Source organism: Pseudomonas sp. 15A4 (assembly GCF_016925575.1).
Classification (GTDB): domain Bacteria; phylum Pseudomonadota; class Gammaproteobacteria; order Pseudomonadales; family Pseudomonadaceae; genus Aquipseudomonas.
Map to the genome: position 1 here is coordinate 2,607,889 of NZ_CP068986.1, position 115,343 is coordinate 2,723,231.

Below are 115,343 nucleotides of genomic sequence, written 5' to 3' on the forward strand. Positions count from 1 at the left end.
TCGGAAAGAAATACATGTCGGAGAAGCAGGTGATGCCGCCTTTCAACTGCTCGGCGATGGCCAGATCGGTGCCGTCGCGAACGAAATCCTCATCAACCCATTTCGCCTCGGCTGGCCAGATATGATCCTGCAGCCAGGTCATCAACGGCAGATCGTCCGCCAGGCCGCGGAACAGCGTCATGGCCGCATGGCCGTGAGCGTTGATCAGCCCGGGACTGAGCAGCATGCCCGGCAGCTCGCGCACTTCGATGGCCGGCTGGCGCAGGGCTTCGGCGCGGGGGCCGATGTAAACGATCAGGCCATCGCGAATGCCGATCCCGTGCTGCTTCAACACAACGCCGGCGGGTTCGACCGGTACCAGCCAGTCCGGCAGCAACAACAGGTCGAGCGGGGCAGCGGAATGGGGCATGGGGCGGGCATCCAATGGCTTATTACGGGGACGGCGAAGTATACCCGAGCGTCTTCGCAGGCGGCTCGCTATAATCGGCGGCTTTTTAAGGTGCTGGCGATTTGCTTCTTTGCACCGTCGCTGTGGCGGCAGGCTTTTCAAACATTCATCAAGTGGGGTGTGCAATGCGCGATCGATTACTGGCTGCTGAAAAGGTAAAGGCCATCGATTGGCGGGACGGCACGTTGCATCTGCTGGATCAGCGGGTCTTGCCCTTCGAAGAAACCTGGCATCCCTACACCAGTGCCGAAGGCGTGGCCGAAGCCATTCGCACGATGGTGGTGCGCGGCGCGCCGGCTATCGGCATCAGTGCGGCCTACGGCATCGTATTGGCGGTTATTGATCGTCTGGCCGAAGGCGGCGACTGGCAGATGGCCCTGGAAGAAGACTTCGACCTGCTGGCTAATTCCCGGCCCACGGCGGTCAACCTGTTCTGGGCGCTGAACCGCATGCGCGAGCGCCTGTATCGCCTGAAGGATCACGAAGATCCGCTGAAGGTCATGGAAGCCGAAGCCGTGGCTATTCATTTGAGCGACCGCGAAGCGAACCTGACCATGGCGCAACTGGGTGCCGAGCTGATCCGCAAGCATCAGGGCAACCTGCAGACCGTGCTGACCCACTGCAACACCGGCGCACTGGCCACCGGCGGCTTTGGTACCGCACTCGGCGTCATTCGCGCAGCACATCTTGAAGGCATGATCGAGCGCGTGTACGCCGATGAAACCCGGCCCTGGCTGCAGGGCTCCCGTCTCACGGCGTGGGAGCTGGTCAACGAAGGCATTCCGGTCACCCTCAACGCCGACTCCGCGGCCGCGCACCTGATGAAAACCAAGGGCATCACCTGGGTCATCGTGGGTGCCGACCGCATTACCGCCAACGGCGACGTCGCCAACAAGATCGGCACTTACCAGTTGGCAGTCGCGGCAATGCACCACGGCGTGCGCTTCATGGTGGTAGCGCCGAGCTCGACCATCGACATGAACCTGGCCAGCGGCGAGGACATTCCCATCGAAGAGCGCGACGGCCGCGAATTGCTGGAAGTCGGCGGCAAGCGTGTGGGCGCCGACGTCGACGCCTTCAACCCCGTCTTCGACGTGACGCCCGCTGATCTCATCGACGCCATCGTCACCGAGAAGGGCATCGTCGAGCGCCCCGACACGGCAAAAATGGCCCTGTTGATGTGCCGCAAACGCCTGCATTAATCACGCCGTGGCCGGTAATACCGTTCGTCCCCAAACGCCCTATCGCGCTCTGTGAGCGCGTCTCAGGCGTCTGTTGGCGAAATGGCTTGTTCGCGGCACCTGCAAACACTTCGTGCCTGACGGCGATTGTGGTACCATCCGGCGCTTTCCAAAGGGCCGCATGGCGACCCTGATAACTGCGCCTATTCATGGCATAACTCGCTGATTTGTCGTAAGTCGTTGCCTGACAATCGTCGGCAGCGGCAAGCCTTGTTCATCCCGTACGGCTGAGCGAGGTTTCACCAGAAAAAGGAATCAGGCTTCTCATGGGCGAACTGGCCAAAGAAATCCTCCCGGTCAATATCGAAGACGAGCTGAAGCAGTCCTACCTCGACTACGCGATGAGCGTCATCGTCGGACGAGCTCTGCCCGATGCGCGCGACGGCTTGAAGCCCGTGCACCGGCGGGTACTGTTCGCGATGAGCGAACTGGGTAACGACTGGAACAAGCCGTACAAGAAATCCGCCCGTGTGGTCGGTGACGTTATCGGTAAGTACCACCCGCATGGCGACACCGCGGTCTACGACACCATCGTTCGTATGGCCCAACCCTTTTCCCTGCGCTACCTGCTGGTAGACGGCCAGGGCAACTTCGGTTCCGTGGACGGCGACAACGCCGCCGCCATGCGATACACCGAAGTTCGCATGACCAAGCTGGCCCACGAGCTGCTGGCCGACCTGCACAAGGAAACCGTGGACTGGGTGCCGAACTACGACGGCACCGAACAGATCCCTGCGGTCATGCCGACCCGTATTCCCAACCTGCTGGTCAACGGCTCAAGCGGCATCGCCGTGGGCATGGCGACCAACATTCCGCCGCACAACCTCGGTGAAGTCATCGACGGCTGTCTGGCGCTCATCGACAACGGCGACCTCACCGTCGACGAGTTGATGCAGTACATCCCCGGCCCCGACTTCCCGACCGCCGCGATCATCAACGGTCGTGCCGGCATCGTCGAAGCCTACAAAACCGGCCGTGGCCGCATATACATGCGCGCCCGCTCCATTGTCGAAGACATCGACAAGGTCGGTGGTCGCCAGCAGATCGTCATCACCGAACTGCCGTACCAGCTGAACAAGGCGCGTCTGATCGAGAAGATCGCCGAGCTGGTCAAAGAGAAGAAGCTTGAAGGCATCACCGAACTGCGCGACGAGTCCGACAAGGACGGCATGCGCGTGGTCATCGAGCTGCGTCGCGGCGAAGTGCCTGAGGTCATCCTCAACAATCTTTACGCCCAGACCCAGCTGCAAAGCGTCTTCGGTATCAACATTGTTGCGCTGATCGACGGCCGCCCACGCATCCTGAACCTCAAGGACCTGCTGGAAGCCTTTATCCGTCACCGTCGCGAAGTGGTTACCCGCCGCACCGTGTTCGAACTGCGCAAGGCCCGCGAGCGGGGTCACATCCTCGAAGGTCAGGCCGTTGCCCTGTCGAACATCGACCCGGTCATCGCCCTCATCAAAGCCTCGCCGACACCGGCCGAAGCGAAAGAAGGCCTGATCAGCACACCTTGGGAATCCAGCGCCGTGGTCGAGATGGTCGAGCGCGCAGGCGCTGAATCCTCCCGCCCGGAAAACCTCGACCCTCAGTACGGCATGCGTGACGGCAAGTATTTCCTGTCGCCGGAACAGGCTCAGGCCATCCTCGAACTGCGTCTGCACCGCCTGACCGGTCTGGAACACGAGAAGCTGCTGACCGAGTACCAGGAAATCCTGACTCAGATCGGCGAGCTGCTGCGCATCCTCAACAGCGCCACGCGCCTGATGGAAGTCATTCGGGAAGAGCTGGAGCTGATCCGCGCCGAATACGGCGATGTGCGTCGCACCGAAATCCTCGATGCGCGCCTGGACCTGACCCTCGGCGACATGATCCCCGAAGAAGAACGCGTCGTGACCATCTCCCACGGTGGCTACGCCAAGACTCAACCGCTGGCCGTCTACCAGGCCCAGCGTCGCGGCGGCAAAGGCAAGTCGGCTACCGGCGTCAAGGATGAGGACTACATCGCTCACCTGCTGGTCGCCAACAGCCACACCACGCTGCTGATGTTCTCCAGCAAAGGCAAGGTGTACTGGCTCAAGACCTACGAGATTCCGGAAGCGTCCCGCGCTGCACGTGGTCGTCCGCTGGTCAACCTGTTGCCGCTGAGCGAAGGCGAATACATCACCACCATGCTGCCGGTCGACCTCGAAGCCATGCGAAAGCGCGCTGACGAAGAAGAAGCCGAAGGCGTGGACACCGACGCCGAAGACCTCGAAAACAGCAACGAGACCGAAGAAGAGCGCAAGGCGCGCATCAAGGCCGCCGACAAGAAGAAGGCCCCGTTCATCTTCATGTCGACCGCCAACGGTACCGTCAAGAAGACCCCGCTGGTGGCGTTCAGTCGTCAACGCAGCGTTGGCCTGATTGCGCTGGAGCTGGACGAAGGCGACATCCTGATTTCCGCGGCCGTCACCGATGGCGAGCAGGAAATCATGCTGTTCTCCGACGGCGGCAAGGTCACCCGCTTCAAGGAATCCGAAGTGCGCGCCATGGGCCGTACCGCTCGCGGTGTGCGCGGCATGCGTCTGCCTGAAGGGCAGAAGCTGATTTCCATGCTGATTCCGGAACAGGGCAGCCAGATCCTCACCGCTTCCGAGCGTGGTTACGGCAAGCGCACTGCGATCACTGAGTTCCCTGAGTACAAGCGTGGCGGTCAGGGCGTCATCGCCATGGTCAGCAACGAGCGTAACGGCCGTCTGGTCGGCGCGGTTCAGGTGCAGGACGGCGAGGAAATCATGCTGATTTCCGACCAGGGCACGCTGGTGCGTACCCGCGTTGGCGAAGTATCGAGTCTGGGCCGTAACACTCAGGGCGTGACCCTGATCAAACTGGCCAAGGACGAGAAACTGGTCGGTCTGGAGCGCGTGCAGGAGCCATCGGAAGTCGAGGGCGAAGAGCTGGAAGGCGAAGCGTTCGAGGGCGAAGAGGTTGATGGCGACGTGATTGGCGCCGTCGACACCGACGAGTCCGCTGACGATGTGCAGGCGGATCCCGCAGCTGACGAAGACGAGCCGCAGGAGTAACGCTGAGAGGGGGCTGGCGATCCGGCCCCTCCTTAGAATCATGGGGCGCACGCTGTCAGGCAGACCGCTTTCGCGACCGTCGCAAACTCCGACTGCTCCTACAGTCGATCTCAGCGCCCGACCAGAGAACGTCTGTAGGAGCAACCGGAGGTACCGACGGTCGCGATGCGTATCTTCTGACACAATGCAGTCCCTGTCCTGCACTTCCCCGCACTTCACCCGTTCCAAATTAATTCAGTGACACGACGAGAGTGGATATGAGCAAGCGAGCCTTTAACTTCTGCGCAGGTCCTGCCGCGCTCCCTGAAGCTGTTCTGCTGCGCGCCCAGGCCGAACTCCTGGACTGGCATGGCAAAGGCCTGTCCGTCATGGAAATGAGCCATCGCAGCGACGAGTTCGTCTCCATCGCCACCAAGGCGGAGCAGGATTTTCGCGACCTGCTGTCCATCCCCTCGAACTACAAAGTGCTGTTTCTTCAAGGCGGCGGCAGTCAGCAATTCGCTCAGGTTCCGTTAAACCTGCTGCCGGAAAACGGCACGGCCGACTACATCGACACCGGCATCTGGTCGCAGAAAGCCATTGAAGAAGCATCGCGCTACGGCAATATCAATGTGGCCGCCAGCGCCAAACCCGCCGATTACTTCGCTATCCCCGGTCAGAGCGAGTGGAAGCTGTCGAAAGACGCCGCCTACGTTCACTACGTGCCCAACGAGACCATTGGCGGTCTGCAATTCAACTGGATTCCGGAAACCGGTGACGTGCCGCTGGTTGCTGACATGTCTTCAGATATTCTCTCGCGCCGTCTCGACGTATCGCGTTTCGGCATGATCTTCGCTGGCGCCCAGAAGAACATCGGCCCGAGCGGCATTGTCGTGGCGATCATCCGCGAGGACCTGCTGGGTCGCGCGCGCTCGCTGTGTCCAACGATGCTCAACTACAAAGTCGCCGCCGACAACGGATCCATGTACAACACGCCGCCAACACTGGCGTGGTATCTGTCCGGTCTGGTCTTCGAATGGCTGAAAGAGCAGGGCGGGGTCGAAGCCATGGCCGTGCGCAATGAGCTCAAGCAGCGCACGCTGTACGACTTCATCGACGCCAGCGGCTTGTACAGCAACCCGATCAACCCCTCCGATCGCTCGTGGATGAACGTGCCGTTCCGTCTGGCCGATGATCGCCTGGACAAGCCGTTCCTCGCGGGTGCCGAAGCGCGCAATCTGCTGAACCTCAAGGGCCACCGTTCGGTGGGCGGCATGCGCGCCTCCATCTACAACGCCATCGACATCAATGCGGTCAATGCCCTGACCGCCTACATGGCAGAGTTCGAGAAGGAACACGGCTAATGTCTGAACAAGAGCTCAAGGCACTGCGGGTCCGCATCGACAGCCTGGACGAAAAGGTTCTGGAGCTGATCAGCGAGCGCGCCCGCTGTGCCCAGGAAGTCGCGCGCGTCAAGATGGCCGGTCTCCCGGCTGGCGAAGTACCGGTGTTTTATCGCCCTGAACGTGAAGCAGCGGTGCTCAAGCGCGTCATGGAGCGTAATCGTGGCCCGTTGAGCAACGAAGAGATGGCGCGGCTGTTCCGCGAAATCATGTCTTCGTGTCTTGCGCTTGAGCAGCCGCTCAAGGTCGCGTATCTCGGCCCGGAAGGCACTTTTACCCAGGCGGCGGCGCTGAAGCATTTTGGCCACGCCGTGATCAGCAAGCCGATGGCTGCGATCGACGAAGTGTTCCGCGAAGTCGTCGCCGGTGCGGTGAACTTCGGTGTCGTCCCGGTGGAGAACTCCACCGAGGGTGCGGTCAACCACACCCTGGACAGCTTCCTTGAGCACGACATGGTCATCTGTGGCGAAGTCGAGCTGCGTATTCACCATCATCTGCTGGTGGGCGAGAGCACCAAGACCGACAGCATCAGCCGCATCTATTCCCACGCGCAGTCCCTGGCGCAATGCCGCAAATGGCTGGACGCGCACTACCCGAACGTCGAGCGCGTCGCTGTCGCCAGCAATGCCGAGGCGGCCAAGCGGGTCAAGGGTGAGTGGAACTCGGCGGCGATCGCCGGTGATATGGCGGCGGGCCTCTACGGCCTGACGCGAATCGCCGAGAAGATCGAAGACCGTCCGGACAACTCCACGCGTTTCCTCATGATCGGCAATCAGGAAGTGCCGCCGACTGGCGACGACAAGACGTCGATCATTGTGTCGATGAGCAACAAGCCCGGTGCGCTGCATGAACTGTTGGTGCCTTTCCACGAAAACGGCATCGACCTGACGCGGATCGAGACGCGGCCCTCGCGAAGCGGTAAGTGGACCTACGTGTTTTTCATCGATTTCGTCGGCCACTACCGCGACCCGCTGATCAAGGCCGTTCTTGAGCAAATCAGCCAGGAAGCCGTGGCGCTCAAGGTGTTGGGTTCCTATCCGAAGGCAGTACTTTGATCCTGCGTCCGGACTTGTAGCCCACAGGTTTCACTGAAAAGGTAATGCGATACATGAGCGGCGACTTCCTCGCGCTGGCACAGCCCGGCGTGCAAAAACTATCGCCTTACGTTCCCGGCAAACCGGTGGACGAACTGGCCCGTGAACTGGGTATCGATCCGGCGCGCATCATCAAGCTGGCGAGCAACGAAAACCCGATGGGCGCCAGCCCCAGGGCGTTGCAGGCGATCAAAGACGCACTGGCGGAGTTGACCCGTTACCCCGATGGCAACGGTTTCGAGCTCAAGCAGCGCTTGTCGCAGGCCTGTGGCGTGCAGCCTCAGCAAGTGACGCTCGGCAACGGCTCCAATGACATTCTGGAAATCGTCGCCCGTGCCTATCTGGCGCCGGGGCTCAATGCGGTGTTCAGCGAACACGCGTTCGCGATCTATCCAATCGTCACCCAGGCCGTGGGCGCAACCGCTCACATCGCCAGGGCAAAGAATTGGGGACACGACCTGCCGGCCATGCTCGCCGCCATCGACAGCAACACCCGGGTGGTCTTCATCGCCAACCCGAACAACCCCACCGGGACCTGGTTTGGGCCAAGCGCATTGGCGGACTTCCTCGCTCAGGTGCCCAGGGACGTGCTGGTTGTGCTGGACGAGGCTTACATTGAATACGCCGAAGGTGCGGAACTGCCTGACGGGCTCCACTTCCTGAGTGCCTATCCGAACCTGCTGGTCTCGCGGACGTTCTCCAAGGCCTATGGCCTGGCGTCGTTGCGCGTCGGTTATGCGTTGTCCTCGCCGGTCGTGGCCGACGTATTGAACCGCGTGCGTCAGCCATTCAACGTCAACAGCCTTGCACTGGCAGCTGCCTGCGCTGCGCTGGACGATGTTGACTATGTTGCGCAAAGCCGTCAGCTGAATGAAGCCGGCATGCAGCAGCTGGAAGAAGGGCTGGGGCGGATGGGCCTGGGCTGGATTCCCTCAAAGGCCAACTTCATCGCCGTGGACTTGGGCCGCGAAGCCGCTTCGGTTTATGAAGGATTGCTGCGCGAAGGCGTCATCGTTCGTCCGATCGGCGGTTACGGCATGCCCGATCATTTGCGGGTGAGCATTGGTCTGCCAGCAGAAAACAGCCGCTTTCTCGAGGCGTTGAGCAAGGTTTTGGCGCGTGGGTGATGTCATTTCGCTGCAACCCGCTGAGCCTGTGATCGGCCGCCTGGTGGTGGTCGGCCTCGGCTTGATCGGAGGGTCATTCGCCAAAGGCTTGAAGGAGAGTGGCTTGTGTCGCGAAGTGGTGGGCGTCGATCTCGATCCGCAATCGCGCACACTGGCCGTCGAACTGGGCGTGGTTGATCGCTGTGAAGACAGTCTCGCTGCCGCTTGCACAGGGGCGGACGTCATTCAGTTGGCCGTGCCGATTTTGGCCATGGAAAAGCTCCTCGGGATACTGGCAGGCCTGGACCTGGGCAATGCCGTGCTGACCGATGTCGGCAGCGCCAAAGGCAATGTGGTCCGCGCTGCCCGCGAAGCGTTTGGTGTGATGCCGGCGCGCTTTGTGCCGGGTCACCCGATTGCCGGCTCCGAGCAGAGCGGGGTGGAAGCCTCCAACGCTGAGCTGTTCAAACGGCACAAAGTCATTCTCACCCCTCTGGCGGAAACCGATCCGTCGGCGCTGGCGCTGGTCGATCGTCTCTGGTCGGCTCTGGGCGCTGACGTCGAGCACATGCAGGTCGAGCGTCACGATGAAGTGCTGGCGGCGACCAGTCATTTGCCTCACCTCCTGGCCTTCGGTCTGGTGGATTCCCTGGCCAAGCGCAACGAAAACCTCGATATCTTCCGTTATGCCGCGGGCGGCTTCCGCGACTTTACGCGCATCGCCGGCAGCGATCCGGTGATGTGGCATGACATCTTCCTGGCAAATCGCGAGGCGGTGCTGCGCACCCTCGACACCTTCCGCAGCGACCTGGATGCGTTGCGCGACGCGGTCGATGCAGGCGACGGACATCAGTTGCTCGGCGTGTTCACCCGGGCTCGCGTCGCCCGGGAGCATTTCGGCAAGATCCTCGCCCGCCGTGCCTACGTCGAAAAAACCTCAGACGCCTACCTCAGCTTTATTGCCCAGCCGGGCGGCGTGGTCAGGGGGCGGGTTCGCGTGCCGGGGGACAAGTCGATTTCCCACCGGGCGATCATGCTCGGGTCACTGGCCCAAGGCACTAGCGTCGTCGAAGGCTTTCTTGAGAGCGAAGACGCGCTGGCGACCTTGCAGGCCTTCCGCGACATGGGCGTGGTCATCGAAGGGCCGCACCACGGTCGCCTGACCATTCATGGCGTTGGGCTTGACGGGCTTCAACCTGCGCCGGGGCCGCTTTACCTCGGTAACTCGGGCACGTCGATGCGCCTGCTCTGTGGCCTGTTGGCCGCGCAGCGATTCGACAGCGTGCTGACCGGCGATGCGTCGCTGTCCAGGCGCTCGATGACCAGTGTCGTCGAGCCATTGCGCCAGATGGGCGCGGTGATCGAAACCGCAGAGGACGGCCGACCGCCGCTGACCGTTCGCGGCGGGCAGGGGCTTCAGGCCGTCCGCTACGACATGCCGTTGCCCGGCGCTCAGGTAAAATCCGCGCTGTTGCTCGCCGGTCTTTACGCAAATGGCACAACGATGGTGCATGAGTCGGCGCCGACCCGGGACCATACCGAGCGTATGCTGCAAGGGTTCGGCCATTCGGTTGCTGTCCATGACGGGACTGCGGCGCTGCAGTCAGGGGTAGAGCTCAAGGCCGGACGCATCGAAGTGCCCGCTGATATTTCTTCGGCGGCGTTTTTCCTGGTGGCAGCCTCCATCGCCGAAGGCTCCGACCTGATTCTGGAAGGCGTGGGCGTCAACCCGACGCGCTCGGGCGTTATCGATATCCTGCGCCTGATGGGTGCGGACATCACGCTGCTTAACCCGCGCGACGCCGGCGGTGAGCCGGCGGCGGATCTGCGCGTGCGCCATGCCCGCCTCAAAGGGATCGATATACCCCGGGCACTGGTGCTCCTGGCTACCGACGAGCTTCCGGCACTTCTCACTGCCGCCGCGTGCGCCGAAGGGCGAACCGTGTTTAACGGCGCCCAGGCCCTGCGTGTCAGGGAATCCTGCCGCCTTCAAGCCATGGCCGACGGTCTGGCGACGCTCGGTATAACCGTTGAATCGACTGCAGATGGCATCATTATTGATGGTGGAACCGTCGGCGGTGGTGAAATCATTGCGCAAGGTGATCACCGCATCGCCATGGCATTCAGTATCGCGTCGCTGCGCGCGGCCAGCCCGATCCACATCCGGGACTGCGCCAATGTGGCGACTTCATTTCCCAGTTTCCTGACGCTGTGTGCTCAGGTGGGTATTCGTGTAACGCAAGAGGGGCAATCGTGAAAGTTCAAGCTCCGGTCATTACGATCGACGGACCCAGCGGTTCCGGGAAGGGCACAGTGGCGGGCAAGCTGGCCAAACGTCTGGGCTGGTCCCTGCTGGATTCCGGCGCGCTGTATCGGCTGCTGGCCTTCGCCGCGGTCAACCATGGCGTCGACCTGACCAATGAAGAAGCATTGAAGCTGCTGGCTGCGCATCTGGATGTGCAGTTCATGGCAGCGACCGACGACCACGGTCAGCGCATTATCCTGGAAGGGGAGGACGTCACGTCAGCCATCCGCAATGAGCACGTGGGCAGTGGCGCGTCGCAGGTGGCCTCGTTGCCGGCGGTTCGCGAAGCACTGCTGCAGCGCCAGCGGGCGTTTCAGGAGTTTCCGGGCCTGATTGCCGACGGCCGCGACATGGGCACGGTGGTATTTCCCGGCGCGCCATTGAAGATTTTTCTGACGGCCAGCGTCGACGAGCGTGCCCGCCGACGATATTTGCAGTTGAAGGCCAAGGGTGACGATGTTAGTCTGCCGAGTCTGCTAGATGAGATCCGTGTCCGCGACGAGCGCGACACCCAGCGAGTGGTAGCCCCGCTCAAGCCGGCGCATGACGCCATTCAGCTGGATTCCACCGAATTGTCCATCGAGCAGGTGCTTGAACGCATCCTGAGTGAAGTCGCACTCCGCGATCTCGCCGGATGACCAGAAAGCCATGTGGGAGACCAGTCATAGTCCCACAGGCTTTCTTTCATATGAACGAAACCCACGTTGTCTGGAGCGTGGCAGATGGGCGTATTCTTCGCCCTTATCAACAGGAATTAAAATGAGCGAAAGCTTTGCTGAACTTTTCGAAGAAAGCCTAAAGACTCTTAACCTTCAGGCCGGTTCGATCATCACCGCGATCATCGTCGATATCGATTACCAGGCTGGTTGGGTCACCGTTCACGCTGGTCTGAAGTCTGAAGGCCTCATCCCGCTGGAGCAGTTCCACAACGACGCTGGCGAGCTGACCATCAAGATTGGCGATGAAGTGCACGTTGCGCTGGACGCGGTCGAAGACGGCTTTGGCGAAACCAAGCTGTCCCGCGAAAAAGCCAAGCGTGCCGAGTGCTGGATCGTTCTGGAAGCGGCTTTCGCAGCTGAGGAAGTGGTCAAGGGCGTTATCAACGGTAAGGTTAAAGGCGGCTTCACAGTCGACGTTAACGGCATCCGTGCGTTCCTGCCAGGTTCTCTGGTTGACGTCCGTCCAGTGCGCGACACTACGCACCTGGAAGGCAAAGAGCTGGAATTCAAGGTCATCAAGCTGGACCAGAAGCGCAACAACGTTGTCGTTTCCCGTCGCAGTGTCCTGGAAGCCGAAAACAGCGCCGAGCGCGAAGCTCTGCTGGAATCGCTGCAGGAAGGCCAACAGGTCAAGGGTATCGTCAAGAACCTCACCGATTACGGCGCATTCGTCGATCTGGGTGGCGTCGATGGCCTGCTGCACATCACCGACATGGCCTGGAAGCGTATCAAGCATCCATCGGAAATCGTCAACGTTGGCGATGAGATCGATGTAAAGGTCCTGAAGTACGATCGCGAGCGCAATCGTGTTTCCCTGGGTCTGAAGCAACTGGGTGAAGATCCATGGGTTGCTATCAAGGCTCGTTACCCGGAAGGCACTCGCGTCACCGCGCGTGTTACCAACCTGACCGACTACGGCTGCTTCGCAGAGCTGGAAGAAGGCGTGGAAGGCCTGGTACACGTTTCCGAAATGGACTGGACCAACAAGAACATCCACCCGTCTAAAGTCGTTCAGGTTGGCGACGAAGTGGAAGTCATGGTTCTGGACATCGACGAAGAGCGTCGTCGTATCTCCCTCGGCATCAAGCAGTGCAAATCTAACCCGTGGGAAGATTTCTCTGGCCAGTTCAACAAGGGCGACAAGATCTCCGGCACCATCAAGTCGATCACCGATTTCGGTATCTTCATTGGTCTGGACGGCGGCATCGACGGTCTGGTTCACCTGTCCGACATCTCCTGGAACGAAGTGGGCGAAGAAGCCGTACGTCGTTTCAAGAAGGGCGACGAGCTTGACACCGTGATCCTGTCGGTTGATCCAGAGCGTGAGCGCATCTCGCTGGGCATCAAGCAGCTGGAAAGCGATCCGTTCTCCGAGTACGTCACTGTCAATGACAAAGGCGCTATCGTTCGCGGTATCGTTAAAGAAGTTGACGCCAAAGGCGCCATCATCACTCTGGCCGACGACATCGAAGCGACCCTCAAAGCCTCCGAAATCAGCCGTGACCGCGTTGAAGACGCGCGTAACGTTCTGAAAGAAGGCGAAGAGATCGAAGCCAAGATCATCAGCGTTGACCGCAAGAGCCGCGTGATCAGCTTGTCCATCAAGTCGAAAGACGTTGAAGACGAGAAAGAGGCGATTCAGAGCCTGCGTAGCAAGCCTGAAACCGCTGAAAGCACTGGTCCTACCACTCTGGGTGACCTGCTGCGTGCTCAAATGGAAAAACAGAACTGAGTTCTGTCTGACCATTGAAAAAGGGCGACTTCGGTCGCCCTTTTTTGTGGGCGGGTGTTTTACGGCAGATTCGGCCATTGGCCGGTTGACGATCTGGAAGCTCGTCTCATTTAAGTCCGGACACACTCTGTTCAAATCCTTCAGGTCATGCTAAAACCTTCAAAGCGCTTTACCTAGCTGCTTGAAAAAGAAGGGAAAAATATGACGAAGTCGGAGTTGATCGAACGAATTGTCACCCATCAAGGACTGCTCTCATCCAAAGATGTGGAGTTGGCCATCAAGACCATGCTTGAGCAGATGTCGCAGTGCCTTGCGACGGGCGACCGTATTGAAATACGCGGCTTCGGCAGCTTCTCGCTGCATTACCGCGCGCCCCGCGTAGGCCGTAATCCAAAGACAGGTCAGTCTGTCAGCCTCGACGGCAAGTTTGTCCCTCACTTCAAGCCAGGCAAAGAGCTCCGCGACCGGGTGAACGAAGAAGAGGAGCATGAGCTCCAATAGCTCTTTGAGGGGTTCTCATGCGAAATGTAAAGCGTCTGATCTTTTTAGTTATCGCCCTGTTGATCGCAGCGGCGATTGTTGTATTTGTGCTGGAAAACCAGCAAGCCGTTGCATTGGTGTTCTTTGGCTGGAATGCGCCCGAGCTGCCTGTCGCCGTGCCGGTGATCTTTGCACTGCTGGTGGGCATGCTGATTGGCCCCTTGTTGGTCTCAATCGCGCGTCTGCGCAGGAAGCCCAAAGCGTCACGTCTGCCCTGATAGAATCCCGCGCGCCAGACACCTCAGCGCTTGCGCTGAAGATAATTACAAGCGCACTTATAACTAATCTCCTTTTTTAATGCCTAACCCACGCCTCAAGCTTTCAGGCGCGAGGGTTGCGTGCAGTTCGTTATTCGAGCTGCTTCTACTGAACAGAGGAACCTTCGGGTTTTTTCGTCGCATAGGTTTTTACACATGAGTTCCGACTATCCCGCTCTGCAGACTCGCTGCTTCAAGGCCTACGACATCCGTGGCCAAGTGCCCAATGACCTCGATGATGACATCGCGTACCGCATCGGGCGGTCCATGGTTGTTGAACTGGGTGCCAAAAATATCGTTGTAGGCCGAGACATGCGTCTTGAAAGCCCGGCTCTCGCTCAGGCATTGATCAAAGGCATTCAGGAAGCCGGCGCCGATGTCATCGACATCGGCCTGTGCGGTACCGAAGAAGTCTACTTCGCCACCAGCCACTACGATGCAGACGGCGGCGTGATGGTCACAGCCAGTCATAACCCGAAGGGTTATAACGGCATGAAGCTGGTCCAGAAATCGTCCCGTCCCATCAGCGGCGACACCGGGCTCGATGCCATTCGCCAGCGCGTGGATGCGGGAGACTTCGGTCAGGTCGCCGCTCAGCACGGCAGCGTCCAGTCCAAGCCGGACAAAACCGCCTACATCGAACACCTGCTGACCTACGTCAAAGGTGCCGACCTGCGTCCATTGAAGATCCTGGCCGACCCGGGCAATGGCGCTGTGGGTCCTGCACTGGACGCGATCCGCTCCCAGCTGCCGTTCGAGTGGGTGATCATCAACGCTGAACCGGATGGCAACTTCCCCAACGGCGTGCCGAACCCGCTGCTCCCGGAAAACCGCAGCATCACCCGCGACGCGCTGCTCAAGCACGGTTGCGACCTGGGCCTGGCCTGGGACGGCGATTTCGACCGCTGCTTCTTCTTTGACGAGCAGGGCCGTTTCGTCGAGGGCTACTACCTCGTTGGCCTGCTGGCCGAGATGCTGCTCAAGCAACACCCGGGTTCGAAAATCATTCACGACCCGCGCTTGACCTGGAACACCATCGATCAGGTCAAGCAGGCGGGCGGTACGCCGGTGCTGTGCAAAACCGGCCACGCGTTCATCAAGGAGCGCATGCGGCTGGAAGATGCCGTGTATGGCGGCGAGATGAGTGCTCACCACTACTTCCGCGATTTCGCCTACTGCGACAGCGGCATGATCCCGTGGCTGCTGGTCGCCGCGCTGATGTCCGTGTCCGGCAAGAAGTTCTCGCAACTGGTTGATGAGCGCATGGCGGCCTACCCGTGCAGCGGCGAAATCAACTACAAGGTTGAAGACGTCAAATCCATCATCGCCAAGATCCTGGAACACTACACGCCGTCTTGCTCGAACATCGACCGAACCGACGGCATTAGCCTCGAGTTCGCCGAATGGCGCTTTAACCTGCGCGGCTCGAACACCGAGCCCTTGCTGCGTCTAAACGTGGAAAGCCGCCGTGATCCAGCCCTGGTAGAAGCCAAGGTCAAAGAGATCGAAGCGCTGATCAACGGCAAGTGATGCACCTGGCGCACGGCCCTGCTGACTGAATGGCGGGGCCGCGAGTCAATCGTCTACAATGGCGCCGCTGCCACGCAGCGGCCGTCATGATGGACGGCGAATCTTTATGTGCATGGATCGGATATGACCAGAAAAATCCTGGTAACAGGGAGTTCGGGATTTTTAGGAACAGCGCTGGTTGACCACCTTGCACACCTGCCTGACGCGCATATCGTCGCGGTCAGCAGACGGGCGACGCCCCATTTTTCCCCAAACGTGACGACGGCCACTGTTGCCGGGCTGAACGCCGACACCTCATGGCAGACAGTCCTGCACGACGTCGATACGGTCGTTCATGCGGCAGCGCGTGTGCATGTCATGCGCGACACGGCCGCTGACCCGCTTTCGCTGTACCGGGAGGTCAACACCCTCGGCACGCTGCATCTGGCGAAGCAGGCCGCTGCAGCCGGTGTCCGGCGCTTCATCTTCATCAGTACGATCAAGGTCAACGGCGAATCAACGGCACGGGGCGAATGCTTTCGTGCGGACGACGCTCCCAATCCGAGCGATCCCTACGCCATTTCCAAGCACGAAGCGGAACAGGGCCTTCTGACCCTCGCAAAGACCTCTAAGATGGAAGTGGTGATCATCCGTCCGGTCCTGGTGTACGGGCCCGGGGTCAAAGCCAATTTCCTGCAACTGATGCGCACGTTGCGCAGAGGTGTGCCGTTACCCCTCGGTTCAGTGAACAACGCACGCAGTCTGGTTTCGCTGGATAACCTGATCGACCTTATCCAGGTTTGCATCGATCATCCTGCTGCCGCGAATCAGGTTTTTCTGGTCAGTGATGGCCGGGACCTGTCGACCACTGAGCTGGCCAGCCGCCTCAGCGCGCACCTGCCTGCATCCGGTTGGCTCATTCCGGTCCCCGAATCCCTTATCATGCTCGGCGCCACCCTGTTGGGTCGCAAATCCGCGGCCGAGCGGGTGCTGGGATCGCTGCGGGTGGACATCAGCAAAAACCGCCAGCGGTTGCAGTGGCAGCCCCCGGTATCGGTAGAGGACGGCTTGAAGAAGACCGTCGAGCATTTTCTGGTTACGGATCGAGCATGAACTATTGGTGGGTCGCGGTTGCTGTTGTGGGCTTTTCGTTTGCGCTGACGCATGTATTGCGACGGTATGCGCTGCACAAGAGCCTGATTGATATTCCCAACGGCAGAAGCTCCCATACGATTCCGACGCCCCGCGGCGGCGGTGTGGCGATTGTCATCAGTTACCTGGTTGTGCTGGTCTGGATGGTCTCTACAGGACTGTTGGGGCGCGACCTGTTTCTGGCCATGTTTGGCGCTGGCGCATTGATCGCCGCACTGGGGTTTCTCGACGATCATGGTCATATCGCAGCGCGATGGCGTCTGCTGGGGCATTTTTTGCTGCGGCGTGGGCGTTGTTCTGGCTGGGTGGTCTTCCTGCGATCAGCGTGTTCGGCATGACGCTGGCGCCGGGCTTGATTGTTAACGTGCTGGCGGCGTTCTATCTGGTGTGGCTGCTCAATCTGTATAACTTCATGGACGGCATCGATGGCATTGCCAGCGTTGAGGCGATCTGTGTCTGCGTGGGCGCGGCGATCATCTACGCGCTGAGCGGTTTCGCCTCGCTGATGTGGCTGCCGGTCCTGCTGGCGTGCGCAGTGACGGGCTTTCTGTTCTGGAATTTTCCCCGGCAAAGATCTTCATGGGCGACGCCGGCAGCGGATTCCTCGGCATCATGCTGGGATGTCTATCACTGGAGGGCACGTGGATTTCCTCGCAGTTCTTGTGGGTATGGCTTATTCTCCTCGGGGTTTTCATCGTAGACGCTACAGTAACCCTCATCCGTCGGCTCGTTCGGGGCGACAAGGTCTATGAGGCTCACAGAAGTCACGCTTATCAATTCGCCTCGCGACGTTTTGGCAAGCACCTTCCGGTGACGTCCGCAGTCGGTGTAATCAATCTGTGCTGGCTGTTGCCGGTCGCTGTGTGTGTCACCCGTTTCAATCTGGACGGCGCACTCGGCGTGATCATTGCTTACGCTCCACTGCTCGCTCTGGCAGTCCTGTTCAAAGCAGGGGCGCTTGAAAAGAGCTGAGTGTGGACATTGGCGCTGAAGCTGTTGATCCGAATCCCCGGCGGGACAGGAATCAATGGTCAGCGCAGGGGTCGACTGGAAGGAGTTTGAACGCGTGCTTGAGGGGAAAATGGAGAAAATTCGTACTTCGCTGCTGGCGTTGCCTCGCCGGCACAAGCGGATCATGCAGGTCGCCGCAGACGTCTGTCTGATCTGGTTTGCCTTGTGGATGGCGTTTGTCGTCCGCCTGGGCATCGACGAACTCATCAACCCCCTGGAAATCCACACCTGGCTGTTCGCCTGTGCGCCCGTTGTTGCTATCCCGCTGTTCATTCGTTTCGGCATGTACCGCGCAGTCATGCGCTATTTCGGCAACGACGCGCTGATCGCGATCATCAAGGCAGTCAGCCTGTCGGCGCTGATTCTCGGGTTTATCGTCTACCTCTACAGCAACCACCAGCATGTGGTGCCGCGATCGGTGATGTTCAATTACTGGTGGTTGAGCATGGTCATGATTGGCGGCCTGCGCCTGGCCATGCGTCAGTATTTCCTGGGGGACTGGTTCTCCGCCGTACGCCATGTTCCGTTTGCGACCCGGGACGATGGGCTGCCCAAAGTGGCCGTTTATGGTGCCGGTGCTGCGGGTAACCAGTTGGTTGCCGCGTTGCGCATGGGCCGCTCAATGCGTCCGGTGGCATTCATCGATGACGATGATTCGATCTCCAATAGGGTCATTTCCGGGTTGCAGGTTTACAAGCCCAAGCACATCCAGCAGATGATCAACGTCACTGGGGCGCAGGAGATCCTGCTGGCTGTCCCGTCCTCAGCCCGGGCGCGCAGACGGGAAATTCTGGGCTTTCTCGAGGGCTTCCCGCTGCACGTGCGCAGCGTGCCGAATTTCTCTGATCTGGCCGCGGGACGGGTGAAGGTCGACGATCTTCAGGAAGTCGACATCGCCGACCTGCTCGGCCGCGACGCAGTGCCTGCCCAGGAAGAATTGCTCGAACACTGCATCAAGAATCAGTGCGTGCTGGTGACCGGGGCGGGGGCTCGATCGGTTCGGAGCTGTGCCGGCAAATCCTGCTCCTGAAGCCGACTACGCTGTTGCTGCTCGATCACAGCGAATTCAACCTGTACACGATCCTCACCGAGCTGGAGCGACGCGTCGCTCGCGAGTCGCTCAAGGTCAAAGTGCTGCCCATTCTGGGTTCGATTCGCAATCACGCCAAACTGCTGGACGTGATGAAAACCTGGCAGGTGAATACCGTCTACCACGCGGCGGCTTACAAGCATGTGCCGATGGTCGAGCACAACATTGCCGAGGGCGTGCTCAACAATGTGGTCGGTACGCTGAATGCTGCCCAGGCGGCGCTGCAGGCGGGTGTGGCCAACTTCGTGCTGATTTCAACCGACAAGGCCGTGCGCCCGACCAACGTGATGGGCAGCACCAAGCGACTGGCCGAGCTGACGCTGCAGGCGTTGAGCCGCGAAACCGCGCCGGTGATGTTCGGCGACCGCTCCAATGTGCATCAGGTCAACAAGACGCGATTCATCATGGTGCGATTCGGCAACGTGCTGGGTTCCTCCGGCTCGGTGATTCCGCTGTTTCATCAGCAGATCAAATCCGGCGGGCCGCTGACGGTCACGCACCCGAAGATCACCCGCTATTTCATGACTATCCCGGAAGCCGCGCAACTGGTGATTCAGGCCGGTTCCATGGGGCAGGGCGGCGACGTGTTCGTGCTCGACATGGGCGAGCCGGTGCGCATCATTGAGCTGGCGGAGAAGATGGTGCATCTGTCGGGCCTGAGCATTCGCTCGGAACACAACCCGCAAGGCGACATTGCCATCGAATTTACCGGGCTGCGGCCTGGCGAGAAGCTCTATGAGGAGCTGTTGATCGGCAACAACGTTGCGGCGACTCGCCACCCGATGATCATGAGCGCTCAGGAAGACTTCCTGTCGTGGGACGCCTTCAAGCAAAGCCTCTCGCATCTGCTCAAGGCGCTCGACGATGACGATTACACTCGCGTTCGGCAGATCCTCGGTGACACCGTCAGCGGCTACGCGCCGGAAGGCGATATCGTCGACTGGATCCATCAGCAGCGTCGTCGGGAACCGTAAGTGCACGCGCCACGGAAACCTTTTCTTACTCAGCCAAACCGGGCCTGAGTTGGGCGCGAGCCCCACATATACCGGGCCTGCGCGCCGGGACATATCCGGTCACCGATCCCTGCATTGACGCACTGCCGCCATCGGCTAGGTTTGGGAAGCAGCTCAGGAATGCTGCTTCCACTTACGATGCCCATGGAGCATGACTCATGCGTACTTCTTATCTGTCCTCCTTGATCTTCGCGCTGCTGGCGGGTACATCCCTCGCCGTGAATGCCGCGACTTCCGCCGCCCCTGCCACCACGCCGGCAGACGTCGCCAAGCCTGCCATCTCCGCTCCGCTGGGTGTGCAGGGCTCAAAGGTCAATCTCAACGCCGCCAGTGCGGAGACCCTGCAGAAAGAGCTATCAGGCATCGGCGCCGCCAAGGCCAATGCCATCATCGCGTACCGTGAAGAGCACGGCGGCTTTACGGCCGTCGACGAGTTGATCGAAGTGAAAGGCATTGGCAAGGCGCTGCTGGACAAGAACCGCGACAAGCTGTCGATTGACTGAAACCCCATGAGCCTGAGGCCGATCACTGATCGGCCTTTTTTATACCTGCAATAACCGAAAGCTCGCCGTTACCGGACCGATCAGAAAAATGACGATCGACATATGATTTTTTAAATTACGGGCGTAATATCCCTCCGCAGCTACGCTCAATTACCCGTGGAGAACGTTCATGACGAGTCAAAATCAAGGCAAAGCTGTCATCACCGGCGCATCGTCGGGCATTGGCTTCACCTACGCGGACCGCTTGGCACAGCGCGGATTTGATCTGATCCTGGTGGCCCGTGACCAAGCGCGTCTGGAAGCGCTGGCGACGGATCTGCGCGCGAAACATTCGATCAATGTCGAGGTGGTGAAAGCCGACTTGATCCAGCCCGCCGACGTCAGTGCCCTCGAGCAACGGCTGCGCACGGACGCATTGATCACGCTGCTGGTGAACAACGCCGGGGTTGCACTGAGCACGCCCCTCGCCGAATCGGATATGGGCGAAGTGGACCGTCTGATCCAACTCAATATCGTTGCGCTGACCCATCTGGCCTCCGCCGCAGCGGCCGGTTTTGCGGCCCGCGGTACCGGGGCGATCATCAACATCGCGTCCGTGGTGCCACTGTTGCCGGAACGCTTCAACGCGGTGTACGCCGCCAGCAAGGCGTATGTGTTGAGCCTCACCCAGTCGCTCGCCGCCGAGATGAGCGAAAAGGGCGTGCAGGTTCAGGCGGTAATGCCCGGTGCCACACGTACTGAAATCTGGGAGCGCGCGGGCATGGACATCAATGCCTTCCCGGCGGAGATGGTCATGAACGTCAACGAAATGGTCGACGCCGCGTTAGCCGGGTTTGATCAGAAGGAGCTGGTGACCATTCCATCGTTGCCCGATGCCGCGCACTGGCAGGCTTTCACCCAGGCACGGCTGGCGCTGGGCCCGAATCTGTCGCTGCAGCACGCGGCGCAGCGTTACAAAACGGCGGGCGCTTAACGGTGCCGGCCACTGCCAAAAACGAGGAAAAGGTGAACCCATGAGTGAGCGTCGCATCGTAGTGACGGGTATGGGGCTGGTAACGCCATTGGGCTCCGGCGTCGAAGCGGTATGGAAGCGGTTGCTCGAAGGCCGGTCCGGCATCGTGCAGTTGCCTGAGCAGACGGTGGCTGATCTGGCGGGGAAAGTCGGCGGCCCGGTGCCGACGCTGGAGCAAGACCCTGAAGCCGGATTCGATGCTGACGCCGCCGCGCCGCCCAAGGAGCAGAAGAAGATGGACCGCTTCATCCTCTTTGCCCTGGGCGCTGCGCAACAGGCAGTCAAGCAGGCGGGTTGGGCGCCGTCCACCGAGGAAGAACGCGAACGCACCGCGACCATCATCGGCGCCGGGGTGGGTGGTTTCGGTGCCATCGCCGAGGCCGTGCGCATCACGGATACCCGTGGGCCGCGGCGTTTGTCGCCGTTCACCATTCCGTCGTTTCTGGTCAATCTGGCGGCCGGGCATGTGTCGATCCAGCACGGTTTCAAAGGCCCGCTGGGCGCTCCAGTCACCGCATGTGCAGCGGGCGTCCAGGCGATCGGCGATGCCGCGCGGCTGATCCGCAACGGTGAAGCGGACGTGGCCATCTGCGGTGGCGCCGAGGCCTGCATCGATCGCGTCGCCCTGGGTGGCTTCGCGGCGGCGCGGGCGCTCTCCAATGGCTTCAACGACACGCCGGAGCGCGCGTCGCGGCCGTTCGACCGGGACCGCGACGGCTTCGTCATGGGCGAGGGCGCGGGGATCATCGTCATCGAAACCCTGGAGCATGCACTCGCCCGCGGCGCCACGCCCATTGTCGAACTCGTCGGTTACGGCACCAGCGCTGACGCCTATCACCTGACGGCCGGGCCGGAAGATGGCAGTGGTGCGCGCCGGGCAATGCAGGCAGCGATCCGTCAGGCTGGCATCCAACCTGCCGACGTCCAGCACGTCAACGCCCACGCCACGTCCACCCCGGTGGGGGACAAGGGTGAAATGGCGGCGATCAAAACGGTGTTTGGTGACCAGAATCGTGTTGCGGTGACGTCGACCAAATCAGCCACCGGGCACCTGCTCGGCGCAGCAGGCGGTATCGAGGCCATCTTCACGGCGTTGGCGATCCGCGATCAGATCGCGCCGATGACGCTGAATCTGGAGAACCCTGACGAAGCGGCAACAGGCATCGACATCGTCCACGGCAAGGCGCGTCCGATGAACATCGAGTACGCACTGTCGAACGGTTTTGGCTTCGGGGGCGTGAACGCCAGCGTGTTGTTCCGTCGCTGGCATCTCTGAGAGGCCTCAGTGAAATAAACGTGACGCTTCCCTGCCGCGAAGAGGGCAGGGAAGTGAGGGTCAGCCTTCGATCAGTTGCTTGAGCTGATCGCGGGTGGTCTCGAGGATTCGCTCGGCCAGCGCCGGATCTTTCGCGCTGCGCGCCAGCACCATCGCCCCCACCAGCCCGGACATCAGCATCACGCTCTTGTCGCTGCTTGGCCCGTCGGCCGGCATTCCGGCTTCGAGGGTGGCGAGCATGCGGTTGATCAACTCGTCGGTAATCTCGCTCGGTTGCCCCCGCTGGCCCAGCTCGGACGCCATGGTCGGCAGTGGGCAGCCCTTTTCCGGATGATCGCGATGGGCGGTCGACAGGTACGAGTCGATGAACGCCTGGGCCGAGCTGTCTTCGGCCAGTTTCTCGGCCCGTGAGGCCTGCAGCTGGTCGACGGCGCAGCGCAGGGATTTCTCGATCAGGTCGTCCTTGGATTTGAAATGGGCGTAGAAACCGCCATGGGTCAGGCCCAATGCCTTCATCAACGGCTGCAAACCGGTCGCGCCGATGCCGTCACGGCGAAAGCGCGCGGCGGCTTCCTGAAGGATGCGCTGGTGGGTCTGGGCTTTGTGATCTTCGGCGTAACGCATGGAGCGAGCCTCCCGATTGTGGCTCTTGAAATGGTGGTCGACATTTTTACACGTCTGACAGGACCGTGCAGTAGCCACGTTGGATCGCGTGTCGCCGTTGGTCAGAGCGCCCCATGTACAGCCGGCTGATGACGGCGGCGTCACAGCGCCTTTATTTCGGCCCCATCATTTTCGCCAGCGCCTCCGGCCGGGGCGCGCCCTGTTGCTGCTGGAGGAGTCCGGCCTCGTCCTTGTAGAAAATCGACGGAGTGGCCGACAGGCCCATGTCTTCCATCAGTTTCATGTTGGCGTCGAGTTTTGTCTGGATGTCTTTGGGGATGTTTTGCAGGGCCTTGAGCGTGCTGGCTTTGCCCGCCTGCTCGTGGTTCTGCAGGGCGATTTCCGGGTTCGCGTCGGCCAGCAGGCTCGCGGCTTTGGCGGCGCTGTCCTCGCGGATCACGCCGACCATGATGTGGCGCAACTGTACTTTCCCCGATTTGACCCATGGCCGCGCCTGCTCCCAGAACAGGTTGCAGTAGGGGCAGTTGGCGTCGCTGAACAGGTAGATGATTTTGGGCGCAGTTTTGGCACCGTCGGCGATCCAGGTGCTGTTTTCCATGCGGCTCCACATCGCCTCGGCCATTGGCCCATAGACCAGTTTCTGCAGGGGCGCGGTGCTCAGGTCTTCGCCCTTTTCATTAAACAGATTGCCGGCGAGCACATGCTTGCCGTCAGGGGTCAGGTACAGCGCCATGCCCTGATTCTGGTACTCGGCGGCGTAACCCTTCAGTCCGGCCGGCGCGTCGAAGCTGCCTTTGATAGTCGCGCCCTTGGCTTCCAGTGCCTTGATCGGAGCGGGCAGGTCTTCGGCGTGGACCAGCGCGCCTGGCAGGCTGAGCGAAACAGCGACGGCGATAAACGCAGGGTGAATAAAATTCATGGAATGATCCTTTGCTGTGAAGACGGGGTGGAAGAGGAGGTAGGCTGGCCGAAACCGTCCAGGTAATGTTTCAGGCTGGCGCTGGACAGTTCGCCCAGATGCCCGTCCTGTTGCCGGCCGTTCTCGCCGTAAAACAGCGTCGTGGGCAGGGCGGCTGAGCCGGCATGTCGGCCCAGATCACCGCTGTCATCGAACAACACATTATCCAGTTGCAGACCCTGGCTGCCGAGAAAGGCCGCGACGTCACGTGGGCTTTCTCCCTGATTGACGAACAGAAACACGACGTCGGGATTGGCCTGTTGCGCGGCTTGCAGGACTGGCATTTCCCTGCGGCAGGGCGGGCACCACGTCGCCCACAGGTTGATCACCAGCTTGCGCCCGGCGTAGTCACGCAAGTGAACCCGCTCGCCCTTGTCATTGCGAAGCGCCAGATCCGGCAGCGGGGCATCCTGACGGATGCTTTCGACCGCCAGACTGCTCAACCACCAGAACAGCAATCCGCTGGCGACGCCCCACCCCAGTGGCCTGCGCTGCAACGGTCGTCGCCACACCATCGTGACGGCGCTGGCCACAACGGCGATCACGCCAGGCCAGGCACTGAAGCCGCCGTCGCGGATATCGACAATGCGCAGCGGGTCACTCTCATACTGCGGCCAGTAGCGCGCGACGAACGCCAGACGCGCCACCAGGAGCCCGAACATGAACAGGCCGAACACGGCGCGTTCCGGGTTGATCCTCTGCTTGCGGCCACTGATCCAGCCGACCAACGTCGCCAGCGCGAGGGCAACGAGCAGCAGCAGATGGTTGAGCGACAGGGCAAACGGCCCGACGGAAAAACTCAGCATCAGCCACGCCCCCGGGTCGTTTCCCAGTGCTGCAAAAAGCCCTCAAGATCGACTTCGCCGGTGATTCGCCGATCGCGTCTTTCGCTGCCGTCCGGTGCGATCCACACCAGCGTCGGCGGGCCCGGCACGTTGAAACGACCGAGCAGCGCCCGGCTGGCCTCGTTGTCCGCAGTGACATCGAGGCGCATCAGGCGCACGCCGTTCAATGCCTGCAGGGTTTCAGCCTTGGCGAACACGTTCTTCTCCATGATCTTGCAGGACACGCACCAGTCGGCGTAGTAGTCGACCAGCACCCACTGCCCGGCGGCTGCGGCGGCGACGAGCTCCCGGTCCAGGGCCTGCGGGTCCTTGATAGTGGTGAATGCATCATGGGCCTTAATCGCGGTAGACGAACTCGACCCGCTGTAAACCTTGAGCGGCTGCCAGGGATCGTCGCCGCCCGCCGCCGCGCCGGTCACCATCATCACACCCCACAGGCCTGCAACCAGGCCGATGGGTGCGCAGAGGAGTGAGGCGCGTGGCAGCAACCGGGTCTGCAGGATAGCGCTATAAGCAACCACGATCAGCAGCGCGCCGAACAGCGCCAGCCCCAGCACGTCGGCGAGCAGCGGCCGGATCATGATCAGCGCCGTGCCCAGTAGTAGAAACCCGAAGAGGCCTTTGACCAGGTTCATCCAGGCCCCCGGTTTAGGCAGAAAACGCGTGCCGACCGTGACCAGCAGCAACAACGGCAGGCCCATGCCCAGCCCCATGACGAACAACACCAGGGCGCCGTGCAGCGCATTGCCGCTCTGGGCGATATACAGCAGCGCGCCCGCCAGGGGTGCGGTCATGCAGGGGCCGATCATCAGTCCCGACAGCGCGCCGAGAACAGATGCGCCTAATAGACTGCCACCGTGGCGCTGACGCCCGGCGTTCTCCAGACGATCGCGCAGAAAACCTGGCAACTGCAGCTCGAAGAAGCCAAACATCGGCAGCGCCAGCAGCACAAACAGCACCGCGAAACTGCCCAGCAGCCAAGGCTGTTGCAGGGTCGATTGCAGGTTGCTGCCCAACAGCGCGGCGACCACGCCCAGCCCGGCATAGATCAACGCCATGCTCACTACGTAAACCCCGGCCAGCGCAAAACCTCGTGCCGGTCTTGCGCCGCTGCCGACCACCACGCCGGCCAGGATCGGCAGCATCGGCAGTGAACACGGGGTGAACGCCAGCAGCAGACCCAGCCCGAAAAATGCCAGCAGGCTCAGGGCCAGAGAACGTTGCGCAAGCCCACTGGCCAGCGCTTGATCTTCAGCCTGATCGCCGACTTGAGCGTTGGCGGGTTGACCGTTGCCGCTGCCCACGCTGACGAGCTGGCTTTGCGGGGGATAACACAAGCCGGCATCGGCGCAGCCCTGCCAGCTCACTTTGATCTGACCGCTGGCCGAGGCCGGGATCGTGAGTTCAAGGGCTTGCCGATAGACCTGCTGCTGGCCGAAATACTCGTCGTGATGGGCTTCACCGGTCGGCAGGACGGGCTGCTGTTCCTGGCTCAGCCCTCCGAACTTGAGCCGTTGCTGATAGAGGTAATAGCCGGCCGCGATCTGCCAGTACAAGCGGGTTTCGCCGGTTGCCAGGCGTTCCTGAGGTGAAGATAAACGCTTTATTGGCCGGCAGAAAATCCGGCTGCTCGCTGAAGAGTGAGGGGCCGTTCCTGGACGGGAAAGTGTCGCCGCCGGGCAGGGCCTGCGCCAGCAGCGGGAAAAGGATCAACATCACCAACCACAAATTACGCATGCATTCTTTCCATCCTTAGTGAATGGGGCGAAGCCTGCGCAGTGGCGATTAACAGTCGATTAAGCCGATGGGGCGCGTCGTGTCTGCGGCGGCTCGTGCATAATCCGCCGTTAATCCCTCTGCGCTTCAATCGCCTTTTTTCGGGGCCGACCATGCACGTACTGCTTTGTGAAGACGACGACCTGATTGCCAGCGGCATCGTCGCAGGCCTCGATGCCCAGGGCCTGACGGTGGACCGCGTGGCCACGGCATCATCGGCGCGGGCGATGCTGTCGGCCGCACATTTCGACGTGATGATTCTCGACCTCGGCCTGCCCGATGAAGATGGCCTGAAGGTGTTGCGCCAGATTCGCCAGCAGGGTGTGGAAATCCCGGTGCTGATTCTTACCGCTCGCGACACCGTCACCGACCGTGTCGATGGCTTGCAGGCCGGCGCGGACGATTACCTGCTCAAGCCTTTCGACCTGCGTGAACTCAGCGCGCGTCTGCATACCCTGGTGCGACGCATGGCCGGGCGCAGCGTCAATGTGATCGAACATGGGGTGCTCAGCTATGACCCGAGCAGCCGGGAAACCCGCCTTGCCGGTCAATCGGTTGATCTGTCCCGCCGTGAACAGGCCCTGCTGCAAGCGTTGCTCAACAACAGCGGTCGCGTGCTTTCGGGCGAACAGCTAAAGGACTGCGTGTACGGCTTCGGCGACGAAGTGGAGAGCAACGCCCTCAATGTTCATATCCACCACCTGCGGCGCAAGCTGGGCGGCCGTATCATCGAAACCGTCCGCGGGCTCGGTTATCGGCTCGGCCCGGCCGGTCATGATTCGGAGCCCACGCCATGATGAGCCTGCGCACACGGCTGAGCCTTATCCTGGGCTCGGCGTTCATTCTGATCTGGGTGCTGGCGGCGGCGTGGATGCTGCGCGACTTGCGCGCGCAGATGATGCAATCCCTCGATCAACGCCTTGAGGCCTCGGCGCGGATGGTGGCGGGGCTGCTCGAACAGATGCAAATGCCCACCGGCAGCGATACTCGCTCGCTGCGGGCCGATGATCCGGCGTTGCCCAACGGCATGGCCTGTCAGTTGAGTTCCCTGCGCGGGCAAGTGCTGGCGCGCACCGACAGCTCGCCGAGCGAACCGCTGAAGGCCGATGCCAGCGGCTTCCATGACCAAATGATCAACGGCGACCACTGGCGCGTGTACACGATGATGCATGACAACGTGCGGGTGAGCACTGCCGATCGCCAGATCGAACGCGACGTGCTCGGGCACTCGGTGCTGCTGGCGGCATCGGTGCCGGTGCTGGTCGCGCTGTTCGGCAGCCTGGCGCTGGTCTGGTTCGGCATCGGCCGGGGCTGGCGCCGCTCAACCGCATGCGCGATGCGTTGAATCGGCACAGCGCCGATTCGGTCGAGCCACTGGACGTGCCCAACCTGCCCAGCGAACTTCAGCCGCTGCTGAAAAGCCAGAACCAGCTGTTTCAGCGCATCGCCCAGACCCTTGAGCGCGAACGTCGGCTGACCGGCGACGCCGCCCATGAACTGCGCAGCCCGCTCACGGCCATCAAGACTCATCTGCAGGTGGCGCGGATGACCGACGGCCAGAAGCGCGACACGGCGCTGGCCCATGCGGAGGAGGGCGCTGACCGCATGCACCGCACCCTCGAACAGCTGCTGTTGTTGGCCCGTGTCGAGGGCAGCCTGTCGTTCGATGATGGCGCGCAGTGCGATGCCGAGCAGGTCGCGCGGCTGGCGATTCACGACGCCAGTCACGGCGATGAACAGCGCATCGAACTGATCCTTCCGTCGCAGTTGTCCAGCGCCGCACTACAAATGCCGGCGGCGCTGGCGGTGGCCGCACTGCGCAATCTGCTGGACAACGCCCTGCGCCACAGCCAGGCCGCGGCGCAAGTGGAACTGAGCGTTGAAACCTTCGACGGCCAGGCGCATTTCCGCGTTCGCGATCATGGCCCCGGCATTCCCGAGCCGGACCTGGACAAACTCACCCAGCGCTTCTGGCGCAACGGCAAAAGCCCTGGCGCGGGCCTGGGGCTGGCGATCGTTCAGGCTATCGTGCAGCGTTGCGCGTGTTCGCTTCGCTTTGACAGCCGTCATGACGGTTTGCGGGTGGAGCTGAGCATGCCGTTGCGGCGCGATTTCGCAGGCCAGTGACGTGTGGGAAGGGTCTGAAAGTGGAGTCGGCCTGCCGTTGCACATCAGGCCGACTGTTGGCTGAATGTCCGCTACTCCGGCATGGCCGAAGAGTGATGGGAGGTAATCAGCCACTCGTTATCAACAAGTGCGTAAGTGAAGGTGTAACGTGCCTGGACTTCTGAGTTATCGCTGAAACGAAACGTGTACAGGCCGGTATCGATTGCACTGTTGCAACTTGTAATAACAGTGCTGCTGTCGAGGGTGCCGAACGGCTTCTTTCTCAGAAACGTGTTGAAGTAATCGAGTTTGCCGGCAAGGTCTGTTCTGGGCTGGTTGGAGAGGGTCGGAAGCAGCACGGCATCGGACGTGTAGTTCGCGGCGACCTTGCGAGAATCGCCGGTTTGCAGTGTGTTGTTCCAGCGTTCGAACAGGATTTTCGCTTGCTGCTGATCAAGTGTTGCGCAATGTGCGGGGGCGTTTTTTGCACTCGCGTAAGTGCTGGCGGTGAGCAATGTGATGACGGCAAAAGTCTTGAGCATGCGTTACCTTCCATGGGGTGTTCAATGTGGGTCGAGAGCCTAAGGGAGGACGACTTAAAGTTGTACTGCCATGGATTTACAATACGTTTCTTGAACTAAATCGGCCGTCTCTGATGTGGGAATTGTCCGATTAATTAAGTAAGAAACGTGGCTGATTTACCCAAGAAGTTAACCAGGTTTGAAACTTCGATGATCCCGGCCCGAGGGCTTTTGGTCCGACAAGCCTTTGATTCTGCTCTCCAATCCCGGACAATCGCGCCCCTTTCCCTGTAGAGAACCGGTCAGGGGCGCCGACTGCCATGTTTTTTCGACGCGCTTTTGACCATGTAGCTATCACCGGCAACGGAGAATCGACCGGATGAATGATCAGGCCAACAGCGTCGAACACACTGTCGACGCCGCACCCGCGAACGTGACGACCTGGAACCGCAACGACACCACCTGGATGCTCGGGCTGTTCGGCACCGCCATCGGCGCGGGTACGTTGTTTCTGCCGATCAACGCAGGCATCGGCGGGTTCTGGCCCTTGGTGATTCTGGCCGTGCTGGCCTTCCCGATGACCTTTTATGCGCACCGCGGGCTGACCCGCTTTGTGCTGTCGGGCCGCAATGGGGCGGACATCACCGAGGTGGTCGAGCAGCATTTCGGCAAGAAAGCGGGTGCCTTGATCACCCTGCTGTATTTCTTCGCCGTGTTTCCCATCCTGCTGATCTACAGCGTGGCACTGACCAACACGGTGGGCAGTTTCATGGAGCACCAACTGCATGTGCAGCCGCCGCCCCGCGCGCTGCTGGCGTTCGTGCTGATCCTCGGCCTGCTGGCGGTGGTGCGTTGCGGTGAGCAGATCATCGTCAAGGCCATGAGCCTGATGGTGTACCCGTTTATCGTGGCGTTGCTGTTCCTCGCCGTGTTTCTGATTCCGCACTGGAACGGCGGCATTCTCACCACGGCAAGCAGCTTTCCGGCACCCTCGGCACTGCTGCACACGCTGTGGCTGGCGATTCCGGTGATGGTCTTCTCGTTCAACCATTCGCCCATCATTTCGGCGTTTGCCGTCGACCAGAAGCGTCAATATGGCGAGCAGGCCGAACCGCGAAGCTCGCAGATCCTGGCCCGCGCCCATCTGCTGATGGTGGTCATGGTGCTGTTCTTCGTCTTCAGCTGCGTGCTGACCCTGGCGCCGGAGCAACTGGCGGAAGCCAAGGCGCAGAACCTGTCGATCCTGTCCTATCTGGCCAACCATTTCAGTAACCCGACCATCGCGTTTGCCGCACCGTTAATTGCTTTCGTCGCGATCACCAAGTCGTTTCTGGGCCACTACATCGGCGCCAGCGAAGGCCTGAAAGGACTGGTGCTGAAGACCGGCCGCCGTCCTTCACCGCGCACGCTCGATCGCCTGACCGCAGGCTTCATGCTGGTGGTCTGCTGGCTGGTGGCAACGCTCAACCCGAGCATTCTCGGGATGATCGAAACGCTCGGCGGCCCGGTCATTGCCGCGCTGCTGTTCCTCATGCCGATGTACGCCGTGCGCAAAGTGCCAGCCATGCGCCGCTATGCGGGCAAGCTGTCGAACGTGTTTGTGGTGGTGATAGGGTTGATCTCGATCTCGGCGCTGGTTTATTCGTTGTTGCAGTGAAGTCGAGACGGGGTAGTGTGGCTGGGGCGATATGTGGGTGAGCTTGCTCAAGAGGACGGCATTTCAGCTGCTGGAAATTTGGCGGATGTACCGGCCTCTTCGCGAGCAAGCTCGCTCCCACATGGTGTTCAATTTCCTTGGAAATCGGCGTGAGTTGAGAGACCGGGAAGTGCGGGCCCTTTATCCAGGCAACCGCGATGTCCGACGGCAAAAACTGGCCATGTGGGAGTGAGCTTGCTCACGAAGACGGTGGTCTGGCCGCAGTAGATCCACTGCCCAGCACGGTCTTCTCAGATCGCCGCCACATTGACTTTGCCAATTGCGTCGCCCCATGATCCTGCTCGTTCCTGATCGATTCAGCCCTTTATCGAGGCCTCATGTCTGCCAACCCAGAAGCATTCCCCGGCGAGCGTCAGCGTCTGATCACCGAGCGCCTGGCCGTTCAAGGTCGGGTGATCGCCGCGGAGCTGGCGAGCGAATTCAATGTGTCCGAGCATTCCATTCGTCGCGATCTGGGCGTTCTGGCGTCTGCCGGCCTGTGCAAACGCGTGTACGGCGGGGCGATTTCGCTGGCGTCGGACGGTCCGCTGGCGGCGCGTGTCGAGCACGAGCCGGGGCGCAAGCGGCAGTTGGGCGTCGCGGCGGCGGGATTGATCAGCGCCGGGCAACACGTGTTTATCGACGGCGGTTCGACCAATCTGGCGATCGCCAAAGCCCTTGATCCGCACATGCCGTTGACCGTCACCACCAACGCGCCGCTGATCGCCGTCGAGCTGATGAAGCTGCCGTCGGTGGAAGTGATTCTGCTCGGCGGGCGCCTGAGTCCCGTTGCGGGCAGCACCTTCGGCTTCACCACGATTCAGCAACTGGCCCACTTCAATTTCGATCTGTGCTTCCTCGGCGCTTGTGCGCTGGATGCGCTGAAAGGCGTAACCGCGTTCGACATGGACGTCGCCGAGTTCAAGCGCGCCGTGGTGGCGCGCAGCGGTCAGGTGGCGGTGGCCGTGATCAACGAGAAGCTTTCCAGCATCGCGCACTATCAGGTCGCGCAGTGCGAGGAAGTCGGCGCGCTGGTGGTCGAACACGACGCGCCCGCCGACCGGCTGGAGCTGTTTCGCGGCAAGGTGGCGCATATCGTCACGGCGCGGGCAGCGCACTGAGCAGCGTCGACTCCTGCCAGGCGACGGTACGATTGCGGCCCTGGTGCTTGGCGGCATACAGCGCGGCGTCCGCGCGTTTGACGAAATCTTCCATGCTCTGGCACTCCTGCGCCCGACAACCGTAAACCCCCAGGCTGATGCTGACGATGCCGATGGGATTGCCCTGATGTTCCAGGGCTCGCGTGAGCACAGCCAACCGAATCTTCTCCGCCAGACTCACGGCGCCCTGCATATCGCTGTAGGGCAGGAACACGGCCATTTCTTCCCGCCGTAGCGCACCGCAAGGTCGCCGGTACGGTTGAGGTTGCTGCGAATGCACTCGGCCACGGCGACAATGCATTTGTCGCCGGCGACGTGGCCATAGTTGTCGTTGTAGCTCTTGAAAAAATCGATGTCGATCATGATCAGGCTCAGCGGATGCAGGTTCGGCTCACCGTTGCGAAACTCCAGACTGAGAATCTCCTGGAAGTGCCGTCGATTGGCCAGGCCGGTCAGGCTGTCCTGTAGCGCAAGCTTTTCCAGCGAGTGGCTGGCAATGCGCAGTTGTGATTCGGCATTGAGCCCGAAGCGGATCTGCTGGAACAGCAAGACGCCAAACAGCAGGTTGGCGACCACCACGCAGATGATGATCGCCAGCGAGCGCCACGCATACTGCCGCCACTCGTCGAGCACTTCGCGCTGCGACAGACCTGCGAGCACCACCATCGGGTAGCGGTCCAGTTTCTTGTAGCCATACAGGCGCTGTTCGTGGTCGAGCATCGACACGACGTTCGCCGTGCCTTCGTAGTGTTCCTTGACATAAAGCCGGAACAATTCGCCGTCGCCGATAGAGGTGCCGCGCACGTTTTGAATGAGCGGACGTCGTGCCAGCACGGTCCCGTCGGCCATGGCCAGGGTGATGACGCCGTGCTTGCCGATGTCGAAGCGCTCAAAGAACTGTTCGAAGTAGTTCAGTTCAACGGTGGCCAGCACCACACCGGCAAAGTTGCCCATCTCATCGTCCACCCTTCGCGACACAGGGATGATCCAGTCGCCGGTGGTGCGGCTCTGGATGGCGGGGCCGATGTGGGGAAGGTTGCTGGCGATGGACCGGTGGAACCGAAAATACTCACGATCGGCATTGTTGGCGTTGGCCGGCATGTGGTTAAGGGAGGTTGCCGCCCAGTTGCCATCCTTGTCATAGATGAACAGACCCTGGATCTGCTGGACGCTGGCGGCGGTGGCGCGCAGATAATCGTGCATGCGCGAACCACTGGCGGCGCCGAAGCCGTCGAAGGAAAGCCGTTCGACCACCGATGACACGGCGATGTGCGCTTGATCAAATGCGTCATCAACGTGTTGCGCCATCGAGCGAGAAAGGTTGGCGACGGTGGTATTGGCGATTTCCAGCTCGTGAATGCGCGTCTGGCGCAGCTGCCAGACGGTGATGCTGGTGATGGAGATGCACACCAGCAAGGTAAACAGTCCCGCCAGCCACAACACCGGCATGCGTTTGAGTCTTCGGTTTCTGACGCCGAATTCCGATCCTTCTACCTGTCTCAAACCCCATCCTCGCTGACTGCCACGATTTCAGACCCGCCACTGTGACGAACAATCCACTCGTTCGGACACGCAGCATCGCAACAGCGACCCGTCTGACTCACAGCGTAGGACAAGTGCGGGATTTTGAAGGGAAATTTATGGCTTATAAATCATCTGCGGTAGATGTGCTGCTGTGTGGGCGTGACGTGGTTATAGGGCCGTGTGCGAGTTTGGTTGATGTCGACATGTGCGAGCGAGCTTGCTCGCGAAGGGGCCAGTACATCCGCTAAATGTCCAGCGGTTGGAATGCCGCCTTCGCGAGCAAGCTCGCACACAGGTGTTGCATTCGGCGGGCTACTGCTGCATTCCTGGGACCGAGTGCAGGTCTCAGGAATCCGCTGAAGGAGCACCCATCAAACCCGGCGCCCTTGCACCTCATCCCGATTCGCCTGCCAGTCCTTCTGCGCGGTAGTGGTGTGTTCGGGGATCGGCGCCTTGAGCAGCACGAAGTAGGCGACCGCCGAGAGCAACGCGACGATGGCGCTGACCGCAAAGGCCGTGGCGAAGGTGCCGGAATATTGCACGCTGAACCCGGTGACGATCGGCGCGATGGAGCCGGCGATGTAGCCGCCGAAATTCTGGATCGAACCCAGGGACGCCACGCGTTTGGTGTCGACCACGGTATTGACCACCATCCACGCCGTGGCGCTGGACAGGTTGATGCCGAACAGCGCCAGGCAGAGCAGGGCGACGCAACCGCTCAGGCCGGTGACGAACGTCAGCGGCAGGGTGAACACGGCGGCAAACACCAGCCCGCCAATGACCGTGTATTTGCGGCTGTTGAGCACGCCGACGCCGCGCTTGACCAGCCGATCGCAGATTCGCCCGGCGGCGATGGTGCCGATCGCGCCGAACACATAAGCGAACGACACCACCCAGGCGGTTTGATAGGGGTCGAGGCCGTGTTCGCGCTGGAAGTAGCCGGGCAGCCAGGTCAGGTGCAGCCAGAGCATATAGATCACGCCCATGAAACCGAGGAAGGTGCCCCAGGTGCTGCGGTGCTTGAACAGGTCCAGCCAGCCGGCGAAGAACGAAGCCTTCGGCGCGGCGTCGGCCTGAACCACCTGGACGGTCGGTTCGCGACCTTCTGCCGCCAGTTCCTTCAGGTATTGCGCGCGGCTTTTGTAGAACATCAGCCAGCACAGCGACAGCACGATGCCGAGCACGCCGGTAATGATGAACATCCCGCGCCAGCTGAAGTTGACCATGAACAGCGTCAACAACGGCGGTGCCAGGCACGGCCCGATGCAGGTCGCCGACCAGACAATACCCGTCGGCGTGCCGCGCTCGTGCTCTTCGAACCACTCGTTGAGGGTCTTGGCGGCCGATGGAAACATCGGTGCCTCGCCAATCCCCAGCAACACGCGCAGGGCGAAGAAGCCGCTGAAGCTGTTGACCAAGCCCGACGCGGTCTGTGCGATGGACCACACCATCAGCGCGCCGCCCAATGCGATCTTGCTGCCGAGCTTGTCGATGATCATGCCCATCGGCAACTGTGCGAAGGCATAGGCCAGCGAGAACGCCGATAACAGAATGCCCATCTCCGAAGGACTGATCAGCATGTCCTTCTGGATCGTCGTATTGGCGATGGACAGCGCACTGCGGTCCAGATAATTGACGATCCCGAACAGCATCAGAAAAACGATGGTGATCGTCTGGTAGGTCTTGAGGGATTTCATTGCGCACCTTTTTTATTGTTGTGGGGCTTAGCGGCTTCGTTCGTGTAGGACCGGCTTCAGCCGGGAAGAGGCTGGTTTGGGCACCATCCATGTTGCGGTGTGTCGCTGGAAAAGCTTCCCGGCTAAAGCCGGTCCCACTGAAAGCAAGACAATTCCCGGCTAAAGCCGGTCCTACGACCAGCGTGCGTTACTCGACAGACCTCAAGTCACTGCGCCGATGTGCCAAGGCACAAACTCGTTTTGCCCATAACCATGCTGCTCGCTTTTGCTGCGGGCGCCGGAGGCGATGTCGAGCATCATCTGGAACACGTACGCGCCGCGTTCTTCAATTGTCGTCGTGCCGTCGGCGATGCCGCCGCAATTGACGTCCATGTCCTCCTGTTGAAATTCGAACACGCGGTTATTCGTGGCGAGCTTGATCGACGGCGTTGGCGCGCAGCCGTACGCAGAACCCCGCCCGGTGGTGAACGCGATCAAATTCGCACCGCCCGCCACTTGCCCCGTGGCAGAGACCGGGTCATAGCCGGGGTGTCCATGAACACCAGGCCCTGGGCGCGGACGGCTTCGGCGTATTCATACACGCCCATCAGGTTGGTCGAGCCGGCCTTGGCCACCGCGCCCAGCGACTTCTCCAGAATGGTCGTCAGCCCGCCGGCCTTGTTGCCGGCGGAGGGGTTGTTGTTCAGTTCGGCGTTCATGCGCCGGCAGTAGTCTTCCCACCAATGAATGCGCTGAACGAGTTTTTCGCCGATGGCCTGACTGGCCGCGCGCCGCGTCAGCAAATGCTCGGCACCATAGATTTCCGGGGTCTCCGACAGAATCGCCGTACCGCCCGCCGCCACCAGCCGGTCCACCGCATTGCCCAGTGCCGGGTTGGCGGTGATGCCGGAGTAGCCGTCGGAGCCGCCACATTGCAGACCGACGATCAAGTGCCGGGCGCTGACGCTTTCCCGGGTGACCTGATTGGCCTGCTGCAGCAGCGACTGCACCTGCGCGATGCCGCTGGCAATGGTCTTCGACGTGCCACCGGTGCCCTGAATGGTGAAGGCGCGCAGTTGGTCGCTGGCTTTCAGACCCTGGCTGTCGAGCATGTCCTGAATCTGGTTGGTCTCGCAGCCCAGGCCCACCACCAGCACCGCCGCAAAGTTCGGGTGCACGGCGTAGCCCGCGAGGGTGCGGCGCAGCAGGTCGATGGCCTCGCCTTTGGAGTCGATGGCGCAGCCGGAACCGTGGGTCAGCGCGACCACGCCGTCGATGTTGGGGTAGTCCGCAAGGGCTTCGGGGAAAATGTCGCGACGGAAGCGGTCGGCGATGGCCCGGGCCACGGTGGCGGAGCAGTTCACCGAGGTCAGAATGCCGATGTAGTTGCGCGTCGCCACACGACCGTCGGCGCGCACGATGCCCTGAAAGTACGCTTCGGTTCTCGGCGTCTCGTGGGCGTCGACGCCAAAGGCGTAGTCACGGGAAAAGTCGCCCATTTCGACGTTGTGCACATGCACGTGCTGTCCGGCCTCGATGGGCTGTGAAGCAAAGCCGATGATCTGGCCGTACCGCCGCAGCGGCTGACCCTGCTCGACCCGCACCGCCGCGACCTTGTGCCCGGAAGGAACAGGCTGGGAGACCGTGACGTTTTCTTCGTCCAGGTACGTGCCTCCACTCAGCGCCTGGCGAGCGATCAGTACGTTATCGAGTGGGTTCAGGCGGATGAACAGCGCGCTGCTATCGAACGCGGGCGTTTTGGCGATGAGTTCCATGCGGCCTCTCATGACGGTTGCGGCCTGGGTCAACAGTGCCAGACGCAACTTCCTTCAGGAAGCGGCACCGCGGCTGGCCGGTTATTGTTATGCACGACGTATCAAGCACCCGCTTCAGAGCGCGGACGTTGTCAGCCGATTTTCAGCCACTCTATGAAGCCGGTACGTAATTTCCCAATGAAAGGTTTCGATTGAGCGATAACGCAGGGTTATCGATTCATGGGCCGTCTGCACCGTTAGAAATGGCGCTTAGACACGTGAGCAGCGCCTTCACCGCCGCCGACAGCGGCCTGGCTTTCGACGTCATCAGCCCGAGATTGGCCATGCTCAACGGCAACTCAACCGGCAGAATGGCGATCATGCCGTAACGCGTGTAGTGGTCGGCAACGTCATTGGGCACCACGGCAATCATGTCCGAGGATTCGAGCATCGAGGTGGTTGCCAGAATCGAGCGGGTTTCGACGATGTCCAGCGGCTCAATCAGTTGCGCTGCCTGCAGTGCGTTTTCGACTTGGCGCCGCATCGGGCTGCCGATCGGGTGGAGGATCCAGGTCATCGGCGCCAGCGCCGCCAGCGTCAGTCCGTTGTGGCTCGCCAGCGGGTGCTGCGGCCGGGCGATGATGCGCATGCGCTCGCCCTGTTCGAACCGCTGAATGTCGAGGCTCTGGCCGTCGAGTTGATCGGGCAGGCGGCCCAGCACCACGTCGAAGTCGCCGCGAATCAGTGCCGGTATCAATTCATCGCTGGTGCCGACTTCCAGGGCGATGCGCACCTTTGGGTGCGCGGCCTTGAACGCCAGCACGCCGCGGGTCAGCAGCGTCGGCACCGGGCCCATCACTGTGCCGATGCGTACCATCCCTGTAGCCCCTCGTGCCAGCTCAGCCAACTGCGCTTCGGCGTATTCGAACTCATGCAGCGCGCCCCGGGCGTAGCGAATCATCACCTCGCCGAACAGCGTCGGCTGCATGCCGCGCGGCAAACGTTCGAACAATTGCACGCCGAGACGCTCTTCCAGCTGTTGCAGCAACAGACTGGCGGCGGGCTGGGTGGTGTGAATGGCGGTGGCGGCCTTGCGCAGAGTGCCCAGTTCGCCCAAGGCGTTAAGCAAGGCGATCTGCCGGCTGGAGATTTTCAGTGCCGGGAAGGTGCCAGGCAGATCGGAGGAGGGTGATGTGTCTGACATATCGGATTCGATATCGATGGTTAGGATTTGGCGATTATGCCTGTATCGCGGATAGGCCTACAGTCGGCTATGAGTGTAGGAGTGAGCTTGCTCGCGATTGCGATTGATCAGCGACTGAAGTGTTGACTGGCACGCTGCAATCGCAAGCAAGGTGGAACGCCACCCGGTCACTCCTACAGGTATGCATTGCCACCCATAACAAGAGCCCACCATGCAGATCACCTCGATTTCTGTCCGCGACATCCGCTTCCCCACGTCCTTGTCCCTTGACGGGTCCGATGCGATGAACAGCGCGCCGGACTATTCCGCTGCCTATGTTGTGCTGCATACCGATTCGCCTGACGGGCTGGAAGGTCACGGCCTGACGTTCACCATCGGCCGGGGCAACGAGATTTGCGCCGCCGCGATCCACTCCCTGGCGCCCTGCGTGGTGGGGCTGAGCCTGGAGTCGATCACGGCGGACATGGGCGCGTTCTGGCACAGCATCACGGCAGGCGACAGCCAGTTGCGCTGGCTGGGGCCGGAAAAAGGCGTGATCCATCTGGCCACCGCCGCGCTGGTCAATGCGGTCTGGGATTTGTGGGCCAAAGTCGAGGGTAAGCCGGTGTGGAAGTTGCTGGCCGACATGACCCCTGAGCAACTGGTGAAATGCCTGGACTTCAGCTACGTCACCGATGCCATCACCCCCGAAGAAGCCATCGCCTTGCTCCGCCGCCAAGTGCCGGGCAAAGCGAAGCGCGAGGCGCAGATGCAGGAGGAGGGCTATCCGGGCTACACCACCGCGCCGGGCTGGCTGGGTTATTCGGAAGAGAAAATGCGCCGACTGGCCCGCGAAGCCGTGGCCGAAGGCTGGACCCACATCAAGCAGAAGATTGGCTCGGACATCGAAGAAGATCTGCGCCGCGCCGCGATCCTGCGGGATGAACTGGGCTGGGAACGCACGCTGATGATGGACGCCAATCAGGTCTGGAGCGTCGAGCAATCGATCAGCAACATGCGCCGACTGGCGGCGTTCGAGCCCTGGTGGATCGAAGAGCCGACCCACCCCGATGACATCCTTGGCCACGCGACGATCCGTCAGCGCATCGCGCCGATTGGCGTGGCCACCGGCGAGCATTGCCACAACCGGGTGATGTTCAAGCAGATGTTCCAGGCCGGCGCGCTGGATTTCTGCCAGCTCGACGCGGCCCGGCTGGGCGGGCTGAACGAGGTGCTGATCGTGCTGCTGATGGCCGCGAAGTTCGACATCCCGGTATGCCCCCACGGTGGCGGGGTCGGGTTGTGCGAATACGTGCAGAACATTTCGCTGTTCGATTACATCGCCGTGTCCGGCTCCCTCGACAAACGCGTGCTGGAATACGTCGATCACCTGCACGAGCATTTCCTTGATCCGGTGGTCATCCGCCGCGGTCGCTACATGCCGCCGCAACGGCCGGGGTACAGCATCGAAATGCACGCCGAAACGCTGGAGCGGTATCAGTATCCCGATGGCGCAGTGTGGGTGGAGTTGGCTGCCAACAGATGATTTAAATGTTGGTCACTCCGTCTCACGGATGCTGCACGGTGGCGCAGCAAACATAGACCCTGTGGGAGTGACCGGGGTGGCGTTCCACCTTGCTCACGAAAGCGACATTCCAGCCAAAGAAAATTCAGCGAATGTATCGGCCCCTTCGTGAGCAAGCTCACTCCCACAAGTCCTCCGAACTGGCCGAAATATTGAGTCAGCCCACCATCCTGTGGGAGTGAGCTTGCTCACGAAGACTGCGTTTCAACCGCTGAAGATTTAGCGGATGTACTGGCCTCTTCGTGAGCAAGCTCACTCCCACACGCTCGTCATCGCCACGAATATCGGTGACATGGCCCTATTTGAGAAACCCCGCGCTGCGCCAACAGACACCCCCATGTCGCTGTGGACACGGGCCTTTCCCGGGCATGACCGGTATGATCCGTCGCATCTACCCGACCACGGTGCGACATGAATTCCCCCGAGCCCGGCAACGTCATCCCTCCCGCCCATGCCCCCGTCACGCCGCCGGAGCGTGATCGGCTGTCGGCTTCGCTGCTCGGTGGCGGCTGCGAGCCTGACCCGCGCTTCACCCTCGCCAACGAACGCACGTTTCTCGCCTGGATCCGCACGGCATTGGCGTTTCTGGCCGGTGGCATAGCGGTCGAAGCCTTTACCAGCGACGTGTTCAGCCCGGGCCTGCGTCGGGCCGTGGCCTTGTCGTTGCTGGTGCTGGCCTTGTTGGTGAGCGCCAGTGCCTGCGTGCGCTGGCTGAAAGTCGAACGGGCGATGCGTCAACGCAAGCCGCTGCCGTTGCCGGTGCTGGTGCCGATTCTGTCGTTGGGGGGCGGGTTGGTGGCGGCGGGGCTGATCGTCTTTCTGATTTACGGCGCGTCGTGAATCGGCGCATGCCTGCCGTGCCGTTGCGCCACGACGATCCCGGTCTGCAACCCGAACGCACGCTGCTGGCCTGGCGTCGGACGCTGCTGACATTGATCGGCGTGTGCATCTTGTTTCTGCGCTGGATTCCGCCGTTTGGGTGGGTGGCCCTGCTACCGGTCATTCTTTCGTTGATGGCGGGCCTCCTGATCCAGATCGGCCTCAACGCCCGCTACCGCAAAAGCGCCCGGGGAATGACCCAAGAGCGCATTCCGCCGCCACTGCGTGAAGTGGCGGTGTTGGGTTGCACGGTGATGGTGTTGAGTCTGGTGGGGATTGTTGCAGTTGTTCTGGTTGAAGATCCGGCATTGCGTTAGCCGCAATCTAGTGGCCAGCAGGACCTACCTCTTCCCGGCTAAAGCCGGTCCTACGACTAGCGCGCATTTCGTAGGACCGGCTTTAGCCGGGAAGGCGGTTTAAATGGCACGCCGCGCGTTTAGTGGGACCGGCTTCAGCCGGGAAGGGGCTTCCACCGAATCCTGGCCGGGTGACTCAATACGCCGCCACCAACCCATCCTTCCTCGGGTCGGTCCCGCCCACATACCCATGGGCCGTGCGCTGGATGATCTGCGCGCCGCCAAAGGCAAATACGCCGCTGGGGTCTTCCACCTCCACATCGTGACCCTTGGCGCGCAGCGCTTCGATCACCTGGGGATCAAATGCGCGCTCCACCGCGACCTTAAGGCCCGACTCGATACGCCAGCGCGGCGCGTCGGCAGCTGCTTGCGGGTTCTGCTTATAGCGCAGAATGCGCAGCATCATCTGCAAATGCCCCTGCGCCTGCATCGGCCCGCCCATCAGGCCGAAGGACATCAGCGGCGTGCCGTCGGCGTTCATCACAAAACCCGGAATGATGGTGTGAAACGGCCGCTTGCCCGGTGCCACGGTGTTGACGTGATCCGGGTCCAGGGTAAAACCCGCGCCACGATTCTGCAGGCTGATGCCCGTGCCCGGCACCACCACGCCGGAACCAAACCCCATGTAATTCGACTGGATGAACGAGACCATCATCCCGCTCTCGTCCGCCGCCGACAGGTACACCGTACCGCCGGCCTTGGGCGCGCCATGCAGCGGGTCTTCTGCCTGTTCGCCGACCAGCGCCGCGCGGTCGCGCAAGTACGCCGGGTCGAGCATGTGTTGAGCGGCCACGCGCATGTGGTCGTTGTCGGTGACGTGCTGATTGAGGTCGGCCAGCGCCAGCTTCATCGCTTCCAGCACCGGGTGCACGGCCTCGACACTGTCCACCGGCTGCTCGCCCACGCCCAGCGCTTCTAAGATGCCCAGACCCGCCAGCGTGGCGATGCCCTGACCATTCGGCGGCAGCTCGTGGACCACGGCGCCGGCATACGGCACCGACAAAGTATCGATCCAGTCCACCCGGTGGTTCGCCAGATCCTCAAGGCTCATAACGCTGCCATTGGCGTTGGCGTGAGTGATCATTGCCTTGGCCAGCTCGCCGCGATAAAACGCCTCGCCCTTGGTTTCAGCAATCAGCTCCAGGGTTGTCGCGTGATCCTTCAGCACAACTTTCTCCCCGGCCTTCGGCGCTTTGCCGCCTTGGAGGAAGCACTCGGCAAACCCCGGCTGATCCTTCAACAGCCCGGCGCCGCGCCGCCACAGTTCGGCAATGATCGGTGTGACCTGATAACCGTTGCGCGCATAGCCGATGGCGGGCGCGGCGAGGGTGGCGAAGGGCAGCTTGCCATAGCGCTCGGACAACGCGACCCAGGCCGACACCGCGCCCGGCACCGTCACCGAGGCCCAGCCGCGCTGGGGCATTTCCTGCTGGCCGGCGAAATGCTCCGCTGTCCAGGCTTGCGGCGAGCGGCCCGAGGCGTTGAGGCCCTGTAACGTCTTGCCGTCCCAGACGATGGCGAACGCGTCGCTGCCGATGCCGCAACCGGTGGGCTCGACCACGGTCAGCACCATGGCGGCGGCGATGGCGGCGTCAACGGCGTTGCCGCCCTGACGCAGCATGTCCAGCCCGGCCTGTGCGGCCAGGGGTTGCGAGCAGGCGACCATGTTGTTGCCCATCACCGGCGAGCGGGCGGACGCGTAAGGTTGGCTGTAATCCAGATCATCGAACATGCAGTCGTTCTCTTCTTGGCAGTTGATCGGTTATAGAGGCGCGTCTTCGGCGTGTAAGGGCGAGCGCCGTCAGCTTTTCGGGTCAAGGGCATCACGCAGCCCGTCGCCCAGCAGGTTGAAACACAGCACCGTGATGTAGATCGCCACGCCCGGGGCGATGGACATCCACGGCGCCTGTTCCATGAAGTTCTTCGCGGTGTTGAGCATCGAGCCCCAAGACGGCGAGGGCGGTTGCTGGCCCAGGCCGAGGAACGACAGGCTCGCCTCCGCCAGAATCGCCGACGCGATGGTCAGCGTCGCTTGCACCACCAGCGGCGAGAGCACGTTCGGCAGCACGTAGCGCAGGATGATCCAGCGGTCCGGCAGGCCGATGGCGCGGGCGCCTTCCAGGTAATCTTCGTGACGGATCGCCAGCACCTGACCGCGGGTCAGGCGCGAGAAAATCGGCATCGCCGACAGCCCGATGGCAATCATCGCGTTGCTCAGGCTCGGGCCCAGAAACGCGCCCAGGGCAATCGCCAGCACCAGAAACGGACACGACAGCAGCGCTTCCATGACGCGCGAAATCACCGCGTCGAGTTTGCCGCCGAAGTAACCGGCCAACAGGCCCAGCGGCACGCCAATGACCATGGCAATCGCCACCGAAACCCCACCGGCCAGCAACGAACTGCGCGCCCCCAGAGCAGGCGGGAGAACAGGTCGCGGCCCAGCTCGTCAGTGCCCAGCCAGTAGAGCAGCGACGGCGCCTTGCGCACGGCGAGGAAGTTGGCTTTCAGCGGATCATGGGGCGCAATCCACGGCGCCAGCAGCGCGGCAAGAATGAAGACGATCAGCACCACCGCGCCGACCACTGCGCCCTTGTTGGCGAGGAATTTCTTCACGAACGGCGAGCGGGTGCGTGGCCAAAGGGGTTCTCTCAGCGGCGCTTGGGACGGCGCGTTCAGCGGCGCCGAAGGATGGGTCGCAATCGAAGTCATCAGGCAGTCCTCAGACGCGGATTGATCAGGCGATAGAGCACGTCGGCCAACAGATTTAGCAGCAGAAAACCGATCGCGACGCACAGCACCACGCCTTGCACCACGGCGTAATCACGGTTGAACACGGCATCGACAATCATTTTGCCGAAGCCGGGAATGCTGAACACTTGCTCGGTCAGCACGGCGCCGCCGAGCAACTCACCGAACAGCAGCGTGGTCAGCGTGACGATCGGCATCAGGGCATTGCGCAGGGCGTGCTTCAAGATCACCGTGCGCGGGAACAGGCCTTTGGCCCGCGCGGTTCGCACGTAGTCGGCGCGCAACACTTCGAGCATCGCGCTGCGGGTGTGGCGCATCAGCACGCCCGACAGCCCGGCGCCCAGCACGAAGGCCGGCAGGATCAGGGTCTTCAGGTTCTGCCCGACGTCTTCACCCAGCGGCACGAAGCCCGAAGCCGGCAGCCATTGCAGCTTCACGGCGAAGATCATGATCAACAGAATCCCCAGCCAGAAATGCGGAATCGAGATCCCCGACAGGGCGAACACGTTGGCCGCGTAATCCACCGACGTGCCCTTGCGCACCGCCGAGATCACCCCGGTGGGAATGCCGATTACCAGCGCGATGATCAACGCCAGCACCGCCAGCTCGATCGTCACCGGCAGCTTCGACGCCAGCAGCACGGTCACCGGTTGCTCGGTGCGCAACGAGGTGCCGAAGTCGCCCTGCAGGACGTTGCCGACCCAGTGCACGTATTGCAGCGGCAGCGGGTCATTGAGCCGGTATTTCTCGCGCAGGTATTCCATCACCGCCGGGTCGCGCTCTTCACCCGCCATGGCCTGGACCGGATCGCCCGGCAGCAGCTTTTGCAGGGTGAAGACGAACAGCGAAACCAGGATCAGCGTCGGAATGGCGCTGAGCAGGCGTCGCAGGATGAAAGTCAGCATGACGAATCCTCGCGGCCGAAGCGGTTGTCCACGGGCGCCGCTGTCATTTGAAAGCGACGTTGTTCAGGCGAATCAAACCATCGGGGTTGGGCACGAAACCGGTGAGGTTGCTGCGCATGGCGATGATTCGTGGATCGAAGTACAGGTAGCTGGTCGGCACGTCTTCGGCGAGCAGGCGCAGGGCCTCGGAGTAAAGGGCCTGGCGCTGGCCCTGGTCGTTCACGGTGCGCGCCTTGTTCAGCAACTCGTCGAGTTTCGGGTCACAGAAATGCCCGTCGTTCTGGCCGCCCTTGCAGGTCACGAACTGGTGGATGTCGCCATCCGGATCAGGACGGCCCGACCAGGCGCTCATGCCGATCTGGAAGTTGCCGGCCTGTTGCTCGCTGAGCAGGGTGGCGTATTCGGTGGCGATCAGATTGACCTTGAACCCGGCTTCTTCGGCCATCGCCTGAATGATCTGGCCGACCTGTTGCGCAATGGGGTTGTTGGCGACTTTCAGCTCGACGGTGAGGGGCGTCTTGACCCCGGCTTCCGCCAGCAGTTTTTTGCTGGCTTCGACGTCGCGGGTCGGGAGCGGCAGGTCCTTGTCGTAATACGGGCTGTTTTTAGGGAACGGCTGGGCGCTCGGCGCGTACAGGCCTTCGAACACCACCTGATTGATCGCGTCACGGTCGATGGCCAGCTCGAAGGCCTTGCGCACGCGCTTGTCCTTGCCCAGCGGGTTGTTGGCCTTGTCGCCGTTGTTGGTGTTGTACATCAACTGCATGTAGCCCAGGCCCGGCGTGCTGAACACCTGCACGTGGCTGTCGGCCTTGGCGGTCTTCACGTCGGTGGGCGCGACGCGCTCGATTATGTCCAGGTCGCCGGAACGCAGGTTTGCCAGGCGCACCGAGGTGTCCGGAATCGGCAGGAAAATCACCTTGTCGAAGTGGTACGCCTGCTTGTTCCAGTAGTTGTCGAAGCGCTCCAGCACGATGCGGTCCTGCTGCACCCGCTGAACGAATTTGTACGGCCCGGAACACACCGGTTTCGAGGCCACATCGGTCGCCGAGGCTTTAGGCGCGAGCATCATCCCGGCGCGGTCGGACAGTTGCGAGATCAGCGTCGCGTCGGGCTGCTTGACCTTGATCGCCACGGTCTTCGCGTCGATCACCTCAACGCTCTCCACCGAGGCCAGTTCGCTCTTGCGCAGGGAGTCGGGCAGGGTGCGCGCACGGTCGAGGTTGAACTTCACGGCGGCGGCGTCGAATACCTCGCCGTCGTGGAAGGTCACGCCGTCGCGCAGGGTCATGGTCAGCGTCTTGCCGTCCTCGCTCCAGTTCCAGGCGGTGGCCAGTTGCGGCGCGTAGGTCAGATCAGGATTGACGTCCACCAGCTTGTCGCACAGCGCCGTGTAGACCAGTCGCCCCGAGTAAGTGCGCGAGCGATGCGGGTCGAGCATGTCAGGGTCGTCCTGAATGCCGATGCGCAGGGTGGTTTCGGCAACAGCCGCATTCGCAGCGAGCAGCAACAACGTGGTTGTCATCAGGTGGGCGAACTTCATGGCTGACTCTCCAGAGAAAGGGCTTGATGGCTTTTGAACAGATTCAGGCGCTGGCTGTAGGCGGCGCTGGGCGTCGGCACGATCAGCGAACCGGCACCGGCGTTGGCGATTTCGCGCCAGTAATGGCAGGCCACCTGACGCCCCGGCTCGACGGTTTCGAAGACCGGCTTCACTTCGCGGCACAGCGGCTTGGCGTGGGGGCAACGGGTGTGAAAACGGCAACCGGACGGCGGTTTGCTCGGGCTTGGCATGTCACCGCCGAGCAACGGCCGCGGGCGGCGCAGGTCCGGGTGACTGACCGGCACGGCGGCCATCAGCGCTTGCGTATAAGGATGAAAGGGCGTTTCGAACAACGCGTTGACCGGTGCCAGCTCGACGATTTCGCCGAGGTACATCACCGCCACGCGGTCGCTCATGTGGCGGATCACCGCGAGGCCGTGGGCGACGATCAGCAGGGTCAGGCCGAACTGATGCTTGAGGTCTTCCAGCAGATTAACCACTTGCGCCTGCACCGAGACGTCCAGCGCCGACACCGGCTCGTCGCCGAGGATCAGCCGTGGCTCCGACGCCAGCGCCCGGGCGATGCCGATGCGCTGACGCTGACCGCCGGAAAATTCGTGGGGAAAGCGGCTGCCATGCTCCGGCGCCAGACCGACCGTACGCAGCAGCTCGGCGACCTTGTCCTGGCGGGCGCTGCGGCTGTCGTCACGGTGCAGCCAGATCGGCTCGCCGATGATCGATTCCACGCTCATGCGCGGGTTCAGCGAGGCGAACGGGTCCTGGAAAATGATCTGCAGATCGCGGCGCACCTGACGCAGCTTGTCGGCCGGCAGATTGCCCAGGTTGCGGCCCTCATAAATGACGTCGCCTGCGGTGGGCTTGAGCAGGTTCAGCAGCACGCGGCCAAGGGTCGATTTGCCCGAGCCCGACTCACCCACCAGCGCCAGGGTTTCACCCCGGCGCACGGCCAGGGAAATCTCGTTGACCGCCTGCACCGGCGGCTTCTTGCGCTGGAACAAGCCGGCTTCGCTGTGAAAGTGTTTGCTCACCGCGATGCTTTCCAGAATCGGCTTTTCCAGCGCCGATTCAGCCACCCCGGTATTCACGATGTGTGGGCCTGACAGGCTCATGCGCTGACTCCCAGATGCTGTTCAAGTGGCACGCGAATGCAGGCGGCAAAGTGCCCGGCGGAGACTTCCAGCAATGGCGGACGGGCTTCCCGACAGGCAGCGATCACGAACGGGCAACGGCTGGCAAAGCGGCAGCCGCCGGGCATTTCAGCCGGCGTCGGCACGCGTCCGTTGATCGTCGCCAGGCGTCCTTCGCGAGGGCCGACCGAGGGCATCGAGCCCATCAGGCCGATGGTGTAAGGGTGCTGCGGGTCATCGAACAGGGTTTTCACCGAACCGCTTTCGACGACGCGCCCGGCGTACATCACGATGACCTCGTCGGCCACTTCGGCGACCACGCCGAGGTCGTGGGTGATGAGCATCATCGAGGTGCCGGTTTCGGCTTGGAGGCTGGCGACCAGCGAGAGAATCTGCGCCTGAATGGTCACGTCGAGGGCGGTGGTGGGTTCGTCGGCGATGATCAGCGCGGGGTCATTGGCCAGCGCCATGGCGATCATCGCGCGCTGCCGCATGCCGCCGGACAGCTCGTGTGGGTAAGCGTCGAGGCGCTGAAGGGCATCGGGCACGCGGACCTTTTCCAGCATTTCCAGCGCGCGCTGGCGGGCGGCGCTGGCCGACAGACCCTGGTGACGCATCACGCTTTCGGCGATCTGATCACCGATGGTGAACACCGGATTGAGCGAGGTCATCGGCTCCTGAAAGATCATCGCCATGCGATTGCCGCGCACGTCCAGCAGGCGCTCGTCTGACATCCCCAGCAGCGGCTCGCCCAGCAAGTTCGAGGCGCTGGCCTGGACCGTCGCGGTGTCGGGCAGCAAGCCCATCAAGGCCATGGAAGTCACGCTTTTACCGCAGCCGGACTCGCCGACGATGGCCAGGGTCTTGCCCGGCTGAATGGCGAACGACACGCCGTCGACGACGTTGGCCGGGGCATCTTTGAAGCGCACGGTGAGGTCGCTGACGCTCAATACCGATGGGGTGTTCGCGGGTGAAGCACTCATACGCTGGCCTCGAGGTCTTGCTGGATGACGTGATCGAGCGCCTGTTGCAGCGCACGCAGGTGCCCGCGCATGGCGGTGGCGGCCTTGGCCGGGTCGCGACTTTCGATGGCGCCGATGATGTCGTGGTGATCGTGGCTGTAGGTGCTCAGGCGGTCGGTGTTGCGGGCGCGTTGGCGCAGGTCGCGCCACGCCGGATCAAGCCGGATCGCGTCGAGCATTTCGAAGATATCGAGCATCAGGCGGTTGCCGGCGGCTTCGGCGATGCCGCGATGCAGCGCGCTGTCCCACAGCTCGATGCCTTCGGCGTCGGGTTCGCTGGCGTGTTGCTGGTGAGTGGTACGTTCGGCCAGCCGGCGCAGGATCGCCATCTGTTCGCCGCTGGCGCGCAGCGCAGCCAGTGACGCGAGTGCGGGCTCCAGATAGATGCGCGCTTCCATGACCTCGCTGAAATTGGTCCGGCTCGACAGCTTGGCAAAGCTCATGGCCGCGCTCGGCGGGGTAGGGCCGACGAAAGTGCCTTTCCCCTGCCGCCGCCAGATGTGCCCCTCGGCTTCGAGCACCGCCAGGGCGCGGCGAATGGCCCGGCGACTGACGCCGAAGTCCACCGCCAGGTCGCGCTCGGTCGGCAACGGCCGCTGGGGAAAAGCCGCTTGTTGCGCGACCAGTTGGCGCAGCGCGTCGAGGGCCATCTTCGACGAAGTGTCGTGGGTTGCGTCGGTGTCGATGCTGTCCATCTGCGTCTCTCGTCACGGGTGAACCGGAGGCCAGGGGCTGCGTGAAGCAGGGCCTGATTGTGGAGGACGAGTGCAATAGCGATGCCAATGGAAATTGGTTACAGATGGCCGGTCGTGCGGGCAGGCGTGATCCTGCCGCTTCGGGCCAATCGGCAAAGGTTCGGAAGTCTGGTTCGCGCGGCGGGGCGGGATTGGTTCAGGGAGTAAGCGAACCAATTTCAGGAAGGGGCCAGGCAGGGCGCCTGTTTATGGTTCGGGTGCGTTATTAGGGGGCGTTGCATTGGGGTGATTCTGGCCGAAGCCAGAATCAGGGCTGCATCAATCCCACTGCGGCGCGAGGCTGGCCGGGCTGGTCAGGCGATGACCGCGATCCAGTTGGGCAATCTGCGCCATGTCGTCCTCGGTCAGCGTGAGGTCCACAGCTTTCAGGTTGCTTTCCAGGTTCGCGCGTTTGGTCGACGACGGAATCACCGCGTAACCCAACTGCATCGCCCACGCCAGCGTCACTTGCGCAGGGGTTGCGTCGTGGCGCTGGGCGATCTGCTCGATCACCGGGTCCTTCAGCACTTCGCCATAGGCCAGGGTCATGTAGGACGTGATCTTGATTCCGTGCTGCTTGGCGAAATCGGCGACGGTGCGATTTTGCAGGTACGGGTGCAGCTCAATCTGGTTGGTGGCGATGTTTTCGGCGCCGACCGCAGCAATGGCTTCTTTCATCAGCGCGACGGTGAAGTTGGAAATCCCGATCTCGCGGGTCAGGCCTTGCTGCTTGGCCTTCAGCAGCGCGCCCATGAACTCGGCGACCGGCACCTGGTCTTTCGGCGACGGCCAGTGGATCAGCGTCAGGTCGACGTGATCGGTTTTCAGCTTTGCCAGGCTTTCCTTCAGGCTCGGGATCAGCTTGTCGGCGGCAAAGTTGTCGGTCCAGATCTTGGTAGTGATGTAGAGCTCGTCACGGGGCACGCCGCTCTGCTCGATGGCCTGACCGACCTCAGCTTCATTGCCGTAGATCTGCGCGGTGTCGATGACGCGATAGCCCAGCTCCAGGCCATTGCTGACCGAGTCGATGACGACCTGATCTTTCAGGCGAAAAGTGCCGAGGCCAAATGCGGGAACAGTCATGGGAGAACTCCAGGGTTCAAGGGGGAAGGGGAGAAACGAAATTGACGGCCAGTATCCCGCGCCGGCTGGCAGGGAAAAACCACAGCGCGGGCACGGGAGTTTTGACGGGGGATCATGAATGCCATGGAGTTTGGGGCAGCGTGTGGATGGGATCGTTCAACGGGATGTGATTTCCGTAGAAGCTGTCCTTAGCCAGCGCGCTGCATTGTCTTGCGGAAAACGGAGGAACTGTAGGAGTGAGCTTGCTCGCGAAGACGGTATTTCAGCCGGAGAAGATTTAGCGGATGTACTGGCCTCTTCGCGAGCAAGCTCACTCCTACAAGGTCCCTTGCCAGACTAAGATTTTGCGCGTGCCGCAGATCCGCTGTAGGGGCAAGCCAAATCCCGAAAACCGTCAAACATGCCCATCCCGCTTGACGAAATGCTTGTGCATGTCCGCCGTCAGCCCTTCGACGCGCTCGGTCAGCACTTTGGTCATTTCGGTGAGCCGGGTATTTTGCTCCAGCAGTTCCAGCATCTGCGCCGTGTAGTGCGCCGCGATGGCCATGCGTTCTTCATTGGCGGTCGCCAGTGCTTCTCTGTGCTCTGCGTCGGCATCGGCGCTGGCTTTGTCGCGGGCGGCCTGTCGCGTCTGGGCCAGCAGAATGAGCGGCGCGGCGTAGGCCGATTGCAGGCTGAACGCCAGATTGAGCAGGATGAACGGGTAGAGGTCGAACGACACCAGCCCGCTCAGGTTGGCGCCCACCCACAGCAACACCAACAACGTTTGTGCGCCGAGAAAGGTGGGCGTGCCGAAGAACCGCGCAAACGCCTCGGCCTTGAGGGCGAAAGCATCGGTGCCAAAGGTCGGCGCCAGGTGGGCGTGGCGTTTGTGGAAGCGCAGGTGATCGACCGGCGCAGCGGCAGCGCTCGGTTCGGCGGGCGTCGGGGAAGGCGTTGCGGTGGGCATGGGGCTTTCCTGAAGGACAGAAACATCTGGCCACTATAGGCCCACGCCCACTGGCGTTGTACTTAACCGCTGCTGAACCGATACGCGTCCCTGGGAGCCGCGTCAGTCCACAGGTTCAGGGTACAGCGGCTTGGAGCGCTGCATGATGCTGGCGTAGTCGTAAACGTACTGGCGGCCGGCGTGACTGGTCATGCGCAGGCGGTCGATCAGTTGTCGCTCTTTCTTGTTCAGGTATCTCAACCCGTGGTGGTCACTGGACTTGAGGCGATCACGTTCATGGGCGTCAGGGAAAGTGATGACGTTCGTCATGAAATATCTCCTTGGTTAAATCCGTGTCCCCGGCTCCGGGTTCCGGGGTTCACCCTGTGTGGTGCGACGCTGCACCTTACCCACAAAAAGTCGGACGCTACAACCCTGCAAATGATCAGTGGATCACAGGATTTGCGTGATCTCGAACGATTGACGGCTGCCGTTCACCACCACTTCCACCTCATCGCCATCGAACTTGCCGAGCAGGCTCTGACCCAGCGGCGAGCGTGCCGTGATCACCGTAATCACCTGTTCTTCGACGTTGATTTTCAGCCCCGCCGCGTCAGGCGCGAGAAACAAACGCTGTTCCGTACCGTTGTTCGCCTGGAGGGCAATGAGGTCGCCGGTCTGGATCCCGCGCTGTTCATCGAAGGGCTTGAGCACCAGGTTGCGACACAGATTCAGCGACTGGCGGATTTCCTCCACGCGCCGCGCCTGACCCGCCGCCAGATACGACGCCTCCAGTCCAAGGGTGTCGTACTTGTTCTCGGCGATGTTCTCTTCATGGGTCGCGGTTTCGTACGCCGTTTGCGCGGCCCGCACGGCCACATCGAGATCGACCTGCAGCTTCTCGGCGATGCACTGCAGGACGGTTTGCTTGTTCACGGGCATGGCGTATTCGGGGGCATGGCATGGCTCGACAAAAGGGGATTCAGCCGCAGAACTGATAGACGCTGGCGCGGCTTTTCTCGCTGGGCGCGGTCTGGTTCTGCTGCATCCAGAACTGGCATTTCGGGCCGTTGAAGCTGCGTTGCCGCTCCGCCTGTTCGGCTTCCTGGCTCTGCCGCGCTTCGCTGTCGCGCAGAATCTGCCGGTACTGATCGAACATCGGGTTATCACTTTCAGGCTTTGGCTTGGCCGCAGGCGGGGTCGTCATTTGCGCGGCCGCGTTGTTCAGTGCCTGGGTCTGCTCGGCGGGGAGCATTTTATAGATTAGCCACAGGCTCAGCAGGACGGCGAGAAAGCCCAGCCAGATACCGGCGGCAATCGACAGGATCAGCTTGAGCGGGCGCAGCGTGACAGACAGTTCGCGGTGGTTGACGTACATGACAGACTCCAGACTTGTATGCATGTGGCCAGCGGTGGCAGCGATTGTCGCACGACCGGGGCTGGTGATTCTGCGCTGCAATGAAGGACAATCGGTTTTTTTGAACATCCTCAGGGAGCCCGGATGAAAGCCTCTTGGGATATTTTCTGCAGCGTTGTCGATAATTTCGGCGACGTCGGCGTGACCTTTCGCCTGGCCCGACAACTGGTCGCCGAACACGACCTGCAGGTTCGCCTCTGGATCGATGACCTGAATGCCTTCGCACGGCTGTGCCCGGGTGCCGATCCGCTGGCGGAAGAGCAAATACGCGATGGCGTGACCGTTTGTCATTGGCCAAAGGAATGTCCCAAGGTGTGGCAAGGGGTCGAGCTGCCGGACGTGGTGGTCGAAGCCTTCGCCTGTCGCCTGCCACCGGATTACATCGAGGCCATGCACGGGGCAGAGAAGCGGCCGCTGTGGTTCAACCTCGAATACCTCAGCGCCGAGGACTGGGTGTCGGGTTGCCACGGCCTGCCGTCGATCCAGTCCTCGGGCCTGCGCAAGTATTTCTTCTTCCCCGGCTTCACCGGCAAGACCGGCGGGTTGCTGCGTGAGGCGGGCCTGATCGACAAGCGTCAGGCGCTTCAGGCGGATTTCGCCGCACGCCAATCCTTCCTCCAGCGCCTGCACATCGTGCCCCATGCCGATGCACGGCTGATGTCCCTGTTCGCCTACGAGCACGCCGGCCTCGGCAGCTGGCTGGATTGCCTGGCCCAGGCTGATAGCACTACCCATTTGCTGGTGCCTGAAGGCCGCATTCTGGGTGACGTTCAGCATTGGTTGGGCGTGGATGAATTGAAGGCGGGTGCCGTGCAAGTGCGCGGTGCCCTGACCATTCAGGTGTTGCCGTTCGTGCGCCAGGAAGACTACGACCAGCTGTTGTGGTGTTGCGAATTCAACGTCGTGCGCGGGGAAGATTCATTCGTCCGCGCGCAATGGGCGGGACGGCCACTGATCTGGCACATCTATGAGCAGGACGACGACGCCCACTGGGCCAAACTCGATGCCTTTCTGGCGTTGTATCGGGTGGGGTTGTCGGAGGCGGCGGGGCAGGCGCTGACCGAGGTCTGGCGCAGCTGGAATGGCGGAACAGACATGACCCAGGGCTGGCATGCGCTGGAACAACACGCCGACGAACTGGCCGCCCATGCCCAGCGCTGGTGTCTGGAACAGGCCTTGCAGGACGATCTGACGACTGCGCTGGTAAGGTTTTACCAAAGTTGGATATGATACGCGGCCTTGTAGTAAGCCCTGTACGAAAAGTGGCTTTTCGTACAGGGCTTAGAAAGATCTTTCATCCAAATTCGGATACTCGTAATGAAAACTGGTAAAGAGCTTAAACCCGGTACCGTGATCAAGCTGGAAAACGATCCTTGGCTGGTTCAGAAAGCTGAATTCACCAAGTCGGGCCGTAACAGCGCGATCATGAAGACCAAGCTGAAAAACCTGCTGACCGGCTACAAGACTGAAATCGTCTACAGCGCCGATGACAAGCTGGACGACGTGATCCTGGACCGTAAAGAAGCCACGCTGTCTTTCATCAGCGGCGACACTTACACGTTCATGGACACCACTGACTACACCATGTACGAGCTGAACGCCGAAGACATCGAAGCCGTTCTGCCGTTCGTTGAAGAAGGCATGACCGACGTCTGCGAAGCGATCTTCTTTGAAGAGCGTCTGGTTTCCGTAGAGCTGCCGACCACCATCGTGCGCACCGTTGACTACACCGAAGGTTCGGCTCGTGGCGACACGTCGGGCAAAGTCATGAAGCCGGCCAAGCTGGCCAACGGCACCGAGCTGCAGGTGGCTGACTTCATCGAAATCGGTGACAAGATCGAAATCGACACCCGCGACGGCGGTTCCTACAAAGGCCGTGCTAAATAAGCACAGCTCTTGTAATGCCGGAGATGTAACGCCGGAAACGAAAAAGCCCGACCATCGAGTCGGGCTTTTTTGTGGGTGCTTGAGAGGGCAGTTCCAACACACGCTGACCTTGTAGGAGTAGGTGACGCCGCCGCAGATGCAGCTGTCGACAAAGCGCTGTGGGAGCGAGCTTGCTCGCGAATAGGCCGGTACATCCGCCAAATCTTCATCGGCTAGAAATATGTCTTCGTGAGCAAGCTCACTCCCACAGGGACCGCGTGTGCTGCGCGACAGCGGGTTATGAACGACGGAATCCAGCAATGCAAACGGGTCGACCATTGCTGATCGACCCGTTTTTTTATACTGCCTTTACTTCAAATGTACTTTCAGCTCTTGCGAAGCCTGCAGCATTGCCGAGCGCACTTCCGGCACCTGGCTGATCACGTTCAACAGCCCGTAATCGTGGATCATGCCGTTGTAGCGAACCGCCGTGACCGGCACACCGGCCTGGTCCAGCTTGCGAGCATAGGCTTCACCTTCGTCGCGCAGCACGTCAGCACCTGCCGTTTGCACGAGGGCAGGCGGCAGACCTTTCAACTGATCGGTCGTGGCCCGCAGCGGTGAGGCATAGATCTCGGCGCGCTGTTTCGGGTCGGTGGTGTAGTTGTCCCAGAACCACTTCATCATGTTGCGGGTGAGGAAGTGACCCTCGGCAAACTGATCGTACGAACCGGTATCGAAGTTGGCGTCAGTCACCGGCCACAACAGCACCTGGTAACGGATGGCCGGGGTGCCTTTGTCTTTGGCCATCAGGCTGACGACCGCCGCCATGTTGCCGCCGACGCTGTTGCCCGCCACCGCCAGACGCTTGCCGTCGACGTTGATTTCCTTGCCATGCTCGGCGACCCATTTGGTCGCCGCATAGGCCTGGTTGATCGCCGTCGGGTAGTGCGCTTCAGGGGAAGGTGTGTAGTTGACGAACACCGCCACTGCGCCCGAACCCTCTACCAGATCCCGCACCAGACGTTCGTGGGTCGGGTAATCGCCGAGCACCCAGCCGCCACCGTGGAAGTACATGAACACCGGCAAGGTGCCTTTGACGCCGGCCGGACGAACGATCGTCAGGCTGATGTTCTGGCCGTCAACCGAAATGGTCTTCTGGCTGACATCGGCCTTGGGCAGGGTCAGCTTGACCCCGGCCTGGGCGCCGGTCAGCACCGCGCGAGCGTCTTTGGGCGAAAGCTGTTCGATCGGCTTGCCGTTTCCGGAATTCAGCGCGTCCAGAAACGCCTGCGTGTTGTGCTCGACGCCCGTATCGGTCGCCGCGAAAGCGTTGCCGATGGACAGTGCGAGGAGCGAGCCAGCCACAATCTTGCCAAACGTGTTCATGTTCTTCTCCCGGTCAAACGAGGGTTGGGGACGAGGTCTTGTGACGAGCCTTTACACCGTCACGTGCAGACGGACATCGACGTTGCCGCGTGTAGCGTTGGAGTAAGGGCAGACCTGATGGGCCGCATCGACCAGCGCCTGAGCTTCGGCTTGTTCAAGGCCCGGCAGGCTGATGTGCAGGTCGATGTCCAGACCGAAACCGCCAGGGATCTGGCCAATGCCGACGTGGGCAGTGATCGACGCGTCAGCGGGGATGGTTTTCTTGCTCTGACCAGCGACGAATTTCAGTGCGCCGATGAAGCAGGCCGAGTAGCCGGCAGCAAACAGTTGCTCAGGGTTAGTGGCTTCGCCACCGGCGCCGCCCAGTTCTTTTGGGGTGGCCAGTTTGACGTCGAGAATTTTGTTGTCGGAAACAGCGCGGCCATCACGGCCACCGGTTGCGGTTGCGACTGCAGTGTAGAGAGCTTGCATGGTAATTCCTCACGTGCTGATGGGTTGGATGTTGATAACTGAATCGGGATCTGCTTGGCGCTAAAGTCTTGTGCGCTAAGCAAGTGAGATGGAATGTACTGCGCTAATGTTTAGCGCGCAAGATAAATTTTCGAGATTTTTCAGAAAGGTCGATTACGGAGGCCTGATCAAATGCTTTCGTGCAGATTCTCACGCAGGGCGAGCAGGTCTTTCTGCAGGGACTTGAGCTGCTCAAGGTTGATGCCGCTGGCGGCCAGAATGCATTGCGGAACGCTCTGCGCCTTGGTGTGCAGGGCCTTGCCTTGCTCGGTCAGGGTCAGCAGCACGACACGTTCATCTTCCTTTGCGGGTGCGGCGGATCAAGCCTTCAGCTTCCAGCCGTTTGAGCAGCGCCGTCAGCGAGCCCGGTCGCCACGCGTCATACGGTAGCTCCATCCCGTAGTCATTAGCGCTGCTGCATCCGCTCAGAATCAGGCTCAAAACGCATCCGAGCAGGACGTTGATGTTTTTTGACCGGACTTCACCAAGAGTCGTAAGGGATGCCGAACTTGTCGATGTATGCTCGCGACTCTGGTTCTAGCTCCAAGGCATAACGGCCGTTTGTACGCCCTTGGTCAGGTCCTTTTTCAACGACCTTGGCTTGCACGCGGCTGACTTCAATCGCATTAATGCAAACTCCCATGAGCCAGGTTTTGACAACGCCACCGGGAGCGAGACCTACCACCAGATTCTTTCGGTAGTCATCGATCCATACCTTGCTTGCATCGCAATAGGTTTTCCCCCTTCAAGCATGGATTGCTGAATCTGCTCCGGGATATCAATGTAGGCTTCATAGGTATGGGGTTCTGCCAACGATTGCCAGCGGACATAGATCAGCCGAGGGACATCTGCACGCCAAACATGTTTTCCCGCCCCGTCCCCGGGGTTTTTGGGCCATCCTCTCGGGGTTCCCTTGAGGTTAGGCGGAGTCTGAACTGCCGCCACGCCACTCATTGCACGTCTAAATAATCGGCCTTTCACATCGACGACGTTTGCCGTCTCAATCCAGACTTCCATGTAGTTGGTGGCCAGAAAGCCCAATCGCCACGCGTCATACGGCAGCTCCACCCCATAGTCGTTAGCGCTACTGCATCCGCTCAGGATCAGGCCCAATACGCATCCGAACAGGACGTTGATGTTTTTTGATCGGTCTTTACCAAGAGTCATAAGGGATGCCGAACTTGTCGATGTATGCTCGTGACTCTGGTTCTAGCTCAAGGGCATAACGACCGTTTGTACGCCCTTGGTCAGGCCCTTTTTCAACGACCTTGCCTTGTACGCGGCTGACTTCAATCGGGTCGAGGCACGCGCCTCTTATCCAGGTTTTAGCAATGCCGCCCGGAGCGAGCCCGATTACCAGCAGCTCACGGTGGTCGGTGATCCAGTTTTTGGTTCCTCTGCAGTACGTTTTTTCTCTGACCTCCAACATTTCATGCCGAGTTGATTCAGGAATTTCAATGTAGGCCTCGTAGGTCTGTGGTTCGGCCAACGACTGCCAACGTACGTAGATCAGCCTAGGAACATCTGCTCGCCAAACGTGCTTGCCTGCTCCGTCCCCTGGCCGTTTAGGCCACCCTCTCGGATTTCCTGTTGAATTGGGTGGAGTCTGAACCGCCGCCACGCCACTCATTGCACGTCTAAATAATCGTCCTTTTACATCGACGACGTTTGCGGTCTCAATCCAGACTTCCATGTAATTGGGGGCCAGAAAGCCCAATCGCCACGCGTCATACGGCAGCTCCACCCCGTAATCGTTAGCGCTGCTGCATCCGCTCAGGATCAGACCCAATACGCATCCAAGGAGCGCATTGAACCTACCGATTGTCATGAACAATTCGCTGATGGTCATCAGTTGGCCGATTGATGAACATCGGTCCGATGCTCGTTCGATTCCTGTCTTTCACCGCGTTCCAGCTGGCTGAAAGGTGGATGTAGCGGCGCAGGAGCAATGCCTCTTCTTCGGTGCTCAGGCCCAGCGTCACTGCATGCCCAAGGGCGTATGCTTTCAGTTTCTCAGCGATTGCCTCCAGTTCTGACGGCAACGATAGTGAAGCGGTTTGCGGGATGTGTTTGAAAGGCACACTGTGTTGCAATCCCAGCTCCCGCATCACCCGCAGATAAATCTTCGACAAGTCTCCATCCACTTCACGATCAAGTGTGGTGAGGACGTAAACCTGCTTGTGAAGGGGGATTTGATTTTCCTGCGTGCGCTCTTCGTCTTCGGAGCGGCAATGTATGTCCACCTCAAGACCCTGATCGACTAAGCGTCTGACCAAAGGGCCGACGCTTTGAATGGATTGTGAAAACGCAAGCGACTGTTCGTTGGGTGTGGTCTTTCGTTCCCGGCTACTCGCCGGTTTCGCGACCAGCAGCCGTTCACGCATACGCGGCCGGTAGCCGCCGCCAATGTCTGAGTGCGAGCCGGGCAGAACTATATCGTTCTCGGTTCGGATCAGGGCGAAATTCAATCGATGCTCATCCCGCGCTACCAACTGCACTACTTTGCGGGCGGCACCCGTTGGGAGCCCCAGGTTGAGTCCCCCGTTGCGATCATTGCCGGGGCTGAAATCCAGCATTAACGGCGTGACAATGCCTGGCACGGTGTCAAAAAGACCAATGAAGTTCAAATGGAGATCTTGCTGGACTCGCCAGCCGAACCCTTCAATGAATATCGAGTTACCGGTAGGCAATGCTTTTGCAAGCATGCTGTTGACGCCTTTTCGAATGTCATTGACGAAATGACGAGCTGCAGCGGCTCCACGGCTGAACCCAAATACATCGATTTCAAGTTGCTTAATCGTTATCTCAGGATGGTTATCTTTAAATACTCTCAAGCGACGTAATATCAATGCCGAGCTCTGTTCAACCCGCGCCACGACCCCGTTTTTACCTCTACCAGTTGCTTGCCCCCACAGATCATCTTCGCCACCGCTAATAGTCCCAATACCTTCCAGATAAACCTTCAGTGCCGCCTCTTCAGCATCCGGCTTGAGCGAGACGTCGGAATGGTCCATGTACAAATCATAAAGCCGCGCCACATTGGAGGTGTCATTCCCAAAGCTGTTGTCTGGCGCACTCCCGTCAATCCCATAGCCAAATTCGGCACAGAACTTCTGAATTTCTTCGGCTTCATTTTCCAGCCCGACATCCCGCGCCATGCAACCTGCAACCGTTTCGCTGTTGGCCTGGTTGTTACCGGTGCCATCAAAGAACACGCCGAGGCGCAAAGTGATCAGTCGCTCCTGCTCGACTTCTTCTTCCTCTTCTTCGATGTCCTGCTCTCTCTGCGCGTCGGCAGGACGGCGTGGGTTGAGAGGCATCGGCGTAGCTGCAACGGCAGCACCTTGCACGTAACCAGCGGCGGAAAAAGGCCTGCCGGCTACTGCCGCCGGACTTTCCTCGTTCTCGTAGGCGGCACAGAACAGCGATGGTTCCAACCGGGCTTTACAGGGGCAACCGCTGACACTGTCCAGGGTGCCGGCCAGGCGAATGCCGTCACTGATCATGTGGGAAATTCCGCCTTCGATCCGATACGTTTTACCGTCGACACCGCACTTCACCGCGTCGCCCTCTCGCGACTGTTCAATGCCGTGCAACACCATGCGGGAGGTTGCTTGCGTGACGAATCCGCCACAGCGGGTCTTGTCGTTCAGTCGGATGTAATAACCGGTAGCCATCAATACTCGTTCCCTGTTCAGGTGTCGCGTCCATGCGAAAGAGTGGGGATGTGGGAGATCCACGCGAAAGCCTGATGGGCAGGTCGCGCAATGGAACCAAGTGGGGTGTTATTCGGCGTTAGCGCTGCCAACGGCAGGCAGGAAGTCGGCAGCCAAAGGGACGCCCTGGCGGGCTACGAACGGTCTGTGGGGCTGTGGCGTGTTGATGATCTCGTCGCCGTTGCACAAGCGGCTCCCCACCAACGCGACGTGACCATTGCTGTGGCCTGCGCCTGTGATGATGTGGGCGGTGGAACCATCCGGATAAAGAACGCAGTCTCCCTTATGCGCTAAGCGCACTTGCTCGCCGTTCTCCAGGGTGCACGTGATCGTCGACTGCGTTTCTTGAACAATGCCGCCGTTGCGGGTCTGGCTGCCTTCAGTGGCAAGCCGGTAGATGCCGATGGGCGGATGGGCCAGGCAATAGGCTTCTTTTTTGCGAATGACCGCCACAGCGTCTTCGTGAAATTCAGCCATTTGCTCAGAGGTGAAGGTGGGCGTGTCGAGTGTCTGAAGAAAGTCGCCTGTCACTTCATTGGTGTACATCGGAGCGAGTGAGGTCGTCATGCCCAGGTCCTGAGTCGTGATCATTCTGAGAGGGGCCGTATCAATCAATGCGGAATGATTGAGCGGGTCGGACAGAAATGATGATCAGGGTCAAAGCCGGAAACCGAAGCGTCTTGCCTGCGATGACGTAGGACGGAAATGAAAAGCGCGTCGTCCATTTCTTGCAGAAAGTGTCTGTTCGTACTCAGCAAAAAGCCCCTGACTCTTGCGAGTTCAGGGGCTTCACTGCGCGTGTGAGCGAGTGTCAGACAGTCATGTGCAGACGGACATCGACGTTGCCGCGTGTGGGATTGGAGTAAGGGCACACTTGGCGGGCTGCATCGACCGGCGCTTGGGCTTCGGCATTGTTCAATGCCAGCAGACCGATGTGCAGTACTGCGCTACTGCTTAGTGTGCACGTTAAATTTTGAGCTTTTTGAGAATTGCCGATTACGGCAGCCGATCAGAGGCTCTCGAGCAGATTTCCACGCAGGGCGAGCAGGTCTTTCTGCAGGGCCTTCAGCTGTTCAAGGTTGATGCCGCTGGCGGCCAGAATGCATTGCGGCACGCTTTGCGCCTTTTTGTGCAGCGCCTTGCCTTGCTCGGTCAAGGTCAGCAGCACAACCCGTTCATCTTCCTTGCTACGGGTCCGGCGGATCAGGCCTTCGGCTTCCAGACGTTTGAGCAGTGGCGTCAGCGAGCCGGGATCGGTGAGCAAGCGGGTGCTGACTTCTCCGACGGTCAAGCCGTCGCGCTCCCACAGCACCAGCATCGCCAGGTATTGCGGGTAGGTCAGGTTCAGTGCCTGGAGCAGAGGCTTGTAGACCTTGGTCATCATCAGCGACGTCGAGTACAGGGCGAAGCACAGCTGGTTATCCAGCAGCAGCTCGTCGCAACTGCCAGCGCCAGCCTTGTGGGTGGGCTCGTTGGCGTTCATGGGGTGTCCCTCTCAGTCAGTAATGCTCGGTAATTTAGTGCCCTGCTGTTTAATGCACCAGATAATTTCGGTAATGGCCGGGCGTGGGGTTTTCTATCGGCCGCCTCAGCCGCGGATCGTTTCCACATTCTGATATCGTCTCAGCGGATTTCCTCAACGGCACTGACTGCGTAGCATGCGCGCAGAAATCGGATCAGAGGATCGGCCGTGATTGTCGATGTATTGATGTACCTGCTGCTGGGCGCCGCCATGGGCACACTGGGCGGACTGTTCGGCATTGGCGGCGGGCTGGTCGCCATTCCGGCGCTGGGCGTGTTGTTCGGGCTTGATCAGCAACTGGCCCAGGGCACGGCGTTATTGATGGTGCTGCCCAATGTGCTGCTGGCGCTGTGGCGCTACAACCAGCGCAATCGGGTGTCGGTGCGCCATGCGCTGATGCTCATCGTGCCCAGTTTCACAATGTCCTGGCTGACCTCGCTGTGGGCCGTGCGCGTTGACCCTCAAATCATGCGCCTGAGCTTTGTCGGCTTTCTTGTGGTGCTGACGCTGTTTAACCTGATCCAGATGGTCTGGCGCAACGGGACCGTAGGCGCCGAGTTGCGGCACACCCGTTGGTTGTGGCTGCTGGGCGTCGGCTCGGGCGTGACCGCCGGGCTGTTCGGTGTCGGCGGCGGGGTGATCGCGACGCCCATTTTGACCGGCTTGTTCGGCGCGACGCAGGTGGCGGCCCAGGGCCTGGCGCTGGCCCTGGCGGCGCCGAGCACCACGATCACGCTGGCGACCTACGCTTTGCACGACCACGTCGACTGGCTGATGGGTATTCCCCTTGCGATTGGCGGGCTGGCCAGCATCAGTTGGGGCGTCGCCTTGGCGCACAGTTTGCCGGAGCGCGTATTGCGATCGCTGTTCTGCGGCTTTCTGGTGATTTGCGCGATCATGCTGTGCTTCAAGCTGTGATGCCTGATGTCATGAGTGCCCGTTACAGCCTGAACCCCTCCGCAATGTGATCGGCCAGGCACTCGGTGATCGGCGAAGGATTGTTGGGATTGCGCAGCAGTACGATGCTCGCCGACGGCAACTGCGGCAGCCCGTGCTGTTCCCCCAATACTTCCAGGTCCGAGGTGATCAGGCTTTGCAGCTGCGCCGTCACCGCCAGTCCTGCGCTGACCACGGCCATGATCGCTGACAGGCTCGCGCTGGTGTAGGCCACGCGGAATTCGCGGCCGGACGCCTGCAGCGCGTTGATTGCCCACTGCCGGCAAAAGCAGTCGGTGTTGAACATCGCCAGCGGCATCGGCGTTTGCTCCTGTGGGCTAAAGCCTGCGCCGACCGCCCAGACGAACCGCTCCTGGCGCAGGATCTGGCCGATTTCCTTGCCCGGCTCGCGGGTGACGATGCTTAAATCCAGGTCCTGGCGTTGCAGCAACTGCGACGAAGACTCGCAATGCACCTCCACCTGCACCAGCGGATAGGCCTGGGCAAAGCGCTGCAAAATCCCCGGCAGAAAGCGCATCACGTAATCGTCCGGCGTACCGATCTTCACCGTGCCGACCATGTGCGGCTCGCGCAGGGTGTTGAACACTTCGCTGTGCAGTTTCAGGATCCGTCGCGCGTAGCCCAGCAGCACCTGGCCTTCCGCGGTGAAGCTGATGGTGCGGCCGTCTTTCAGAAACAACGGTCGCCGCACCACGTCCTCCTCCAGCCGTTTCATCTGCATGCTGACGGCGGACTGCGTGCGATTCACCACCTCGCCGGCCTTGGTGTAACCGCCCTCATCGGCGATCGCGACAAAGGTGCGCAGCAGCTCGCTGTCGATACTCGGGTAGGTAGTCATGCATCAATCTCCCAGATGCAGTGCATAAGAAACATTCGTTGGATTGATCTTAGGCGCGGCGAGAGAATCTGCCCATCCCCACTGGAGGGCAGGACGATGAAAGGTCAAAAAGGTTACGTATTGGTCGCAAAACCTCTGTCGCAGGAATCCGCGCCGGAACGCTGGTGGAAATCGGCCGTGGCGCAGGTTGCTCGCTGGCGCAAGCTGCATCACCAGCGTGTCGAACTGGCCACCCTCAGCGATGACGCGCTGAAAGACATGGGCCTGAGTCGGGCGGATGTCTACGAAGAAGTGGAGCGTCCCTTCTGGGATGACCCGATGAAGCGCTGACAGAACAGCGGGTGATCGGTTAGCGTTGGGCACCGCCATGGAGGTCGCAATGCCCGCCGAACCGCCGAGTCACCCGCCACTTTCCCTCAAGCACGCGCGCCGGCTTGCGCTGGCCGCGCAAGGTTTTAACAGCCGCCAGCCGCCTGCAACGATCAAGGCCGCGCATGTCACGCAGTTGATCCAGCGACTCGGCGTGCTGCAGATCGATTCGGTCAATGCCCTGGTGCGATCGCACTACTTGCCGCTCTTTTCCCGGCTCGGTCCTTACCCGCGCGCATTGCTGGAGCAGGCGGCGTGGAGCCAGGGTCGGCAACGCAATCTGTTTGAGTACTGGGGCCATGAGGCGTCATTGCTGCCGGTTGAGCTGTACCCGCTGATGCGCTGGCGGATGCAGCGTGCGGCCCAGGGCGAGGGCATTTATCAGCAACTGGCAAAGTTCGGCCGCGAGCAGCGGACCACCATCGCCCGGGTGCTGCAGACCGTTCGGGATCAGGGCGCGTTGGGCGCGGGCAGCATCAGCACTCGGCAGGATCGCGCCGGACCCTGGTGGGACTGGAGCGCCGAAAAGCATGCGCTGGAATGGTTGTTCGCAGCGGGTGAGGTCACGGTCGCCGGTCGTCGCGGGTTCGAGCGCCTGTACGATTTGCCCGAGCGGGTTCTGCCGGCGGCGATCGTCAATCACCCTGATATCGGCGAATCCGACGCACAGCGCGGCTTGCTGCTGCATGCAGTCAAAGCGCTGGGCGTCGGTACCGAAAAGGACGTGCGCGATTATTTCCGGCAGGACCCGGCACCCGCCAGGCGCGGGTTGGCTGAGCTGGTGGAGGAGGGCGTGGTTCAGAGGGTTCAGGTGCAGGGCTGGAAGCAACCGGCGTACACGCTTGCGGGGTCGGTCGTGCCACGCAAAGTGGCGGCCAGTGCGTTGCTGTCGCCTTTTGATTCACTGATCTGGGAGCGGGGGCGCACCGAGCGGCTGTTCGATTTTCGCTATCGGCTGGAAATCTACACGCCCCAGGCCAAGCGTCTTTACGGCTACTACGTGCTGCCATTTCTGTACAACGAGCACATCGTTGCGCGGGTTGATCTTCGTGCTGAACGGGCAGCCGGGCGCCTGGCGGTACATGCGGTGCACGTGGAAGAGAAAGGGCTGGACGATGAGGGCATGCAGGCATTGGCCGGAAATCTGCGTCAACTGGCAGATTGGCTGGGCCTGCCCCAGGTGCAGATCAATTGCCAGCGAGCAAGTGCTGCCCGCTTGAGGGCTGCGTTTCTCGCGTGCGGCGTGGAACACCTCTAGCCGCCAATCTGCTCGTGGCACGGGCATTCTGCATGGAGGCTAAACGACAGTTCATGCAGAACACACGGGTTGTTCATCCGTTAATTAATTCAACCTGTTGATTTATAACGATAAATAATCATGTGGGCAGTTGGCCCGTCCCCTGCAACCACCACGGTATGCAAACGCTTTTGTATCAACCTGCCCATAAGGATCTTGAAATGACTGACATCAACAAAGAATCGATCTCGCTGCTCAACGACCTGATCGAAACCAGCAAAGATGGCGAGAAAGGTTTCCAGGCCAGCGCAGATGACATCAAAAATCCGACCATCAAAGAATTCTTTGTGAGCCGCTCGGCTGAGATCGCAACTGCGGTGCGCGAGCTGCAGTCCGAAGTTCGCGCACTGGGCGGCGATCCAGAAACGTCCTCCAGCGTCAGCGGCACTCTGCACCGCGCCTGGGTCGATCTGAAATCCACTCTAACCGGAAAAGACGACACCGCGATTCTCAACGAAGTTGAGCGTGGTGAAGACGTCGCGCTAAAGGCTTATAAAGAAGCGCGCTCGAAGGCTGTGGAAAAGAACCTTCCAGCCAGCGTTCAGTCGTTGATCGACAAGCAGCTGCAGGGTGTGCAGGCTAACCACGACAAGGTTAAAGCGTTGCGTGACGCCTCTCGCGCCGCCAGCTAAAAGTTGCCGCGAAAAAAACGCCAGCCCGTCTGGCGTTTTTTTATGCGCGTCGTGTCGGAGCGTTACGAGCCCGCTCGTGGCTGCAAAGATGTGTCCAACACTGGCGCGTCGCCTTATCGCCGAACCTGCTTCAACGTCTCGGCAATCAGAAACGCCAGCTCCAGCGACTGATCGGCATTCATCCGTGGGTCACAATGGGTGTGGTAACGGTCCGACAAGCCATCTTCGGTAATCGGACGTGCGCCGCCGATGCATTCGGTGACGTTCTGGCCGGTCATCTCGATATGGATGCCGCCGGCGTAGGTGCCTTCCGCCTGATGCACCTGAAAGAACTGCTTCACTTCCGCCAGGATCTGCGCGAAGTCGCGGGTCTTGTAACCGCTGCTGGCCTTGATCGTGTTGCCATGCATCGGGTCCGAACTCCACAGCACCTTCTTGCCTTCGCGTTCCACTGCACGGATCAGCGCCGGTAGATGGTCGCCAACCTTGTTGGCGCCCATGCGCGCGATCAGGTTCAGGCGGCCCGGATCGTTGTCCGGGTTGAGGATGTCAATCAGCCGGATCAGGTCATCGGTGTTCATGCTGGGCCCGACCTTGACGCCGATCGGGTTCTTTACCCCACGCAGGAATTCCACGTGGGCGCCGTCCAGTTGCCGCGTGCGGTCGCCGATCCACAGCATGTGCGCCGAGCAATCGTAAAAGTCATTGGTCAGGCTGTCGCGGCGAACGAAGGCTTCTTCGAAATTCAGCAGCAGCGCTTCGTGGGCGGTGAAGAAACTGGTTTCGCGCAACTGCGGCGAGGTGTCCATGCCGCAGGCACGCATGAAAGCGAGGGTCTCGTCGATGCGATCGGCAAGCTGGCTGTACTTGTCCGACAGCGCCGAGTTGGCGATGAAATCCAGGTTCCACTTGTGCACTTGATGCAGGTCGGCAAAACCGCCCTGAGCAAAAGCGCGCAGCAGATTGAGGGTCGCGGTGGACTGGTGATACGCCTGAAGCAGACGATCCGGGTCGGGCACGCGGCTTTTCTCGTCGAAGCCGATACCGTTGACGATGTCACCGCGGTACGCCGGCAGCGTCACGCCGTCAATTGTCTCGTCGTTGGAGGAACGCGGTTTGGCGAATTGCCCGGCCATGCGCCCGACTTTGACGACCGGGCAACCGGCGGCAAAGGTCATGACGATCGCCATCTGCAGCAACACCTTGAAGGTGTCGCGGATTTTTGCAGCCGAGAATTCGAAGAAGCTCTCGGCGCAATCGCCACCCTGCAGCAGGAACGCCCGGCCCTCGGTCACCTCGGCAAACTGCCGGCGCAGCTCTCGCGCTTCCCCGGCAAACACCAGCGGTGGATAGCTGGCGAGGGTCTGCTCGACACGGCGAACGTGGTCCGCGTCCGGGTATTGAGGTTGCTGCTGGATAGGCAGGTTCCGCCAGCTGTCGGGGCTCCAGGGTTGGCTCATCTTGAACTCGAAGTCAGTGCGATCGGACAGGCATGTTAGCAGCTCGCCTCGAGAATTTGCGTGACCTGCGGGGCGCGATTCGCCGACAATTCGCGCTTTTCCGGGCCGCCTCTTGCGTCTGTCTGCACACGAGGCCCGGGGCGCGGCAACGCCGATCCTTGCGGGCGAGCTCCCGAACCACTCTGACCATGGGTACGAAAACAGCAATGACCGAGGAACGCGTAGAGCACGTGTTGGCCGAAGTTCACGACGAATTCGGCAAGATCCGCGTACTTGAAGTGGCCGATTACCGCTTCCTGGAGTTCGGGGATGCCATCGAGCAGAGTTGCACGTTCACGGCCGATCCGGCCTGGCTCGAATACGACTACACCCGCGCCATGTTCATTGGCGCGCTCTGCCATCCTGCCCCGGAAAGCGCGCTGTTCATGGGGCTGGGGGCGGGCACGCTGACCCAGGCGTGTCTGAAGTTTCTGTCCCTTGACGATGTCGAAGCCATCGAGCTGCGCCCCGATGTGCCGCGCCTGGCCATGGAATTCATGGGCCTGCAGGACGATCCCCGGTTGTACGTGCGCATCGGCGACGCCCTCGACCTGCTGCCGACCGCCGAAGACGCTGATCTGATCTTTGTCGATCTCTACACCGACACCGGCCCTGCGGTGGGCCATCTGGCCTGGGGCTTTCTCGAGAAGTGTCAGCAGCGCCTCAACCCCGGCGGCTGGCTGATCATCAATCAGTGGGCATCGGACGACGGCAAGCCATTGGGCGCGGCGCTTCTGCGCGGGCTGTATCACCGTCATTACTGGGAGCTGCCGGTGAAGGAGGGCAATGTCATCCTCATCGTCCCCGCCGACCTCGATCAGACGCTGGACATTGACGCCCTCACCCAGCGCGCCGAGAGCCTCGCCCCGCAACTGGGCTATTCGCTGTTGCCGCTGATCAAGACGCTGCGGCCCGCCACCTGATCAGCAACCCCTGAACAGCGGCGGGCGTTTTTCGAGCAACGCCTGCAGGCCTTCTTTAGCGTCCTCGCTGTCCAGCACACGCCGGACCAGCGCAGGCAACGCCTTCGCGGCAACGCTTTCACCCTCGAGCACCGCCTGACGCGCGGACTCCAGGGTGGTGCGAATCCCCAACGGCGCGCGGTCGGCAATGTGTTGGGCCAGGCGCAGCGCCGAGGGCAGCAGGTCTTCGGGCGCCATCACTTCCTGCACCAGGCCCATGCGGCAGGCTTCGTGGGCGTCGAATTCATCGCCCGTGAGCAGCCAGCGCATGGCATTGCCCCAACCCGCGATCTGATGCAGCCGCAGGGTCGCGCCGGCGCAGGCAAAAATGCCGCGTTGCACTTCCAGATGGGCAAAGCGTGAATTGCTCGCACAGAGATTGATGTCAGAGGCGAGCATCAGCTCGATGCCCAGTGTCAGGCACCAGCCCTGGGCCGCGACGATTACCGGTTTGCTCACCCTCGGTCCGATCGACAGGCCCCAAGGGTCGAAACCGCCGGCCGGCAGTGTCCAGCCGTTTCTCAATGCCGCCCCTGCCTCGGCCAGATCGAACCCGCCGGTGAAATGATCGCCGTGGGCAAACACCACCGCGACCCGCGCCTGGTCGTTACGCTCGAACTCCCCGTAGGCCAGGCTCAACTGATTGAGCATGTGCATGTCGAAGGCGTTGCGTTTGGCGACCCGGTCCAGGCCGATGAGCATGATTGCGCCGCGCTGTTCCCGGCTGACGTGGCCTTTGATCGAAGAGGTCATGTCGCTGTTTCCTGCAGATGAGGAGAAAGGGAGGGTGGGGTGTCGCACTGTCCAGATGAATCGTTTAAGCTCTGCTCGCTACCGATACCGGGCACTTGAAAAGTAGACACTGACGCAGCTTTGCGCAAAGCCTGTGACAGTTGGCCGCAAGGGGCTGTTTCCCGAAAAAATCCTCACTTGTTTCAGCATTTCCGGTATAGTGCGCGCCGGCCTTTCATAGGGCCCTCGTCACGGTTTAGGTTCGCGAAGCCATCTTCTCAAACCGGTTCGGTCACGAACCACCCATGACGATCCATTCATCAATACGTTTTCGCAAATCCCCGCCGACAAAGCAGCCAGGGTGACTCTAGGGTCTTACACGGCACGCGCAGCTTTGAAGCATGGGTCTTTGCGGATGCACTCAGAGGCAGACCCATGACCCAGGAAACCGGCGGCTTCGCCGCTCTTAACCTTCACCCGACAATTGTTGCAGCTGTAGTAGCCACCGGCTACGAAGAGCCTTCGGCCATTCAGCAGCAATCGATCCCCATTATTCTCGCCGGTCACGACATGATCGGTCAGGCGCAGACAGGTACCGGTAAAACCGCCGCCTTCGCTCTGCCCATCCTGAGCCTGATCGACCCGACGAAACGCGAGCCGCAAGCGCTGATCCTCGCGCCGACTCGTGAGCTGGCCCTGCAAGTGGCCACCGCGTTCGAAACCTACGCCAAGCAGATGCCAGGCGTTACCGTTGTGGCTGTCTACGGCGGCGCGCCAATGGGCCCGCAGCTGAAAGCCATTCGTAACGGCGCTCAAATCGTCGTTGCTACCCCGGGCCGTCTCTGTGACCACCTGCGTCGTGACGAAAAAGTCCTGGCGACTGTGAACCATCTGGTTCTCGACGAAGCTGACGAAATGCTCAAGCTGGGCTTCATGGATGACCTCGAAGTCATCTTCAAGGCCATGCCTGAAACCCGTCAGACCGTGCTGTTCTCGGCGACCCTGCCGCAGTCGATCCGCGCGATCGCCGAGCGTCACCTGAAAGACCCGAAACACGTCAAGATCCAGAGCAAGACCCAGACCGTTACCGCGATCGAGCAGGCTCACCTGCTGGTTCACGCTGACCAGAAGACCTCTGCCGTGCTGAGCCTGCTGGAAGTCGAAGATTTCGACGCCCTGATCATGTTCGTGCGCACCAAGCAGGCCACTCTGGATCTGGCCAGTGCCCTTGAAGCCAAAGGCTACAAGGCTGCTGCGCTGAACGGCGACATCGCTCAGAACCAGCGTGAACGCGTCATCGACTCCCTCAAGGATGGTCGTCTGGACATCGTTGTTGCGACTGACGTTGCTGCCCGTGGTCTTGACGTTCCGCGTATCACTCACGTGTTCAACGTTGACATGCCGTACGACCCGGAAGCCTACGTTCACCGTATCGGCCGTACTGGCCGTGCCGGTCGCGAAGGTCGCGCCCTGTTGCTGGTAACGCCGCGTGAGCGTCGCATGCTGCAAGTGATCGAGCGCATGACCGGTCAGAAAATCGCCGAAGTCCGCCTGCCGGACTCCCAAGCCGTTCTCGATGCCCGCATCAAGAAACTGACCAACAGCCTGTCGCCGCTGGTCGCTGATGCTGAAGCAAGCCATGGCGAATTGCTGGACCGCCTGACTGCCGACATCGGTTGCACCCCGCGTGCCCTGGCCGCTGCTCTGCTGCGCAAGGCCACCAATGGTCAGGCGCTGACCCTGAGCGCGATCGAGAAAGAACGTCCACTGGTGCCGAACAACGCGCCACGTGGTGACCGTCCTGAGCGTCCGGCAGGCGACCGTCCTGATCGTGGCGACCGTGAACGTCGTGCCCCGGTGCCGTTGGCCGAAGGCCGTGCTCGCTGCCGTACCGCGCTGGGTGCCCGTGACGGCATCGCTGCGAAAAACCTGCTGGGCGCCATCCTCAACGAAGGTGGTCTGGCTCGCGAAGCAATCGGTCGCATCCAGGTGCGTGACAGCTTCAGCCTCGTCGAGCTGCCGGAAGACGGCCTCGAGCGTCTGCTGGCCAAGCTGAAAGACACCCGCGTTGCCGGCAAGCAGCTGAAGCTGCGTCGCTATCGCGAAGACTGATCTGCTCTTGAGCTGATCGTCTGAATAAAAAAATCCCCGACTGGTTCGGGGATTTTTTTGCGTGGGATTTGGGGGCTAGTGCTGCGTTTGGATGACTATTTGAAGGGGACAGATTTATTTACAACGCTCCACCGTAAATAAGTGAGTCCCCTATAAGTGTAAGTCCCCTATAAGTGCATAATCGATGGCGTTTGACCTGGCCTCTTCCCGGCTAAAGCCGGTCCTACAGGGCTGTATCCATCCCCTCAACCAAACCGATAAATGTCCATCCCCAGCGCCCCCATGGTGAAGCCCTGGTGCTCAATGCTGAATTTCCCACCCGCCGCCCGAGCGAAATACAGCGGCAGCAGGTGTTCATCGGTCGGGTGGTTGCGCACGGCGTGGGGCGCCTGGTTTCGGTAATCGTGCAGCGCTTCCAGATCATCGGCCGCCAGCTTTCCCACCATCCAGTCACGGAACGCCAGGGCCCACGGCGTGATGCTTTCAGGTCCCGCCTGCCAGTCCAGCTCTCGCAAGTTATGGGTGATGCTGCCAGAACCGATCAGCAGAACGTTTTCCTCGCGCAGTCCATTTAGTGCCTGCCCGACCTTCGTCTGCAGGGCGGGGCCCCCGCGCGTAGGCAGCGAGACCTGCACAATGGGAATGTCCGCCTGCGGGTACATCAACGACAAGGGCACCCAGACGCCATGGTCGAATGGCCGTTGAGTGTTCATGCGCGCTGGCAGGTCAGCCTCTGCCAGCAGTTCCAGCACGCGATGCGTCAGCTCTGGCATGCCGGGCGCCGGGTACTGCACGGCGAAAAGTGCGGATGGGAAGCCGCCGAAGTCATGCCAGGTCTCCGGCTGGGGATTGCCGTTGACCAGCAGTTCATTGCTTTCCCAGTGCGCCGAGACCATAACGATGGCTTTGGGGCGCGGCAGGGTGGCGGCCAAACGCGCAAGCGCGGGCCCGCTCTCACCCGGTTCGAGGGCAAGCATGGGCGAGCCGTGGGAAATGAACAGGCTAGGCAGCATTTGCAGTGTCCTGAGCGTATAAGGTGAGTGGCATGATCGGGCAGTACATCCATCTAAATCTAATATAAGTTTTCGTCCGTTTTGATCGGGATATCAGGAGTGTCTATGGAGCCGCGTTTTTGGCATGAGCGCTGGGCGATCAATCAGATCGGTTTCAATCAGGCGTCTGTGAATTCGCACCTCTTGCGCCTGTGGCCAGAGCTCACCGCCATGCCCGGGGAGCGCGTGCTGGTGCCGTTGTGCGGCAAAAGCATCGACATGATCTGGCTGCTCAACCAGGGCTTTCACGTGGTAGGCGCAGAATTGTCTGAGATAGCGGTGGCGGGATTCTTCAGCGAGAACGGCTTGCAGCCGACGGTCGAGGAGCGTGGCGCGCTCAAGGTTTATCGTGTGGAGGGCTGCGAGATCTGGTGCGGTGACTTCTTTGCCCTAAATCCCGAAGACGTGGGCGACTGCACCGCATTCTACGACCGAGCCGCCCTGATTGCGCTGCCGCCGGACTTGCGCTGGCGTTACGTCAAACAGCTCAATCACTTGTTGTCGAAAGATGCCTGCGGCTTGTTGGTGACGCTGGATTACGATCAGTCGCTGATTGCCGGCCCGCCGTTCTCAGTGGATGAGGATGAGGTGCTGCAGCTGTTGTCCCCCGATTGGCGGGTCAAGCGCGTCGCGGATCTGGATGTGCTGGAGCAGGGCGTGAAGTTCAAACAGGCGGGCGCGACATCCCTGATGGAATATGCTTATCGTCTGTATCGGCGATAAGGAAGGGGCAGGCTGGAGAATGGGCTCCAGTGCTGGAAAATCCAGCGGATGTGGATACGTCTTCGTGAGCAAGCTCACTCTCACAGACCGCCTATGCGCACAAAATCTGCCACAGGCAAAAGAAAAGGGCGACTTCACGTCGCCCTTTCTCGTCCAGCTGTCACGGAATCAACCGCGACGGCGAAGCGCCTCGATGCGTTCTTCCAGCGGCGGGTGGCTCATGAACAGCCCGGCCAGGCCGTGCTTCAAGCCACCGTTGATGCCGAACGCCGTCATGCTCTCAGGCATTTGCACCGGAACGCCCTGTTCCGAACGCAGACGCTGCAGCGCGCTGATCATCGCGCCCGTACCGGCCAGGCGGGCACCGGCGTCGTCTGCGCGGTATTCACGCTTGCGCGAGAACCACATGACGATGGCGCTGGCGAGGAAGCCCAAAACGATTTCAGCGAAGATGGTCGCGATATAGAACGCGATGCCACGGCCTTCTTCGTTCTTGAAGATCACCTTGTCGACGAAGTTGCCGATGATCCGCGCGAAGAACATGACGAAGGTGTTGACCACGCCCTGGACCAGCGCCAGCGTCACCATGTCGCCGTTGGCCACGTGACCGATCTCGTGAGCCAGCACCGCCTTCACTTCATCGGGCGAAAAACGCTCCAGCAGGCCCTGACTGACCGCGACCAGGGCGTCGTTCTTGTTCCAGCCGGTGGCGAAGGCGTTGGCTTCGTAGGCGGGGAAAATACCCACTTCCGGCATCTTGATGCCCGCATCGCGAGACAGTTGTTCCACGGTCTGCAGCAGCCATTGCTCATGGCGGGTGCGGGGTTGGGTAATGATTTCGGTGCCCGTGCTCATCTTCGCCATCCATTTGGAGATGAACAGAGAGAACAGTGAACCGGCAAAACCGAACACGGCGCAGAAGATCAGCAGCTGATTGAGGTTCAGATCAACCCCGTTGGCCGCCATGAACCCGTTGAAGCCAAAAAGGCTCAGGGTAATGCTGGCAATCAGCACGACCGCAAGGTTAGTGGCCAAAAACAGCAAAATGCGCATCATGGTTAAGAGTGTCTCCTCGGGAAGAATATGTAACGTACTGCGGGGGTATATAAGGTGATGTCGGGGCGTATTCAACCGAGCGATCATTTCAAACTGTGTCGTTTGGTGTCGCCTCGGCGATAAGTGTCATCGGCGAGGGAGTGAGGCCGGGGCAACTGCGCTCAAATCGGCAGGAGTCGGCTTACGGGCGGGCACCCGCAAGTCGGCTCCTGCAGCAAGCAGCGTTACTGCTTATAGGTCTTCAGGAAGTTGCCGATCCGGCCAATGGCCTGTTCCAGATCGTCCACACGCGGCAGCGTCACCACGCGGAAGTGGTCTGGCCACGGCCAGTTGAACGCCGTGCCCTGAACGATCAACAGCTTTTCCGACAGCAGCAGGTCCAGCGCGAATTTCTCGTCGTTGTGGATCGGGCAGACCTTCGGGTCGATGCGCGGGAAGGCGTACAGCGCACCCATCGGCTTCACGCAACTGACACCCGGAATGTCGTTGAGCAATTCCCAGGTCCGGTTGCGTTGTTCCAGCAGACGACCCGGCGGCAGGATCAGGTCATTGATGCTCTGATAGCCGCCCAGCGCGGTCTGGATCGCGTGCTGACTCGGCACGTTGGCACACAGGCGCATGTTCGCCAGAATGTCGATGCCTTCGATGTAGCTCTGCGCGTTGTGCTTGGGCCCGGAAATCGCGATCCAGCCGGAGCGGAAACCCGCCACGCGGTAGGACTTCGACAGCCCGTTGAAGGTCAGGCACAGCAGGTCCGGTGCCAGCGAGGCGGTGCAAATGTGCACGGCGTCGTCGTAGAGGATCTTGTCGTAGATTTCGTCCGAGAAGACCACCAGGTTGTGCTGACGGGCAATCTCCAGCATCCCCAGCAACACTTCGCGGGAATAAACGGCGCCGGTCGGGTTGTTCGGGTTAATGATCACCATGGCTTTGGTGTTCGGCGTGATCTTGGCCTTCATGTCCTCCAGATCAGGCCACCAGTTGGCCTGCTCGTCGCACAGATAATGCACCGGGTTGCCGCCCGACAACGCCACGGCGGCGGTCCACAGCGGGTAGTCCGGCGCCGGCACCAGCACTTCATCGCCGTTGTTGAGCAGGGCCTGCATCGACATCACGATCAGTTCGGAGACGCCGTTGCCCAGATAGATGTCTTCGATGCCGACACCTTCGACCTGCTTCTGCTGGTAGTACTGCATCACAGCCTTGCGTGCGCTGAACAGGCCTTTTGAATCGCTGTAGCCCTGGGCCATGGGCAGGTTGCGGATGACGTCCTGCAGAATCTCGTCCGGCGCCTCGAAACCAAACGGCGCCGGGTTACCGATGTTCAGCTTGAGGATGCGATGGCCTTCCTCTTCCAGGCGCTTGGCGTGCTTGAGCACCGGCCCGCGAATGTCGTAGCAGACGTTGGCGAGCTTGTTCGATTTGCTGAACTGCATGGTGATTGGTCCCGAAAAGAGACGGCCCGCTGTATGAAGATGCGCAGACCGCTGAGCATGACGCCATCAAAATGGGTTTGTACGCGAGAAACGCGGGTGACAGACTGGCGTCCAACGAAGGCGCAATCATACGTGCCACCCGATCCGTGGAAAAGACGCAGATCGGGCTTTTTCATTTACGGAGGTCTACCCGTGGCTAAGCTGGATAAAACCCTTGAAGAATGGAAAGCGATGCTCGATCCGGAGCAGTACAACGTCTGCCGGCTGAAGGGCACCGAGCGTCCATTCAGCGGTAAATACAACGAGACCAAGACTGACGGCGTTTACCACTGCATCTGCTGCAACGAGCCGTTGTTCGATTCAAAAACCAAGTTCGATTCGGGCTGCGGCTGGCCGAGCTTCTACGCGCCGCTGGAAGGCAGCGCCGTGGTCGAAGTGCGCGATGTCAGTCACGGCATGATCCGCACTGAAGTGGTCTGCAGTAAATGCGATGCTCACCTCGGCCACGTGTTCCCGGACGGCCCGGCGCCCACCGGTCTGCGCTACTGCATCAACTCCGTGTGCCTGGATTTGGTGCCGCGTAGCGCCTGATGCACGCCTATCACCGGCAACAATGGGATAGCGCGCCAGGCAATGGCGCGCTAGCTTGGCTGTTTACCACTTTCGAGGCATCGCCATGAGCGACGAGCTGCTGAACATTCCGGTGCAAACGATCAAGGGCGAACAAAAGACCCTCGCTGATTTCGGCGGCAAGGCGGTATTGGTGGTGAACACTGCCAGCAAGTGCGGTTTCACGCCGCAGTACAAGGGTCTTGAGGAATTGTGGCAGGGCTACAAGGATCGCGGGCTGGTGGTGCTGGGCTTTCCATGCAACCAGTTCGGCAAACAGGAGCCCGGCAACGAAGGGGCGATTTCCGACTTTTGCGAACTGAACTACGGGGTAACCTTCCCGCTGTTCAAGAAGATCGACGTCAACGGCAGCCATGCCCACCCGCTTTTCGTGCAGCTCAAGAAGCGCGCGCCGGGCTTGCTGGGGTCGGAAGGCATCAAGTGGAATTTCACCAAGTTCCTGGTAGGTCGCGACGGCAAGCTGGTCAAGCGTTACGCCCCATTGACCAAGCCGGAAGACATCAAGGCGGACATCGACGCGCTGTTGAAAGAACAGGCGGCCGGTTGATCGAAGCCTTTTACTGGGGCTGTGCCACCGGGATCCACTGATCCAGCAACGCCATCAATTCCTCGCGACGAAACGGCTTGGCCAGGTAGTCGCTCATGCCCGCGGCCTTGCAGTGTTCGCGCTCTTCGGGCATCGCGTTAGCCGTCAGCGCGATGATCGGCAGGTCCGACCAACGTCCGTTTTTCCGAATGCAACGGGTGGCGTCATAGCCGTTCATCACGGGCATGTTGCAGTCCATCAGCACCAGATCGAAGTGGTCCTGCTCAAGCTGTTGCAGTGCTTCGGCGCCGTTGCTGCTGACGATGACCTCGCAACCGAGCTTGCCGAGCATGCCTTTCGCCACCAGCTGATTAACCGGGTTGTCCTCCACCAGCAGAATACGCGCCCGATGGGTGGGTGAGGGGGCGCCCTGTTCGTGGCTGCTGCCCGCCTGTCCGTCGGCATCCAGAATGCGCGCCAGGCTCTGATGCAGCACGTTGCGCGGTAACGGCCGCGCCTGCTGCTGCAGCGGTGCCAGGGCCGCAACTTGCTCGCCGGGCATGAAATTGCCGTACGCCGTCACCAGCAACACCGGCACCGTGCACGCCTCGCGGATGGCCACCAGGCATTGCGGGCAATCGGTGATCAGCAGGTCTGCGTCGGCGTCGGGTGGCGCGCCTTCTGCCAGCGGCTGACAGGTAACGCCCCATTCCGGCAGCACTCGGCTCAACATTTCCAGTAATCCGCTGCCCGCATCGCTGGCGACCAGCACTTTGCCTTTCAGCAGCGGCCATTGCAGCGCCGGCGTGTGTGCCGGCAGCGGCAGGTCCACGCGGAAGCGGCTGCCAACGCCAAGGGTGGACTCGATACTCAATTGCCCGTTCATGGCATCGGTCAGGTTGTGGGTCAGGGTCAGGCCCAGACCGGTGCCGCCGTACTGCCGGGTGATCGCGGCTTCGGCCTGGGTGAATGGCTGGAAGATCTTCGCCTGAGCGTCCTGCGCGATACCGATGCCGGTGTCGCACACCTCAATACGCATGTGGTCGCCATGTTGACCCAGGCGCACATCCACGCGCCCGGCCCGGGTGAACTTGAGGGCGTTCGAGAGCAGGTTGCTGACGATCTGGCGCACCCGGGTCGGGTCACCCAGCACGGACGCCGGGAAACGCGGGTCGATCAGGCAGGTCAGCTCGACATTCGGCGCCGCGTTCTGCGACAGCAGGCTGGCGGTGTCTTCGATCAGGGCCGCCAGATCGAACGGAATGCGCTCAAGCTCCACCTGACCGGCATCAAATTTCGACAGGTCAAGAATGTCGTTGAGCAGTTCGACCAACACCTTGCCCGAGTCGTGGGCAATGGACAGCTGCTGGCGCTGTTCTGCACTCAGCGGGCCATCGAGGGACAGGGCCAGCATGCCCAACAAGCCATTGAGCGGCGTGCGTATTTCATGGCTCATGTGGGCCAGAAAGGCCGAGCGCGCGTGGGCCATGTCCAGCGCCGTGCTGCGCGCGATCTGCAGTTCTTCGTTGGACTGGCTGAGCCGGGCGTTGCTGGCTTCAAGCTGGTTGGTCCGCGCGGAGACGATGTCTTCCAGTTCGTTGAGGTGGTCGGTGAGCCGGTTTTCCGCTTCCCGCCGCCGCGCGAACTCACTGGCCACGCTCTCGAACTGCCGATTCGTGACCGCCACCAGCACGCCGATTTCGTCATGCTCGTGGCCGCGCGGGCAGGGCAGCGGGGGTTGAACGGGGCTGCGCGGATCCCGCTCCGAGAGCGCACGGATCATGCCCGTCAGCGGTTTGGTCAGGGTGAAGTAAAACAGCGCCAGCAACAGGCCGGCCAGCACCAGACTGCGCACGAAACCGTTGATCAGTGTGATCCCGGCGCGCTGCAGAAAATGGCTGCCGAACGCGAAGGTGTCGACGTCCAGGTGCAAGATGCCGATGGACTCATTGGGGATGTGGTCCAGGTGCAGCACGTCTTCGAACTGCCGGCTGCCGCCGAACAGGAAATCACTGACCATCCGGTAGGCGCTGTTCGCCAACGGTCGCGACACGGCAGCGAGCTGAACGTTGTTGTTATCGGTCAGGCGCGCGCCGACCACGGCCGGGGAGTGCAGCAGGCCGAGGGTCAGCTCTTGCGCCAGTTCTGCGTCGAGGTTGTAGGCAATGCGCGAGGCGGGGTTGTGACTGATTTGCAGCAGGGAGCGAATTTCACGATCGATGGACGCGTCTTCGCTGGCATAATCGAGCGCAATTTGAAACAGACTGAGCAGCGTGCCCAATACAAAGCCGATCAGCACAGTCAGACGGGCCTGTTTGAATGACAGCCTGTGGGTGATCGCTATATCCATAAAGGCATTGTCACTTCTCGTGTCCGTCGCGTGGCAAGCATAGCTGATCGCGACCGGGCGTTAACCCGTTAAATCAAGGAGAAACCGTGGATTCTCGATTGAACGCATTTCTGGAGCGCGCCGAGTCGGTGCTGGCGCGTCTCGAACCTCTGCTGCCTGCCGTGCGACAGCCCGTGGACTGGGAGACAACGCTGGCGGCGCGCTGGGTGCGCGAAGGCCGTGTCGGTTACCTGATGCCGCTGGAGGTCACCCTGGACATGCGCCTGTCCGACCTCATCGGCGTTGACCGCCAGCGTGAGCAGCTGGGCCGCAACACGCAACAGTTCATCGACGGGCTGCCCGCCAACCACGCGTTGCTCTGGGGTTCCCGTGGCACGGGCAAATCGTCGCTGGTCCGGGCGTTGCTGGCCGAGCACGCCAAAGCCGGCCTGCGCCTGATCGAGATCGAGCGGGATCATCTGGGGGATCTGCCGCGTGTGGTCGAGCAGCTGCAGAAATTGCCGCAGCGCTTTGTACTGTTCTGCGATGACCTGTCGTTCGAATCCGGCGAAGGCGACTACCGGGTGCTGAAGAGCGTGCTCGACGGCTCGCTGGAACAGGCGCCGGACAACGTCCTGCTGTACGCCACGTCCAATCGCCGCCACCTCGTGCCGGAAAAGGAGAGCGACAATGCTCACTGGCAGCGCGGTGACGACGGCGAGATTCACCCGAGTGAAGCCGTGGAGGACAAGATCGCGTTGTCGGACCGCTTTGGTCTCTGGCTGTCGTTCTATCCCTTCACCCAGGAGCATTTCCTGGATGTGGTGGAGCACTGGATCGGCGAGCTGGCGACCAAGGCCGGCTTGCAATGGCAGCGTGATGAAGCCCTTGAGATTCACGCCGTGCGCTGGGCGACCGGCCGCGGCAACCGCAACGGTCGTTGCGCGTATCAGTTCGCCCGCTACTGGGTAGGTTTGAAAATGCTGGAGCAAGACGCATGATCGATTTGAATTCTGCAGGGGAGGGCCTTGATGGCTACCGCCTGCTGGCTGCACAACTGGAATCCCTGCTGGCCGACGAGCGCGACTTCATCGCCAACGCGGCGCAGTTTTCGGCCTTCCTTTATAGCCAGCTCGACGACTTGAACTGGGCAGGCTTCTACCTCAATCGCAACGAAGAGCTGGTGCTGGGTCCGTTCCAGGGCCAGATCGCCTGCGTGCGCATTCCGTTCGGCAAGGGTGTCTGCGGCACGGCGGCACAGAGCCGCGAAACCCAGCGCGTGCACGATGTCCATGAGTTTCCCGGACACATCGCCTGCGACAGTGCTTCCAATAGCGAGGTGGTAGTGCCTTTGATAAAGGACGGAAAGCTGATTGGCGTTCTGGATCTGGACAGCCCGAGTGTCGGGCGCTTCAGCGAGGAGGATCAGGCGGGGATCGAAAGGCTGGCGGCGATCTTCTTGAAATCGACCGATTGCTGAGATGAAGCCCTGACGCACCGCGCGGTGCGTCAGGTTTAAGCCATCAGTCGTAGATGGCTTTCTTTTTCCATTCGGCGTCGGCGTCCACGACTCTCAAGCCTTCGGTCAGCTCGTTATTGTCGTCTTCAGTCGGTGCGATGGTGTCCAGCACCATGGAGTTGGCTTTGGCCAGTTGCCGTTCCATGGCCTGCAGGTGGGCTTTCCACGGTGCGGGTTCAGGCTGGTTTTTCAGGTATTGAACGCCGCGCTCGAAGGCCAGACGGGCCTGGCCTGGCTGTTCCTGACTCATCGCGTGCTGGCCGAGGTTGTTGAAGAACTCGATGTGCAGCAGCACCAGCAAGTTACGGATCTCGCGAATCCAGTGTTTGGCTTCAGCGGTTTGCAGGAAACCATCGTGGGCCGCCCGCGTGACCTGGCCATGCATCGCTTCCAGGAGAAAGCGCACGTCTTTGGCCTTGGCTTCGGTTTGAATCGGGCTGGCCGGGTTGCTGACCGTGATCGCGTCACCCTGGGCCACCAGTGCTTCCAGTTCAGCCTGGCGTTCCTGAAGGTTCGGGTTGTTCCTCTTTTCCAGCGCCAGCAGACGCTTGACCACGTTCAGCTCAAGGCGAACCAGCAGCAGCTTGAGCGCCGGTGTCATCAACTGACCGGGGAAGGTTTCGGACAGCTCGCTGCAGCGACGCAGCCGGTCATTGAGCTCGACAAGACCTCGCGCACGCTCGACCTTTTTGCCCTCTGCGACATGATTCAAGTAGCCGACGGCTATGAGGAGCACGATGCCTGCTACGACGAACAGGGTGATAATGAGTGGTGTCACCGCACAAGCCTCAGTCAAGTAATTTGCGCGAGTGTAGTGGCTATCCACTATCGCGGGAAGGTGGTCCTGTCACTTCGCCAGATTTAGGCCATGGCGGCTGACACCTGTGTATCGGCCGGACATTGCCTTAATAGAGGGCGAAGTCATTGATTTGAATATATTTTCACTGAGGGGTTGACGACCCCTATATCCATCCATAGAATGCGCGCCACTTGCAGCGTAAAGCACACAGCAGAGCGTAGCAGGCAGTGAATGTTGTAGCGTGTCCCCTTCGTCTAGTGGCCTAGGACACCGCCCTTTCACGGCGGTAACAGGGGTTCGAGTCCCCTAGGGGACGCCATTGCGGGAATAGCTCAGTTGGTAGAGCACGACCTTGCCAAGGTCGGGGTCGCGAGTTCGAGTCTCGTTTCCCGCTCCATTTTTAAGCAGCTTTGCTTTCGGGCGAAGTTGAGTGAAACCAGGAAGCATCTTCGGATGTGTTTCTGGAACTGGAACACAACACCATGGTGTTTCCAGGCTGTGTCCCCTTCGTCTAGTGGCCTAGGACACCGCCCTTTCACGGCGGTAACAGGGGTTCGAGTCCCCTAGGGGACGCCATTTGCGGGAATAGCTCAGTTGGTAGAGCACGACCTTGCCAAGGTCGGGGTCGCGAGTTCGAGTCTCGTTTCCCGCTCCAAATTCTCAAAAACGCCGCTCAACAGAGCGGCGTTTTTGTGTGTGTTCGATTTATATCAAACTCCCGCTGCTGGTGATTCTCATCCTGCGCATTCCGCATATTTATATATAACTATATTGAATTTATTTAATATAGCGTTCGATGCTATGGTTCTGACGCCTGATGCTGCTTGACCCAGCGCAGGCCCAAGAATCGGCAACCGCACAGGCGGACCGGCGCTCATTTCATGATCCCGTTCCGATGGAGCCTCTCCGGAGATTGCCTGTGTCGATCAAATCCTTTCTGCTGCGTCCTGTGTTGTCCCTTCTTTTATTCAGCGGCTCCCTTAGCGCGGTGCATGCCGCAGAACTGGTCGTGGGCGACCAAAGCTATGGCGCCCGCACCGTCATGGAAGCCGCCGGCGTTCTCGACGATTTGCCTTACACACTGGAGTGGAAGCAGTTCACCGCCGGCTCGCCCGTGGCGGAAGCGCTGAATGCCGGCAGCCTCGACGTCGGCTTGCTGGGTGATGCGCCGGTGTTGTTTCTCGGCGCGTTGGGGGCGCCCATCAAGGTGATTGGCGTTTCCCGGCAGAACCTGGCGGGTGTGGCGATCGTGGTCGGCAAGGATTCGCCCATCAAAACGGTGGCGGACCTTAAAGGCAAGCGGGTGGCGATCTGGAAGGGTTCGTGGAGCCAGCAACTGATGCTGACCGCGCTGGACAAGGCCGGCATCGCGCGGGATGCGGTGGAATATCGATATTTGAGTGCGCTGGATGCTTCTCACGCCCTGGACGGCGGCTCGGTCGACGCCATCGCGACGTGGGATCCCTACGTGATTCAGCAGGAACGGCAGGGCGGGCGGGTGATCACCACTGCGCAAAACCTGATTCCGGCGCAGAGCTTTGTTGTTGCCAATGACCGCTCGATCAAAGACAAGCGCCCAGAGATCACCGATTTCCTCCAACGCCTGCAGAAGGCTCGGGCCTGGTCGGTCGCCAACAAGCAAAACACTGACACGTACGCCGACGCCTGGGCCGTCCTTTCCAAGGCCGATCCTGCAGTGGCGCGCGGTTGGTTCGAGCGTTCGGCGACGGTGGTGCTGCCGATTTCGCCCCAGGTCATCACCCAGGCGCAGCAGACCATCGACTTTTTCAACGCCGCCGGGCTGACGAAATCCTATCCTGCTGGCACTGTATTCGACGACTCCTTTGCCTCGGCGCTCGAAGCCGGGGCTGACTCGTTGGCACAAACGGAGCGTTGATCGATCACGGCAGCCATCGCACAGGCCTACCTGCTGGAGCATTCACCCATGAGTTTCACCTCGTTGCATTGGGGCGCTTACCGTCCGCGGGTTGTTGACGGACGGCTTCAGGCCATGGATCCGGTAGAGTGGGACGCGGACCCTTCGCCGATCGGTTTATCTATCCCCGGCGCCATCGACTCTGCCACGCGTATCCGTCGGCCGGCCGTGCGCCGCAGTTTTCTCGAGCGCTTCAACGATCATCCGGCCCTACGCGACCCGCACCTGCGCGGCAACGAGGCCTTCGTCGAGGTGCCGTGGGACGTTGCGCTGGATCTGGTCGCCACTGAGTTGTCGCGGGTGAAGGGCGAGCACGGCAATAAGGCTATTTTCGGCGGCAGCTATGGCTGGGGCAGCGCGGGGCGTTTTCATCACGCGCAGAGTCAGCTGCACCGTTTCCTCAACAGTCATGGCGGCTACGTGTACAGCGTCGACAGTTACAGCCTCGGCGCCGGTCGGGTGTTGATGCCGCACATCGTCGGCAATATGGACTGGCTGCTGGCGGCCCATACGTCCTGGCGAAATCTGGCGGAGCATTGCGAGCTGTTCGTCGCTTTCGGCGGCTTGCCGTTGAAGAACGCCCAGTGCAGTCCCGGCGGCGCCAGCGATCATCTGGTCAGCAACGGCATTCGCAGGATCTCGGATGCTGGCGTGCAGTTCGTCAATGTCAGCCCGCTCCGTGATGATTTAACCGGACCGGAACGCAATGAATGGCTCGCCGTCCGGCCCGGCAGCGACACTGCGCTGATGATGGCGCTGTGCTGGGTGCTGGTGGACGAAGGGTTGCACAACACGGATTTTCTGCGTCGCTACACGACAGGGTATGAGCGCTTCATCGAATATCTGATCGGCGCCGTGGAGGGTGTGGCGAAGACGCCGGAGTGGGCTGCGGCCCTGACTGGTATTCCGGCCCACCGGATTGTCAGCCTCGCGCGGGAAATGGCCGGCAAGCGCACGATGATCAACGTCGCCTATTCGCTGCAGCGGGCGCAGTTCGGTGAGCAACCGTTCTGGATGACCGTGACCCTGGCGGCAATGCTCGGGCAGATCGGTCTGCCCGGCGGCGGCTTCGGTCTAGGTTATGGCTGCATGAACAACACCGGCAGCGGGCGCAAGGCGTTTTCCGGGCCGCGCTTTTCCCAGGGCGTGAACCCGGTCAAGGATTTCATTCCGGTGGCGCGGGTCACCGACATGCTGCTCAATCCCGGCGAGGCCTTCGATTACAACGGCAAGCGGTATCACTATCCGCACATTCGGCTGGTGTACTGGGCTGGCGGCAACATCTTCCACCATCACCAGGACATTAATCGACTGCTGCACGCCTGGCAGCGTCCGGAAGCCATCATCGTTCACGAGCAATTCTGGACCGCTCAGGCCAAACACGCCGATATCGTACTGCCGGCCACTACCGCACTGGAGCGGGATGACATCGGCAGCGCGGCGTCGGACCGCTACATGATCGCCATGCACAAGGCGATCGAGCCAGTGGGGGAGGCGCGGGACGATTATGCGATCTTCGCCGAGCTGTCCCGTCGGCTCGACTGCATGCAGGTGTTTACCGAGGGCCGTGACGCCGGGCAATGGCTGCGCTTGTTGTATGAAGAGTCGCGACCACGGGCCGGAAGCTTCGCCATTGAGCTGCCCGATTTTGAGGAATTCTGGCGCGAAGGTCTCTTTGAGGTGGATTACCCGCCAGACGATACGGTGCTGCTCAAGGCGTTTCGTGACGACCCGCAGGGGAATCCGCTACAGACGCCGTCGGGCAAGATCGAGATTTTCAGTGAGACGATCGCAGGCTTTGGTTACGCCGATTGTCCCGGCCATCCCGTTTGGCTGGACAAGCCTGCCCAGCCGCTGCCCCTGCATCTGCTATCGAACCAGCCGAAGACGCGGCTGCACAGCCAATACGACCACGGTGCGTACAGCCAGGCCTCGAAAATTCAGGGGCGGGAGCCGTTGACAATCAACCGGCAGGACGCCTTGGCGCGCGGGATTGCCGAGGGGGAGGTGGTCAGGGTGTTCAATGATCGAGGTGCGTTTCTGGCGGGAGTGATGGTGTCCGACGACATTCGTCAGGGCGTGGTGCAGATCGCCACGGGGGCGTGGTTTGATCCGTTGGCGAAAGGACAGGCGAACAGCCTGGAGAAGCACGGCAATCCGAATGTGCTGACTGAAGATGTCGGCGCGTCGAGTCTGTCCCAAGGCTGTTCGGCGCAGACGGTCACGGTTGAAGTCGAGAAGTGGCACGGCGAAGTGCCCCCGATCACCGCCTTCGAGCCGCCTGAAATGTTGGCTTGATCGGCAAGCCGATGCACGACGCGGATGGTAGGACCGGCTTTAGCCGGGAATGCGTCGGGTGTCACGCTGCAAGATTTGGGGGTTCACACTGGCGCCTTCCCGGCTGAAGCCGGTCCTACAGGGGAATGCGGTGCTACTACTACCTGACTGCTCGCCCGGCAAACACGGCCTTGCCCACCCCTGCAACACCACGTCATTCTGCGGCGTATGGACACGGCCGCAGACGACGTTGCGGTAATGGCGTTGCAGCGGGTTGCTGCGGGACAGGCCGGGGTTGCCGGTGGCTTCGATGGCCAGCTCTACCGCGCGAATGGCGTTGCTGGTCACCAGGTATTTGATCTGGGAGGCATGGCCCGCCGACGTCAGCCCATGGGTCGCCGATTCCAGCAGCGTGCGATTGGCGAACAGCAACGTGTCGATGCGGCCGAGCACTTCCTGAAAGCGCGGCAGTGTCGACAGCGGGGCGCCCAGGTTGGACGGCGTGCGCTGCTCCAGAAAACCAACCAGCCAGTCCCGCGCCGACTGAGCAATGCCGTCGTACACCGACGACAACAACACCGACATCCACAGCAACCCCGTCGCATCCAGCTCTGGCTGCGGCGAACTCGCCGGGCTGGTGTTGACGGCATGGTCCAGCGGCACCAGCATGTCGTCGAAAATCACTTCGTGGCTGGACGTTGCGCGCATGCCCAGGTGGTCCCAATCCTCGACGATGCGCACGCCCGGGCTGTCCTTGCGCACCAGCCACACCCCGACCCGCGGATCGGCGTCATCGCTGCGCGCCCAGACGTTGAACCACGTCAGCCCGTGACTGCCCGTTGAATAAATTTTCCGTCCGCTGATCCGCCAGCCTTCCGCCATCCTGCGCGCAATCGTCGCCGGCAGCCCGCCGCGAGAAGGTGAACCCAGATCCGGCTCAACCCGCAGGGCATTGATCAGCGCGCCCTTATTGACTGCGTCCAACGCCACCTGGCGGTAGAGATGCTCCGGCCAGTTTTTCACCTCGCGAATGCGCGCGTGCTGGATGTACTGCATCACCAGAATCAGCGCGGTGGACGGCTCACCTTTCGCCACCGCGCTGATCACCTGTTGCGCCCGCTTGAGATCCGCGTCGCTGCCACCCAGCGCGCCTTCCACCGTCAGCCCAAGCAAACCGTGCTCGTGCAGCAAACGGAAGTTTTCGTGTGGGAATTCAGCCGTCTGGTCGTAGTGCTGCGCAGTCTCGGTGAGCCGCTCGGTTATCCCCTGCAAACGCGCAGCGAAGGCCGCTTCGGTCTCGGCGACAACAGGGGCGCCAGGCTGCCGATTCAATCCTGCGCTCATGCCGGGACCTGCGATTGTTCAGCGTCCGTGACCTTCGTCGCAGCGGACAACCGCGCGGCCGTATGACGATTAACCGGAAAGGCCAGGCCGAAATGCTCGCGCAGGGTCGAACCACTGTAATCAGTGCGTTGCAGGCCACGCTGCTGCAGGACTGGAATGACCAGCTCCGTGAAGGATTTCAGCCCATCAGGCAGAAGCGAATTGATGATGAAACCGTCGCTGGCGCCGTGCTCGAACCAGTGCTGAATCTGGTCGGCGACCTGTTCAGGTGTGCCGGCAAACTCGCGGCGAGGGCGGGAAAAATCCAGCGCGACCTGGCGCAGGGTGAGGTTCTGCTCTCTGGCCTGCTGTTTGATGCGATCGGATCCGCCTTTCTGGCTGTTGGCCCCAAGATCGCCCAGGTCTGGAAACGGCGCATCCAGCGGGTATTGGCTGAAGTCGTGGTCGTTGAACGGCCGGCCCAGCGCGACGATGGCGTCCTCGATGCTCACCAGTTGCACGGCTTGCTGATAACGCTGCTCCACCTCGTCTGCGTTGCGACCCACGATCGGGCGAATCCCCGGCAAAATCGACAGGTCATCCGGGTTGCGGCCGAAACCGACAGCGCGGCGCTTGAGATCGGCGTAATACGCTTGGGCTTCTTCCAGGGACTCGGCGTGGACGAAAATGGCGTCGGAATATTCCGCAGCGAAGTTGCGCCCGTCCTCCGAGGTGCCCGCCTGAAACAGCACCGGCTGGCCCTGGCGGGAGCGGGCGATGTTCAGCGGACCTTTCACCTGGAAAAAGTCGCCCGCGTGGTTTAAGGCGTGCAGCTTGCTGCGGTCAAAGAACTCGCCGGTTTGCTTGTTGCGGGTGAAAGCGTCGTCCTCCCAGGAATCCCACAGCCCTTTGACCGCCGATACGTGTTCCCTGGCGATGCGATAGCGCACGGCGTGGGGCGGATGTTCGCTCTTGCTGAAGTTCTCGGCGGTGCCGCTGAGCCAGGAGGTGACGACGTTCCAGCCGGCCCGGCCGCCGCTGATGTGGTCCAGCGACGAAATCTGTCGCGCCACCTGGAAAGGTTCGGTGTAGCTGACGGTCACGGTCGCCACCAGCCCGATCTTCGATGTTGTCGCTGCCAGCGCCGAGAGAATGGTCAGCGGCTCGAAGCGGTTGAGGTAATGCGGGCTGGATTTCTCGTGAATGTGCAGGCTGTCAGCGATGAACACGAAATCGAACTTCGCGGCCTCGGCCAACCGGGCCTGTCCCTTGTACCAGTCGAAGTTGGTGCTGGCATCAGCTTGCGCGTCCGGGTGGCGCCACTCGCCCCAGCCGTGGCCCACGCCGTGGACCATGGCACCGAATTTGAGTTGACGAGGCTTGCTCATGATCTGTGCTCCTGATTCGAGCGCTTAACGCGCAGCTTGGGGATTGGTTTGGTCAGCGGCTTGATTGGCTGTGTGTTCGGCCGATTGCTCGGCGGCCAGGCGGATCGCGTTGAAGCCCGGGTCGAAGCCGCGGGAGACGTCGACGTGCTTGTTGAGGATGCCTTCGCGCTGATAGATGTCCGCGGTGTTCTGCAGGCCTTCGATGACGCCGTCATTGATGCTCACCCGTTCCATCTTCGTCTCTTGATTGACCGCCAGGTGCACGGCCAATGGCAGGCCGGTGACCTTGGTCTGGGCGGCGGCGTATTCGGCAGGGTGGGCGTTGGCCCAGCGGTAGGCGCGATCGAGCCGCACCACGAAGTCGTCCAGTTGCACGCGCTTGTCGGCGATGGCTGAGCGGGTCGCGGCCAGGTAGGAATGGTTGGTCAGCAAGTCCGGCCCATTGGGCAGAATGCGCGCGCCGTTTTGCGTGGCGACGGTGGTGTAGGGCGCCCAGGTGGCCCAGGCGTCGGCGTCGCCGTTGTCGAGGATCAACCGAGATTCACTGGGCAACAGGTAGACGAAATTCACGTCGCTGGTCTTAAGCCCTGCTTCGTTCAGCGCGCGAATGGCCAAGTAGTGGCCGATGGAACCTCGGCCGGTGACGATGCGCTTGCCCTTGAGGTCCGCCACCGACTTGATCGGCGAGTCGTTACGCACGATCAGCGCGGTGGTGTAGCGGCCATCGACGTGGGTGATGCTGATCACCTTCAACGCCGCGCCGGCGCCCAGCGCGAAGACATAGGGCGCGTCGCCCAGTGCACCGACGTCCACGGCCCCCGCGTTAAGGGCTTCGCCCAATGGCGACGCCGAAGGGAATTCGGAGAACTTGATCTCGTAGGGCACATCCTTCAGCTCGCCGGACACCTCCAGCAGCACCTTCAGCGCGGACTTCTGGTTAGCGACGAGCAGCGGCTGGAGTGGCTCGGCGGCCTGTGTGGTTTGGCTGAATGAGAATGCGAGCAGTGCGCCGAGTATCACGTGTCGGACGCGGAGCAGGGGGGCGAAAGGGGCGGACATGATGCGTGTCTCCAGGCGTGGAAGTGGATTCTCGGCCTCCGCCTGGAGAAGGGGTCGGCAAGGGGATTGACCTTATGCCTATAAGAAATGGAATAGAAGTATCTTTTGGTTATATGCTAATTATGTATTTGCGTGATTATGTATTTTCTTATCATCAAATAAATGCATAACCTTTTTTAAAGCTATTCAGTTCTCCGGGAGCGGTTACCCAGCAAGTGGCGGGCACACTCACTGGATCTTCAAAGGTTGAAACGCCGTCTTCGTGAGCGCGCTTACCCCCACAGAGGCTGGCGTCGTCCGCGCGACGAAGGGCCAGCCGTTATGCGGCGGCTCAGATCACATAAAACCCATGGGTCCCGTCGCGGCCCAATTGCTCGACCAATCCGTACTCCCAATCCAGATACGCCTGCATCGCTTCACGCGGTGCATCGGTGCCCTCGTACGGCCGGCGATAGCGATCAATGCGCGGCGAGGCCAGATGGCTTTCACCGTGCTCAAGCTCGAAACCGGCAGACACCCAACTGGCGGTGCCGTCCTTCAGCACAAACACTGGCTTGCCGGTCAGGGCTTCGACCTCCGACACCGCCAGGCGCGCGAGTTTGCTGCTGCCACAGGTGAGCACGTAACGCTCGGCAACCGGGATGTTTTGCAGCGCGTTTGCCAGCTCGGCACGCAGCACCCACCAGGCGCCCGGAATATGCTGCTTCACGTAGTTGCCGCTGGCAGTGAAATCCAGCACCGCCACGCCGCCGTGCTCGCGCCACTGGCGCAGCGTTTCGGCGCTGATCTCCTCGACCTGCGGTGCGGGCAGACTCGGCGCGTTCCAGGTCCCTTTTTCGCTGAAATCCTCTGGACCCAAGTCGTCCACCACAAGCACCTCCCAGCCCAACTGCGCGAGCCACGAAGCAGACATGTTCGCGCGCACGCCGTCGTCATCCAGTAAGACGATTCGCGCGCCGCGCACGCTGGCGTAATGGTCAGTCTCCTGCACCAGCTGCCCGCCCGGCGTCGAACGGGCACCGGGCACATGGCCGGCTTCGAATTCCTCCGGCGTGCGCACATCGAACAGGTACGTCGTGCGTGTCGTTTCTGCCTGCCAGACCGGCAAGTCCGCGCGGCTGGCGCGTTTCACTCGCGCTTTGTCCGCCACTTGGCGCGCATCAGACCGAGCAACTTCCCGGATCGCTTCACTGACCTGCGGGAAGCGCCGTGATTGCCCGTGGTCCAGCGTCTGCCCGGCCAGCAGCCAGCCGATCGTGCCATTGCGCAGGGCGGAAATCGGGTTGGGCAGGCCGGCATTCACCAGTGACTGAGTGCCGATGATGCTGCGCGTACGCCCCGCGCAATTGACGATGATCCGGGTACTGGGATCGGGTGCCAGCTCACGGGCGCGCAGCACCAGCTCGGCGCCGGGCACACTGACGCCAGTGGGAATGCTCATGGTCTGATATTCATCGAACCGCCGCGCATCCAGCACCACCACGTCGGCCTTGGCGTCGAGCAGCTGCTTGACCTCCTCGGCGGCCAGCGAAGGCGTGTGACGATGGTGCTCGACCAGTTCGCCGAACGCCTTGCTCGGTACGTTGACGTCGATGAACACCTCGCCGCCAGCGTCGCGCCAGCCCTGCAATCCGCCTTCAAGCAGCGTGACGTCGCTGTAGCCCAGGTCCTGAAGACGCTTCAAGGCGCGTACGGCCAAACCTTCGCCGTTGTCATAAACGGTGACAGCGGTGTCGCGACGTGGGATGCGCGCGAGCACCTCCAGCTCCAGTTTCGACAACGGGATGTTGGCGGCGAACAAGGGGTGGGCTTCGGCGAATGGGGCTTCTTCACGGACGTCAACCAGCGCGACTTCTTCATGGGCGAGCAGGGCGCGGCGGATGTCGGCGTAGGAACGGGTGTGGTGGCTCATTGGGCTTGATTCTCTTTGGACAGATCCCAGATGTTCGGGAGAAAGGCGTTGGAATAGCCGGAGATGAACAGTTTTTCGCTGCCATCGGGCTGGTAAACAGCGCGCTTCACGGCGCCGATGTTGGCGCCGTAGACATGAATACTGATCGACACCTGATCGTCGAAAGCATTGCTGACCTGATGAATGTCGTTGCTGTGCGGCGACAACGCCTCGACGTGGCCGGGCTCCAGGCGGATAGCCGGGCCTTCCTGCTCGAGGCGGCCATCGGCGCTGCGGGCGAACCCCTGCGAATACTCGGCGCCCCGCAGCATGCCGATCAAGCCCCAGACGCGGTGATCGTGAATGGGTGTGCTCTGGCCCGGTCCCCACACGAAGCTGACGACCGAAAAGCGCTGCCGTGAGTCGGCGTGTAACAGAAACTGTTGATAGCGTGTCCGATCGGGAGTGGCGAACTCATCCGGGAGCCAGTCGTCATAACGGACCAATTGCCCCAGCAGCTTGCCTCCCCGTGAAAGCAGGTCGCCTTCCCTCGGATTGCTATCGATCAGTTCGGCCAACGCGCCGATAAAAGCCCTGAGTCGTTCAGGGTGTCGGATGTGAGTCATGTCGGCTCCGGGCAAAGAAGAGAGCTTCATATAAGCATAATGCAGCGGTTTAATATGCTAACTATTGATGATTAGGTTATAACCAAAAATGCGTTGATAACCGATTTGCAGGATGATGATCGATGTGAAGCTATCCAGAGCCTTCGATAGCCATTATGATTTTTGCCTATCTTGTTCCCCTTATTCCATGTGCGATCTGAATGAAAATTGATGACATCGATGCATTCGTAGCGGTCATTCGCTGCCAGTCGATCAGCCATGCTGCTGAATCCCTGGACCTGACCCAGCCGGCCATCACGCGCCGAGTGCAAAATTTTGAGCAGGCCCTGGGCGTTGAGTTGTTCGACCGTAATACCAAGCCGCTCAAGCCGACGCCAATGGGCACGCAGGTCTATCAGAAGTGTCTGGGGATCCTGCGGGAAATGGACTCATTGCGCGAACTCGTTGCCAGCGACACGCCGCCCAGCGGCTTGCTCAGGCTGGGCGTGCCGCAAACCATCGGCGACGTGGTGCTGCTGGATGCGCTGAAGCACCTGCGCGGGCAATTTCCCGACCTGCGCGCGCAAGTGATCACCGGCTGGGGCAGCCACCTGATCGGCAAAATCGAGAACGGCGAACTGGACGCGGCCGCCGCGCTTTTTCCGGCCGGGAAGATCTTCCCTGAAGGCATCGTCGGCGAATCCATCGGCAAAATGGAACTGGTGGTGGTGTGTGCCAAGGACGCGCTGCCGAAAAAGCCGGTGAAACTGGCTGACTGCTACGAGCAGGGCTGGGTGCTCAACCCCGATGGCTGCGGTTTCCGCGCCGGGCTGCAACGCACGCTGGCTGATCAGGGGTTAAGCCTGAAGGTCAATCTGGAAACCTTCGGCACCGAGTTGCAACTGGGCCTGGTCGCCGACGGCATGGGGCTGGGTCTGGTGCCGCGTCCGCTGCTGGAGCGCAGCGTTCACCGCGATGCACTGGCGGTCATACCGCTCAAGGATTTCAAACCGGTGATGGACCTGTGGCTGATGTATCCACGCTTCCTCGGCAATTTGCAGGCGCCGGTGGCGGCTTTCGGCAGCCTGGTGGCGCAATCGCTGAAACAGGAGCGGAATGCGGCTTGAGGGCTGTGACGTGGGGGCTCGCGATTCTGCGCCCGCTGCCGGTCGACGGCGCCGTGGCGCAGATCTGATACGCGTTGCCTGGCGAACAACATGACGCAGCACGGGCAGGGGCTCGGCGCACTTGGCAGTACCAGACTTATCGCCGGGCTGTGTGTTTCATGTGGTTCTCCCTTCCGTTTAGTTGTGGCTCGCAAACGTGCGCAGGACGGACCTCATGCCCTCGTCAATCAAAGCGCGATAGCAGCGTTGCACGGAGGCGCGAAAGTCAGCGCGTTTGCGGAGCGCACCCGGAAAAACCTCGTCCAGATCGAGAAAGGCATCCACCAATGATGCGCCTTCAAATCGTTGAGCAAGATCGGTAAAAGTCGGGCTCAAGGGGTCGTCGATAACGCGCGTCGATCCGTCGGGGCGCGGCTGTGCGCAGTCGTAAATCCACGCGGCAATGCCTAACGTCGTGCAGTCAATGCCGCGACCTTGGTCGAGCAACTGCTGCGCGCCGAGCAGCCAGCGTTGTGGCAGCTTCTGCGAGCCATCCATGGCGATCTGGCGGAGCCGATGTTGCAAATTGTCGTTTGCGAAGCGCGCCTTCAGGTCCTCGGCATAGTCCACAAGATCGATGCCAGCGGGCATCTGCAGCGTAGGCGCTGCTTCCTGGGTCATGTAACGCTCCACGAACGGTGCCAGGTCCGCATCGTTGATGGCGTCGGACACTGATTCGTGGCCCAGCAACATACCCACGTAGGCCAGCAGTGAATGGCTACCGTTGAGCATGCGCAGTTTCATGGTTTCGAACGGACGTACGTCGTCCACCATCTGCACACCTTCCACCTCCCAGTCTGGACGCCCAAGAGGAAAGTGATCCTCGATCACCCACTGGCTGAAGCTTTCGCAGACCACGGCCGCACGGTCATTGCAATCCAGTTCCTGCTCTAGCCGGGTAAAGGACTCGTCATCCATGGCGGGGACGATCCGGTCAACCATGCAACCCGGAAAGGCCACGTGATCGTTAACCCACTGCGCCAATTCCTCGTCCTGCTTGGCCGCCAGCGCAGTCACTGCCTGGCGCGTGCGCTGGCCGTTGTCCGGCATGTTGTCACAGCACAACACGGTAAATGCCGCGATGCCCGAGGCACAACGGCGTCGCAGTGCTTCGAGAACAATGCCGGGCGCCGTGCGCGGCGAATGCGGATGCGCGATATCGTGGGCGATGGCCGGATCTTCAATGCGTAACTGCCCGGTCACTGCATTCAGGCAATAGCCTTTTTCGGTGACGGTGAGCGTGACGATCCGTGTAGAGGGTGCGGCCATGCGCTGCAAAAGCACTTCCAGGTCCTGCCCACCCTCACCGACGTACAACGCCTGGCGCAGCACGCCGATCTCACGCAGTGTCACTTGCTCGCGGTCACGGTACTCCGCGACATGATAGCGGCCGTCCTGCTCGCGCAACTGGTCCACCACTGCGCGATTCGAACGCAGATTGGCGCTGCACAAACCCCATTCACTTGCGCCATGACGATTGAGATGGCGTTGCAGGTAGACCGCCTGGTGGGCGCGATGAAAAGCCCCCAGGCCGAGGTGCACGATGCCGATCTCACGGACAGGGCTGGTGGAGTGAACACGTTTCACAACACGCATCAACACGCTCCTTCTGTGAATGACAGATCAGGGACGACTCAGCGCCGAGCCGGGTTGCCCACCTTCTGCCGCTGCGCGGCCGGTATCCGCCGCCGAAAGAGGTTTTACGTATCGGGCCACGCACACTGCGCCGATCACGGTCAACGTGCCCGCCAACAGGAATGCACTGGTGAACGAGCCGGTGAACTCCACCAGAAAACCGGTCAGGGTCGGGCCGATAATGCCTGAGGTGTTGGCCAGGAAATGCATGAAGCCGCTGACGCCGCCTACCCGCGCCGCAGGCACTGTGTCCTGGATAATCGCCCAGTAGATTGCCCCGGTGAGGTACAAGAAGAAGACCGCCAAAGCGACAAGGATCACCGCCGGGTAGAGGGTTTTGACGATCCCTGCAAAGGCAATACAACCGGCGCAGGCGAGCAGGCAAGTCACCAGTACCACTTTGCGGGAGAACATCATCCGGCCGGTTTTCTTGAACACGAAGTCGGAAATGAAGCCGCCCAGCGCCAGGCCGAGAAAGCCCAGCAGCCAGGGTATGACCGTCGCAATGCTCATGTCCTTGACGTTCAGTCCATGGGCCATGGTCAGGTAGCTGGGGAACCAGGTCAGGAAGAAGAACAGCGTGTAGTTATAGGAAAAGAAGGCGAGCGCAGTAAACAGCACCGTCGGCTGCTTGAGGTAATAACGCAGGGGGTGAACCGGCAGGGCGGCTAGCTCACTCTTGCTTTCCGCCCGCAGAATGTCCTCGGCGCCCTTGCCTTGAGGCTTGTCCCTGACGAACTTGAACCACACCAGCGCCCAGATCAGGCCGAGCGCCATGATGATAATGAACGAGACTTTCCAGCCGTAACTGACAGCGATAAAACCCACCACCGGCCCGGAAATTGCGCCCCCCAGTGGCGTGCCGGACATCGACGTGCCCAGCGCCCGTGCCCGTTGCTTCGGGGTATACCAGTTGTTGATCATCTTGCTGGTGGTGACGCTCAAGGGGCCTTCGCCCATACCGAACAGGATGCGAATCAGCACGAGCGACGCGAAGCCTATGGTCAGCACCGTGAGGCCACTGAAAAGCGACCACAGCACCATCGCCAGCAACAGCGTGGTTTTCGCCCCGTAGCGGTCGGCCGCCCAGCCGCCGATGAAGTTGAACGCCGCATAACCGACAAAAAAGCTGCTGAAGATCATGCCCATTTCACCCGTCGTCAGACCGTAGTCTTTCTGAATGAAGGGCGCCGCAACGGACAGTGCCGAGCGATCCAGGTAATTGATGACCCCTGCCAGGAACAACATGATGATGATTAACGTGCGACCTTGACCAAACATTGGAACCTCCCGCTTTTTGTGTTTATTCGGTGAGGGTGCCCGGAAGGGCACGTTTATCTGTGAACGGCTACTGATAGGCGCCGCTCAGTTCCACAAGCACCTTGCGGGTCTGTTCGGGATGGTTTTCGATCAGATCGATAGCCGCCGGCATTTCATCGAAGCTGACGCGGTGGCTGATCATTTCCTGGACGTGCAGCTTGCCGCTTGCGATCAATTCGATCACCCGGGGGAACTTGCGGTTGTTCAGGCGCGATCCCACCAGCGTCAGTTCTTTTTTGATCATTTCCAGCTGCACCAGATCGCTTGGCACCGCATTGAAGCCGAGCAGGCCGATCCGTCCCGCCGGCGAGGCCAGGCGTACCATTTGCGGCATCAATGCCGGGATGCAGGCCGCATCCACAATCAGCGGGACTCCCTCCCCATCGGTCAATTCACGCATGGTGGCCTCGACGTCGACAGCCTTGCCGTTGAGGGTGCAGCTGGCGCCCAGTGCCCTGGCGGTTTCCAGCCGGGCGTCGATGACGTCGGTCACGGTGATATCGGTCAACCCCAGCGCCCGGGCCATCTGAACCAGGGTCAGGCCAATCACCCCTGCGCCGTAGATCAATAGACTGTCCCCCGGATGAGGCTGCATGCGATCGAGCACGTTAAGGGCGATGGAATACGGTTCCACCAGCGCTGCATGACTCAGGGCCATCGAGTCAGGCAAGCGGTGGGCGTTCTCGGCAGGCACGCAGACTTGCTCGCTGAAACCGCCGTCGCGGTGCACGCCAATCACTTGCAGTCGCGTGCACACGTTCGGCCGATTGATCCGGCACGGGTAGCAGGTGCCACAGCTGATGACCGGATCGATGCACACGCGGTCGCCCACCTTGAGGTGCTCGACGCTATGGCCCACTTCACGCACCACGCCCGAGAACTCATGACCGGTCACCCGGGGAAAACGTACGAACGCGTTCTGCCCATGGATGATGTGCATGTCCGAGCCACAGATACCGGCATAGGCGACATCGACCTTGACTTCACCGGGCGCTACCTGCGGCATCGCCACCTGTGCCAGGCCGAATTCGAACGGTGCCCTTACTTGAAAAGCTTTCATCGGATAACTCCTACGGGGGCGGATAGCGCCCTGCGTTCTTGTCGTTATTGATCAATACGAACAACGTCTACCAGTGCCAGAGCGTGCCGTCTTCCAGGCGGTTCACCGGCAGGCTGGCGCGTTTATAGGGGTATTTCGCGGCCAGGTTCTCGTCGATGTCGACGCCATGCCCCGGGGTCTCGCCAGGGGTGAAGTGGCCGTCTTCAAAGCGATAGGCGTGGGGAAACACCTCATCGATACGTTCGTCATGGGGCATGTGTTCCTGAATGCCGAAATTGGGCACCCAAGTATCGAAATGCAGTGCCGCGCCCATGCATACCGGCGACAAATCAGTCGCGCCATGGAAGCCGGTGCGCACCTGATAGAGCGCAGCGAAGTCAGCAATGCGCCGCACGTGGGTGATGCCCCCGGCGTGCACCAGCGTGGCGCGAATGTAGTCGATCAACTGTTCCTGGATCAGCTCGCGGCAGTCATGAATGGAGTTGAAGACTTCACCCACGGCCAGCGGCGTAGTGGTGTGCTGGCGGATCAGGCGGAACGCTTCCTGATTCTCGGCCGGGGTACAGTCTTCGAGCCAGAACAGGTTGAAGGGCTCGACCGACTTGCCCAGGCGTCCCGCTTCAATGGGCGTCAGGCGATGATGTACGTCGTGGAGGATGTGCAGGTCATCGCCGAATCGCTCGCGCACAGCAGCAAACAGCTTGGGCACGTGGTTCAGGTATTTGGCGGTATCCCAGACATGTTCGGCGGGCAGATCGCTGTCGGCCGGCTCATAACGCTCACCGCTGCGCTTGGCGACACCATAGGTGGTGGCGATACCGGGAATTCCGCATTGCACGCGCACCGCTTTGTACCCCAGCTCGACATGACGAGCGACCTCGTCCAGGCAACCTTCGATGTCCTTGCCCGTCGCATGCCCGTAGACCATGACCCGCTCGCGGCTTTTACCACCGAGCAGTTGGTATAGCGGCATTTGCGCGGCCTTTGCCTTGATGTCCCACAGGGCGATATCAACCGCCGCAATCGAAGTCATGGTCACCGGGCCACGGCGCCAGTAGGCCCCGCGATACAGGTACTGCCAGATGTCTTCGATGCGCTGAGCATCGCGACCGATCAGGGCGGGCAGCACATGCTCTTCCAGGTAAGCAACTACGGCCAGTTCCCGGCCATTGAGAGTGGCGTCACCAATGCCATAGAGGCCGGAATCAGTGACGATTTTCAGGGTGATCAGGTTGCGACCCGGGCAGGTCACGATGACGCGGGCTTCGATGATTTTCATAGGATCAGGCCTCTACGGCAGAAGAGAATGAAGACATGTGGAGGCTGGGCATGGCCTCGATGGCTCCAGCGCAGGGCAGGTTCGGAGCGCGCGCCGGCCAGCGCCACTTTGAGCGGGCGGGGTGAGAGGGTTTGCGGGTGTTGCCCGGGAAGTGCGTTCATCACTTGGCGCCTTTTTTTATTATTGAAACGGCGTTTCATCTGAGGAGCTTGTGCCCGAGTTTTAAACAGATTCACGGCGGCGTCAAGAAAGATGAAACAGCGTTTTGATTCGCGAACGTATATCCTTGGGCTTTACCTTCCGTTGGAGCCTTCATGGACAACAGCACCCTTCAGAACAGCGAACTGGTCTCTGGAGTAGCCCGCACGATGGCCATCCTTGAGGCCCTGGCCGAACATCCCGAAGAAAGCGGAGTGTCGGAAATCGCGCAGAAGCTCGACATGTCCAAGAGCACGGTTTACCGCTTTCTGCAGTCACTCAAGACACGTGGTTATGTGGTGCAAGATGCCGAAGACCGCTACCGGCTTAGCGTCCGGCTGTTCGAATTGGGCGCCCAGGCCTTGCCTCATCTGGATATCGTGCGCGAGGCTGAACCGGGCATGCGGCGGATCAATGAATTGACGGGCGAGACCGTGCACCTGGGAATTCTCGACGAGGGCAGCATCGTCTACGTGCACAAGATCGATTCGAAATACAACCTGCGCATGTACTCGCGCATCGGTCGACGCGCGCCGCTTTACTGCACAGGTATTGGCAAAGTGCTCATGGCGTGGCTGGAGCAGCCGGAACTCCTGGCCCATCTGCTGGAAGAAAGTTTCACGCCGCGCACGGGCAACACGCTGACCACCGTTGAGGCCTATCTGCAGGAACTGTCGTTAGTCCGTGCCCAAGGCTACGCCGAAGACCGTGAGGAATTCGAAGACAACATGCGCTGTCTGGCTGCGCCTATTCGTGACCGCTTTGGCCACGTGATAGGAGGAATGAGTGTGTCGTTCCCCTGTTTTCGCTTCCGCGACGAGCTGAAGCAGGACTACATCAAGCAACTGATGGAGGCCACCCGGCAGATTTCCGGACAATTAGGGTGGCATGCGCAGAGTGAGCCACAGGCATCAGCTTGAAGCGGCTGGAGGCCACTGTTTTGTTCAGGGCTACCGTCGCATGTCCGCCATGATGTTCAAGTACTCAACCACGCCGCCGGCAGAGCTCGAATGAACCTCAACTCTCCCCAAGACAAGATCTGCGAACCCATTCTGTGGGAAGCCCACGCCTGCCTGCCGCTGCTCCCAGGCCAGGACATGTCGGCCCTGAGCCTCTACCGCATGGCTGGTTTTCATCACGTATCGGTCAATGTCGGGATGGACATGACGCCGTTCGCAGACGTAATTCGAGTGCTCGCCGGTTTCAGGCGCTGGCTGTCGCAGAACGAGAGTGAGTATGTCCTGGCGGGTACGGTCGTCGACATCCAGCGTGCCCGTGACCAGCACAAGCTCGCGGTTTCGTTCGATCTTGAAGGTGCAAACATGCTGTGTCAGGACGTGGCGATGGTTGAATTGTTCGCCAAACTGGGCGTGCGCCAGATGTTGCTGGCGTACAACCGCGACAACAGCTGTGCCGGTGGCTGTCATGGTGCGGGCGGAGGTCTGACCCCTCTGGGCCGTGAGGTTGTCAGCGAAATCAACAGGTCCGGCATCGTTATGGATTGTTCCCACGCCAGCAAGCGTTCAAGCCTGGAGATCATGGAGCTATCCCGGCGCCCGGTGATTTTTCCCATACCAATGTGAAGGCCATCCATGACCACCCGCGCACGATCGACGATGAGCAGATCCTCGCGTGTGCGGCCCAAGATGGCGTGATCGGTCTCACTGGCCTTGGAATTTTTCTGGGCGACCCTGAAGCATCAGTCGCTGCCTTCATTCGTCAAATCGATTACCTGGCCGAGCGAGTCGGGACTCGCCACATCGGCCTCGGCCTGGACACCGAACTGGCCCCCGACCACCGGGATTTACCCGAAGGCGTGGAGGAATCCGATTGGTGGCCAGAGCCGCATTACGGAAACGTGAATGGCCAGCGCCAATTACAGCCGACAGCCCTCCAGGAGGTAGGCCGGGCGTTGAAGCGACTGGGCTACAGCGAGGTGGATCTCCACAACATTTTTGGCGAAAACTTCCTGCGTGTAGCGACATCGACGTGGCCGACACCCGAGCCCGGTTGAGCGCATCGAGGTGTTTCCAGACTCCCGGTCGCGCGAGCGATCAGTGCTGCTTCATCTGGATTGAAGAACCATTGTCGGGATTTTGTGCAGTGCCTTGATCAGTTTTTGAGGAGTCGAAACACCCTGAAATACCCGCCGAAAGCAGGGTTGCAAGGCAAAGTGTTCTTAAATAGCCCATGAAGTTCTCCATGATCGATTATCGAGTTAAGACGGCGCGTTAAAGGCCCGTTCCTGGCAAGCAGCAGGCTGTCCGGATTCCGCCTCTCGCTGGAGGCGAAACTGGAGAGTCAGCCAGGTCACTCACTGAATTGGCGCAGGGTGGTTTCGAAAGCCCGGTTGGCCATGGCTTCAAGGGGAAGCTTGCGGTGGGTGTCCGAAATCACCTCCAACCCCCACGGGCCGTCATAACCCGTAGCTTGAACCGCTTTGATAAAAGCCCGGATGTCGAAGGTGCCATCGCCCGGCAGGACGCGTTTATGGATGGTGTCCATCCACAGCGGTTCAATGGGGTACTTGTGCGCATCGTTCAGTTCGACCGACTTGATGAATCTGGCCGGGATACGGGCGATCTCGCTGAAGTCGATTCCGCCCCGCTGCAGATGCCAGATGTCGAGCAGCAGTCCTCCATTCGGCTGATCAGCGCCTTCAACGATCGCCAACGCCGTTTCAATCGTCCGCACGTTACTGAACGGCATGATTTCCAGGACGATGTTGGCACCCACTTCGGCAGCTTGCCGGCAAAGCACGGAAAACTCTTTGACCATGAGATCAATATCCGCCTGCTCTTCTCCTATACCGGGGCCGATTTTGATGGAGCGAACCCCCAAGGCTTCTGCTGCCTCCAGCAATTCTCGGCGCACCTTGTCTGATTGGCGTCGACGCTCACCGTCGTGGTACCAGTCCACCAGGAACTCCAGTTCGACGTGCTTGATACCGTTCTGCTCAAGAATGGTCTTCATGGCGGGATAGCCAAGCTGATCAACCGTCGCCATCATTCCGCTGTGCACCAAGCCGACACCTTTGAAGCCTGCCTTGCCCGCAGCCTCCATCCGGTCTTCGAATGAAAACGGGCTCACTTCACTGGGGCCCATTGGGTACACGTCACCGGCAATCGTCCAGTAGGCCGCAAGAAGTTCTATGTTTTGGGTAGTCATTGCTGTTGCTTCCTCTCAATCTCTTTAAATCAATGTGCGGTCAGACTAAGGTAGAGCTTGGCTCGGATAAACCCGGAATAAGTCGTCACTGAGTAGAGCGAGAGTTGACAATGGCTTATGTGGAACAGGCCTTGAGCGGGGTTGTTATTTTCGTCACAGCAGCAAGGACTGGGAGCTTTACCTCGGCTGCCGACCAGTTGGGCATCACCAAGTCCGCAGTGGGAAAAAGCATCGCGAAGTTAGAAGAAAGGCTGGCTTGCAAACTTTTTCACCGATCTACCCGCCGCTTGGGACTCACGGTTGAAGGGGAGGCTTATTTCGCCAGCTGCTCGTTGGCCGTGGATGAAATCCTTGCCGCTGAAGCATTCCTGACAAGCAACCAGAAGACGCCGAGTGGCCGTCTTCGAATCGACCTGCCAGCCGCCTATGGACGCAGCATCGTACTGCCGGTGCTACTGGACATCCTTGACGCTTATCCAGAGCTCAAGTTGACGGTGACATTCACCGACAGCGTGATTGATCTGATCGAGGAGGGTATCGATCTCAGCATTCGATTCGGGGTGCTCAAGGACGCAAGCGGCCTGATAGCGAGGCGTCTTGCTGTACAGAAACAGATCATCTGCGCGGCACCTCGCTACCTCGAAAAACACGGGTACCCGGAGTCTGTGGAAGACCTTCAGCAGCACCGCTGTATCGTCAACTATCGAAGAGGCCAGAGGATGAGTTGGTCTGTCCGGGATGAAAGCGGTGAGATCGCCCGGATCGTTCCACCCAGTACCCACGAGGTCGGGGACGGGGATGCCATCATTGCGATGGCGGCGGCAGGGCAGGGCATTTGTCAGATGCCCAGTTCTTTGATCCGCGACCACCTCAAGGACGGCAGACTGGTTCCTGTGCTTGAAAAATACAGCCCGGGCGACGTCGCCATCCACGTTGTCTGGCCACAGACGCGGCACCTGCAGCCCAAGGTAAGACGCGTCGTGGATGAGTTCGTTGCCCGGGCGGAGAGAGGAGACCTGGGCTGATCGTCAGCAGTCTTGCCCAACGGCGGCTAACGAGCCGAGGCCGCCGTCCAGCGCTGACAAAGCTAGACCAGAGGCACTCGGTCTGGGCCTTGCGCTGATGTAGGGGTTGCGACCCGCCAGGGCGCCATGATCGGCACGCAGCCGGCATGGGTGGCTAAGCTGCTCCCGACCCATGTGCGCTACACCTCCATACCCTTTTCCGCTTTGATCCCAATTTCGATAGACGGCGGTCAGTACGCTGGTAAACCCTTGGATTTCAGCCACACTGTTGCGCTGTCCAACCCTCATGCAGTCTGTTCGTTGTCCGGGACCGAACCGCTTCATCGGCTCCCTGGTGGATAAGGAGACACCTCAATCCCCAGCAGAGAGTCATCATGGCAATATTCAACGTTAAAGATTTCGGCGCAAAGGGTAATGGCAGCAGCGACGATACGCTCGCCATCCAAAAAGCCATCGATGCCGCTGCTGCGGCGGGCGGCGGACAGGTGTACTTGCCCGGGGGCACTTACATGGTCAGTGCATCGACGGGAAGTTGCCTCGCCCTGAAGAGCAATGTTTCATTGGTCGGCCAAGGCATGGGCGTCTCAACACTCAAGCTGGCGAACGACTTGCCCTCCGCCGTCACTGGCATCCTGACGGCCGACGGCACCCACGATGTGGGGGCCAGCAAGCTGACCCTTGATGGCAACCTTCAGCACAACACGGGGTATGTATCGGGCTGGCTGAATGGCAGCGGGACTAAGGTCAAGATCGATAGCGTTGAAGCCATGAACGCAGCGGGCAACGGTTTCGATTTGCAGGGCACCAACGGTTTGGTGCAGGTAGAGCTGAGCAACAGCGTCGCCCATGACAATGACTACGGTGTGCGCGCCTATGCAACGACTGCCAGCCTGTTGCATGACAATGTCGCCTACGCAAACCGGACCGGTTTCAACGTCGGCGGCGATGTCCAGGTGGTGGACAACCACGCTTATCGCAATACCGACTTCGGAATATTCGTGCAAAGCACCGGCACTACCGTTAAAGGCGGCGAAGTCTACGGCAATGGCGATGACGGAATCCACACCGCGTTCGCCCGTCAGTTCAAGATCACGGGCGTTGATATTCATGACAACAAGGGCAGCGGGATATATATCGCAAGCAGCGTAAACGGCGACGTCTTTTCAAACACCGTCCACAATAATTCTCTAGGCAGCCCCGTGTCCGAAATTGAGGTATACGGCGTGGCCAAGGTCAATACCTCCAGCCAGTCCCACGACATCAGGGTGACCGGCAATATCATCACTGGCAGTGAACAGTCCACTTACGGCATCCGCGAAAGCAACGCCGTGTTTGACAATTCGTACACGCACAACGTCATCAGTCACACCCAAACTGGCGCCGTTGCCGCGCTCGCCAGCAGCGAAGTGTCGGACAATACCGACTCTATCTACACCTACGGTACCCGTGGAAACGACACGCTCAACGGTGACATCACCCAAGACGTGATATACGGCGGCGCTGGCAACGACACACTCAACGGCAAGAGCAACAACGACACCCTGATCGGTGGCACTGGCGTAGACAAGCTCACCGGTGGCGAGGGGAATGATATTTTCCGCTTCGATACGGTCAGTGAGAGCTATCGCACCGCGACCAAGTCGTATGCGGATGTGATCACCGATTTCGACGTGGCCCATGACAAGATCGACGTTGCAGGTGGCGGCATCGGCTTCACCGGGCTGGGGAATGGCCACAACCATACGCTCTTGCTGGCTTACAACGAGGCGAAGAACGTCACTTATCTGAAGAATCTGGACGCGGACGTGCTGGGGGAACGCTTCGAATTGACCTTGAACGGCAACTTCCTGCATACCTTCACCAATGCCAATCTGCAACCCGTGATCCAAGGCACCGACGCCAGTGAAAAGCTCCTTGGAACCAGCGCTGCGGAAACCTTACTGGGCGGTGCAGGCAGGGACACGCTTAATGGGGGCGCCGGCGATGATCGACTCGACGGCGGGGCTGGCGGCGATACCCTGACGGGCGGCGCGGGCGCCGATACCTTCGTGTACGGCAACTTTCGAAACAGCCAGCGTTACGACAATGACGGCACCGCACAGCGGGACACGATCACTGACTTCAACGGAAACGAAAACGACGTCATCGATGTGTCTGCTACAGGCTTCCTTGGCCTGGGCAATGGGCACAATGGTACGCTCAAGGTGGTCGTGAACGCCGCCGGCACCCTGACCGCGCTCAAATCACTGGACGCCAGTGACCGGGACGGGGCGCACTTCGAGTTGCTGCTACAGGGCAACCACGTCGCGGATCTGACCCCTGCTCATTTGATATTCAAAGACTTTGACGGGAATAAAGTTGTGTCCTCCTCGCCGCTACTGAGCACCGAAGTCAGCCATACCGAAGCGACGGCCATCACCCTTGTCGGCGGCGTGGTAGAGCATGGGAACGAGCATCTAGGCTGATTGGCAGGCAGACTGAATGCGCCTACCTGCGGTATCGGTATGAAAGGCTCATCTGTCATTGTATAGATGAGCCTTGACGAATTAAGTAAGCAGGCCGGTGATGTTCGCAGGAACTGTCCCATCGAAACCCGGATTCCCTATCAGTAGCTGTGTTCGTACCACTTGGAGGTTTGACAGATCGAAAAGCGTGGCCAGCTGCGCAGTGTTTATAGCCAACCTGCGAAACAACAATTTTGCATAACCAAACTGGCGTTTGATCATACGGAACAGATGTTCAACCTTCGCCCGCACTCGGACTCTCACGTATTTGATCTTGCGGCGCACGCGTGCGATCAAACAGTTCTCGCCATGCTTTTTGGAGCTGCTTGGGCGTGCCGCGATTGAACAGTTCAGCTAACAACTCTGACGCTCCGTACGCTTGTCGACGCCGGTGCAGCCCGCATCACTAATCACAAAGGTTTCCTCGCCGTGCAGCAGCTGGTCGAGCTGATTCACGTCTGCCACATTCGCCGCCGTACCCAGATGGGCGCTGGCACGCGGAAGAAATACTGGCTTCCTTTCTCCGTCTAATGCATTTTGGCATCGCGTTTTCCGTCCTTGTTCTTGCTCGAGCGCGTAATGAGGCTCGATCAGATTGATCAATCCCTTCCAGACTACGACCTGATCCATCTCGATCAGGAAACGCTCTTTACGGCTTTGCTTGCGTTTGCCGGCCTACTCGGCGTCGGCAAAGGTGATCTGCTTCATCAGGCATCTCGGCGGTTGATATCAGACATTAAGCCAAGTTTTGACGTCTTCTTCAGAGTTTTCCTGAATCTTAAAGGTGTACGATGCATAAGATCGAACGTGGATCAATGTCAGTTATTATGTTGACCGGCTTTCCTGATGGTTCCGGCAGGGGCGCATATGGAAACTTATAATCATAAGTTGCTTGCATTAAACGCTGATCGAAAACTTTATCAGTTGAGCTTTCCAGTAGTTTTATTTGCGCGAGCAAAGACCCAGGGACATACTTAAGCTGAATTTTTGCAGGCTTCAACTCAATTGCTGAGGGATTAGCCTTTAAAAGACTGTGGCATTGTTCAGAAAGTTGCGTTATCAGCAAGCTCACTGATTGACTCGCCCAGGAATTAAAAAATCCAACTCTTTGAGAGTCACTTAATTCAGCCCCTAAACGATACAGACGAAGAATTCCGTCGCGAGCTCCTGCATTAGAACCGCCTACATCCAAATAAAGATCCATGGCACTTTGCAAGTCTACAGGGCCACCCTTTCCATTTTCTAAAAGCGGTGCAAGCTTGAGGCTGCTTGGGATTTTTCCGATGCCAGTAGCCGACTTTTTGTAATAATATCTTGCCATGCGATAGTCAACTGGCGCTCCTGTACCTTCTTCAGCCAGGCGTCCTAGATAGAAGTTAGCTGTCACGTCCGTCTGGGCGGCTAAAACATAGAGCGACCTTGCATGTGGAATATCCTGGGGAACACCAATACCATGCTCGTACAGATCTCCAAGAAGCACTTGGCAACGCGTATTTCCTCGTTCGGTATTTTTCTGAAGTATGTCTATATCCGACGGGTTGTGACTTGACTGAGCAAGAATGCATCGCACGTCGTCTGGAATAGTAACGTGCGGAGTTTGATTAGCATTGATGACGGACCTTTGGCACCCTAGAAGACTAAACACCAGCGCCAACAACAAAGACCTATTCTTAATTAATTTCACTTCTACAGCCCCTGTCTCATCGCTGCATTCCTCATCGAAAAGCACCTCTTAATTTTATTGGTGTAGCCAAATATGATCTGCACAACTGCAACTTGGCTATAACATCTTTGCATTAGCATAATTTATCATCCCTTCTGCGCACACCACTTCAAGAAGTCTTACCCTATTTATATCACCCTGAATCAGACTGTAACCAAGCCAAAATACGCTGAGTTACGCCCTGGGATCGTTGATATTCATTGCATCATGAGATTAGGGATTACCCTATGTCGGCCATATTGTTGTAAATTTTAGCCTACCAAGCTTGGGCAAGCGTTAACCGCGTTCTATAGCGCCGAAGGGCCGCTTTGGGCCGAAAGCGGTCAGGCCCGACCGGCAGCTTTCGGCCAAAAGCAGCCGGCCAGAGGAGCAGGTATTGCACTGCTTTCAATTTACAAGATGGCAGCCATGTTTATGGCTCACCATCTTTACTATCAGATCAATCGCAGATCATTCCGCCCTTTTCTTCAGTTCGGCCTCCAACCATTGAATTATTTCTTTTTGGATATGTTCAGATGCAGCTTTGGCAGCCCCCTTCCCATTAACGCCCACCTTGATAGTCCTCCATTTCTCGCAGACTGGAGACGAGTAATTCCCCCAATTTTTCCTGTTTAGCATCTCATAAGAGAAATGGATGGATAACGCCCTATTGGAATAAATAGAAACCATATATATCGATAGAGGTGGTACTATTTCAAAAATTGGATTAAAATCGAATCGCAAAATCCTATCTTCAGCTGAATGAGTATAATTAAAGCCGTCTACATATCTTTTCGTTTTCGTAACGGTTTCTAATTTATATTCGGTTGATTCTTGTTCATGCTGACGCCAGCGAGATAGGGCACCTAAACTTGCACCCATCAGACCAAAAGGGTCACCGCTTTTTGACGGCTTCTTTGGTAGAGCCTTATACTCTTCTACCGTATATTTTGTTGTGCCATATGTAGCCTCTGCGAAATAATTTTCTTCAGATTTCCCGATCAGCCACTCACCTATTTTTGATTGATTGGGCACAGCGTAGGGGGATAAATCTGAATTCAACGAGATTTTATAAATCTTCTTTATATCACTAGGCCAATTTCCGACTTCTTTTTTAAACTCCCTAACAAAGTCGATAAGTGCCTGTTCGTCAAAGCATGTAGATGCGGATACTTTTTGAATCTTGGCGTAAATGGAGTCTTCTTTTGGCAGGGGAGCGGCAGTTTTTGTCGAAGCCTCTTGATCCTCTTGCGCATCTGAAAAGCCGAATATTTTGCTTATAATGCTATGGGTTTGCTTGGTGATAGTCCCGAACTTTTCTATATTGTCGGACTGAGTTGCAAAAATAGGTTTAGGTCCGCCTTTATTTGCAAAATCATCCGCAACGACCGCCATAATCTCCCTGTAACGTACATCTCCCTCCAACCCATATATGGCTGTTAAAATGCTTTCTGTGAAATAACTGAACTCGGTACCAGCGTAGGATGATTCGCTGTCTCGGGATGAGAACCAGAAATACACATCATTTAGGCCATATTTTTTTGCTGATTTCGTTAGCTCTTCCTCAGCATTAAACTCACTTTTTATGTACTGAGTACCGCTAAAGCAAGCATCAATTATTTTAATACAAAGCTTCGGGGAAAGAGTTTTTATCCAATCATCCAGCTCCGAATTTCGAAGCCCAGTAGTTTCCTTTCGCTTTGGATCAAAATCGGATAGCACGTAGAAAAAATCATCTTCAAACCGCTCTCCGTGCCCTGAAAAATAAAAGAATAGCTCTTGTAAATCCTTGCCCTTATACTTCTCTACGAGGTCGGAAATCTTTCTCTTGACATCTGATGCTGACTCATTCTCTCCCAAGAATAGGATTTCTTCTAAGTCTTTAACATTCTCGATGACAGCTTTAATCGCTGCTGCGTCTTTTTTGCATGCAGATAAGTTCTCAAAGTTTTTAGACTCATACTTTTCTACGCCGATTACGATGGCTACATTCATGAAATTTTGTAAACCTATCAAATTGAGCTTGTGGCTATGTGACTCGACACTCGCCAGTGGTGGCACTATGATGATACGCCATATTTCCTTACAAGCAATGGGTTGCCCTACCTTGAAAGATTCTAGAATCAAGAATAAGAAAAGGCAGGCCATAGAGCACCTTGATCAGGTCGACTACCTGATCAACACAATGAGTGTCGAGCACAGCAACGTCAAAGGCATCAGTGGCAGGTCAATCTGGAAGTAGCAAGCAACATCGCGTCCAGGGTCACAGCAACATCCCAGAAAGCAACCTACATAGCTCAGAGTTCATCTGAAGCACATCCATTTTTCGGCAAATACTCCGGTCGTACTGGCACTCCTTCCATAGCAGGGACGGCTGAATCAACCAATACGTACAAATCTCATGAGGACCGTACGCAACTACCTTAATGAAGGCTGAATTTAGCTGCCTGTGACCCCTCTAGCACGGGACCTGCGTAATCGAGGTTCGACTAAGCAGGTTGGTGAGCTTGGCAGCAAGACTGCCGCACTGGAATACCTGTCTAGCTCAATGTCCGGTTTGGGTCGAAAGCAGCCGGCCATGGTTGACCGTTTCGACCCAAAGCCGACGTTGGCGACAGGCAAAAGTCGGCAAGGTGCAGAACTTGGAAACCTACCGCTTTGCCACTAGCGATGACAGCCAGACTGGTAGTGGTGAATCAAACATCGCAGCTACTAGCTAACTATATGGGTGGCAATATGGAATAGTGAAGAGTAATCCGGTCATCCGCATTTCCATATCGGTGCCAACTCTCATTCGAGATCATTTCCACACTGACCATAAAACCGTTTGCTGAGACATGTCGGTTTTCGAGCACTACCGAGATTTTTCGCCCTGTGCCGCGTTGCGGGGAGCTGACATTGTTAACAACCCAATCGATGCGGTAGGAGTCCTCGGCAAAGCTTTCGTCTGGTTGAACCTCCAGCTGTAGAACATCGCCAGGCCTGAGCTGGGTAGTTTTAAAGTCGAAGTAGCGCACAGCACCATCCGTTGGGAGTTGGGTAGCATCACCCACATTTGCTCGGTCATCCCAAATACGAATGATAGAAGGTGCATTATAAGTCTGGGCCATGTTGTTTCTCTTGTAGTATGCCTTAAGCGAGTCGATCACATCGGCTGAGTAACAAGCAACCCGCAACGCTTGATGGGTAGTGATCTCATTGGCATGAGCAAGTGGATTTCGAGCATCAACTATGCGATTTAGATAGGTCCGAGCCTCATTCTCGCCATTCTGGAAAGCTTCGCTCAATGCTTTCTGAAAGTTAAAGTATTGTTGAGGGTGGCAGATGATGGCAATCAAATCCTCAAACAGTAGGGCGTCTACCTCCCGAGGATAACGTCTTGGCTCTTTTTGTCGGCGGGCAGCAGCTTTACTTAGGATCTCCTTTTTCATCGGCAGGCATGAAAGTGAACCCTCGTAGTGATTTTGTGTGACGTCGTCAATTAAACGACGTAGCCATCGTTCTAGCGTTTCGATCTGGTGGCGGACCACGCCGCGTATTTCATCCGTTGACATAGCTCTGAACGGCACCTGAGATTCCCCTATTTCTGAATGAGAAACCATCCTACCAAAGAGGTGAGCGACACTCACCCTTACGGACGCGCAGGCCTGAAACTCAAAGGTTATCAAAAGTAGAGATAGGGCTGCTGCTAAGCCTCTGTCCTCAGTGATTGGCTAGAAAAAAGTAGGAAGAGGTGGTTTGCGTGTTGATTTTGGTGCTGAAAGTCGCCAGTGTTCCAAGGTGTGTTCGGAAGCGTCTGCTCCAGGCCGATTTTAGCCGTACGTCGACTAGTGGAACTCGAACAAAGTTTGACGATTGACACTGTAAAGTGGCGTGTATGCCTCTCTAGGTTGATTAATTTTTTCGGAGAAGCCATGAAGGAATTGGGGTGGAATAAGGATAGTCCGTTTATGCCTGACTTGAAGACGGCAGAGGATTTTAGGCGCTATCTTGACATAGGTGGTATAGGCATTATAGAGGCACGTATTGAGGGGGCATTTAAGGCTAGATTTTTAGAGCTTAAAGATAAGATTTTCCGTCTAGTAGCCATCGAAGATGTCGATCCATTTGTAGCGAATCTTCTCTTGACCTCAATTTTAGTTGATACTCGTGCTCTTTTTCTTGAATCGAATCACCAAAAGCGAAATGCAACGTTGCAGACAGTCTACCGAGCTAGACGCATGGAGGAGCGCGCAAAAGCAGTTGACGCTATTTTCGACGAGAAGGTGCTTCAAGAAAAGTCCATGAGGGAGGTCATTAAGGGTTGGGTTGATAAGCGTGTCGTGCACATGGATTGGTTATGGGATGACGAAGAGCTATTACTGTTTACGCAAATAGAGACTTTAATCTTCGAGACTGGAATGAAAAACTTACTCAAGGTACTGCTAGAGATTATTGCGGAATACGAAGAGGTGGTTGCTCGGTTTGGGGAAGATTCACAAGAACAATTGAATCGAATTCTTAAGGCCGCGACCGGAGGTATGAATCGCCCCTGATTTTTTATAGACGTCTCCAATTTTCTGAATTTGCCAATTAGCTAGAACTGAATGATGGAGGCGGGTCGAAATCCGTTTGGCCCGACCGGCGTCTTTTGGCCGATTGTTGTCTCTCAGCCAGCATCCGCCACCGCCCCCTTGAAAAGACATCCATATACCTGCTCCCGTAGCCCCGATGTCGTCGTTTTCGAATCCGCCCATGGGTACCCGAAGGGGGCGAAGGGCACGACTTACCTCAACTATTTACATTCCGACGGCTTGGCCTGGCAGTTGGCAAGCCGAGCTGTCTGCGCAATCACATCCGCCTGCGCCTTGAGTGCACTAGCCTGGGCTGCGTCGTTGGGCGATAGTGCCGAATCCAGTGTGCTCGCGGAGTTAAGGGCCGCAGCGGCGCTTGACGTTTTGCCGTACGACACCTGGGTCGGCACACCTGCTTCATTAAGTTGAACGGAAAACGTCGCCTTGCCAAAGAGCGCCCCGCTCGGAACGGACAGAGCATAGGTTTGGGCGGTAGGTGCGATAACCGCGCTTTTGCCGATTGGCACCTTTCCCTTGGTCACAGTTATTGTCGCCACCGTTGTCCTGGCGAGTGTGAGCGGTACGCCTTCGTTGCCGGCATCGCCTGCGGAGGCGCTCGGCTCTACAAGAATCGGATTCCCTGTTACCGCAATATCGACCTTTACTTCGAGCAGTGGGAACGAAACGACTTTAATCAGCGCATCGTAGTTGCCCTTGTAGTTCTGGCTCACTGTTAGCGCCGTCGGTGCCACTACCTGAGTCAAGTCGTCGAGCGCCCTCTCGTATACGACGGTGACGGGCTTGCCACTTCCTCTTGATGCGACGACTTTGCACGCAGCAGCCTCGTCTGTTGCCGCAGCCCCGCCAGTGATCACCGCCAGAAGTGTCGTCGCTGACTTCACAATCGCTTCGCCTTGGCCGGTCACTGCAGAATTGAGAGATCTAAGTCTTCCGTCGTCGTACCAAGCGAAGGTGAAATCGTTGTCTGTGAACACGGTTCCCAATTTGGAAGCGTCAAACTCGAGTGGCGTGCCTCGACGGTCACTCGAATAGATCGAGGAGATGCTGGGGGTGTTCAGGATGACGAGATGCTTGTCAGCATCGCAGTCAATCGTCTGCGTGACGGAGACCTGGGCAGTGGCCTTAGCTGGGTAGTACTTGTAGACGAGTAGGGGCGTTGACACACACCCAGTAAGGAGCAAAGAACTCACGCTCAAGAGTAAGATCTTCATGGGCTTTTCCCGTTAGTTGTTAGGGCAATCGGACTCAGTTTGTTGGACTCGACAAAGGCTGGCCTCCCCCGACAGTGCGACTAGCTGCACGTGTTCTCAGTTGAGGAAGAACTTCGCGCACCATTTGCAATGGAGCAGAGCTCGGTGACCCTTCGAGCAGTGGAATGAACCAGTCACCTTCCGAAGACCTGAGCCAAAAGGCAAGAAAGCTCAACGCGGGCACGTCAAGCAGGCGAGGCTCGTATTCGTCGGTGCTGTTGGCAAGCTGCCCTGCGGCGATAGTCGAGGCTTGGATGAATCGTTCTGCGACGCCCCCGTACGACAGGCCACCAAACGATGCACTGTTCGTTCCCTCGTCCCCACGAATGTCAACAAGCCCGGCCTTGATGGAGCCAATGACTGGATACCTCCAGCCAGTTCTAATAGCCTTTTCAAGCGCGTTGTCGTAGAGCAATTGATCGAGCGAGAGGTGATAAAACGGCACAGGCCCGCCTACGTGTGGTACTCCTCCAAGCGGTGAGAGCGCGGCGGGGCTCGAAGGCATCCTCGCCGCTAGCGCAGTTGCCAAGACGATTGGGCCATTGCTCGGACCTTGATGGGACTTGATAGCCATGGCTGTGCTCCATAAGGTTTAGGCGTTAGTGTGGTAAGAGTAGTCCCAGCTCCCAGCCCCCGGTAGGAGCTCACGAATGTGTTGTACGGTATTCGCGCAGGATCTGGACCATAGAGCGGGTCATCGACGATGACATCATCCGTGGACCAGTCGTATCCAGACACCGTGACGAAGTGTCCTCCCTGACCAGCCCAAGAGATATGGCAGCACACAGGCGAGCCGCAGTCGATTTGCTCTTGAAGGGCACTCCTTGAATCCGGCGCGGCGATTGCAGAGCCCTGCAAATTGTTCGTTTGACTGAGCGGAACATCAAGCACGAAAGCTTGATTACAAGGCGTCGGAGCGATACAGCAGCTCTCCCCAAGGCAGGCGGAGGCAACGGCGCATTGAGTCCACTGCGAGGTTGAATCAAAGAACACCGATATACTTGAAGTGTTTGCAGCCCAGCACCAGTTCGATTCTTGCTGCGCTTGTATGGAGAAAGCCAGTTGATTAGCGCCAGCGCCCCCAATGGGGCCACCGTCCACGGAGCTGCGTCCAAGAGGGATCGTGGTGGGGATCAATTGAAGTAGCGGCGTCAGGGGGCCAAGGAAGCTCGGAAACGACATGTCAGTACCCTTTTGCATTTGGCTCAAGTGGTAGCATGAGTTCAGGTGTGGTTTCCTCGGTGGTATTGCCTACACTGGCTCTACAGCCCAATGGCGACCCGCTGGCTAGTATCTGCCTTTGCAGGACTCTTACCTTGGGGAAGTTATTGTCTTGTAGGTAGTTATAGCAGACCCTTGAGCGATCGCTAGCCGACGTCGATCAATATTGGTATCCCCTATCTTGAAGCCCGATGTACACTCGATAAAGCCTTGAATTAGAGGCCCCTCGCTAGAAAGGGTTTACTGTCAATGTGGGCGGAGGGTGATGATTTTACTTCTCAAGCTTGTGCTTGAGATCAGGCCAATCGACCCACGGAGCCATCGACAAGCCCCCCGAGCTGCCCTGAGTCTTTCTGTCGAGTCAACTCCGGAACCTGTCGAACAGCTTAATTGCTCCTAAATTTACCCATTCTTGATGTCCGCTTTCGAACCAGCTTTTTTATGTTCGTCATGCGAGCGGCTGCTTTGGCCGATTACAATCCTCTGCGACGTATACCTCTTGGTCGGAAGCAGCCGGTTAAGAAACGCTAAGCCGGATTGCGGCCTAAGTCCGGATCGAGTCGAATGTGCAGATATCAAGGGCGTTGGGGAGTACTTACAGCTTGCAAGGAGAAGGAGTAGAGTCGATGGAGCGCCCATGCAACATCAGCACATAGATAAGGAGGCGACATACGTGCCGCTCGCTCATGCATCACCTGCTTTTACCTACGCAGCGTAATACCAAGATGCATTCGGCCAGCAGTAATCCGAAACCTGGTGCGTATCGGGCATAGGTGGACGCGAATGAGCACAACTGTTGGGGAAATTGCGACGCGTCAGTGCAGCCGTAGATCATGACTGAGATCATACTGGCGACCTTCATCACAGCCAAAAGGGTCTCTGAAAACGTGTCCACCCTTCCAGACGATTCCGTGTCGGAGCTTCCCGCTCTGAAGCCTGCGAGCAAAATGCTCTGGACTACATCTTCGAACTTAGCTGCGTAAGGGTGATTCTCTCCGTTGCACCTGCCGCTGATAAATAGCCAGTCATATGCCAGTGGGTAATCGGCTGCTAGCAGCCACCTATTAGGTCAATCGGGAAGGTGTTAGTCTGCAGGTATGGGAGCATACAACCCTATTATACTAATAGGTGAAATAAATATCCGGAATGTGCAGATCTGATAGCGCTACTTTATAGGTGCTTAGTTTTATTGGGAGTATCATATTTATGCTGAAATCTGAATTTAAGACCAGTCCGTCTATGGTGGAAGAACAATCGAAAGAACGGCCCAGCAGTGCTTTGCATTCCAGCCCTAAAATCTGTCTTGTTGACATGGGGCAAGAAGTGCAGCAACGTCTAGCTCAAAAAAATTATGCGACTGAGCTAGGGAGCATAGGGTCGTATGTTAATGTTCCAAAATCGAAGCCCTATTCTGAGGATCTAATTACAGGATTCATCTCGTTGCCTCCACATTTACACGAATTTGATATAGTCGTAGTTGACTTGGGTGCTTCCGGGCATGTTGAGCCTTCTGATGTGCAGGCCAATCTTAAAGGCATAACGGGCTCGTCAGCTTACGCAGTGAGGAGCTCTTATCCAGAACAAATCTTTAACCCAAAACCCATGGGGGTGAGCAGTTTAAATAGCGAGCTGAGAGGGATGTTCGCAAAAGAATCCGTGGGGATAGTA

At 59.7% G+C, this 115,343-nt stretch carries 92 protein-coding genes, 4 tRNA genes and 12 pseudogenes (2 of these 108 only partly in view); 50 read left to right on the forward strand and 58 right to left on the reverse strand.

Going from position 1 to position 115,343, the window contains the following annotated elements; translation table 11 throughout:
• A protein-coding gene (locus JN403_RS11755) for a TRZ/ATZ family hydrolase (protein ID WP_122622184.1) crosses the window boundary here: on the reverse strand, window positions 1-409 show its beginning. 923 nt of this gene lie to the left of the window's left edge; 409 of the gene's 1,332 nt are visible here — the first part of the coding sequence; the start codon lies at window positions 407-409; its stop codon lies off the left edge, out of view.
• A 164-nt stretch (window positions 410-573) separates the two neighbouring features.
• On the opposite strand from JN403_RS11755, the gene mtnA reads away from it, so the two are divergent.
• The 17 genes and pseudogenes from mtnA (at window position 574) to fabF (ending at window position 22,452) form a co-directional block, all read left to right on the forward strand.
• Window positions 574-1,650, forward strand: coding sequence for an S-methyl-5-thioribose-1-phosphate isomerase (mtnA, locus tag JN403_RS11760; protein WP_205487065.1), 1,077 nt, complete (start codon window positions 574-576; stop codon window positions 1,648-1,650).
• A gap of 305 nt (window positions 1,651-1,955) precedes the next feature.
• Complete coding sequence (gene gyrA / locus JN403_RS11765) at window positions 1,956-4,751, forward strand: DNA gyrase subunit A (protein ID WP_205487066.1); 2,796 nt, start codon at window positions 1,956-1,958, stop codon at window positions 4,749-4,751.
• A 257-nt stretch (window positions 4,752-5,008) separates the two neighbouring features.
• Window positions 5,009-6,094 carry a 3-phosphoserine/phosphohydroxythreonine transaminase gene (gene serC, locus JN403_RS11770; protein ID WP_122535650.1) on the forward strand — a complete coding sequence of 362 codons (1,086 nt, stop codon included), beginning with the start codon at window positions 5,009-5,011 and terminating at the stop codon, window positions 6,092-6,094.
• A complete protein-coding gene (gene pheA, locus JN403_RS11775) occupies window positions 6,094-7,188 on the forward strand; it encodes a prephenate dehydratase (RefSeq protein ID WP_122535649.1) in 1,095 nt (364 codons plus the stop codon). Before serC ends, pheA begins: the two co-directional genes overlap by 1 nt.
• 53 nt (window positions 7,189-7,241) lie before the next feature.
• On the forward strand, window positions 7,242-8,354 hold the full coding sequence (gene hisC / locus JN403_RS11780; protein ID WP_205487067.1) for a histidinol-phosphate transaminase: 1,113 nt from the start codon (window positions 7,242-7,244) through the stop codon (window positions 8,352-8,354).
• Between the two features lie 28 nt (window positions 8,355-8,382).
• Window positions 8,383-10,590, forward strand: a complete 2,208-nt coding sequence (locus tag JN403_RS11785) for a bifunctional prephenate dehydrogenase/3-phosphoshikimate 1-carboxyvinyltransferase (RefSeq protein ID WP_205487293.1) — start codon at window positions 8,383-8,385, stop codon at window positions 10,588-10,590.
• Window positions 10,587-11,276 carry a (d)CMP kinase gene (gene cmk / locus JN403_RS11790; protein ID WP_205487068.1) on the forward strand — a complete coding sequence of 230 codons (690 nt, stop codon included), beginning with the start codon at window positions 10,587-10,589 and terminating at the stop codon, window positions 11,274-11,276. The genes JN403_RS11785 and cmk overlap by 4 nt, the downstream gene beginning before the upstream one ends.
• A gap of 121 nt (window positions 11,277-11,397) precedes the next feature.
• Complete coding sequence (rpsA, locus tag JN403_RS11795) at window positions 11,398-13,089, forward strand: 30S ribosomal protein S1 (RefSeq protein WP_065992985.1); 1,692 nt, start codon at window positions 11,398-11,400, stop codon at window positions 13,087-13,089.
• A gap of 201 nt (window positions 13,090-13,290) precedes the next feature.
• Window positions 13,291-13,590 (forward strand): integration host factor subunit beta, encoded by a 300-nt coding sequence (ihfB, locus tag JN403_RS11800; RefSeq protein WP_037011901.1) that lies wholly within the window; start codon window positions 13,291-13,293, stop codon window positions 13,588-13,590.
• 17 nt (window positions 13,591-13,607) lie between these two features.
• Window positions 13,608-13,847, forward strand: a complete 240-nt coding sequence (locus tag JN403_RS11805; RefSeq protein ID WP_122535647.1) for a LapA family protein — start codon at window positions 13,608-13,610, stop codon at window positions 13,845-13,847.
• Between the two features lie 195 nt (window positions 13,848-14,042).
• Entirely contained in the window at window positions 14,043-15,416 is a 1,374-nt protein-coding gene (locus JN403_RS11810) for a phosphomannomutase (RefSeq protein ID WP_122535646.1), read from the forward strand.
• 123 nt (window positions 15,417-15,539) lie between these two features.
• Window positions 15,540-16,508, forward strand: coding sequence for an SDR family oxidoreductase (locus tag JN403_RS11815; RefSeq protein WP_205487069.1), 969 nt, complete (start codon window positions 15,540-15,542; stop codon window positions 16,506-16,508).
• Window positions 16,505-17,519 (forward strand): annotated as a pseudogene (locus tag JN403_RS11820) (glycosyltransferase family 4 protein). Before JN403_RS11815 ends, JN403_RS11820 begins: the two are co-directional and overlap by 4 nt.
• 109 nt (window positions 17,520-17,628) lie before the next feature.
• Window positions 17,629-19,622, forward strand: a pseudogene (locus JN403_RS11825) (nucleoside-diphosphate sugar epimerase/dehydratase).
• Between the two features lie 197 nt (window positions 19,623-19,819).
• Entirely contained in the window at window positions 19,820-20,164 is a 345-nt protein-coding gene (locus tag JN403_RS11830; protein ID WP_122535643.1) for a helix-hairpin-helix domain-containing protein, read from the forward strand.
• Between the two features lie 169 nt (window positions 20,165-20,333).
• Entirely contained in the window at window positions 20,334-21,137 is an 804-nt protein-coding gene (locus tag JN403_RS11835; RefSeq protein WP_205487070.1) for an SDR family oxidoreductase, read from the forward strand.
• Between the two features lie 40 nt (window positions 21,138-21,177).
• Window positions 21,178-22,452 (forward strand): beta-ketoacyl-ACP synthase II, encoded by a 1,275-nt coding sequence (gene fabF / locus JN403_RS11840; RefSeq protein WP_205487071.1) that lies wholly within the window; start codon window positions 21,178-21,180, stop codon window positions 22,450-22,452.
• Between the two features lie 60 nt (window positions 22,453-22,512).
• Here fabF and JN403_RS11845 read toward each other — a convergent pair whose 3' ends face one another.
• From JN403_RS11845 to dsbD, 4 genes and pseudogenes are all read right to left on the reverse strand, one after another.
• Window positions 22,513-23,076 carry a TetR/AcrR family transcriptional regulator gene (locus JN403_RS11845; protein WP_205487072.1) on the reverse strand — a complete coding sequence of 188 codons (564 nt, stop codon included), beginning with the start codon at window positions 23,074-23,076 and terminating at the stop codon, window positions 22,513-22,515.
• Between the two features lie 151 nt (window positions 23,077-23,227).
• The gene (gene dsbG / locus JN403_RS11850; protein WP_205487073.1) at window positions 23,228-23,995 is read right to left on the reverse strand and encodes a thiol:disulfide interchange protein DsbG; all 768 of its coding nucleotides are present in this window, start codon (window positions 23,993-23,995) and stop codon (window positions 23,228-23,230) included.
• On the reverse strand, window positions 23,992-24,840 hold the full coding sequence (locus JN403_RS11855; protein WP_205487074.1) for a TlpA family protein disulfide reductase: 849 nt from the start codon (window positions 24,838-24,840) through the stop codon (window positions 23,992-23,994). The genes dsbG and JN403_RS11855 overlap by 4 nt, the downstream gene beginning before the upstream one ends.
• Window positions 24,840-26,616, reverse strand: a pseudogene (gene dsbD, locus JN403_RS11860) (protein-disulfide reductase DsbD). The gene JN403_RS11855 and the pseudogene dsbD overlap by 1 nt, the downstream one beginning before the upstream one ends.
• Window positions 26,617-26,768: 152 nt before the next feature.
• Here dsbD and JN403_RS11865 point away from each other — a divergent pair.
• Together JN403_RS11865 and JN403_RS11870 are read left to right on the forward strand one after the other, a co-directional pair.
• Window positions 26,769-27,452, forward strand: a complete 684-nt coding sequence (locus JN403_RS11865) for a response regulator (RefSeq protein ID WP_205487075.1) — start codon at window positions 26,769-26,771, stop codon at window positions 27,450-27,452.
• Window positions 27,449-28,782, forward strand: a pseudogene (locus JN403_RS11870) (ATP-binding protein). Before JN403_RS11865 ends, JN403_RS11870 begins: the two are co-directional and overlap by 4 nt.
• A 71-nt stretch (window positions 28,783-28,853) precedes the next feature.
• Here the strand turns inward: JN403_RS11870 and JN403_RS11875 are convergent.
• Window positions 28,854-29,303 carry a DUF4440 domain-containing protein gene (locus JN403_RS11875; RefSeq protein WP_205487076.1) on the reverse strand — a complete coding sequence of 150 codons (450 nt, stop codon included), beginning with the start codon at window positions 29,301-29,303 and terminating at the stop codon, window positions 28,854-28,856.
• A 358-nt stretch (window positions 29,304-29,661) separates the two neighbouring features.
• On the opposite strand from JN403_RS11875, the gene JN403_RS11880 reads away from it, so the two are divergent.
• Window positions 29,662-30,939, forward strand: coding sequence for a serine/threonine transporter (locus JN403_RS11880; protein WP_205487077.1), 1,278 nt, complete (start codon window positions 29,662-29,664; stop codon window positions 30,937-30,939).
• A 377-nt stretch (window positions 30,940-31,316) separates the two neighbouring features.
• Window positions 31,317-32,099 carry a DeoR/GlpR family DNA-binding transcription regulator gene (locus JN403_RS11885; RefSeq protein WP_205487078.1) on the forward strand — a complete coding sequence of 261 codons (783 nt, stop codon included), beginning with the start codon at window positions 31,317-31,319 and terminating at the stop codon, window positions 32,097-32,099.
• Here the strand turns inward: JN403_RS11885 and JN403_RS11890 are convergent.
• The 5 genes and pseudogenes from JN403_RS11890 to JN403_RS11910 all read right to left on the reverse strand — a co-directional run bounded on the left by JN403_RS11890 (window position 32,077) and on the right by JN403_RS11910 (window position 38,296).
• Entirely contained in the window at window positions 32,077-32,358 is a 282-nt protein-coding gene (locus JN403_RS11890; RefSeq protein WP_205487079.1) for a diguanylate cyclase, read from the reverse strand. The two genes, JN403_RS11885 and JN403_RS11890, sit on opposite strands and share 23 nt — an antisense overlap.
• Window positions 32,316-33,587: a diguanylate cyclase gene (locus tag JN403_RS11895; RefSeq protein ID WP_205487080.1), complete on the reverse strand. Its 1,272-nt coding sequence runs from the start codon at window positions 33,585-33,587 to the stop codon at window positions 32,316-32,318. The genes JN403_RS11890 and JN403_RS11895 overlap by 43 nt, the downstream gene beginning before the upstream one ends.
• 446 nt (window positions 33,588-34,033) lie before the next feature.
• Window positions 34,034-35,359 (reverse strand): MFS transporter, encoded by a 1,326-nt coding sequence (locus JN403_RS11900; protein ID WP_205487081.1) that lies wholly within the window; start codon window positions 35,357-35,359, stop codon window positions 34,034-34,036.
• Window positions 35,360-35,560: 201 nt separating this feature from the next.
• Window positions 35,561-37,113, reverse strand: a pseudogene (locus tag JN403_RS11905) (altronate dehydratase family protein).
• Between the two features lie 217 nt (window positions 37,114-37,330).
• A complete protein-coding gene (locus tag JN403_RS11910; protein ID WP_205487082.1) occupies window positions 37,331-38,296 on the reverse strand; it encodes a LysR family transcriptional regulator in 966 nt (321 codons plus the stop codon).
• Between the two features lie 211 nt (window positions 38,297-38,507).
• On the opposite strand from JN403_RS11910, the gene JN403_RS11915 reads away from it, so the two are divergent.
• From JN403_RS11915 to JN403_RS11925, 3 genes are all read left to right on the forward strand, one after another.
• Window positions 38,508-39,821 (forward strand): L-fuconate dehydratase, encoded by a 1,314-nt coding sequence (locus tag JN403_RS11915; RefSeq protein WP_205487083.1) that lies wholly within the window; start codon window positions 38,508-38,510, stop codon window positions 39,819-39,821.
• 450 nt (window positions 39,822-40,271) lie between these two features.
• Entirely contained in the window at window positions 40,272-40,700 is a 429-nt protein-coding gene (locus tag JN403_RS11920; RefSeq protein ID WP_205487084.1) for a DUF202 domain-containing protein, read from the forward strand.
• Window positions 40,701-40,708: 8 nt separating this feature from the next.
• On the forward strand, window positions 40,709-41,056 hold the full coding sequence (locus JN403_RS11925; protein ID WP_205487085.1) for a DUF202 domain-containing protein: 348 nt from the start codon (window positions 40,709-40,711) through the stop codon (window positions 41,054-41,056).
• A gap of 175 nt (window positions 41,057-41,231) precedes the next feature.
• Here JN403_RS11925 and JN403_RS11930 read toward each other — a convergent pair whose 3' ends face one another.
• From JN403_RS11930 to JN403_RS11985, 12 genes and pseudogenes are all read right to left on the reverse strand, one after another.
• On the reverse strand, window positions 41,232-42,827 hold the full coding sequence (locus JN403_RS11930) for a gamma-glutamyltransferase family protein (protein WP_205487086.1): 1,596 nt from the start codon (window positions 42,825-42,827) through the stop codon (window positions 41,232-41,234).
• Window positions 42,828-42,896: 69 nt separating this feature from the next.
• A pseudogene (locus JN403_RS11935) lies at window positions 42,897-43,804 on the reverse strand (ABC transporter permease).
• Window positions 43,804-44,748: an ABC transporter permease gene (locus JN403_RS11940; RefSeq protein WP_037011865.1), complete on the reverse strand. Its 945-nt coding sequence runs from the start codon at window positions 44,746-44,748 to the stop codon at window positions 43,804-43,806. The pseudogene JN403_RS11935 and the gene JN403_RS11940 overlap by 1 nt, the downstream one beginning before the upstream one ends.
• A gap of 43 nt (window positions 44,749-44,791) precedes the next feature.
• Window positions 44,792-46,291, reverse strand: a complete 1,500-nt coding sequence (locus JN403_RS11945) for an ABC transporter substrate-binding protein (RefSeq protein ID WP_205487087.1) — start codon at window positions 46,289-46,291, stop codon at window positions 44,792-44,794.
• On the reverse strand, window positions 46,288-47,421 hold the full coding sequence (locus JN403_RS11950) for an oligopeptide/dipeptide ABC transporter ATP-binding protein (RefSeq protein WP_205487088.1): 1,134 nt from the start codon (window positions 47,419-47,421) through the stop codon (window positions 46,288-46,290). The genes JN403_RS11945 and JN403_RS11950 overlap by 4 nt, the downstream gene beginning before the upstream one ends.
• A complete protein-coding gene (locus tag JN403_RS11955) occupies window positions 47,418-48,422 on the reverse strand; it encodes an ABC transporter ATP-binding protein (protein ID WP_172609235.1) in 1,005 nt (334 codons plus the stop codon). Before JN403_RS11955 ends, JN403_RS11950 begins: the two co-directional genes overlap by 4 nt.
• Window positions 48,419-49,156 (reverse strand): FCD domain-containing protein, encoded by a 738-nt coding sequence (locus JN403_RS11960; protein WP_065993032.1) that lies wholly within the window; start codon window positions 49,154-49,156, stop codon window positions 48,419-48,421. Before JN403_RS11960 ends, JN403_RS11955 begins: the two co-directional genes overlap by 4 nt.
• A 318-nt stretch (window positions 49,157-49,474) precedes the next feature.
• Window positions 49,475-50,278: a 2,5-didehydrogluconate reductase DkgB gene (gene dkgB, locus JN403_RS11965; protein WP_205487089.1), complete on the reverse strand. Its 804-nt coding sequence runs from the start codon at window positions 50,276-50,278 to the stop codon at window positions 49,475-49,477.
• Window positions 50,279-50,672: 394 nt separating this feature from the next.
• Window positions 50,673-51,227 carry a DUF1003 domain-containing protein gene (locus JN403_RS11970; RefSeq protein ID WP_205487090.1) on the reverse strand — a complete coding sequence of 185 codons (555 nt, stop codon included), beginning with the start codon at window positions 51,225-51,227 and terminating at the stop codon, window positions 50,673-50,675.
• 102 nt (window positions 51,228-51,329) lie between these two features.
• On the reverse strand, window positions 51,330-51,536 hold the full coding sequence (locus tag JN403_RS11975; protein ID WP_065993044.1) for a hypothetical protein: 207 nt from the start codon (window positions 51,534-51,536) through the stop codon (window positions 51,330-51,332).
• Window positions 51,537-51,659: 123 nt separating this feature from the next.
• Window positions 51,660-52,142 (reverse strand): GreA/GreB family elongation factor, encoded by a 483-nt coding sequence (locus JN403_RS11980; protein ID WP_205487294.1) that lies wholly within the window; start codon window positions 52,140-52,142, stop codon window positions 51,660-51,662.
• Window positions 52,143-52,188: 46 nt separating this feature from the next.
• Window positions 52,189-52,584 (reverse strand): hypothetical protein, encoded by a 396-nt coding sequence (locus JN403_RS11985; RefSeq protein WP_205487091.1) that lies wholly within the window; start codon window positions 52,582-52,584, stop codon window positions 52,189-52,191.
• Between the two features lie 123 nt (window positions 52,585-52,707).
• Between JN403_RS11985 and earP the strand changes: the two genes are divergently transcribed.
• Window positions 52,708-53,853 carry an elongation factor P maturation arginine rhamnosyltransferase EarP gene (earP, locus tag JN403_RS11990; RefSeq protein WP_205487092.1) on the forward strand — a complete coding sequence of 382 codons (1,146 nt, stop codon included), beginning with the start codon at window positions 52,708-52,710 and terminating at the stop codon, window positions 53,851-53,853.
• A gap of 87 nt (window positions 53,854-53,940) precedes the next feature.
• Window positions 53,941-54,510 carry an elongation factor P gene (locus JN403_RS11995; RefSeq protein ID WP_172609231.1) on the forward strand — a complete coding sequence of 190 codons (570 nt, stop codon included), beginning with the start codon at window positions 53,941-53,943 and terminating at the stop codon, window positions 54,508-54,510.
• Between the two features lie 348 nt (window positions 54,511-54,858).
• Here JN403_RS11995 and JN403_RS12000 read toward each other — a convergent pair whose 3' ends face one another.
• From JN403_RS12000 to JN403_RS12040, 10 genes and pseudogenes are all read right to left on the reverse strand, one after another.
• Window positions 54,859-55,878, reverse strand: coding sequence for an alpha/beta hydrolase (locus JN403_RS12000; protein WP_205487093.1), 1,020 nt, complete (start codon window positions 55,876-55,878; stop codon window positions 54,859-54,861).
• A gap of 51 nt (window positions 55,879-55,929) precedes the next feature.
• On the reverse strand, window positions 55,930-56,349 hold the full coding sequence (locus JN403_RS12005; protein WP_065993050.1) for an organic hydroperoxide resistance protein: 420 nt from the start codon (window positions 56,347-56,349) through the stop codon (window positions 55,930-55,932).
• Window positions 56,350-56,516: 167 nt separating this feature from the next.
• Window positions 56,517-56,757: pseudogene (locus JN403_RS12010) on the reverse strand (MarR family transcriptional regulator); the annotation flags it as partial.
• Window positions 56,758-56,869: 112 nt separating this feature from the next.
• On the reverse strand, window positions 56,870-57,073 hold the full coding sequence (locus JN403_RS25890) for a DUF2931 family protein (RefSeq protein ID WP_345945844.1): 204 nt from the start codon (window positions 57,071-57,073) through the stop codon (window positions 56,870-56,872).
• On the reverse strand, window positions 57,067-57,555 hold the full coding sequence (locus JN403_RS12015) for a DUF2931 family protein (RefSeq protein ID WP_345945845.1): 489 nt from the start codon (window positions 57,553-57,555) through the stop codon (window positions 57,067-57,069). Before JN403_RS12015 ends, JN403_RS25890 begins: the two co-directional genes overlap by 7 nt.
• Window positions 57,542-58,237, reverse strand: coding sequence for a DUF2931 family protein (locus JN403_RS12020; RefSeq protein ID WP_240356908.1), 696 nt, complete (start codon window positions 58,235-58,237; stop codon window positions 57,542-57,544). The genes JN403_RS12015 and JN403_RS12020 overlap by 14 nt, the downstream gene beginning before the upstream one ends.
• Window positions 58,203-60,065, reverse strand: a complete 1,863-nt coding sequence (locus JN403_RS12025; RefSeq protein WP_205487095.1) for a DUF2235 domain-containing protein — start codon at window positions 60,063-60,065, stop codon at window positions 58,203-58,205. The genes JN403_RS12020 and JN403_RS12025 overlap by 35 nt, the downstream gene beginning before the upstream one ends.
• Before the next feature lie 108 nt (window positions 60,066-60,173).
• Window positions 60,174-60,671, reverse strand: coding sequence for a hypothetical protein (locus JN403_RS12030; RefSeq protein WP_205487096.1), 498 nt, complete (start codon window positions 60,669-60,671; stop codon window positions 60,174-60,176).
• A gap of 244 nt (window positions 60,672-60,915) precedes the next feature.
• A pseudogene (locus JN403_RS12035) lies at window positions 60,916-61,044 on the reverse strand (organic hydroperoxide resistance protein); the annotation flags it as partial.
• Window positions 61,045-61,113: 69 nt separating this feature from the next.
• Window positions 61,114-61,587, reverse strand: a complete 474-nt coding sequence (locus tag JN403_RS12040) for a MarR family transcriptional regulator (RefSeq protein ID WP_205487097.1) — start codon at window positions 61,585-61,587, stop codon at window positions 61,114-61,116.
• Between the two features lie 210 nt (window positions 61,588-61,797).
• Here JN403_RS12040 and JN403_RS12045 point away from each other — a divergent pair, with 210 nt between their 5' ends.
• The gene (locus JN403_RS12045) at window positions 61,798-62,544 is read left to right on the forward strand and encodes a sulfite exporter TauE/SafE family protein (protein ID WP_205487296.1); all 747 of its coding nucleotides are present in this window, start codon (window positions 61,798-61,800) and stop codon (window positions 62,542-62,544) included.
• A gap of 22 nt (window positions 62,545-62,566) precedes the next feature.
• Here the strand turns inward: JN403_RS12045 and JN403_RS12050 are convergent, their stop codons facing one another.
• Window positions 62,567-63,421 (reverse strand): LysR substrate-binding domain-containing protein, encoded by an 855-nt coding sequence (locus JN403_RS12050; RefSeq protein WP_205487098.1) that lies wholly within the window; start codon window positions 63,419-63,421, stop codon window positions 62,567-62,569.
• 96 nt (window positions 63,422-63,517) lie between these two features.
• Between JN403_RS12050 and JN403_RS12055 the strand changes: the two genes are divergently transcribed.
• The 3 genes from JN403_RS12055 to JN403_RS12065 all read left to right on the forward strand — a co-directional run bounded on the left by JN403_RS12055 (window position 63,518) and on the right by JN403_RS12065 (window position 65,719).
• Window positions 63,518-63,751: a DUF1127 domain-containing protein gene (locus JN403_RS12055; RefSeq protein WP_240356910.1), complete on the forward strand. Its 234-nt coding sequence runs from the start codon at window positions 63,518-63,520 to the stop codon at window positions 63,749-63,751.
• Between the two features lie 49 nt (window positions 63,752-63,800).
• Window positions 63,801-65,048: a winged helix-turn-helix domain-containing protein gene (locus JN403_RS12060; protein ID WP_205487099.1), complete on the forward strand. Its 1,248-nt coding sequence runs from the start codon at window positions 63,801-63,803 to the stop codon at window positions 65,046-65,048.
• A 200-nt stretch (window positions 65,049-65,248) separates the two neighbouring features.
• Window positions 65,249-65,719, forward strand: a complete 471-nt coding sequence (locus tag JN403_RS12065) for a PA2169 family four-helix-bundle protein (protein WP_205487297.1) — start codon at window positions 65,249-65,251, stop codon at window positions 65,717-65,719.
• Between the two features lie 113 nt (window positions 65,720-65,832).
• On the opposite strand, the gene JN403_RS12070 is transcribed toward JN403_RS12065, so the two are convergent.
• The gene (locus JN403_RS12070; protein ID WP_122535607.1) at window positions 65,833-67,179 is read right to left on the reverse strand and encodes a 3-deoxy-7-phosphoheptulonate synthase class II; all 1,347 of its coding nucleotides are present in this window, start codon (window positions 67,177-67,179) and stop codon (window positions 65,833-65,835) included.
• Between the two features lie 206 nt (window positions 67,180-67,385).
• Between JN403_RS12070 and JN403_RS12075 the strand changes: the two genes are divergently transcribed.
• Window positions 67,386-68,141: a spermidine synthase gene (locus JN403_RS12075; RefSeq protein WP_205487100.1), complete on the forward strand. Its 756-nt coding sequence runs from the start codon at window positions 67,386-67,388 to the stop codon at window positions 68,139-68,141.
• On the opposite strand, the gene JN403_RS12080 is transcribed toward JN403_RS12075, so the two are convergent.
• Window positions 68,142-68,933: a crotonase/enoyl-CoA hydratase family protein gene (locus JN403_RS12080; protein ID WP_205487101.1), complete on the reverse strand. Its 792-nt coding sequence runs from the start codon at window positions 68,931-68,933 to the stop codon at window positions 68,142-68,144.
• Between the two features lie 414 nt (window positions 68,934-69,347).
• Here JN403_RS12080 and JN403_RS12085 point away from each other — a divergent pair, with 414 nt between their 5' ends.
• The gene (locus JN403_RS12085; RefSeq protein WP_122623792.1) at window positions 69,348-71,024 is read left to right on the forward strand and encodes a DEAD/DEAH box helicase; all 1,677 of its coding nucleotides are present in this window, start codon (window positions 69,348-69,350) and stop codon (window positions 71,022-71,024) included.
• Between the two features lie 245 nt (window positions 71,025-71,269).
• Here the strand turns inward: JN403_RS12085 and JN403_RS12090 are convergent, their stop codons facing one another.
• On the reverse strand, window positions 71,270-72,037 hold the full coding sequence (locus JN403_RS12090) for a class III extradiol ring-cleavage dioxygenase (protein ID WP_205487102.1): 768 nt from the start codon (window positions 72,035-72,037) through the stop codon (window positions 71,270-71,272).
• Between the two features lie 105 nt (window positions 72,038-72,142).
• On the opposite strand from JN403_RS12090, the gene JN403_RS12095 reads away from it, so the two are divergent.
• Window positions 72,143-72,799, forward strand: coding sequence for a thiopurine S-methyltransferase (locus JN403_RS12095; RefSeq protein WP_205487103.1), 657 nt, complete (start codon window positions 72,143-72,145; stop codon window positions 72,797-72,799).
• Between the two features lie 168 nt (window positions 72,800-72,967).
• Here JN403_RS12095 and htpX read toward each other — a convergent pair whose 3' ends face one another.
• Window positions 72,968-73,855 carry a protease HtpX gene (htpX, locus tag JN403_RS12100; RefSeq protein ID WP_037011815.1) on the reverse strand — a complete coding sequence of 296 codons (888 nt, stop codon included), beginning with the start codon at window positions 73,853-73,855 and terminating at the stop codon, window positions 72,968-72,970.
• 224 nt (window positions 73,856-74,079) lie between these two features.
• On the reverse strand, window positions 74,080-75,291 hold the full coding sequence (locus JN403_RS12105) for a pyridoxal phosphate-dependent aminotransferase (RefSeq protein WP_122535600.1): 1,212 nt from the start codon (window positions 75,289-75,291) through the stop codon (window positions 74,080-74,082).
• A 192-nt stretch (window positions 75,292-75,483) separates the two neighbouring features.
• On the opposite strand from JN403_RS12105, the gene msrB reads away from it, so the two are divergent.
• Together msrB and JN403_RS12115 are read left to right on the forward strand one after the other, a co-directional pair.
• On the forward strand, window positions 75,484-75,882 hold the full coding sequence (gene msrB / locus JN403_RS12110; protein ID WP_122535599.1) for a peptide-methionine (R)-S-oxide reductase MsrB: 399 nt from the start codon (window positions 75,484-75,486) through the stop codon (window positions 75,880-75,882).
• 85 nt (window positions 75,883-75,967) lie between these two features.
• Window positions 75,968-76,468, forward strand: a complete 501-nt coding sequence (locus tag JN403_RS12115; protein WP_122535598.1) for a glutathione peroxidase — start codon at window positions 75,968-75,970, stop codon at window positions 76,466-76,468.
• Between the two features lie 10 nt (window positions 76,469-76,478).
• On the opposite strand, the gene JN403_RS12120 is transcribed toward JN403_RS12115, so the two are convergent.
• Window positions 76,479-78,797: an ATP-binding protein gene (locus tag JN403_RS12120; protein ID WP_205487104.1), complete on the reverse strand. Its 2,319-nt coding sequence runs from the start codon at window positions 78,795-78,797 to the stop codon at window positions 76,479-76,481.
• 86 nt (window positions 78,798-78,883) lie between these two features.
• On the opposite strand from JN403_RS12120, the gene JN403_RS12125 reads away from it, so the two are divergent.
• Together JN403_RS12125 and JN403_RS12130 are read left to right on the forward strand one after the other, a co-directional pair.
• Complete coding sequence (locus JN403_RS12125) at window positions 78,884-79,777, forward strand: ATP-binding protein (protein ID WP_122623787.1); 894 nt, start codon at window positions 78,884-78,886, stop codon at window positions 79,775-79,777.
• Window positions 79,774-80,256 carry a GAF domain-containing protein gene (locus tag JN403_RS12130; RefSeq protein ID WP_122535595.1) on the forward strand — a complete coding sequence of 161 codons (483 nt, stop codon included), beginning with the start codon at window positions 79,774-79,776 and terminating at the stop codon, window positions 80,254-80,256. Before JN403_RS12125 ends, JN403_RS12130 begins: the two co-directional genes overlap by 4 nt.
• A 43-nt stretch (window positions 80,257-80,299) precedes the next feature.
• On the opposite strand, the gene JN403_RS12135 is transcribed toward JN403_RS12130, so the two are convergent.
• A complete protein-coding gene (locus JN403_RS12135) occupies window positions 80,300-81,073 on the reverse strand; it encodes a hypothetical protein (RefSeq protein ID WP_122535594.1) in 774 nt (257 codons plus the stop codon).
• 264 nt (window positions 81,074-81,337) lie between these two features.
• On the opposite strand from JN403_RS12135, the gene JN403_RS12140 reads away from it, so the two are divergent.
• From JN403_RS12140 to JN403_RS12165, 6 genes are all read left to right on the forward strand, one after another.
• A tRNA-Glu gene (locus JN403_RS12140) sits at window positions 81,338-81,413 on the forward strand.
• A gap of 2 nt (window positions 81,414-81,415) precedes the next feature.
• Window positions 81,416-81,491 (forward strand) — tRNA-Gly (locus JN403_RS12145).
• Window positions 81,492-81,594: 103 nt separating this feature from the next.
• A tRNA-Glu gene (locus JN403_RS12150) sits at window positions 81,595-81,670 on the forward strand.
• Between the two features lie 3 nt (window positions 81,671-81,673).
• A tRNA-Gly gene (locus JN403_RS12155) sits at window positions 81,674-81,749 on the forward strand.
• Window positions 81,750-81,989: 240 nt separating this feature from the next.
• Window positions 81,990-82,991, forward strand: coding sequence for an ABC transporter substrate-binding protein (locus tag JN403_RS12160; protein WP_205487105.1), 1,002 nt, complete (start codon window positions 81,990-81,992; stop codon window positions 82,989-82,991).
• A 48-nt stretch (window positions 82,992-83,039) separates the two neighbouring features.
• On the forward strand, window positions 83,040-85,328 hold the full coding sequence (locus JN403_RS12165; protein WP_205487106.1) for a molybdopterin guanine dinucleotide-containing S/N-oxide reductase: 2,289 nt from the start codon (window positions 83,040-83,042) through the stop codon (window positions 85,326-85,328).
• Window positions 85,329-85,467: 139 nt separating this feature from the next.
• Here the strand turns inward: JN403_RS12165 and JN403_RS12170 are convergent.
• The 5 genes and pseudogenes from JN403_RS12170 to JN403_RS12190 form a co-directional block, all read right to left on the reverse strand.
• Window positions 85,468-86,651, reverse strand: a pseudogene (locus tag JN403_RS12170) (acyl-CoA dehydrogenase family protein).
• The gene (locus tag JN403_RS12175) at window positions 86,648-88,018 is read right to left on the reverse strand and encodes an LLM class flavin-dependent oxidoreductase (RefSeq protein WP_205487108.1); all 1,371 of its coding nucleotides are present in this window, start codon (window positions 88,016-88,018) and stop codon (window positions 86,648-86,650) included. The pseudogene JN403_RS12170 and the gene JN403_RS12175 overlap by 4 nt, the downstream one beginning before the upstream one ends.
• Before the next feature lie 24 nt (window positions 88,019-88,042).
• A complete protein-coding gene (locus tag JN403_RS12180) occupies window positions 88,043-89,077 on the reverse strand; it encodes an ABC transporter substrate-binding protein (protein ID WP_205487109.1) in 1,035 nt (344 codons plus the stop codon).
• Window positions 89,078-89,408: 331 nt separating this feature from the next.
• Complete coding sequence (locus tag JN403_RS12185; protein ID WP_205487110.1) at window positions 89,409-90,989, reverse strand: rhodanese-related sulfurtransferase; 1,581 nt, start codon at window positions 90,987-90,989, stop codon at window positions 89,409-89,411.
• Entirely contained in the window at window positions 90,986-91,594 is a 609-nt protein-coding gene (locus JN403_RS12190) for a cysteine dioxygenase (protein WP_205487111.1), read from the reverse strand. The genes JN403_RS12185 and JN403_RS12190 overlap by 4 nt, the downstream gene beginning before the upstream one ends.
• Before the next feature lie 200 nt (window positions 91,595-91,794).
• On the opposite strand from JN403_RS12190, the gene JN403_RS12195 reads away from it, so the two are divergent.
• Complete coding sequence (locus JN403_RS12195; protein WP_205487112.1) at window positions 91,795-92,700, forward strand: LysR family transcriptional regulator; 906 nt, start codon at window positions 91,795-91,797, stop codon at window positions 92,698-92,700.
• A 177-nt stretch (window positions 92,701-92,877) separates the two neighbouring features.
• On the opposite strand, the gene JN403_RS12200 is transcribed toward JN403_RS12195, so the two are convergent.
• The 4 genes from JN403_RS12200 to manD all read right to left on the reverse strand — a co-directional run bounded on the left by JN403_RS12200 (window position 92,878) and on the right by manD (window position 98,033).
• Window positions 92,878-94,335, reverse strand: coding sequence for a mannitol dehydrogenase family protein (locus JN403_RS12200; RefSeq protein WP_205487113.1), 1,458 nt, complete (start codon window positions 94,333-94,335; stop codon window positions 92,878-92,880).
• A 27-nt stretch (window positions 94,336-94,362) separates the two neighbouring features.
• Window positions 94,363-95,655 carry an MFS transporter gene (locus JN403_RS12205; protein ID WP_205487114.1) on the reverse strand — a complete coding sequence of 431 codons (1,293 nt, stop codon included), beginning with the start codon at window positions 95,653-95,655 and terminating at the stop codon, window positions 94,363-94,365.
• Between the two features lie 67 nt (window positions 95,656-95,722).
• Entirely contained in the window at window positions 95,723-96,754 is a 1,032-nt protein-coding gene (locus JN403_RS12210; protein ID WP_205487115.1) for a Zn-dependent oxidoreductase, read from the reverse strand.
• 67 nt (window positions 96,755-96,821) lie between these two features.
• Complete coding sequence (manD, locus tag JN403_RS12215) at window positions 96,822-98,033, reverse strand: D-mannonate dehydratase ManD (RefSeq protein WP_205487116.1); 1,212 nt, start codon at window positions 98,031-98,033, stop codon at window positions 96,822-96,824.
• 314 nt (window positions 98,034-98,347) lie between these two features.
• On the opposite strand from manD, the gene kdgR reads away from it, so the two are divergent.
• Window positions 98,348-99,151, forward strand: a complete 804-nt coding sequence (gene kdgR, locus JN403_RS12220; protein ID WP_205487117.1) for a DNA-binding transcriptional regulator KdgR — start codon at window positions 98,348-98,350, stop codon at window positions 99,149-99,151.
• A gap of 243 nt (window positions 99,152-99,394) precedes the next feature.
• A pseudogene (locus JN403_RS12225) lies at window positions 99,395-100,245 on the forward strand (membrane dipeptidase).
• 296 nt (window positions 100,246-100,541) lie between these two features.
• Here JN403_RS12225 and JN403_RS12230 read toward each other — a convergent pair.
• Window positions 100,542-101,399, reverse strand: coding sequence for a sugar phosphate isomerase/epimerase family protein (locus JN403_RS12230; RefSeq protein ID WP_205487118.1), 858 nt, complete (start codon window positions 101,397-101,399; stop codon window positions 100,542-100,544).
• Window positions 101,400-101,509: 110 nt separating this feature from the next.
• On the opposite strand from JN403_RS12230, the gene JN403_RS12235 reads away from it, so the two are divergent.
• The gene (locus JN403_RS12235; protein WP_205487119.1) at window positions 101,510-102,424 is read left to right on the forward strand and encodes a LysR family transcriptional regulator; all 915 of its coding nucleotides are present in this window, start codon (window positions 101,510-101,512) and stop codon (window positions 102,422-102,424) included.
• A gap of 374 nt (window positions 102,425-102,798) precedes the next feature.
• Window positions 102,799-104,889, forward strand: a complete 2,091-nt coding sequence (locus tag JN403_RS12240) for a glycosyl hydrolase family 28-related protein (RefSeq protein ID WP_205487120.1) — start codon at window positions 102,799-102,801, stop codon at window positions 104,887-104,889.
• 81 nt (window positions 104,890-104,970) lie between these two features.
• Here JN403_RS12240 and JN403_RS12245 read toward each other — a convergent pair.
• The 5 genes and pseudogenes from JN403_RS12245 to JN403_RS12260 form a co-directional block, all read right to left on the reverse strand.
• A pseudogene (locus JN403_RS12245) lies at window positions 104,971-105,567 on the reverse strand (transposase).
• Window positions 105,568-105,706: 139 nt separating this feature from the next.
• Entirely contained in the window at window positions 105,707-106,612 is a 906-nt protein-coding gene (locus JN403_RS12250; protein WP_205487121.1) for a tetratricopeptide repeat protein, read from the reverse strand.
• Window positions 106,613-107,101: 489 nt separating this feature from the next.
• Window positions 107,102-108,778, reverse strand: coding sequence for a caspase family protein (locus JN403_RS12255; RefSeq protein ID WP_205487122.1), 1,677 nt, complete (start codon window positions 108,776-108,778; stop codon window positions 107,102-107,104).
• 27 nt (window positions 108,779-108,805) lie between these two features.
• Window positions 108,806-108,931, reverse strand: a pseudogene (locus JN403_RS25450) (effector protein); the annotation flags it as partial.
• 419 nt (window positions 108,932-109,350) lie between these two features.
• The gene (locus JN403_RS12260) at window positions 109,351-110,184 is read right to left on the reverse strand and encodes a Swt1 family HEPN domain-containing protein (RefSeq protein ID WP_205487123.1); all 834 of its coding nucleotides are present in this window, start codon (window positions 110,182-110,184) and stop codon (window positions 109,351-109,353) included.
• A 360-nt stretch (window positions 110,185-110,544) separates the two neighbouring features.
• Here JN403_RS12260 and JN403_RS12265 point away from each other — a divergent pair, with 360 nt between their 5' ends.
• The gene (locus JN403_RS12265; protein WP_205487124.1) at window positions 110,545-111,165 is read left to right on the forward strand and encodes a hypothetical protein; all 621 of its coding nucleotides are present in this window, start codon (window positions 110,545-110,547) and stop codon (window positions 111,163-111,165) included.
• Between the two features lie 239 nt (window positions 111,166-111,404).
• On the opposite strand, the gene JN403_RS12270 is transcribed toward JN403_RS12265, so the two are convergent.
• Window positions 111,405-112,415 carry a hypothetical protein gene (locus JN403_RS12270; protein ID WP_205487125.1) on the reverse strand — a complete coding sequence of 337 codons (1,011 nt, stop codon included), beginning with the start codon at window positions 112,413-112,415 and terminating at the stop codon, window positions 111,405-111,407.
• 34 nt (window positions 112,416-112,449) lie between these two features.
• On the reverse strand, window positions 112,450-112,899 hold the full coding sequence (locus JN403_RS12275) for a hypothetical protein (protein WP_205487126.1): 450 nt from the start codon (window positions 112,897-112,899) through the stop codon (window positions 112,450-112,452).
• Window positions 112,900-114,881: 1,982 nt separating this feature from the next.
• On the opposite strand from JN403_RS12275, the gene JN403_RS12285 reads away from it, so the two are divergent.
• Window positions 114,882-115,343, forward strand: partial view of a hypothetical protein gene (locus JN403_RS12285; RefSeq protein ID WP_205487128.1) — the 5' portion only. 153 nt of this gene lie beyond the right edge of the window; the window shows 462 of its 615 coding nt (coding positions 1-462); it begins with the start codon at window positions 114,882-114,884; the stop codon falls past the right edge of the window.

What these genes read in the sequence shown, in the direction of transcription:
- JN403_RS12060 (WP_205487099.1), top strand. Translation starts at nt 63,801, where the DNA reads ATGCCCGCCGAACCGCCGAGTCACCCGCCACTTTCCCTCAAGCACGCG.
- earP (WP_205487092.1), top strand. Translation starts at nt 52,708, where the DNA reads ATGAAAGCCTCTTGGGATATTTTCTGCAGCGTTGTCGATAATTTCGGC.
- serC (WP_122535650.1), top strand. Translation starts at nt 5,009, where the DNA reads ATGAGCAAGCGAGCCTTTAACTTCTGCGCAGGTCCTGCCGCGCTCCCT.
- JN403_RS12005 (WP_065993050.1), bottom strand. Translation starts at nt 56,349, where the DNA reads ATGCAAGCTCTCTACACTGCAGTCGCAACCGCAACCGGTGGCCGTGAT.
- JN403_RS12115 (WP_122535598.1), top strand. Translation starts at nt 75,968, where the DNA reads ATGAGCGACGAGCTGCTGAACATTCCGGTGCAAACGATCAAGGGCGAA.
- JN403_RS11815 (WP_205487069.1), top strand. Translation starts at nt 15,540, where the DNA reads ATGACCAGAAAAATCCTGGTAACAGGGAGTTCGGGATTTTTAGGAACA.
- dsbG (WP_205487073.1), bottom strand. Translation starts at nt 23,995, where the DNA reads ATGAATTTTATTCACCCTGCGTTTATCGCCGTCGCTGTTTCGCTCAGC.
- JN403_RS11955 (WP_172609235.1), bottom strand. Translation starts at nt 48,422, where the DNA reads ATGAGTGCTTCACCCGCGAACACCCCATCGGTATTGAGCGTCAGCGAC.
- JN403_RS12130 (WP_122535595.1), top strand. Translation starts at nt 79,774, where the DNA reads ATGATCGATTTGAATTCTGCAGGGGAGGGCCTTGATGGCTACCGCCTG.
- JN403_RS12210 (WP_205487115.1), bottom strand. Translation starts at nt 96,754, where the DNA reads ATGAAAGCTTTTCAAGTAAGGGCACCGTTCGAATTCGGCCTGGCACAG.
- JN403_RS11950 (WP_205487088.1), bottom strand. Translation starts at nt 47,421, where the DNA reads ATGAGCCTGTCAGGCCCACACATCGTGAATACCGGGGTGGCTGAATCG.
- rpsA (WP_065992985.1), top strand. Translation starts at nt 11,398, where the DNA reads ATGAGCGAAAGCTTTGCTGAACTTTTCGAAGAAAGCCTAAAGACTCTT.
- JN403_RS12235 (WP_205487119.1), top strand. Translation starts at nt 101,510, where the DNA reads ATGGCTTATGTGGAACAGGCCTTGAGCGGGGTTGTTATTTTCGTCACA.
- JN403_RS11885 (WP_205487078.1), top strand. Translation starts at nt 31,317, where the DNA reads ATGTCTGCCAACCCAGAAGCATTCCCCGGCGAGCGTCAGCGTCTGATC.
- JN403_RS11970 (WP_205487090.1), bottom strand. Translation starts at nt 51,227, where the DNA reads ATGCCCACCGCAACGCCTTCCCCGACGCCCGCCGAACCGAGCGCTGCC.
- JN403_RS12040 (WP_205487097.1), bottom strand. Translation starts at nt 61,587, where the DNA reads ATGAACGCCAACGAGCCCACCCACAAGGCTGGCGCTGGCAGTTGCGAC.
- JN403_RS12265 (WP_205487124.1), top strand. Translation starts at nt 110,545, where the DNA reads ATGAAGGAATTGGGGTGGAATAAGGATAGTCCGTTTATGCCTGACTTG.
- JN403_RS11890 (WP_205487079.1), bottom strand. Translation starts at nt 32,358, where the DNA reads ATGGCCGTGTTCCTGCCCTACAGCGATATGCAGGGCGCCGTGAGTCTG.
- JN403_RS12180 (WP_205487109.1), bottom strand. Translation starts at nt 89,077, where the DNA reads ATGTCCGCCCCTTTCGCCCCCCTGCTCCGCGTCCGACACGTGATACTC.
- JN403_RS11900 (WP_205487081.1), bottom strand. Translation starts at nt 35,359, where the DNA reads ATGAAATCCCTCAAGACCTACCAGACGATCACCATCGTTTTTCTGATG.
- JN403_RS12260 (WP_205487123.1), bottom strand. Translation starts at nt 110,184, where the DNA reads ATGTCAACGGATGAAATACGCGGCGTGGTCCGCCACCAGATCGAAACG.
- JN403_RS12230 (WP_205487118.1), bottom strand. Translation starts at nt 101,399, where the DNA reads ATGACTACCCAAAACATAGAACTTCTTGCGGCCTACTGGACGATTGCC.
- JN403_RS11985 (WP_205487091.1), bottom strand. Translation starts at nt 52,584, where the DNA reads ATGTACGTCAACCACCGCGAACTGTCTGTCACGCTGCGCCCGCTCAAG.
- JN403_RS11975 (WP_065993044.1), bottom strand. Translation starts at nt 51,536, where the DNA reads ATGACGAACGTCATCACTTTCCCTGACGCCCATGAACGTGATCGCCTC.
- JN403_RS11830 (WP_122535643.1), top strand. Translation starts at nt 19,820, where the DNA reads ATGCGTACTTCTTATCTGTCCTCCTTGATCTTCGCGCTGCTGGCGGGT.
- JN403_RS12050 (WP_205487098.1), bottom strand. Translation starts at nt 63,421, where the DNA reads ATGACTACCTACCCGAGTATCGACAGCGAGCTGCTGCGCACCTTTGTC.
- JN403_RS12015 (WP_345945845.1), bottom strand. Translation starts at nt 57,555, where the DNA reads ATGACTCTTGGTAAAGACCGATCAAAAAACATCAACGTCCTGTTCGGA.
- JN403_RS11995 (WP_172609231.1), top strand. Translation starts at nt 53,941, where the DNA reads ATGAAAACTGGTAAAGAGCTTAAACCCGGTACCGTGATCAAGCTGGAA.
- JN403_RS12270 (WP_205487125.1), bottom strand. Translation starts at nt 112,415, where the DNA reads ATGAAGATCTTACTCTTGAGCGTGAGTTCTTTGCTCCTTACTGGGTGT.
- JN403_RS11865 (WP_205487075.1), top strand. Translation starts at nt 26,769, where the DNA reads ATGCACGTACTGCTTTGTGAAGACGACGACCTGATTGCCAGCGGCATC.
- ihfB (WP_037011901.1), top strand. Translation starts at nt 13,291, where the DNA reads ATGACGAAGTCGGAGTTGATCGAACGAATTGTCACCCATCAAGGACTG.
- JN403_RS12195 (WP_205487112.1), top strand. Translation starts at nt 91,795, where the DNA reads ATGAAAATTGATGACATCGATGCATTCGTAGCGGTCATTCGCTGCCAG.
- mtnA (WP_205487065.1), top strand. Translation starts at nt 574, where the DNA reads ATGCGCGATCGATTACTGGCTGCTGAAAAGGTAAAGGCCATCGATTGG.
- JN403_RS12000 (WP_205487093.1), bottom strand. Translation starts at nt 55,878, where the DNA reads ATGAACACGTTTGGCAAGATTGTGGCTGGCTCGCTCCTCGCACTGTCC.
- JN403_RS12200 (WP_205487113.1), bottom strand. Translation starts at nt 94,335, where the DNA reads ATGCGTGTTGTGAAACGTGTTCACTCCACCAGCCCTGTCCGTGAGATC.
- JN403_RS12205 (WP_205487114.1), bottom strand. Translation starts at nt 95,655, where the DNA reads ATGTTTGGTCAAGGTCGCACGTTAATCATCATCATGTTGTTCCTGGCA.
- JN403_RS11895 (WP_205487080.1), bottom strand. Translation starts at nt 33,587, where the DNA reads ATGCCGGTGTTGTGGCTGGCGGGACTGTTTACCTTGCTGGTGTGCATC.
- JN403_RS12190 (WP_205487111.1), bottom strand. Translation starts at nt 91,594, where the DNA reads ATGACTCACATCCGACACCCTGAACGACTCAGGGCTTTTATCGGCGCG.
- fabF (WP_205487071.1), top strand. Translation starts at nt 21,178, where the DNA reads ATGAGTGAGCGTCGCATCGTAGTGACGGGTATGGGGCTGGTAACGCCA.
- JN403_RS11810 (WP_122535646.1), top strand. Translation starts at nt 14,043, where the DNA reads ATGAGTTCCGACTATCCCGCTCTGCAGACTCGCTGCTTCAAGGCCTAC.
- JN403_RS12065 (WP_205487297.1), top strand. Translation starts at nt 65,249, where the DNA reads ATGACTGACATCAACAAAGAATCGATCTCGCTGCTCAACGACCTGATC.
- JN403_RS12255 (WP_205487122.1), bottom strand. Translation starts at nt 108,778, where the DNA reads ATGGCCTGCCTTTTCTTATTCTTGATTCTAGAATCTTTCAAGGTAGGG.
- JN403_RS12160 (WP_205487105.1), top strand. Translation starts at nt 81,990, where the DNA reads ATGGAGCCTCTCCGGAGATTGCCTGTGTCGATCAAATCCTTTCTGCTG.
- JN403_RS12070 (WP_122535607.1), bottom strand. Translation starts at nt 67,179, where the DNA reads ATGAGCCAACCCTGGAGCCCCGACAGCTGGCGGAACCTGCCTATCCAG.
- JN403_RS12165 (WP_205487106.1), top strand. Translation starts at nt 83,040, where the DNA reads ATGAGTTTCACCTCGTTGCATTGGGGCGCTTACCGTCCGCGGGTTGTT.
- JN403_RS11910 (WP_205487082.1), bottom strand. Translation starts at nt 38,296, where the DNA reads ATGTCAGACACATCACCCTCCTCCGATCTGCCTGGCACCTTCCCGGCA.
- JN403_RS11805 (WP_122535647.1), top strand. Translation starts at nt 13,608, where the DNA reads ATGCGAAATGTAAAGCGTCTGATCTTTTTAGTTATCGCCCTGTTGATC.
- JN403_RS12030 (WP_205487096.1), bottom strand. Translation starts at nt 60,671, where the DNA reads ATGACGACCTCACTCGCTCCGATGTACACCAATGAAGTGACAGGCGAC.
- JN403_RS12240 (WP_205487120.1), top strand. Translation starts at nt 102,799, where the DNA reads ATGGCAATATTCAACGTTAAAGATTTCGGCGCAAAGGGTAATGGCAGC.
- hisC (WP_205487067.1), top strand. Translation starts at nt 7,242, where the DNA reads ATGAGCGGCGACTTCCTCGCGCTGGCACAGCCCGGCGTGCAAAAACTA.
- JN403_RS12085 (WP_122623792.1), top strand. Translation starts at nt 69,348, where the DNA reads ATGACCCAGGAAACCGGCGGCTTCGCCGCTCTTAACCTTCACCCGACA.
- JN403_RS11940 (WP_037011865.1), bottom strand. Translation starts at nt 44,748, where the DNA reads ATGCTGACTTTCATCCTGCGACGCCTGCTCAGCGCCATTCCGACGCTG.
- JN403_RS11920 (WP_205487084.1), top strand. Translation starts at nt 40,272, where the DNA reads ATGAATTCCCCCGAGCCCGGCAACGTCATCCCTCCCGCCCATGCCCCC.
- JN403_RS12020 (WP_240356908.1), bottom strand. Translation starts at nt 58,237, where the DNA reads ATGACCATCAGCGAATTGTTCATGACAATCGGTAGGTTCAATGCGCTC.
- JN403_RS12055 (WP_240356910.1), top strand. Translation starts at nt 63,518, where the DNA reads ATGAAAGGTCAAAAAGGTTACGTATTGGTCGCAAAACCTCTGTCGCAG.
- JN403_RS12075 (WP_205487100.1), top strand. Translation starts at nt 67,386, where the DNA reads ATGACCGAGGAACGCGTAGAGCACGTGTTGGCCGAAGTTCACGACGAA.
- dkgB (WP_205487089.1), bottom strand. Translation starts at nt 50,278, where the DNA reads ATGACTGTTCCCGCATTTGGCCTCGGCACTTTTCGCCTGAAAGATCAG.
- pheA (WP_122535649.1), top strand. Translation starts at nt 6,094, where the DNA reads ATGTCTGAACAAGAGCTCAAGGCACTGCGGGTCCGCATCGACAGCCTG.
- JN403_RS12175 (WP_205487108.1), bottom strand. Translation starts at nt 88,018, where the DNA reads ATGAGCAAGCCTCGTCAACTCAAATTCGGTGCCATGGTCCACGGCGTG.
- kdgR (WP_205487117.1), top strand. Translation starts at nt 98,348, where the DNA reads ATGGACAACAGCACCCTTCAGAACAGCGAACTGGTCTCTGGAGTAGCC.
- JN403_RS12105 (WP_122535600.1), bottom strand. Translation starts at nt 75,291, where the DNA reads ATGCAGTTCAGCAAATCGAACAAGCTCGCCAACGTCTGCTACGACATT.
- gyrA (WP_205487066.1), top strand. Translation starts at nt 1,956, where the DNA reads ATGGGCGAACTGGCCAAAGAAATCCTCCCGGTCAATATCGAAGACGAG.
- htpX (WP_037011815.1), bottom strand. Translation starts at nt 73,855, where the DNA reads ATGATGCGCATTTTGCTGTTTTTGGCCACTAACCTTGCGGTCGTGCTG.
- JN403_RS12185 (WP_205487110.1), bottom strand. Translation starts at nt 90,989, where the DNA reads ATGAGCCACCACACCCGTTCCTACGCCGACATCCGCCGCGCCCTGCTC.
- manD (WP_205487116.1), bottom strand. Translation starts at nt 98,033, where the DNA reads ATGAAAATCATCGAAGCCCGCGTCATCGTGACCTGCCCGGGTCGCAAC.
- JN403_RS11925 (WP_205487085.1), top strand. Translation starts at nt 40,709, where the DNA reads ATGCCTGCCGTGCCGTTGCGCCACGACGATCCCGGTCTGCAACCCGAA.
- JN403_RS11880 (WP_205487077.1), top strand. Translation starts at nt 29,662, where the DNA reads ATGAATGATCAGGCCAACAGCGTCGAACACACTGTCGACGCCGCACCC.
- JN403_RS11960 (WP_065993032.1), bottom strand. Translation starts at nt 49,156, where the DNA reads ATGGACAGCATCGACACCGACGCAACCCACGACACTTCGTCGAAGATG.
- JN403_RS12090 (WP_205487102.1), bottom strand. Translation starts at nt 72,037, where the DNA reads ATGCTGCCTAGCCTGTTCATTTCCCACGGCTCGCCCATGCTTGCCCTC.
- JN403_RS11875 (WP_205487076.1), bottom strand. Translation starts at nt 29,303, where the DNA reads ATGCTCAAGACTTTTGCCGTCATCACATTGCTCACCGCCAGCACTTAC.
- JN403_RS12025 (WP_205487095.1), bottom strand. Translation starts at nt 60,065, where the DNA reads ATGGCTACCGGTTATTACATCCGACTGAACGACAAGACCCGCTGTGGC.
- JN403_RS11945 (WP_205487087.1), bottom strand. Translation starts at nt 46,291, where the DNA reads ATGAAGTTCGCCCACCTGATGACAACCACGTTGTTGCTGCTCGCTGCG.
- JN403_RS11845 (WP_205487072.1), bottom strand. Translation starts at nt 23,076, where the DNA reads ATGCGTTACGCCGAAGATCACAAAGCCCAGACCCACCAGCGCATCCTT.
- JN403_RS11930 (WP_205487086.1), bottom strand. Translation starts at nt 42,827, where the DNA reads ATGTTCGATGATCTGGATTACAGCCAACCTTACGCGTCCGCCCGCTCG.
- JN403_RS11855 (WP_205487074.1), bottom strand. Translation starts at nt 24,840, where the DNA reads ATGCTGAGTTTTTCCGTCGGGCCGTTTGCCCTGTCGCTCAACCATCTG.
- JN403_RS12120 (WP_205487104.1), bottom strand. Translation starts at nt 78,797, where the DNA reads ATGGATATAGCGATCACCCACAGGCTGTCATTCAAACAGGCCCGTCTG.
- JN403_RS11835 (WP_205487070.1), top strand. Translation starts at nt 20,334, where the DNA reads ATGACGAGTCAAAATCAAGGCAAAGCTGTCATCACCGGCGCATCGTCG.
- JN403_RS12080 (WP_205487101.1), bottom strand. Translation starts at nt 68,933, where the DNA reads ATGACCTCTTCGATCAAAGGCCACGTCAGCCGGGAACAGCGCGGCGCA.
- JN403_RS11915 (WP_205487083.1), top strand. Translation starts at nt 38,508, where the DNA reads ATGCAGATCACCTCGATTTCTGTCCGCGACATCCGCTTCCCCACGTCC.
- JN403_RS12095 (WP_205487103.1), top strand. Translation starts at nt 72,143, where the DNA reads ATGGAGCCGCGTTTTTGGCATGAGCGCTGGGCGATCAATCAGATCGGT.